The following is a 115,343-nucleotide window of genomic DNA, read 5'->3' as shown; positions in this document are numbered from 1 at the left end:
CGACCACCACCACGCCCGCGGACAGGAACCACACCGGCCTGCGCTCCACCCGCTGCGCGTACCGGTGCCAGGTGCCCTGCGGGGTCCCGCCCGCCGCGGCGTCCGTCTCGGCGACGGGGCGGCGCACCCGGTACCGGTCGATGCGCCGGCCGATGAGCCCGAGCAGGGCCGGGACCAGGGTGAGCGCCCCGGCGACGGCGGAGACGACGGTGACGGCGGCGGCCAGGCCGAGCAGGCCGATGAAGGAGACCCCGGAGGCGGACAGGCCCGCGAGCGCGATGATCACCGTGCAGCCGGAGACCAGGACGGCGTGGCCGCTGCCGGCGGCGGCCTGCCCGGCGGCCCGCACCGGGTCGGCGCCGTCCATGAGGTTCTGCCGGTGCCGGGTGATCATGAACAGGGCGTAGTCGATCCCGACGCCGAGTCCGATCATGGTGGCCAGGGTGGGGGAGACCGTCGCGAAGGTGAACGCGGCGGCCAGCAGCCCGAGGACGGCCAGACCGCCGACGACGCCGATGAGCGCGCTGAGCAGCGGGACACAGGCGGCGATCACACTGCCGAACCCGACCAGCAGCACGACGACGGCCACCGCGAACCCGATCAGCTCGCTCACCCGGTCGTCGGCGGCCGGCCGGGCGAGCTCGCCGAGCGGCCCGCCGTACTCCACCTCCGCTCCGGCCGACCGCAGCGGCCGCACGGCGTCGTCCACCCCGTTCAGGTAGGAGTCGCCGAGCGTCGAGGGCTGCACGCCGAACCGGACGGTGATGTAGGCGGTCTTCCCGTCGTCGGACAGCGGGCCGACGTTCTGCTGCGACTGCCCCGGGGAGGACCCTTGCGCCGACAGCGGGTTCTGGGCCGACAGCACGTGCGGCAGCTTCTCCAGGTCCGCGACGGCGGTGGACAGCTGCGAGCTCAGCGCGGTCAGCGGCTGCCCGTCGTCGCGCAGCACGATCTGGCTGCTGTAGCCGCCGGCCTGGGGATCGTGCTCCTCGAGCACGTCCAGGCCCTTCTGGGACTGCGCCTGGGGCAGGGCGAAGTTGTCGGAGTACTCCCCGCCGACGGTCCGGCTGAGGACCTGCAGCACCACCAGCGCGACCAGCCAGGCGAGGATGACGACGACGAAGTGGCGCGCGCACCACTCGCCCAGCCGCCGCAGCGCCCCCCGGCGGTCGGCCTCGTGGTCCCGTTCACCACTGCGCAGGTGCGGCATGGAGCGGTCTCCCGTGTCGGCTGGGACGTCGGATTCCGCCCATTAGATGCGCCCGGGTTCACTCCGCCGCGGACTCCACGCCCCCGCGGGCGGCCGTTCCCCCGAAAGGTGGCCGCCGGGAAGGCTCCGCGGACCCGGGCCGGACCGGCGCCGGCCGGCCGCCCGGCCGCTGCAGCGCTCCGGAGCCGAGGGCCACCCCGAGGCCGACCAGCGCGCTGCCGGCGCCCTGCGCGACGCCGTAGGAGCCGGTGCCCACCAGCGGCGCGGTGCAGGCCGCCGCGACCGGGATCAGGCCGGAGAACAGGGTGGCGCGCTCCGCGCCGATCCGCTGCATGCCCATGTACCAGCACACGAACCCGACCACGGTGACCACCACCGCCTGCCACAGCAGGGCACCGGCCTCGACGGCGTCCGGACGCCGCAGCCACCCGGTCCCCTCGGCCAGGAGGCCGGCCGCCGCCGACTCCAGCGCGGCGACCGCGCACACCACCGCGGACAGCAGCCGGGGCCCGAGAGGCCGCAGCACGGGGACGGCGAGCACGGCGAAGCCGACCTCGCCCGCCAGCGCGCACACCGAGAAGGCGAGACCCGCGGCGTCCGTGCGGCCCCAGCCCTGTACGACGCAGGCACCGGCCGCCACGAGCAACGCCCCGTGGAGCACCGTGCGCTGGGGCCCGCGCCCGTCCACGAGCGGCACGAGCACGGCGACGACCACGGGGGCGCAGCCCACGAACACGCCGGGCACGGCCGGTTCGGCGGTGCGCTCGGCGGCGAGCACGGCCAGGTTGAACCCCACCATGCCGACCGCGGCGAGCAGGGCGAGGCGCACCCACTGACGCCCCGTCAGCGCCGTCAGCCGGGCGAGCGAGCCCCGCCCGGCGAGCGGGAACAGCAGCGCGCACGCCAGTCCGTACCGCAGGAACTGGCCGCCCGCGTAGGGGTAGGAGCCCAGGACGCTGTTGGCGGTGAAGGACCCTCCGACGAGGACACAGGCGAGCGCGGCGAGCAGGGCTCCGCGGGTGCTGGTGGCGTTCATGCGGGCGACGCTAGGCAGCCGGGCGGCCCAGGAGGAGGTCCACTTCCCTGTCCGTATCCCGGACCAATGCGGTGGACCGTCGGCCCGCGGGCCGCCCGGTGCCGTGCCGGGCCGGCCCGCGCGGATCAGCCGATGTGGTAGCTGTCGCCGTAGACCTGCCAGTCCAGCGGCGGTTCGAGGTCCAGGTTCCGCCGGCGCAGGAAGACCCGCTGGGCCGTGTCGACCCGGCTGGTGTCGCTGTGCGCCTCCTCCTGCTTCATGGCCCACACCCGCGCGTCCAGGAAGGCGTCGAGGTACGCCACCTCGTCCCCGCCCTGCGCGGGCGGCTTGGCCGAACGCAGGGCGCGGGCGCGGATGCTGCGGAAGCCGAGCGGGTCGGTGCCGTCGCCGTGCATCACGATGGCGTCGTAGTACGCGAACTGGCCCAGCGCGCGCAGCCCGTCCGCCTTCGCCTGGCGGACCGCCGGGCCGAAGTACACCCGGTCGCGCTCGTCGTCCTGCGCCCTCTGAAAGGCGGGGTCCCGGGCGGCCTCGCGCCAGTCGGCGGGGAAGCCGGGGTCGAGCCCTTCGTGCGAGTCGGAGCCGTCGACCCGGCGCAGCGCCGGCAGGTATTGCGCGAGGACGTTGCCGGGTACGCGGTCGGTGTAGAGCTCGACGAGGTCGAGCATGTCGCCCGTGCCGGAGCAGAACCCGATGATGCCGGCGGTGTAACCGCGGCCGTCGCGGATGTCCTCGATGTACCGGTACTGCGCCTTCCAGTCGAGCGAGGAGTTCTCAGCGCTCGACACGAGCTGCATCGCGATCTCCTTCTTCGCCGGATCGTCGAGCCCGGCCGCGCGGACGTCCGCCGTCGCGTGAGCGCTGCCGGGGAGGGAGGCGGTGGCCAGGGCGGCGCCGAACAGTGCCAGGACGGCGCGGCGCGCGGGTGGGGTGGACGGGTTGTTCACGGGGCCTCCAAGCGGGGTGGGGGGTGGGGAGAGCTGCCGTGCACCAGTGATAGGAAGGTTTCCTATCACTCGCGGGCCGTCAGGAGAACAGGCGAGGTGAAAGTTCGTGCGGTCGGACAAGGCACGCGGTCGGCGAAATCGCGGTGACCCCCGGGGGATGATCGCCTAGGGTCGGCGCAGCCGGTGGCAGGGGCCGCCGCGGGACCACGTGCCGTGGAGGTGCAGCGTGCGCTATCGGGAACTGGGACGCAGCGGACTGTCCGTGTCGGAGATCGGCTACGGCGCCTGGGGCATCGGCGAGTCCGCCTGGGTCGGCGCCACCGAGGACGAGTCCGTACGCGCCCTGCACCGGGCTCTGGACCTCGGCGTGAACCTCATCGACACCGCACGCGGCTACGGGGAGAGCGAGCGCATCGTCGGCCGGGTGGTCAGGGAACGGACCGGCGACGACATCCTCGTCGCGACCAAGGTGCCGCCGCTGAACCGGGTCTGGCCCGCGCCCGGCGGGCTCGACCCGGCCGAGGCGTTCCCCGGCACGCACCTCCGCAGCAGCCTGGAGACCAGCCTGCGCGCGAGCGGGCTCGACCACTTCGACGTCGTGCAGTTCCATGTGTGGAGCGACGAGTGGGTCGGCCGCGGCGACTGGCTCGAGACGGTCGAGGCGCTGAAGCGGGAGGGCAAGATCCGCCTCTTCGGGGTCTCGATCAACGACCACGAGCCCGACAACGCGCTGCGGCTGGTGCGCAGCGGCACGGTGGACACCGTCCAGGTCATCTACAACATCTTCGACCAGGCCCCGGCCGAGCGGCTGTTCCCCGCGTGCGTGGAGCACGGCGTGGGCGTCATCGTGCGCGTCGCCCTCGACGAGGGCGGGCTGACCGGGCGGATCACGGCCGGCTCGACGTTCCCGGAGGGCGACTTCCGCAACCGCTACTTCCGCGACGACCGGCCCGCCGAGGTGGAGCGGAGGGTCACGGCGATCTGCGCCGATCTCGGCATCGAGCCCCAGGACATGGCGGAGACCGCGCTGCGCTTCGTCCTCAGCGCGCCCGCCGTCTCGACCGTCATCCCCGGCATGCGCAGCGTCCGCAACGTCGAGCGCAACACCGCGGTGAGCGACGGACGCCTGCTCGACGAGGACCGGCTGGCGGTCCTCGTCGAGGCACCGCTGGCAGCGCAACTTCTACGGCTGAGCCCCGGTGACGCCCGGGGCCGGGGATTACGGGCGGGCGGTCGCGGGAACCAGGAGCGCGTCCCGCACGTCAACTCTGTGCCCAGGAGGGCCGATCGGCCGGCATGCCGGAACGGAGAGGGGAATCGCCATGGACGAGGCGACGCAGCAGGGGACCGAGCCGGAGGCCGCAGCGCGCCGGGCCCGCTTCGGGACGCTCCCGGAGCCGGTGCGCGTGGAGGACATGGTCGAGGAGCGCGCGGCGAGCCTCCCCGACCCCGCGCGCACGGCGTACAACCAGGACGAGTGGCTGGTGCGCTACTGCCTGTGACCCCCGGCGCCCGACCGGCCGGCCCGCACGACGGCCGGCCGGGCCCCGGGGCGCACGCATGCCCTCGGCGGCGCGCCGAGGCCGAGTCACGGCACGGTGCCCCGCAGGGCTCCGGCCCGCCCGATCACCCGGCCCGTACGGCTCCCGGCGCCGGCCGTCGCGCCCCGCCCGCCGCCCACCAGCCCGCGCAGCCACTCCACCCCGTCCGCCGCGTCCTCACGGCGGGCGGCTTCCAGCGGGGTGAGGCCGTCGTAGCCGCGCCCGTGGATGTCGGCGCCGTGGTCGCGCAGGTACCGCGCCGTGGACCGGTGCCCGCCGCGGCACGCGCCCCGGAACGCGCTGGTGACGCCGGCGGCCGACGGCGGCTCGCCGGACTCCCCGTACGCCCGGATCAGGTCCGGCGGACCGAGCGTCGCGGCGTCCTGGAGCGTGGTCCGGGCGCCGTGGTCGACCAGACGGCGGGCCGCGCGCCGCTGCCCGAACGCGCGGGCGCCGGCGAAGCGGGGTGCCTCCGGCGATCACCGCCCCGGGAGCCTCGATGCCCGCCCCGGCGGCCGGCAGGGCGTCCAGGACGGGCACGTCGTCGTGGCCGGCGGCCCAGCGCAGCGGAGTCTCCTCGTGCGCCCCGCCGCAGCGGGCGTTCGGACCGGCCGGACGACATGCCCCCGGGGCCCGTCAGGCGTAGCGTCCGGGTTAGAGCGGGAGGACACGCCAATGTCCGGGAGCAACGAGCTACCTGTGGGCTCCGGGTCGCTGGAGGAGGACCTCGGAGCGGCCCTGGCCGACACCGTGCGCGGCACCGGCGCCTCGACCGGCGGGCTGTACCTGATCGACGACGCCGAACCGGTGCTGCGCCTGGTGGCGTTGTGCGGCCTGCCGGTGGCGTTCACCGCTCCCTGGCAGCGGCTGTCCCTCACCGCGCCGGTGCCCGTCGCCGACGCCATCCGCGACGACCGGCTGGTCCGGATCGCGAGCCAGGACGAGATGGCCCGCCGCTACCCCAGGACCGCGGCCGTCCTGCCCTACCCGTTCGCCCTTACCGCGGTCCCCCTGACCGGCGTCCGGCGCCCCTGGGGCGGCCTGGTGCTGATGTGGCCCGCGATGCGCCCCCGCCCGCTCACCGCCCGCGAACGCGACCACATCACCTCCATCGCCCGCCGCATGGCCCGCCTCCTCGACGACGCGCCCCGGCCCCCGGCCCTGCCCGACCAGCCGCGCGTCGTCCCCGTGGAGGCCGCGCACCACCCGGTGCAGACCGGCCTGGCCGCCGCCGACTACCTCGAACGCCTCCCCGAGGGCGCCCTCGCCCTCGACCTGGAGGGCCGCATCGTCTTCGCCACCGCCACCGCGGCCCGGCTGCTCGGCCGCAGCGCCGACCGGCTGCTCGGCACCCGCCCCTGGCAGTCCCTGCCCTGGCTGGACGACCCCGCCTACGAGGACCACTACCGCACCGCCGTCGTCAGCCGTGCCCCGGTGTCCTTCACCGCGCTCCGCCCGCCCGACCAGCAGCTGATCTTCCAGCTGTACCCCGACACCAGCGGCATCAGCGTCCGCATCGTCCCGGACGGGGAACGGACCGGGGGACCGCCCGCTCCCGCCGCCGCGCGCCCGGCCCCGGCCGCGCCCACCGGACGCCTCTACCAGCTGGTGCACCTGGCCGCCGCGCTCACCGAGACGGTCACCGTGCACGACCTCGTCTCCCTGATCGCCCATCAGATCCTGCCCGCCTTCGGCGCCCAGGGCCTCGTGCTGTCCTCCGCCGAGGCCGGCCGGCTGAAGATCACCGGCTACCACGGCTACCCCGACGACGTCATCGAACGGCTCGACGCCCTGTCCCTGGACACCGACCTCACCCCCGCCGGACAGGTCATGGCCAGCGGCACCCCCGCGTTCTTCTCCCACCCGGCCGAGATGACGGCCAGCTACCCCCGGGCCCCCCGCATCAGCGGCAAACAGGCCTGGGCGTTCCTGCCGCTGATCATCTCCGGCCGCCCGGTGGGCTGCTGCATCCTGTCCTACACCGACCCGCACCCCTTCACCGCTGACGAACGCGCCGTCCTCACCTCCCTGTCCGGCCTGATCGCCCAGGCCCTCGACCGGGCCCGCCTCTACGACGCCAAACACCGTCTCGTCGGCGAACTGCAGCGCGCCCTGCTGCCCCGGGCCCTGCCCCGCCTGCCCGGCCTGGACGTGGCCGCCCGCTACATGCCGGCCGGCCACGGCATCGAGGTCGGCGGGGACTTCTTCGACGTCCTGCGGCTGGACGACACCACCGCGGCCGCCGTCATCGGCGACGTGGAAGGCCACAGCGTCGCCGCGGCCGCCCTGATGGGCCAGGTGCGCATCGCCGTCCACGCCCACGCCACCGCCGGCGCCGCCCCCGACGAGGTCCTCGCCCGCACCAACCGGCTGCTGGCCGACCTCGACTCCGACCTGCTCGTCTCCTGCCTCTACGCCCATCTCGACCTCGCCCGCCACGAGGCGTCCTTCGCCAGCGCCGGGCACGTGCCGCCGCTGCTGCGGCACACCGGCCGCCCGGGCGGCGTCCTGGAGGTCGAGCCCGGCCCCCTGCTCGGCATCGCCCCCGGCACCCGCTACCCGGTCACCACCACGCCCCTGCTCCCGGGCACCACCCTCGCCCTCTACACCGACGGCCTGGTCGAACTCCCGGGCACCGACGCCACCCGGGTCACGGCCGGCCTGGCCGGGCACCTGGACGGCGCCGACGGCCAGAACCTGGAGCGGCTCATCGACCGCCTCGTCCGCCACACGGCGCCCACCGGCCGGCACGGCGACGACATCACCGTGCTCCTGCTGCGCGCCGTGCGCGGCCCGGACGGTCAGCCCTGACCGGAGGGGTCGGCCTGCACGCGCCGCGCCACGTCCCGCAGCTTCACGTTGTGCTCCTGGGACAGGCGCCGCAGCACACCGAACGCCTCGTCCTCGCTCAGCCGGTGGCGCTCCATGAGGATCCCCATGGCCTCGCCGATGGCGTGCCGCGTCTCCAGGGCGTGTTCGAGCTGGTCGACCGTGCGGGCGGTGGCCAGCGCCACCGCGGCGTGCGAGGCGAGCAGCCAGCCCGCGGTCTCGATGTCCCGGCCGAACGCCCCCGGGCGGCGGGAGTAGAGGTTGAGCGCGCCGAAGTCCCGCTCGTGGGTGTAGAGCAGCACGCCCGTCATGCTGCCGATGCCGAGATCCCGCGCCGCCCGGCTGTAGCGCGGCCAGGACGGCTGCGGCGCGGTCATGTCGGCGATCCGGAACAGCCGCTCGCCGTCCACCCGGCGGGCGGCGTCGAAGCACGGCCCCTCGCCCAGCTCGCCCTGCAGCCGGTCGGACTCCTCGACCATGTCACCGCAGACGGCCAGCGTCACGGCCTTGCCCCGGGACACGGTCAGGATGCCCGCCGCGTCACAGCCCTCGACCAGTTTCACCGCCGACGCGGCGATCTCGTCCAGGGTCGCCTGCACGGAATCCTGCGCCACCAGATCGCGGGCGAGTTCGGCCATCTGCTCGGCGTACCGCTGCCAATCCACCGCCCACCACCGCCTCGCTCGCCGTTGCGCCCACCGTACTCCCAGCCGCCCGCCCCGTCCGTCCCCCGACCGGGCCCGTGACGTGGCCGGCCGGTCAGCGGTACGCCGTCAGCAGCAGCGCCACGTCGTCCGGCCGCTCCCGGGCCCGCCGGGCCGTGCCCACCAGCCGGTCGGCGAGGTGCTCCACCGAGTCCGCCGGTGTGTCGGACAGGCAGCCGCGGACCCGGTCGATCCCCGCCTCGATGTCGCTCCCGGGCCGCTCCACGAGCCCGTCGGTGTACAGCACCAGGACGCTGCCCGGCTCCAGCGTGAGCGCGGTGACGGGGTAGACCGCGTCGGGCTGTACGCCCAGCATCACCCCGCCCGCGAGATCCAGCGTCTCGGCACGTCCGTCGGGACGGCGCAGCAACGGCGGCGGATGGCCCGCCCGTACGGCCAGGGCCCGTCCGGTGCGCGGGTCCAGCTCGATGTAGCAGCAGGTGGCGAAGGCGTCCGCCTCCAGCTCGGCCAGCAGCCGGTTGGTGTGCGTGATCACCTCCTGCGGCGGACGCCCGCTCGCCGCGAAGGCGTGCACGGCACTGCGCAACTGGCCCATCACCGCCGCGGCCCCGACACTGTGGCCCTCGACGTCCCCGATGACCAGGGCCACCCCGCGCCCGGTCGTGATCACGTCGTACCAGTCGCCGCCGATGGCCATGCCCTGGGTGCCGGGCAGGTACCGGCCGGTGGTGCGCAGCCCCTCCACCGCCGGCAGCCGGTGCGGCAGCAGACCCTCCTGGAGGCCGCGGGCGACGGCGGACTCCGCGTCGTACAGCCGCGCCCGCTCCAGCGCCTGCGCGACCAGCCCGCTGAGCGCGGTGAGGGCCGAGCGCTCGTCGGAGGTGAAGCGGTGCGGGGCGTCCCAGCCGAGGATGCAGGAGCCGACGGGATGGCCGGAGGCGATCAGCGGCAGGAACGACCAGGCGCTCATCCGGTCCAGGGCGATGCCCGGGTAGGCCCCGGAGAGGTCCTCGGGCGACTCGAAGAACAGCGGCAGCCGCGTGGTCAGCGCGTGCACGCCGGGCAGGTGCGTGTCGAGGGTGATGCCCTCGAACGGGGCGAGGAAGCCCTCGGGGTAACCCGACTCCCACAGCAGGTACATCCGGCCCTCGCGGACGGTGTACAGGGCCAGTTCCCGCACCCCGAACGCGGGCAGCAGCTGTTCCGACACGGCCCGGCACACGTCGCGCACGGTGACCGCCTCCGTGAGCACGCTCGCCATCTGCACCACGTGGTACAGCGCCCCGGCCCGCGCCTCGGCCACCGGCCCGGGCGGCGGCGCCATCGCGGCGCCGCCCCGGGCGGCACCGTCGCCGTCGGCCGGCTCGTGCCCGGGCGGCGGCCCGGCCGGGTACACCCGGCCGGTCAGCCCGTGCACGTCCGGGTACAGCACGAAGCTCAGCCGGGCCCCGCCCGGGTGGCGCACGAGGAAGGACACCTGCTCCTGCGACAGCATCGCCGCCCGGTAGCGGTCCTCGTACGCGGGGTCCCGCAGCCAGGTGATCACCTCCCACGGGTAGCGGCCCAGCAGCTCCTCCCGGCCGCAGCCGAGCAGTTCCTCGCTGCGCCGGTTGAGGTAGGTCAGCCGGCCGTCCTGGTCCAGGGAGAAGAGCGCGTCGGGCAGCCGCTCGGCGGCCTCGGCCGCGGTGAGCCCGACGGCCGCGTCGACGAGCGCGCACACCAGGATGCGGCCGGAGCCGTCGGCACCCCGCACGAGATGCCCCCACAGCTCGACGGGCCGGTAGCCGAGCTCCTCGCCGTCCCGGGACTCGTCCAGCACCCGGAAGTGCCGGGACCTGACCCGGCCGTGGGCGAGCGCGTCGCTCCGGCTCGCCCGCAGTTCGTGCAGGTCGTCGGGGTTGACCCGGGCCGCGATGTCCGCGAGGGCGCCGCCGAAGCCGGTCCGGTCGATGCCGAGCAGGGCGAGGGCCTCGTCGTCCGCCGTGCACCGGTCGGTGTCCAGGTCCCAGTCGAGCAGGCCCACCCGGACGGGGTGCACGGCGGGCGTGGGCAGCCGCACGCTGACGGGCTCGGCGTCGTACTCGACGACGCCCGTGGCGGGGCCCGGGCCGGATCCGCCGGCCACGGGGCGCCCGGCGGCGAGGCGGCCGAGGCGCTCGGCCAGCTGACGCTGCGCCGGCCGCAGGGCGCGGCGCACCGCCTCCGCCTCCATCGGGGCCCGGGCGGCCGAGCGCAGCACGACCAGGACGCCCACGGCCTCGCCACCGGCCCGGACCGGCTGGTAGGCGGAGCCGAAGGGGTAGGGCAGTCCGGCGGTGAAGTGCGGGAAGCGGACCATGCCGGCGCGCTCGTCGGGCAGCCACAGCGTCTCGTCGCGCCGGTAGGCCTCCGCCATGGGCAGCACGCCCCCCACCGGCACCCGCCACCAGCTCTTCAGCAGGGACCGGGGCACGCCGGTGACCATGGCGAGCACGAGGGAGCGCCGGTCGGGGGAGCGCAGGTAGACCAGCCCGCCGTAGCCGTCGAGATCCCGCACGGCCTCGACCAGCGGGGTCGTCAGGACGTCCTCGATCCACCCCGTGTCCCCGGTCCGGCCCCGGCCGGCAGCCCCGCCGTCCCGGCCTCGGCCGCCGGGTGACCCGGGGCCGTCCGGTACGGCGGTCGCCTCATCCATGTCGCGTCCTCCCGGTACGGACGCACCGGACATCCATCGCTCCCCACCAGGATGTGCCATGGTCGGCGCTCCGGCGCGGCAAGTGCAACCTTTCGGCCGGGCCGGCCGTCTCACCCGGTATCACTCGCACGCGGCCTCGGGGGCGGCAATGGCAGGAACACACATCAGAAGAGCATGCGCGGCACTCGCGATCGCGGGCGCCATGGCGGGCGCGGCGGCGGTCCCGGCCGGTGCCGCACCGGCCACAGGGCAGCGGGCCGCGACCCAGGTCACGGCGTGTCCGACCGGCTGGGGGAGCCTCGCCAAGACCGACAGCGGCGCCGCGCAGGCCTCGCTGACGAACGTCCGGACGGGCCGGCACGCCTGCTTCGACCGGATGGTCGTCGACGTGCCCGGCGCGGGCAGCGGCGTCGGATACACCGTCCAGTACGTCGACGGTCTGTACCAGGACGGCTCCGGCCGGCACATCCCGGTGGCCGGCGGCGCGGTCCTGGAGGTGCGCGTGGCCGCTCCGGCCTACGACCCGGACACGGGCGCTGCCACCTATCCCGGCCGGGTGGCCGGCCCGCTGCCGGGCGTCGACCTCACCGGCTACCGCACGTTCCGCGACACCCGGTTCGCCGGCAGCTTCGAGGGCGACACCCAGATCGGCCTCGGCGTCCGTGCCCGGCTGCCCTTCCGCGTCCTGCAACTGGAGGACCGCGTCATCGTCGACGTCGCCCACAGCTGGACCGCGACCGGCTGACACCACTACGCGCCCGGCTCCCGGCAGCCGGGCGCGCCCACGCCCGGCTCCGGCGGCACGGTGCGGGCCCCGCACCAGCGGACGGCCCCGGGGCTCAGCGGTCGCGCAAGCGGCCCATCTCCTCCAGGGCGCGGGCCGCCGCGCCCGCCAGGCGGGGGCGGTTGCGGACGAAGCGGCGGGCGGCACGGGCGGGCTCGCGGCCCAGCCAGTGGGCGGCTCCGCCCGGCACCGGCCGGACCACCGCCCCCTCGTACACCCGCAGGTCGCGGGTCTTCAGCGACTCCTTGTAGCGCGCCGGGCCACTGCCCAGGTCGACCGCCTCGATCCCGTCGGCCGCCGCCGCCCGCAGCAGGCGCACCTGCAGCACCAGCCCGGGGGAGTACTTGGCGTAGGCGCGGTCGTAGGCGGGGAACCACCAGGACAGCACCGTGCGCGAGCGCAGACAGAAGTGCGCGGCGACCGGCCGGCCCGCGGCGTACAGCACGGACAGCACGCCGCGGCACTCCGGCTCCTCGCTCTCGCCGAGCAGCCCCACCAGCCGGGTGATCCACTCCTGCGCGAACCGGTCCCGCCGGCCGGTGCGCCGGTACTGCGCCGACTTCCACTCCATCAGCGCCCGCAGGGCCCCCGGATCCCGGACGTCGTACCCGAACCGCACCTCGCCGACCTGCCGGGCCAGCCTGCGCTCCTTGGCCAGGGCCTGTCTGAGGAAACCCGCCGACCTCGCCCGCAGCCGCTCGGCGTACCGCTCGAAGCCCTCGCCGAGGTCGACGACGGGCGAGGCGAGTTCCTCGGCGGCGTACGGTGCGAACGCCGCCTGGTCGGCTTCGAGATTGTCGAACTCCCAGGACGACAGCCCGCAGACCCGTAACAGGCGGGGTGCCTCCAGGCGGATCCCGGGCCGCAGCACGGCCCCCTGACTGTCCGACACCCCGAGCCCGACGGCCCGGCCCCGGCCCAGGCGCCCCCGCTCGTACGGGAAGAACCCCACCGGTGAGCCGTCGTCCCGCAGCACCGCCACTCTCGCCCCGGGCCTCACCCGGCCGACGGCCATCGTGAACGCCGGGTCGAGAAAAGGATTCGCCGGGGCGCCGGACTCCGTCCGGATCTCCCGCCACATCTTCCGGTCGTTCGGGCTCAGTTCGTCCGGCCGCAGAACGAGAACGCGCTTTCCGGGCAATTCCGCCTCCTGTGTCATCGGCATGGGGACACACGAAGGCCTGCACATCACCGCGTCAGGGCACCAGGCAGTACGCAGGCCGCACGGCGCAGGCCTTGCTCGGTACTGCCGCCGTCAGCAGCGGAACGCCCGCAGCTCCACGGCGTTGGGGACCGCACCACCCGGCGCCGGACACCCCCCGGCAGTCGCCGCCGACGCGCCCGCGGCCCGGTCCGTCCGGGGCGCCGCGGCCACCACGGCACTCACTCCGGCCGCCCCCGCGGCCCGTGGCGTGCGCGCCGCGAGCCGCCGCACCGACGGCTCCTCCTCGCACGGGCACGGCTCCCCGGCCTCTTCGGCCGCGCCGCTCGACGGCGCCGTGGGCTCCACGACGGCCGCCGCCGTGACGGCGACGGACGCGCGCCCGTCGGCCACCAGCCCCGGCACGAGCAGGTGCAGCATCAGCAGGCAGGCCACGAGCCCCACCACCGCTGCCCCTCGTCGCCGCACCGTCCAACCCCTGACCTGCGTAGAGCGGGGGGAGCACCGAGTGACCTCGACCCCGGGGCCGGCACCGGACCAGACCCCCCGATCAGGGCCGGCTGCGCCTTCCAGTAGGCCGAGCGCATCCCGCCCAGTCAACCCCCGGTGAGCCGATTCGCCCCACTCGGCCGGTCGCGGTGGGAGCACGAGTATCTGCTCGCGCGCCCGTGCCCTACGTGCCGTCACCGACCTCCCGGACCAGTTCGATCGCCCTGCCCAGGGTCGCGAGCCGGTCGTCGAGGGTGTTCCCGGCCGGATAGAGGCGGACGGTGTCCACACCGGCGTCCTGCCAGACGCGCAGCCGCTCGCGCACCATCGCCTCCGTGCCGATGAGCGTGGTCGCCAGCACCATTTCGTCCGTCACCCGGGCGGCCGCGCCCTCCCGGTCGCCCGCCTGCCAGCGCTCCCGTACCTCCGCCGCGGCCTCGCCCCAGCCCTGGCGGCTGTAGGCGCGGTTGTAGAAGTTGGTCGACGCCGATCCCATCCCGCCCAGGCTGAAGGCGAGTTCCTTCTTGCGGTCGGCGACCATCGCGCCCAGCGCGTCCTCGTCCGGGGCGAACGCCACCTCCGCGCCCTGGCAGACGTCGAAGCCGGCGCGCGTGCGACCGGCGGCGGCCAGGCCCTCGTCCAGCGGTGCGAAGTAGGCCTCCGCCGCGCCCTCCGGCACGAAGCTGGTGCCGAGCCAGCCGTCGGCGACGCGGCCGGTCAGCCGCAGCATGGCGGGAGACAGCGCCGCCAGGTACACGGGCACGGGATGCTCGGCGCGCAGGGACAGCCGCATCGGCACGGCCTCCCCGCCCGGCAGCGGAATGGTGAACTCCGTCCCCGCGTGGGCCAGTTTCCCTCCCGCGACGGCCTGGCGCACGATCTCCACCGTCTCGCGCACCCGCGCCAGGGGACGGGCGAAGGGCACACCGTGCAGTCCCTCCATCACCTGCGGACCGGACGGGCCGAGCCCCAGCAGGAAGCGGCCGCCGGACAGGTTGGACAGCGTGATCGCCGTCTGGGCCAGCGCCACCGGCGTGCGCGTGCCGACCTGCATGACCGCCGAGCCGAGGAGCATCCGCTCGGTCCGGGCCGCGTAGAACCCCAGCGCGGACGGGGCGTCGGACCCCCAGGCCTCCGCCACCCAGCAGACGTCGAGCCCCAGTCTCTCGGCCTCGACGACGAAGTCGGCCTGCCGGGACCAGGAGCCGAGGGCCGACGCCTCCACGGTCGTCGCCGTGCGCATCACGCCTCCGCCCACTGCCTGATGCGCTCCAGCGTGGCGGTCATGCCGCGCTCGAACTCCCGCAGTCTCACGAACACGATCTTCTGCTCCTTGTCCGGCATGGCGTCGATCGCGGCGGAGAGACCGGAGCGCCCCGGCCCCATCCGCATCCACTGCGACAGCGCGGTCCCGCCGTCCCGGGGCTCCAATGCGAAACGCCAGACGGCACTGGGCTCGGCCGGGTCCCCGACGGCCCAGGAGAACCGCCGCGGGGGGTCGTACGCGACGACCGTGGAGGTCGTCTCCCACTCGCCGAACGCGTCGTGACGGCTGCGGCCGACGAACCGGGCACCGACGGCCGGCCCGCGGGCGCCGTCGGTCCAGCGCGCCGACTGCAACTCCTCGCTGCATTCCGGCATCCGCGTCACATCCGACACCAGCGGCCACACCCGCTCCGGCGGGGCGGCGACCCAGGTCGTCACCTCCACCGTCGGCCGGTCCGCGTATCGCGCGCCCGTCCACTCCATCGTGACTCGGCCTCCTCGTGCATAGGGACAGTGCCAGCAGAGTTGCGTCATAAGACTCACTCAGTCAAGGGGGCGGGACGTCCCGGGCGGCGAGGGCGGGCGTCCGCGCGCCCGGATGCGCGCGGACGCGCCGCGTAAGCCGCGTACGCTACCGATGGCTCCGCCCCGGAGGATCTTGGCGTCCGACGTGCCCGCCGGCGGGGGAGCCACAGGGACGGCGGTGGCCGGGCCGGGCCGTCGGCGGGCACGATGTTCACGGCCGGGCGCGGTCCAGGAGGCCGCGGGCGCCGGTTCGAGCGGAGGAGCGAGATGGGATCGGCGATGACCGAACGGCAGCACCGCCGCCAGCGATGGGCCGCCCGGGGGGCCCTGGCCGCGGCCGCGTCGGCGGTGCTGCTGCCCCTCGTCACCGGCGGCCTGCGGGGACTGCTGCTGCTCGCGGCCACGCTCGTGGGACTCGCGCTGACCGCGGCCGCCCTGTGGTGGGTGCTGTCCCGGCGCGGCGTGGTCCGCATGGCCGCCGCCACCCTGGCCCTGGTCGCACCCGTCAGCCTCATCACCCTCTTCGCCACCGCCAACCTGCTGTGGGTGGTCTTCCTGTCCGTGCTGCTGTGGTGCGCGGCCGTCTGGAGCGGCCGGCACGCGCTGCGCAGCACGGGCCTGCGGCCGGTCCGGGCCAAGGAGTACCGCACCCCGCCGCCGCGGCGCCCCTTCCTGCTGCTCAACCCGCGCTCCGGCGGCGGCAAGGTCGAGAAGTTCCGGCTGAGGGAGAAGGCCGAGGCGCTGGGGGCCCGGGTCGTCCTGCTCGACCCGGACCAGCACCAGGACGTCACGGCCCTGGCCAAGGCCGCCGTGGCCGACGGAGCCGACCTGCTCGGGGTGGCGGGCGGGGACGGCACCCAGGCCCTGGTCGCGGCCGTCGCGGCCGAGCACGGCCTGCCGTTCCTCGTCATCGCGGCCGGCACCCGCAACCACTTCGCCATGGACCTGGGCCTGGACCGGGACGACCCGGCCACCTGCCTGGACGCCCTCACGGACGGCGTCGAACTCCGCGTCGACCTCGGCTTCGCCGACGACCGGCCGTTCGTCAACAACGCCTCGTTCGGCGTGTACGGCGCCGTCGTCCAGAGCCCCGGCTACCGCGAGGACAAGGTCGGGGCGGCGCTGGAGCGGCTGCCCGAGCTGCTCACCCGGCAGAGCGGCCCACGTCTGACGGCCGTCGCCGACGGCACGACCATCGCCGATCCGCAGGCCGTCCTCGTCAGCAACAACGCCTACCGCATGGACGACCCGTTCGGCCTCGGCCGGCGCGAGCGGCTCAACTCCGGGCGGCTGGGCGTTCTCGCCGTCCGCGTCGACAGCGCCGTGGAAGCCGCCGAACTGCTGCTGTCGCCGCGACCCGAGGGACTCACGGTGCTCACCGCCCAGCACGTCGTGGTGCAGGCCGACCAACCGGAGCTGGAGGTCGGCCTCGACGGTGAGGCGCTCACCATGCCCGCTCCCGTCCACTGCCGCATCGCCCGCCGCGCCCTGCGGGTCCGGGTGCCCCGCGACCGGCCCGGGGTCCCCGAGGCGCCCCCGCGGCTGGACTGGCGCCGGCTGCGCAAGCTGGCGGCCGCGGTCGGCCGCACCGCCGCTCCCGGCCGCTCCCGGCAGGGCTGAACGCCGGTACGGCCCCGCACGCGAGGAGGTCCCCCGCACCGGCGGTGCGGGGGACCTCCTGCCGTACGCCGTCGAAACTAGGCGTGCTTCGGCCCGGCCTGCTGCACGACCTCGAAGGACCACAGGGTCGAGCCGCTCGCCGCGGGCCTGGGCCGCTCGCCGCCCTCACCGCCACCCTGGTGCGCGGACTTCATCGGCCCCTCCATCCAGGCCTGGAACGACTCCTCGTCACGCCAGCGCGTGTAGACGAGGTAGGTGTCGGTGCCCTCCACCGGGCGGAGCAGCTCGAACCACTCGAAGCCGTCGGAGTTCTCCACGGCGTGCGCGCGGGAGGCGAAGCGCTTCTCCAGCGTCTCCCGCTGCTCGGCGGGCACGGTCAGTACGTTGATCTTGACTACGCTCATGGCCCCATCTTGCCCGACGCCACGGCAGCCGAGGCCGGACTTCTGCCGCGGCGGGCCCTCCGGCGGAGACCTGAGCGCCGCGCGGGGCGCGGCGGCGGGCCCGCCGGCCCGCGCGGCGCTCAGGTCTCCGCCGGAGGCCGGGACGGCCGGGTCGCGTGCGGGTGCCGGTCTGCCGGTCGAGTGCCGCCGTGCCGCGTCCGGGTGCCGGGACCGGTCGAGAGCCGTCGTGTCGAGTCCGGGCGCCCGAGGCCGGAACCGCCGTGCCGCGCCCGGGCGCCGGTCTGCCGGTCGGGAGCCGTCGTGTCGTGCCGCGTCCGGGTGCCGGACTGCCGGTCTAGGGCTGCCGTGCGAGGCCGGGGCCGCCGTGGCGCGTCCGGGTGCCGGTCTGCCGGTCGGGAGCCGCCGTGCCGCGCCCGGACACCGGACTGCCGATCGCGAGCCGCCGTGCCGAGTCCGGTCGCCCGAGGCCGGGGCTGCCGTGGCGCGTCCGGGTGCCGGTCTGCCGGTCCAGGGCCGTCGTGTCGTGCCCGGACACCGGACTGCCGATCGCGAGCCGCCGTGCCGAGTCCGGGCGCCCGAGGCCGGGGCTGCCGTGCCGCGTCCGGGTGCCGGTCTGCCGGTTCAGGGCCGTCGTGTCGTACCGCGTCCGGACGCGTCTGCCGGTCGAGAGCCGTCGTGTCGTCCCCGGCCGTCTCCTCGGAGCGGGCTGCGCCCTCGGCCGCCCGGAACGGCCGGCGGCCGCGGACGACCGCCCACGGCGGCGCCGCGGCCATGACCGGTGGCGAACCCGGTCAGCTCTGCCGCTTGCCCTGCTCGAGGGCCTTGCCGGTCATGTCGGTGACCTGCCCGGCCGGCGGCTTCTCCGCCTCGACCTCGGTGCCGAAGCCGGTGAAGTCCATGACCGTGCGCACCGTGACCTTCTGCGGCGCGGACGAGGCGGTGCCGGAGGACCGTTCGGCCGACTGCGGCGCGGCCTTGACGGTCATGTCGAGCTGCTGCCTGCGCAGCCGGCCCTCGTCGTCGAGCCACACGTCCATCGGCAGGGTCGGGCCGACCTGCTGACGCAGCGTGTCGCCGTTCGGCAGCTCGGAGACGTCGACGGCGACACGGTAGTGCGTGGTCCGCACGCCGTTGATCGTGGCCGTGCCCTTCTCGGTCACGTCCCGGTCGGTGATGGCCTTGGCGTACGCGGCGGACCGCGCCGGGTCGCTCACGCCCTGGTCGCCGGCGCCCTGCCGGTCGGCGACCTTCCCCAGGTCGATCCTGATCCAGGGCTTGCCGCCCGGGGCCTTGCCCGCGGGCATCTTCTGGTACAGCACCTGGTCGATCACGCGCTGCTCGATCCGCTGCCCCTGCGCGGTCAGCGTCATGACGCTGTCGCCGTCCTCCAGGTCCACGACGCCCTGCCCGTTCGCCGTCTCCGAGCGGCCCTCGGCCGAGGTCCGCACGCGCAGCTCGACCTTCGCGGTGTCCTCCTCGGCGGTCCGGTCGTAGGCCGAGCGCACCGCTCGCGTGCCCTGTTCCTCGGCCCCGGCGCTGGTCTTCGCCGAGGAGGCGCCCGTCTCCTCTTTCGTGTCACCGCCGTCACCGCAGCCGACCAGCACGGTGCCGGCCAGGACCCCGGCGACCCCTAAGGCGCACAGCTTGCCGCCGTTGCCTGTGCTGCTCATCGAACCAGCTCCTCTCAGGTGGGTGTGGTGCGACCCAAGTGCCCGGAAGGGACACGAACACACCTATGGGAGCGAGGAGTTGGATACGGGGAGGAACCGTCCTCCTCGGTTCAGTGGCGGCGTCCGCGGAGCTTGCCGAGCAGCCGCTGGGCCTCGGCCCGCTTGCGGGGGTCGGCCGCCGCCCGCCTGGCCTGCTCCACGGCCCGCCGTCCCTGCGGGCTGCGGGCGAACTCCTTGAGGCGGTTGAGCATTCCGGCCATGACGCACCGTCCTTCGTGATCGGGATGAGGATGTCTGCAGTTCGCCTACCCCGTGGACGGGGTGCTCAGGCACCAGCCGCCCGGTCGGTGCGCGACCGAATGTGTTTGGCGCCCGGCTCCGAGGCAAAGCGGTGTGACATGACTGAGGAGAACAAGCGCACGAATCAGAAGTCGGCCACCGTCCGTGCGACGCAGTCCAAGGCCCGCAGCACGGCGGACAAGGCGACCGCCCCGGCGTCGCAGGCCGCCAAGGGCGCCGCGGGCAAGGCCGGTGAAGCGGCGTCAGCCGCCAAGTCCGGCGCGGAGCGCTCCGCGGAGACGGCGAAGACGGCCGCGCAGACCGCCGCCAAGGGCGTCGAGGCGGGCCGCCAGGCGGTCGTCACGGCCTCGGGTCACGTCGCCGCCACGGCGAAGACGGCCTGGACGGTCATCGCACACCGCAAGCTCGTCGCCGCGGGCGTCGGTGCCGGTCTGACCGCTCTGAGCGCCGCCTCGTACGCCGTGGGCCGCCGCGCGGAACGCGGTGCGCACGGCCCGCTCACCCGGCTCACCGGCGGGCGGATCTGACCACGGCCGGCACGCGCGGCGTGCCGGCCACGAGGGAGCAGGCGGCGCGGCGCGCCACCGGACGTCCGGTGGCCCGTAGCGCCGCCCTCTCGCGTGCCCGCCGGCCCGCGGCCGCGCGTGGCATGGCGCACATCCGGCCCCCACCGGGGTGCCCCCCTCGCGCGGCGCCGCTGTGACGGGGAAGGATGGATGCGCACACGAAGGATCGACCCATGTGGAGGAGCGGGCCCATGCAGCACGAGCGAGCGGGCAGTCCGGCCGGACCCGAGGATCTCGTCGACGTCGCTCGGCTGGTGACCGCGTACTACGCGCTCCACCCCGACCTCGACGACCCGGGGCAGCGCGTCGCGTTCGGAACCTCCGGACACCGCGGATCGTCGCTGGCGAGCGCGTTCAACGACGACCACATCGCCGCGACCAGCCAGGCCATCTGCGAGTACCGCGCGGAACAGGGCGTCGACGGCCCTCTGTTCCTGGGTGCCGACACCCACGCCCTGTCGGAGCCCGCCCGCGTCACGGCGCTGGAGGTGTTCGCCGCCAACGAGGTGACGGTGCTGATCGACGCCGCGGACGGCTACACGCCCACCCCGGCCGTCTCGCACGCCATCCTCACCCACAACCGCGGCCGCACCACCGGCCTCGCCGACGGTGTCGTGGTCACCCCCTCCCACAACCCGCCCGCCGACGGCGGCTTCAAGTACAACCCGCCCAGCGGCGGCCCCGCCGCCTCCGACGCGACCTCCTGGATCCAGGACCGCGCCAACGAGATCATCCGCGGCGGCCTGAAGGACGTACGGCGCGTTCCGTACGCCCGGGCCCTCGCCGCCGCCACCACCGGCCGCTACGACTTCCTCGGCACCTACGTCGCCGATCTGCCGGCCGTCCTCGACCTGGACGCGATCCGCTCGGCCGGCGTGCGCATCGGAGCCGACCCGCTCGGCGGGGCCTCGGTCGCCTACTGGGGCCGCATCGCCGAACAGCACGGTCTCGACCTCACGGTGGTCAACCCGCACACCGACCCCACCTGGCGCTTCATGACGCTGGACTGGGACGGCAAGATCCGCATGGACTGCTCCTCGCCGTACGCCATGGCGTCGCTGATCGGACAGCGCGAGCGGTTCCAGATCGCCACGGGCAACGACGCCGACGCCGACCGGCACGGCATCGTCACCCCGGACGCGGGCCTGATGAACCCCAACCACTACCTCGCGGTCGCCATCTCCTACTTGTTCGCCCACCGCGAGGGCTGGCCGGCCGCCACCGGCGTCGGCAAGACGCTGGTGTCCTCCGCCATGATCGACCGGGTCGCCGCCGACCTGGGCCGCGAACTGGTCGAGGTGCCGGTCGGGTTCAAGTGGTTCGTGGACGGGCTCGCCGGCGGCACGATCGGCTTCGGCGGCGAGGAGTCGGCCGGGGCGTCCTTCCTGCGCCGCGACGGCTCCGTGTGGACCACCGACAAGGACGGCATCCTGCTGGCCCTGCTCGCCTCCGAGATCACCGCCGTCACCGGCAAGACCCCCTCCGAGCACTACGCGGGCTTGACCGCCCGCTTCGGCGAGCCGGCCTACGCGCGGATCGACGCCCCGGCCACCCGCGAGGAGAAGGCCCTGCTCGCCAAGCTCTCCCCGGCCCAGGTCAGCGCGGACACCCTGGCCGGCGACGCGGTCACCGCGGTGCTCACCGAGGCGCCCGGCAACGGCGCCGCCATCGGCGGCATCAAGGTCACGACGGACAACGCCTGGTTCGCGGCGCGCCCGTCCGGCACCGAGGACGTCTACAAGATCTACGCCGAGTCGTTCCTCGGGCCCGACCACCTGCGCCGGGTCCAGGAGGAGGCCAAGGGCGTGGTGCTGGCGGCCCTGTCGGCCTGACCGCCGGCATGCCGCGGCCCGGGCCACCGCCATGTGGCCCGGGCCGCGGAAGGACGTCAGCCGCGCAGGCTGCGGGCGGGCAGCAGCACGTGCACCGCCGAGGTCAGGACGGCCTCGTCGGAGGTGAAGGCGGCCAGCGTCTCGACGTCGCCGGGCTCGGCGCCCTCCGGCCACGGACGGGTGGCGAAGATCAGGTACGCGGCGCCGAGGCGGGCCACCGCCTCCAGCCAGGTCTCCGGCGGCACGAACTGCGACTTGAGGTGCCGCACGGTCAGCACGGCCGACCCGGGCACGACGAGCAGGCTCACCGGCAGACTGGGCCGCTGTGCCGCGTCGACGAGCCCCTCGCCCAGGGGCAGCCCGGCGCTCTCCAGCAGCTGCTCGATGGCCTTCGCCGTCGCCTCGGGACCGTTCGCGCCGTCTCCGAGAGGACAGGCCAGCAGGTAGGGGACGTCGGCACCTTCGGGGGTGGTGCCCCGCCAGGACAGGACGACGAGGGAGCCCAGGTCGTCGTCGGTGTGCACGGGCTGCGTTTCGGCTGAGATCGAGGTCACCGCGGCACCGTACCGGCGCGCCTGTGGGTACCCGGCCTGCTGTCACCCGCTTGGACCACGCCCCGCCGGGCTCTCCACACGAACGAGGGGTCCGCGCACCGCACCGGTCCGCGATACAGGACACTGGACGAAGATCCGACCCGGGAGGACCGACACGTGATCATCTTTGGCACCAAGGGATATCTGTACCAGCTGGCGATACTGACGCTGGTGTGCGGCCGGTGCGGCAACCCCGCCGCGCACACGCTGCGCAAGCGCGTCACGAAGTTCACCCTGTTCTTCGTGCCGCTGTTCCCCGTCTCGACGAAGTACCTGACGCAGTGCACCTTCTGCGGCGCCGAACAGAAGGTGACCAAGGAGCAGGCGGAGCAGCTGCAGGCCCAGGAGGCGGGCGCCCAGGGCGGCCGGCCGTACGGGCAGCCGCAGCAGCAGAACCGGTTCTGACCCCGGCGGTCCCACCGGGCCGGGCCCACCGCCATCCGCTCATCGACAACTTCCGCCGCCACCACGGCCGACCGCGGCGCTCGGCCCCGGTTCCCGTCGGCCGAGGAGCATTCGCCAGGTGGCATCCGCGGCATCCCGGGTACTCGACGGCCACGAGCCCGGAGCTGTGTGTGGGCCGATGGGCCTCCCGCAGTCGATCAGTGAAAAACCGGAGGTATGCAGATGAGCACCGTCAAGGAAACCGTGGAAGTCGACGTCCCGCTGCACACCGCCTACAACCAGTGGACGCAGTTCGAGGAGTTCCCGAACTTCATGGAGGGCGTCGAGGAGGTCAGGCAGGTCGACGACCGCCACAACCACTGGACGACGAAGATCGGCGGCGTACGGCGCGAGTTCGACACCGAGATCGTCGACCAGCTGCCCGACGAGCGGGTCACCTGGCGCACGACCAGCGGGGACACCAACCAGAAGGGCTCCGTCCGCTTCGAGCGCGTGGACGACACGCACACGCGCGTGGAGCTCGTCATGGAGATCGAGCCCAGCGGGATGGCCGAGAAGGCCGCGGACATGATGGGCACCATCGACCGCCGGGTGAAGGGCGACATGAAGCGCTTCAAGCAGTACATCGAGGAGCGCGGCGCGGCGGACGGCGCCTGGCGCGGCCGCATCCGGCCGGGCGGCGGCGGCACCGGCCCCGCTCTCTGAACCCACCGCTCCACCACGGCACCCGGCCTCCGCGAGGAGGTCGGGTTTCTGTGTGTGCCTGCCCGTCTGCCGGTGCCCCTCGTGCCCTTCACGTGCGGAGTGGGTGACGTTTCGGCCATCGTTCTGACATGCACCTGTCCATGTCGGCCTCCCGGTGGCACGCTGCCCCCTGACTGTCCGCAGTGAGACCCCCTGCCTGACCGGCCGGCGGCTCCCGCCGCCCGGCCCCCACAGCAGAAGGAGACCGCGTGATAGGCAGACCCCGTAGCCTCCGCCCGTCCGGCACCGCCTCCGTGCGCCGCACCGTCCTCGGCGCCCTCGCCGGCGTCGCCGCGCTGCTCACGACCGGCGTCACCGCCGCACCGGCCGGCGCCGCCCCGGAACCGGGAACGGCGGCCCCCTCGGCGCGGGAACGCGCCCTGGCCTTCTGGACCCCGGAACGGATGCGCGCGGCCACACCGCTCGACGTCCTGACCGTCGACCGCTCCGAGGTGCGGGCCGCCGCACCGCGCAAGGGCGAACCGGCCGTCGTGGCACCCAGCGCCCCCGCTTCGTCCGCCGTCGGGCCCCTCGCCTTCCCGCACGGCGGCGGCCCCTGGTCCGGCGGGGGAGCGGTCACCAGGACGGCGGGACGCGTGTTCTTCACCTACCAGGGACGCACCGCCTCCTGCTCCGGCAACGCCGTCACCAGCGCCAACAAGAGCACGGTGCTCACCGCCGGGCACTGCGTGAAGATGCAGGGCGCCTGGCACACCAACTGGGTGTTCGTACCCGGCTATCACGACGGGCAGCGGCCGTACGGCACCTGGGCGGCGGCCCGGACCCTGTCCACGCCCCAGTGGACGGCCAATGAGGACATCAACTACGACATCGGCGCCGCCGTCGTCGCCCCGCTCGACGGAAAGCGGCTGACCGACGTCGTCGGCGGCCAGGGGCTGGCCTTCAACACCGGCTACAACAAGGCCATGTACTCCTTCGGCTTCCCGGCCGCCGCCCCGTACGACGGCGAGAAGTTCGTCTACTGCAGCGGCACCACCTTCCGGGACTTCCTGCTCTCCGGCGACCACGGTCTGACCTGCGACATGACCGGCGGCTCCAGCGGAGGCCCGTGGTTCACCCAGTTCGACGAGGCCACCGGCACCGGCCTGCAGTCGTCGGTGAACAGCTTCAAGTACAACTTCCTGCCCAACGCCATGTACGGCCCCTACTTCGGGGCCGACGCGCAGAACCTGTACCAGAGCGCCCAGTCCTCCTGAACCACCGGCCGGCCGGGAGCCGGGTCCTGCGCCGAGCCATGACGCAGGACCCGGCTCCGGGTGCGTGCGCGGACCTCCGCGTCCACAAACCCGTTGCGGGAACTGCCGGTCCCGACACAATGGCCCGAATGATCGGCAACCGCATCACCTCCCGCATGGCGGACGGCCTCCGCGTCCCCGGAACCTGGCGTCACGCCTTCATCCGCAACGGCGACTACTTCCTCACCGACCTGTTCATCTACGCGGACGGGCTGATCGACTGCTGGGGCCTGGTGACCCTGGAGGAGTTCGAACGCAAGCTGCGCAGCGGCTGGGTCGCCACCGAACTCCCGGACGGCGCCTGGGTCTCCGCCCACGACCTGGCCGCGTGGAGGTTCAGCGAGCCGAGCACCTGGCTCACCCCCGAGCTGCTGCTCGCCGAGGTCCGCGACACGATCGACCAGCTCAACGGCCGCCCGGACTCCACGGACCGCTGCCTCGCCGCCGTCGACGCGTTCCTCGCGCAGCCGACGGAGGACAACCGGGCCGTCGCGCGCGCCGCCTACTACGCCATCCCCGAGACCCAACGCCACTACGCCCTCGGTGACATGGACCGCAAGGATTGGCCCCTGCAGGTCCTGGTGACCGGCCCCGGCGGGGAGCTGGGATCCGTCCCCGGCGAAACCGTCGACCAGGAGGAGTACGACGAGGCGGTCGCCTACTTCGAGGACCGGGCGAAGCGGCGGGCCGAACGCCCCTCGCGGGTCCCGGCGGACGGACCCGCGACCCCGATGGCCCCAGCGATCCACCTCTACGAGAGCTACCCGGTCAGGGCCTCCGCCGATCCCGGCAGGCAGGCCCTGCGCAACGACTACCCCGCGCCCGTCCTGGTCGACGGCGACACCTACCCCTCGGTCACCCACGCGTACTGGGCCCTCTCCACCGCCGACCCCGCGGCCCGGGCCGCCGCGCGGGACGCGGAGAGGGCGTTCGCCGCCCGCACCGCGGCGGCCGCCGCGGTGCGCCGACAGGGGTGGGAACAGGCCAGGACCGCCGTCATGACGGCCCTGCTGCGGGCCAAGTACACCCAGCACCCCGCCCTCGCGCGCATCCTCCTGGACACGGCCGACGCGACGCTCGTCTACGACGAGTCCGACTCCGGCCACTGGGGCGACAACGGCGGTCGCGGCCGCAACTGGACCGGCCGCCTGCTGGAGCTCGTCCGCGCGGAACTCCGGGCCGAGCAGGCGGGAATCACCCCGCTCGCCTAGAACGACAGGCGCGCACGAGCGTCCCGAGGCCGTGCCGGAGACGGCCGTCCCCGTCCTCGTGGGCCCGGGCGTCGGGGCCGAGCGCGCAGCGGGCCGGGGCCACCTGCGGTCACGCGAGGAACCCTGTCCCACTCCTGCCCGACCGGCCGGGCGTGACGCACGCTTCACGGCCCGGCGAGGGCAACCTTCGCGGAGCCCGGACGTCTTCCTTACCGGGGGGTGGCCATGGGGGACCATCAGATCGCGTTCTTCCTGCGGGAGTCGGCGGCGCCGGAGCCCGAGCGGCGCGCCGCGGCGCTGAAGGGCCTGGGCCGGCGGGGCGGGGCAGCGCACGTCCCCGTCCTCACCGGGGCGGCCGCCGACCCCGAGCCCTCCGTCCGCGCGGCCGCCGCCCGGGCCCTGGGCCGGCTCGGGATTCCGGAGGCCGGCCGTGAGGTCCTGCCGCGTCTCATGGGCGACGCCGACGCGGGTGTGCGGCGCAGGGCGTGTGTCGCGGCGACCCGGCTCGGGCTCCAGGGCCCCACGGTCGTCGGGGCCTTCGCCCGGCTGCTGTCCGACCCGGACCACCACGTGCGCATCCTCGCCCTGGAGGGACTGTCCGTGCTGCGCGTCCCCGGCGACGCGGTGGCTCTCGTCGCTTGCCTCGGCGACCGCGACCCCGCGGTATGGGGGCGGGCCGTGAGCCTGCTGTACGGCTGCGCGGACGACCGGGACGTGCGCGCGGAGCTGGTCCGCACGGCCCGCCAGGGCCGCGGTGCCGCCCGCGCCCGGGTCCTGGAACGGCTGCCGCGGCAGTGCACCGAGCAGCTTGTCGACGCGCTGCTCGACGCCCTGCGCGATCCGTCCCCGCAGGTCCGCCGGCAAGCCGCCCGGCGCCTGTCCGACGTGCGACATCGACAGGTACAGGACACGCTGGCGGCGGCCCTGCGGACCGAGCGGGACCCCGAGGTCGCCGCCACCCTGCTGAGCGGCCTCGGCGATCAGGCCGATGAGTGGCTGGTCGACGTGGCCGTGGGCTGGCTGCGCGATCCCGTCGCCGGACCGCCGGCGGCGCGCGTGCTGGGCGCCCTCGACCCGGGCCCGGCCGCCACGCACCTGCGCACCGCCCTGGCCGACGAGACCGTCCCCGCCCGCACCCGTGCCGCCTGCGCCACGGCGATCGGGGCCGGCGGCCGCTGGGACGCGGTGTGGCTGCTGCTGCCCCTGCTGGACGACCCGGACGACGACCTGCGCGCCGGGGTCCTCGACGGACTGGACCACCTGGCCGAAAAGGGCCTCCGCCCCTGGGAGCGCCACCCCGTGGCCTGGGCCCTCTCGGCCCACCTGGAGAGCGACGCCCGGCACACCTGGCGCACCCGCAACGCGCTCCGGTACCTCGCCCAGGCACTCCCCGCCGTACGCCGCCTGGCGGACACCGCCGCCTCCGGCGAGGTCCGGGCCGCCGCGCTGTCGCTCCTCGACGGCGACGACGCGACCGACGAGCACCTCCGCAGCGATGTCCGGCGCTTCCTGCGCGGCCTGGACGACCCGCACGAGACGGTCCGGTACGAAGCCGTGCTCGGACTCCGGCGCTGGGCCGACGCCCACGGGTCGTGGCCACCGGGCGCCGGACCCGCCGCCCGGGAGCGGCTCACCGCCCTCACCGCTGACTCCTCGCCCCGCCTGCGCGACGCCGCCACGGGACTGCTCGCCGCCCTGGACTCCGGCGCCGCCCCGTCCGGCCAGGCGTGAACCCGGCGCCCGGGCCGTCACCTGGACCGGCGATTGTCGTCCCAGAACCGGTGGAGGCGGTGTGCCGTGCGCCGGGCCGGTCCAGACTGGGACCATGCGAGTGGTGATCATGACGGCGGGATCGCGGGGCGACGTGGCCCCGTTCACCGGTCTGGGCGCGGGGCTGGCGCGCGGCGGGCACGACGTCACCCTGGCCACCCACGCCGTCTTCGCGCCCCTGACCGAGGGTTCGGGGGTGCGGTTCCACCCGACGCCGGTCGACCCGTACGCCCTGTCGCACTCCGATCGCGGCCGCGGACTGCACGCCGGCCGCACCGGGCTCGGCAAGCTGCTGCGGGCGGCGTCGATGGCCCGGTCGGCGGCCGAGGAGATGACCGACGCCCTCGTCCAGGCGGCCCGGGGCGCCGACGTCGTCCTGGCCGCCGGTGCCGTGGCACCCCTGGGCCGCGCCATCGCCGAAGGGCTCGGGCTGCCCAGCCTCGGCGTGTTCCTGCAACCCCAGCATCCCACCCGGGAGTTCGGCGCCCCCATGCTGGGCGGGCGCTCACTCGGCGGCATCGCCAACCACCTGGGCGGACGGACCGTCACCGCCGCCGTCGACCGGGTCCACACCCGGGCCATGGACCGGCTGCGCACCCGGCACGGCATGCGTCTGCGCGGCCCGGCAGCGCTCCGCCGGGCCCACGAGCGGGCCCACTGGCCCGTGCTGCACGGCTTCAGCGAACTGGTCGTGCCCCGGCCCCGGGACTGGCGCCCCGGACTGGACCTGGCCGGCTACTGGTGGCCTCACGACGCCCGGCCCCTGCCCGCGGAACTGGAGGCGTTCCTCGCCGCCGGGACCGCGCCGGTCTTCGTCGGGCTGGGCAGCGCGACGGTGCCCGACCCCGAGCGGGTCAGTGCCGAGATCGTGCGCGCCCTGCGCGCGGCGGGGCTGCGCGGGGTGATCCAGCGGGGGTGGGCCGGTCTCGGCGCGGGGACCGACGACGTGCTCACCGTCGGGGACGTGCCGCACGCCCTGCTGTTCCCCCGCACGGCAGCGGTGGTGCACCACGCGGGCGCCGGGACCACGGCCGCCGTCCTGCGCGCGGGCGTCCCCACCGTGCCGGTGCCCGTGCAGTTCGACGGCGGTTTCTGGGCGGCGCGCCTGGTGGCCCTCGGCACCGCGCCGTGCGCGGTCCCGCTGCGGCACCTCACCGCCGACGCCCTCGCCGCCGCCCTGCGCCGCGCCACGGGCGAGGCCCGATACCGCACCCGCGCCCGGGAGTTGTCCCGGCGGCTCGCGCAGGAGGACGGCGTGGCGGCGGTCCTGACGGCACTGGACCGGCCGGCGGCGTGAACCCCGCTCCGGCGCGCCCAGGACGGGGCACACCGGACGGTCACGGCCGGTGCCCCGCGGTCGTGCCCACGGACATCCGGAAGTCGCGGATCGACAGCGCCGGCACCGTTCCCCGGCCGTCCAGGCAGGCCAGCGGTCCGCCGGGCTCGGCCGTCAGCCGCGCCCGCCCCAGCCGGGCGCGGCCCGAGAGCCTCAGCGCCACTTCGCACGTGCCGTGCACGGGATGCGGCTGCAGCAGCCGGCCGCGCAGGGGCAGCCGGCCCGGCAGGGGCAACAGCTCCCGGTGCAGCCCGCTCACCACCGGACCGGGTCCGGGGCCGTCCCCTTCCACGACCACGCGGGTGCGCACCGCGGCCCGCGCCGGGCGCGGCGAGGGCCGGGGCGCGGGGCCGAACGCGAAGGAGCCGAGCCGCTTGGGGATGCCCCACAGGGTGCGGCCGCCGGCCAGCGAGCGCGGGTCGTCCACCCACGCCTCGACCGCGCACGCGGCAGGGCCCCGCCGGTCCCGGACCGCCAGGGCCACCAGCAGCTCCCGGTAGGCCAGCGTCCCGCCGGGCCGGTAGTCCACCCAGAACGTGATCACCAGGCAGGACCGGCCCAGCCGCAGCGGACGGACCCCGGCGGGCAGCCGCCAGTCAGGCACCTCGTGCCGGGGCACCCGCCACAGCGCCGTGAACATGTCGCCCCGCAGGTGCCACGGCTCCGGCGGAAAGGGCTGGGTCACGGTGAGGCCTCCCGTCGTTCGCCGGCGTTGCCGTCCGGTACGGGTACCCGCCGCCGGTCAACCCGAGCGGGGGCCGCGCCGCCCGAGCACGATCGCGAGCGGGGCGGCCGTGAAGACCGACGAGTACGTGCCGACGGCGATGCCGATGAGCAGCGCCAGGGCGAAGTCGGTGAGCGACGACCCGCCCAGCACGGCGAGGGCGGTGAGGACCAGCGCGGCGCCCATCCCCGTGTTCACCGTGCGCGGCAGGGTCTGCAGGACGGCCGGATTCACCAGGTCGGGCCAGGGCTTGTCCCGGTGGCGCCCGGTCAGCTCCCTGACCCGGTCGAAGAGGATCACGGAGTCGTTGACCGAGTAGCCCACGACGGTGAGCAGGGCCGCCAGGAACACGCCGTCCAGGGGCTTGCCCAGCCAGGCGAACACACCGACGAGGATCACCACGTCGTCGGCGAGGGCGGCCACCGCGGCGGTGCCGAACACCCAGCGGAACCGGACCGCGAGATACAGCAGTTGCGCGGCCAGGGCGACGGCGAGGGCGACCAGGGCGTTGCGGCGCAGTTCGTCGCCGAGGCTGGGGCCGACGAGTTCGTCGCGGACCTTCTCCGCCCCGCCGGCCAGCTCCCGCACGGCCCCGGTGACCTCCGCCTCCTGCGCGTTGCTCATCGGCTCCGTGCGCACCGTCAGGCCCGTGGCCCCGGAGGACTGCACGACGGCCCGCGGGAACCCGGCGTCGTCGAGGGCGGCGCGGACCCGGTCGGCGTCGACGGGGGAGGACGTCGCGTACTCGAGGAGGCGGCCCCCCGTGAACTCCACGCCGAGGTCCACCCCGCGTACGACGGTGCCCGCCCCGGCCAGGACCAGCACGGCGGCTCCGGTGGCGAGCCAGCGGCGCGGGCGGCGCAGCAGCTGGGGGTCGCGCCGGGTGAGACGGGCGCGGACGGCCCCCGTGGTCGCGATGCCGGTGAGGGCGGGGGAGCGGCGGATCCCGGGGCGGCTCGCGGCGAACTCGGCGAGCACCCGGGTGATCACCAGGGCGCTGAACATGGAGGCGAGCACACCGATGCCGAGCGTGACACCGAAGCCCCGCACCGGCCCGGACGCCAGGAAGAACAGCAGCGCGGCCGCGATCAGCGTGGTGACGTTGGAGTCGGCGATCGCGCTGAAGGCGTTGCGGAAACCGGCGGCGAGGGCCGAGCGCGCACTGGGGCGCCGCCGGGCCGTGTACTCCTCGCGGGCCCGTTCGAAGACCAGCACGTTCGCGTCCACGGCCATCCCGATCGCCAGCACGAAACCGGCCAGGCCCGGCAGGGTGAGGGCGGCGCCCAGCGCGGCCAGGGCCGCGTAGGAGACCAGGCCGTAGCAGGCCAGGGCGAGCACGGCCAGCAGACCCATCAGCCGGTAGACGGCGACGACGTACAGCGCGGTCAGGGCGGTGCCGACGGCGGCGGCCCAGGCGCTCGCGGTGATGGCCTGCGCGCCGAGGGTGGGGCCCACGGTGCGCTGCTCGACGGTCTCCACGGGGACGGGCAGGGCACCGCCGTTGATGAGCAGGGACAGCTCACGCGCCTCCGCCGGGCCGAAGGAGCCCGTGATCTGCGTGGCGCCGTCGCGGATGCCGCTCCGGCAGGCGACGGACGGGTCGACCTGCGGGGAGGAGACGACCGTGTCGTCCAGGACGATCGCGATCCGCCGCGCGGGGTCCCCCACCGGGTGGCAGGCGGCCTCGCCGGTCAGCCGGGCCCAGCGGTCGCGGCCCGCGCCCTCGAAGTCCACGGTGACGTGCCAGCCCGCGCCGCCCCGGTCGTCGAAGCGGGCGGCGGCCTCCTCGACGTGCTCGCCGGTCAGGGCAGCGGGTCCGAGGCGCAGGGGGGTGCCGGACTCGTCGGGCAGGGTGCGGGAGGCGTCGTGCCCGGCCGCGCGCACGGGGTGGAAGGTGAGCTGCGCGGTGCGGCCCAGGACCTCGGCCGCCTTGCGCGGGTCCTGCACTCCGGGGAGTTCGGCGATGATCCGGTTCTCGCCGGAGCGGACGAGGGTGGGTTCGGCGATGCCGAGCGCGTCGATACGGCCGCGCAGGACCTCCAGGGTGCGGTCGGTGGCCTCGCGGCCGGCCTCGGCGGCGGGGGTGGAGCGGGTCTGCAGCACGATCTGCGTACCGCCGCGCAGATCCAGCCCCAGGCGGACCGGCACGGTGGCGGCGATGTACAGCGATACGGCGAGCAGGGCGAGGGCGAGCAGGGCCCTCACCCGGGCGGAACGGGTCACGAAAAGCCTCCGGCGGGCGCACCCGGGCACGGAGGGTGCCGCCGGGTGCTGTCAGGAAGAAGGGAAGTGAGCGTCGGGTGCCGGACGACGCGGGGGTGCCCGTTCCAGGCCGGGGGAGAGCGGTGGTGATGGGCAGGCGACAGGCGCGTCCCGGAGTGCGGCGGGCCGCATTCCGGGACCCGTGGGCGCGGGGGCGGCACGCCGTGTGCAGCGGGCCGGATGGCAGCGCGGGGCGGGGTGCTCGCCCTGCGCCTCCTGGCGGGGTGCCACCCGGGCCGCGCAGCCGCCGTCGCAGCCGTCGTCGAGGCGCGGCCCGGACTCCGGTGCCCCGCCTGCCGCCGCTGGACCGGTCGTTGAGACGGGCGTGGGGCCGGTCGTCGGGCCGGTTGCGGGGCCGGTCGTCGGGCCGGTCGCGGGGCCGGTCGTCGGGCCGGTCGTGGGACCGGTCGTCGGGCCGGTCGTGGGGCCGGGCGTGGGGCCGGTCGTGGGGCCGGTCGTCGGGCCGGTCGTCGGGCCGGTCGTGGGACCGGTCGTCGGGCCGGTCGTGGAGCCGGTCGTGGAGCCGGTCGTGGGACCGGTCGTGGGACCGGTCGTGGGGACGGCCATTGGGACCGCCGTTGGGACGGTCGTCGTATCGGACGGGTGGCCGGACGGGGCCACGGCGGTGAGCGCGGTCGGCAGGGTCAGGGCGACGGCCGCCAGGAGCGCGACGAGGAGGGCCCGGAAACGCCGCCGGGCGATGTCCGCCACCCTCAGGGTTCGATCAGCCCGGCGCGGATGGCGTAGCGGGTGAGCTCCAGGCGGTCGCGCAGGCCGAGCTTCTGGAGCAGGTTGGCGCGGTGCCGCTGCACCGTCTTGACGCTGATGAACAGCAGGTCGGCGATCTCCTTGGACGAGTGCCCCTCGGCCACCAGCTTCAGGACCTCCTCCTCCCGCGGGGTGAGCACCTGGTCGGGGGTCTCCTCGCCGTGGCGGGCCCGGTCGAGGTAGTTGCGGATCAGCGCCGTGACCGCGCCCGGGTACAGGAACGGCTCGTCCCGGACGGCGGCCCGGCACGCGGCGACCAGGTCCCGGTCGGCTACGGACTTCAGCACATAGCCGCAGGCTCCCGCCTTGAGGGCCTGGAAGAAGTACTGCTCGTTGTCGTGCATGGTCAGCATCAGGATCCGCAGGCCCGGCTTGCGGGCGGTCAGCTCACGGGCGGCCTGCAAGCCGGTCAGGCGCGGCATGGCGATGTCGAGCACGGCCAGGTCGACCTCGTGCGTCCGGGCCAGCTCGACGGCCTCGGCGCCGTCCCCGGCCTCGGCGACCACGGTCAGGTCCGGTTCCTGCTGGAGGATGAGCCGCACCCCGCGCCGGACCAGGGCGTGGTCGTCGGCGAGCAGGATGCGGATCGTGCCGGTCCGCGTCTCGTGCGTGATCGTGTCGGGCATGGTCACAGCTGCTTCCTGGGGACGGGGGCGGTGAGCCGGACGCTGGTGCCGGCGCGCGGTGCCGGGGTGATGTCGAGGCGGCCGCCGATCAGCAGGGCCCGCTCGCGCATCCCGCGCATGCCGGCTCCCTCGCGGGGGGCCTCGATGCCACGGCCGTCGTCGGTGACGGTCAGCACGACGCGGTCGGCGGCGTGGTGCAGGGCGACGGTGACGCGTTCGGCGTCCGCGTGCCGGGCGGCGTTGGTCAGCGACTCCTGCGCGACGCGGTACAGCACCAGTTCCGTCTCCGGCGTCAGGGCGGGCAGGTCGGTGTCGAAGCGGCGGGTGACCTGCATCCGGGTGTGCGTGGCGAAGTCCTCGGCGAGCGAGGTGATCGCGCTGACCAGGCCCAGGTCGTCCAGCACCCCGGGGCGCAGCCGGCGCACCAGGCGGCGCACCTCGTCCAGGGACTGCCGGGTGATCTCCTGCACCTCGTGCAGTTCCTCGCGCAGCCGCGGGGGCGCCTCGTCCGCGCTGTGCTTCAGGCCCAGCAGGATCGCGGTCATGCTCTGCCCGACCTCGTCGTGCAGTTCCTGCGCGATGCGGCGGCGTTCGGCCTCCTGCGCCAGCAGGGCCCGGGCACTGCTGGTAGCCCGCTCCTGCTCCAGCCGTTCCAGCATCGCGTTGAAGGTGCGGATCACCTCGGGGACCTCGCCGCCGCCGGACACGGGCAGGCGCTGGCCCGGGCGGAGCAGATCGACCGTGGTCATCAGCCTCCTCAGCCGCACCAGGGGGGCCAGGCCGAGCCGCAGCAGGGCCGCGTTGGCGACCAGCATCACGGCGAGTCCGCCGACCAGGATGACGGCCTCGGTCAGCAGGATCGGCACGGACACCGTCACCGGAGCCCACAGCAGCAGCGCCGTGGCCGCGCCGAGCACGAGGGCGTTGAGGGCGAAGATCCGCCAGAACAGCGACACCGGACCCACGACTCCTCTTCTGACGTGCTCGGACCGCCGCCCCCGAGGGGCGACGGCGCGCCGGGCCCCCGTCGGCCTGCCCGCCCACGGCGACGGCCCCGGCACCGCCGCCCGGGCCGGACCGCGGCGCGGATCGGCCCGCCGCGGTGCGGGCCCTCGCCGCGGCGCGGATCGGACGCCGCGGCCGGACGTCGCCGTAGCGACAGGCCACACGCGGCCGTACGGCCCGCACGCGCCGTACGGCCCGCACGCGGCCGTGCGGCTCGTACGGGTGGTCGTCCGCCCTGTTCGGTGGTCGTCCGGCCCGGTGCCGGCGGTGCCGGCGGTGCCGCCGGTCCGCGTCGGTGCGGCCCGTGCGTGGTGGAACGGGATGCCTCGGCGCGAAGTCCCCGGTCGACCGGGTGGCTTCTCCGCCCAGCCTCCCCCGTGACCGGCTCGGAGTCGATGGGGGTCAGCCCCCATTTCCCGGGGGTGTGCCCTGCCCACGCGGGACCGTGTGGGCAGTCCGACCCGGCGGGAATGGGGCCTGCGCCCGATGGGACTTCGCGTCGGGCCGGGCCAGGCTGGAGCCATCCGACCACGCAGCCCCCCAGCCGTACTGCCGCCGGGCAGCCGAGAAGAGGACGATCATGACCCTGGAGGTCCCCCGGGCCGAGCCCGACCCGCACGAAGCCCGTCAGCGCCTGGAGCACGCCCGCACGTCCCGGCTGGCGCAGCTGAGGGCTCTCGACGAGAGCGGTCCGGCTCCCGACGACTACCTGCTGTCCGAGCAGAGGACCGCGATGCGGCGGGTCCTCAAGGAGATCGACGAGGCCTTCCGGCGCGTCGAGCAGGGGACCTACGGCACCTGCCTGAGCTGCCGCAAGCCCATTCCGGCGGAGCGGCTGGAGATCCTCCCGTACACCCGCCACTGCGTGGCCTGCCAGCGTCGCGCGGTCTGACCGCCCTCCCGTCCCGATCGCCCACGCCCTGCTCAGGAAGAAGGGGTGACGTCGTGAACCAGCGGACCGCCGCCACGAGCGCGCCGCACCTGTCGGCCGAGGACCTTGCCGTCCTGCGCGAGAACCTGCGCGAGCAGCGCCTGTTCCGCCGGGAGCAACTGCGCCGGCTCGCCGCACCGGTCGCCTCCCGCACGGGGGACCGGCGGGGGCAGCGGGCCTCCGCGCAGTGGGAGGTCAGCGTCAAGCTGGCCGCCTCCGCCCGTATGGTCCTCGCCGACGTCGAAGCGGCCCTCGCCCGCATGGACGCCGGGGTGTACGGCACCTGCGGCCGCTGCCGGCGCCCGCTCGACCGGGAGCGCCTGATGATCGTGCCGCAGGCCCGCTACTGCGCCCGCTGCCAGCGCGCCGGCCCCGGCACACGCTGAGGGGCCGGGCGCGCCGCCCCGGTGAACGCCGGGGCGGCCGGCGGCGGTTCACGATCCCGCGCCGGCCAGGTCCCGCCCCGCCGTCCGGCCGCCGGGCGCGCTGTCCCAGGGGCGGGGACCGGTGCCGTCCGTCCAGGCCCGCAGGGCCTCCCCGTCCACGCACACGATGCCGCACTGCTCGGCGTACTCCACCGCGGGCGCGGTGAAGTCGCTCGTGGTGACCAGCGCGGCGACATCGGCGTCGTGGACGGTGAAGCAGGTACCGCCGAAGCGCTGCAGGTCCTGGGAGCCGACGCGGTGGGAGACGTCGTAGTACTTGCACTGGATGACGATCCGCCGCCCGTCGGGGGTGAGGGCCACGACGTCGGCGCCCAGGTCGCCGGCGCCGCCCACGACCTCGACGCCGGTACAGCCGTCGCGCTCGCAGAGGGCGGCGACGGCCTCCTCGAACTCCTCGGGTGTCAGGCCGTCGTAGCCGGAGGTCGCCTCGTACTCCACGGGCGCCGGGGCGACTTGGCCGGTGACGGCGTCGAGAACCGGTTGCCCAGGGGGCGGTTGGAGGGCGTCGAGCTCGTCGGCCGCCTCCCGTGCGGCCTGGTCAAGGGCTGCCGCCGCCCGGCGCGCCGCTCTCGCCACGTGCACCCGGCGCCTGAGTCCCATGCATCCCGCGACGGCCAGCACGGCCAGGACGAACATCCAGGCGGGCCGCCGCTCGACGGCGTCCGCGACCATGCGTGCGGTGAGGCCGAGGACGCACAGGACCACCGCGAGGAACACGAAGAACAGCGCGGTCGAGCGGAGGTCGAAGCGGCGCCGGCGGTTCACCGGCGGTATCGGACGCGTGGGCGCGGTCACGGTGGGCCCCCTCGGGGATCGATGGAAGATCGTTTTCACCGTCTTCCCAAGATCGGGATCTCAGATCCCCGCGGAGCGCTTCGAAATAGCCAAAAGGCGACCGGAAGTTGTATGGACCATCGTGGTTCCTTGAACGCGCCTGATCGATTCTGCTTGGGTGGCGGACCAAAGGGGGCGGTCCGGTCCGCGGACCCGTGATGGCCACGCCCTTCATGCAGACCAGGGGAAGGCGCATGAAGTACTTCCGTCTGCTCGTCCTGGGCAACGGCATCTCGGCGTACGGCAGTTACCTGAACATGGTGGCGCTGAACGTCTTCGTCTACGACGCCACCGGCAGCGCGCTCGCCGCGGGCCTCTTCATGGCCGTGCGCCTGGCGACCAGTGTCGTCTCGGGCTGGATCAGCGGGCGGCTCGTCTCGGTCCACGACCGCAAGCGCCTGATGGTCGGCGCCGATCTGTGCCAGGCCGTGGCCCTGCTGAGCCTGCTGCTCGCCCCGGACGGCGTGCGCCCCGGACTGCTCTACGCCCTGGCCGTGGTGACGGGCGGCTGCTCGACGCTCTCCCAGGTCGCCCTGCGCAGCAGCATCCCCGAGATCGTCGGGGCGGAGCACCGGGTGCGGGCCAACGGGCTGCTGGTCACGGGGCGTTCACTCGCCATGATCGCCGGCTTCGCCTCCTCGGGCGTGGTGGTCGCACAGCTCGGCTACTCCGCCGCGTTCGCCCTGGACGCGGCCACCTTCCTGGTCTCGGCGACCGTGCTGTTCCTGCTCCCCGTGCGCACCCGGGCGGCCGAGGACGCGCCAAGCGGCTCCGCACCCTCCGCCGGCCCCCGGCGCTGGACGGTGCGGATGCTGCTGGCCACGGCCCCGCTGCTGATGGCGATGGTCGCGATCCGGGCCGTGGACGGGCTGGGCTCCTCGTCCCACAACGTGGCCCTGCCCCTGTACTCCAGCAGCCTCGACCCCGACCATCCGGCCACCTTCATCAGCCAGTTCTGGGCCACCTGGGCGCTCGGCAACATCGTCGCCCAGCAGGTGATCGGACGCGTCACCAAGAAGACCGGGCGGACCCCGGGGGAGCGGGCCTTCGCGCTCGGCGCCTGTGTGATGTCGGCCGGGTTCATCGTCGTCTTCAGCGGTCTGCCGACCGTGCCCGCCGTCATCGCCGCGCTCGTCGCCGGAGCCGCCGACGGATTCACCGAGACCGTCTACGTCTCGCGGCTGCAGAACACCCCCGACGAGCAGCGCGGCAGGCTCTTCGGGCTCTCCGCCTCGGCCGAGAACACCGGCTTCGGCCTGGGCATGCTGGTCAGCGGCGCCCTCCTGGAGCGCTTCTCGCCGCTGCAGGTGGTGGCCGCCTTCCACGGCCTCGCCATCGCCCTGTGCGCGGCGCTGCTCGTGCTGCTGATCCTGCGCGGCGGACGAACGCCCGCTCCACCGGACCAACCGGCCGGACCCGGCCGGTCCGCGGTGACGGAAGGACACGGCCGATGAGCACGTACCCGCCCGACCCGCGCATGGCCGTCATCGGCATGGCCTTCCGGCTGCCCGGCGCCGACACACCCGAGGACCTCTGGCGGATCGTGCGCGACGGCACCGACCGCATCACCCGCTTCACCGACGAGGAACTGGCCGCCGCGGGCGTCCCGGCCGAGGAGTACGGGGCCGAGGACTTCGTCGGGGCCTCCGGGATCCTCGACGACCTCGCCGGCTTCGACGCCCGCCACTTCGCGATGAGCCCGCACGAGGCCCGGATCACCGACCCCCAGCACCGCCTGTTCCTGGAATGCGCCCAGCACGCCCTGGAGGACGCGGGCCACCCCGCCGAGCGGAACGGCACCCGGATCGGCGTCTGGGCCAGCACCGGCTACCACCTGTACACCCTGCAGAGCTACCTGCTGAACAACGTCCTGCCCAGCCGGCCCCCGACCGACTGGCTCACCGGCATGCAGACGATCATCGGCAACTACGCCGACTTCACCGCCACCCGTGTCGCCTACCGCCTCGGCCTGACCGGACCCGCCGTCAACATCCAGACGGGCTGCTCCAGTTCCCTGGTCGGCGTGCAGGCGGCCGCCCAGGCACTGCTCATGGACGACTGCGACATCGCCCTCGTCGGTGCCGCCGCCGTCCATGTGCCGCAGATCCTGGGCTACCGCCACGTCAAGGGCTCGATCCTGTCCCGGTCGGGCCGGCTGAGGGCCTTCGACGCGGACGCCGACGGCACCGTGGGCGGCACGGGCGTGCTGGCGGTCGTCCTGAAACCGCTGAGCAGGGCCGTCGCCGACGGCGACACCGTGCACGGCGTCGTCCTCGGCTGGGGCGTCGCCAACGACGGCGCCGGCAAGACGGCGTACGCCGCGCCCAGCGCCGCGGGGCAGCGCGCCGCCGTCCGGCAGGCCCTGCGGCGGGCCGGCGTCGGCGCGGACACCATCGGCTACCTGGAGACCCACGGCACCGGCACCCTCAAGGGCGACCCGATCGAGTTCGACGGCGCGGCCGGCGCCTACCGCGAGGACACCGACCGCACCGGCTACTGCGCCCTCGGCTCGGTCAAGGCCAACATCGGCCACCTGGACGCCGCTTCCGGACTCGCCGGACTGGTCAAGGCCCTGCTGGTGCTGCGCCACGGCGTGATCCCGCCGATGGCGAACTTCACCCGGCCCAACCCCCTGCTCGACCTGGACGGCAGCCCGTTCTACATCCCCCGCACCGCCCGGCCCTGGCCGGCCGGTGACGTACCGCGCCGGGCCGGCCTCACCTCACTCGGTGTCGGCGGCACCAACGTCCACCTCATCCTCGAACAGGCCCCCGAACCGGCGCCCAGGACCGCCGCGGCCCCGCCTCCCGACGTGCTGCTCGTCTCGGGCAGCAGCCCGCAGGCCCTCGCCGCCAACGCCCGCGCCTTCCGCGACCGGTTACGCCGGCCCCCCGCACCACACCCGGCGGACCTCGTCACCACCGCCGCCGTCGGGCGCGTCCACGGCCGCCACCGGCTCGCCGCCCGCGGCGCCACCCCCCAAGCCCTCGCCGACGCGCTCGACGCCTGGCTCGCCGGCACCGCCCGGGCGCCCGTCACCTCGGGCACGGCACCGGCGGAGGGCCCCCTGCGGGTGGCGTTCCAGTTCACCGGCCAGGGCAGTCAGTACCCCGGCATGGCCGCCGCCCTCCACGCGCGCTTCCCCGCCGCACGCGAGGTCCTCGACACCTGCGAGCGCCACCACCGCGACCTCACCGGCGACCCGCTGCTCCCCGCGCTGACCACCGAGCACCCCCCGGACACGCCGGGGGAGGACCCCGTCGCGGACACGGACCTCGCACAGCCCGCGCTGTACGCCCTGCAGTGCGCCCTGGTCCGGCTGTGGCACGACACGGGTGTCGCGCCGTCCGCCGTGACCGGGCACAGCGTCGGCGAGTACGCCGCGCTGTACGCGGCCGGAGCCCTGTCGCTGGAGGACGGACTGCGCCTCACCACCGCGCGCGGCCGGCTGATGCGGCAGCGGTGCGCGCCGGGCGCGATGGTGGCCGCACCGCTCGACCGGGCCGCCGCCCGCGCGCTGGCCGCCGAGATCCCCGGACTGGAAGCGGCCGTCAGCAACGGCGACCGCGCCCAGGTGCTCGCCGGGCCCGTCGCGGCCGTCGACCGGGCCTGCGCCCTGCTGGACGAGCGCGGCACACCGGGGCGGCGGCTGCCGGTGACCCGCGCCTTCCACACCGCCCTGATGGAACCGATGCTGGAGGAGTTCCGGAAGGTCCTCGACGAGGTGGAGTTCCGCCCGGTGCGGATCCCGCTCGTCAGCGCGCTGGACGGGGCGACCCGCCCGTCCGGGTGGGTCCCCGGCCCGGACCACCTGCTGCGGCACACCCGCCGACCCGTGCGCTACGACGAGGCGTTGCGCGGCCTGGGCGCTCAACGGCCCGGACTCCTGCTGGAGATCGGGCCGCACACCACCCTCAGCGGCCTGGCCCGCCGTGCGCTGCCCGGCGTACCGGCGGTGCCGTCCCTGCGGCGCGGCACCGCCCTGGAGACGCTCTGGGGCGCGGCCGCGGCCCTGCACTGCGCCGGGGCGGACCTCGCCTGGGAGACGCTCCTGGCCGGCAGCGGGGGCAGGCGCGTCCCGCTGCCCGGCTACCGCTTCCAGCACCAGGACCACTGGACCGGGCCGCGGCCGGCGGCCCTCGGCACGGGAACAACGGCGAGAACAGCGAGTACGGCGAGAGCAGTGAGAAGGGGAACCGACGTGGTTCAGCAAGAGGCAGTGGTCGCGCGCGTACTGCACAGCATCGTCGAGGCGACCGCCCGGCACCTCGGCGGGGATCCGTCGGCGATCGACGAGGACGCGAACTTCTTCGACCTGGGCGCCGACTCGCTCCAGATGATCAGCGTGCTGCGGGAACTGGAGCAGCAGCACCGGGTCAAGGTGACCATGCGGCAACTGCTGGAGGAGACCGGGACACCGCGGCGGCTCGCGGAGTTCATCGCCGCGCGCACGCCGGACGCGGGGGCCGGGCCACCGCGGGCAGGGGCGACGGAGCGGTATGCGCCGCCGCCCCGGGCCGCCGCCTCCTCCGACGCGGTGGACCCTGGCTCCTCCGGCGTGGTGGAACCCGGCTCCTCCGACGCGGTGGACCCTGCGTTCTCCGGCGCGGTGGGCCCTGTGTCCTCCGGCGCGGTGGGCCCTGTCTCTCCCGCGTACGCCACCCGGGAGGAACTGGAGGACCTGGCGCGGAAGATCCAGCAACTGTCCCAGATACAGCTGCAGATGATGTCGCAGCTCTCCCAGCTCCTCGCGCTCCAGACCGCAGCGGCGACGGCCCAGCTCAACGGAGTCAACGGCCACAACGGCACGGTGGCGACATGACCGGCGGGCTGAACGGCGTGTCCGCCGCCGTGGACCGGGACCTGGCGGCGATGGCCGAACTCTCCCGGCGCATCAGCGAGCAGATGGGCGCGGCCGCCGCCCCGGAATCGTCCCGCGCCCCGGAAGCGCCCGCCACAAAAGTACCCCCCGCCCCGGAGGCGCTCGCCCCGGAACCACCCCGCGCCCCGGAAACGCCCGCCTCCGAAACACCCGCCGCGGAAGCCCCCCGGGTCCACGGCCCCCGCGTGTCGGTCACCAGGACCTCGGGCATGGTGCGGGACCTCTCGCCCCACTCCCAGCAGCAGCACCTCGCCGATCTGATCCGCCGCTACACCGCGAAGACGCCCACCTCCAAGCGGATCGCCCAGCGCCACCGTCGCGTCCTGGCCGACAGCCGTGCCGTCGTCGGCTTCCGCAGCGCCACGAAGGAGATGCTCTACCCGATCGCCGGCCGCCGGGCGAGCGGTGCGCGGCTGGAGGACGTCGACGGCAACGAGTACGTCGACATCACGATGGGCTTCGGGGTCCTCCTCTTCGGTCACGAGCCGCACTTCGTCACCGAGGCCGTCCGCGAGCACCTCTCCCGCGGCATCCAGCTCGGCCCGCGCAACGCCGAGACCGGCGAGGCGGCGGAACTCCTCGCCGAACTCACCGGACTGGAGCGCGTGGCCTTCGCCAACTCCGGCACCGAGGCGAACTCGGCCGCCATCCGCCTGGCCCGGGCCGCCACCGGCCGCGACAAGATCGTCACCTTCCTCGGCGCCTACCACGGCCACGCCGACAACGTCCTGGGCCGAGCCTCGGGCGGCGGCACCGGTCAGCTCACCGTCCCCGTCTCCCGGGGCATCCCGCGCAGCGCCGTCTCCGACCTGCTGGTCCTGGACTACGGCAGCGACACCGCCCTGGAGACGATCGCCCGGCACGCCGGTGACATCGCCGCGGTCGTCGTGGAGCCGGTGCAGAGCCGGCACCCGTCGCTGCAGCCGGTCGAGTTCGTCCGCGCGTTGCGCGAGCTGACCCGCCGCCACGGCATCGTCCTGCTCTTCGACGAGATGCTGACCGGCTTCCGCCCCGCCCCGCGCGGCGCGCAGGAGCTGTACGGCGTCACACCCGACCTGGCGACCTACGGCAAGCTCCTCGGCGGCGGCTTCCCCATCGGCGCGATCGCGGGCCGTGCCGACATCATGGACGGCGTCGACGGCGGCTACTGGTCCTACGGCGACGACAGCTACCCGCCCGCCGACACGACCTTCTTCGGCGGCACGTACATCCAGCACCCGGTGTCGATGGTCGCGGCCCGTGCCGTCCTGGCCCACCTCAAGGAGCACAGCCCCCGCTTGCAGGAGCGGCTGAACGCGCGCACCGCCGAACTGGCCGCGACGCTCAACGCTTTCTTCGAGACGGAGGAGTACCCGCTGCGGATGAGCCACTTCGGCTCCCAGTTCCGCTTCGAGCACCGTGCCGACATGGAGTTGCTCTACCACCACCTGATGCTGCGCGGCGTGCACGTCTGGGAGTGGCGCAACTTCTTCCTGTCCACCGCCCATTCGGACGGCGACATCGAGTTCGTGGCGGACGCCGTACGCGAGTCGCTGCGCGAGCTGCGGTCGGCCGGGTTCTTCCCGGGCGGCGCGGCCACCCCCAGCCCGGCCCCGGCCCCGGCCACCGGCCCGACCGGGACCTCGGCCCCCGCCCCGGCCGCACCCGCCCCCGTGGCCTCCATGGCCTGGAACGCCGCCGCCGTGAAGACGGCCCCGGCCCCGGCCCCGGACCTGGACCCGGCCCCGGCGGCCCTGGACGCGGCCCGGGCGACGGCCCCGGTCCCAGCTCCGGCGACGGGCGAACCCCCCGCCCGCACCCCCGACTTCAGCGTCTACTTCTTCGGCGACTACCCGCAGGACACCCCGGCGCCCCGCCACGGCCAGTACGAACTCCTCATGGAGATCGCCCGGTTCGCCGACCGGCACGGCTTCCACGCGCTGTGGATGCCCGAGCGCCACTTCCACTCCTTCGGCGGTCTCTTCCCCAACCCGGCGGTGCTCGCCGCCGCGCTGTCCCGGGAGACCGGGCGGATCCGCCTCAACGCCGGTTCCGTCGTCCTGCCGCTGCACGATCCGATCCGGGTCGCCGAGGAGTGGTCGATGGTCGACAACCTCTCCGGCGGACGCGTCGGCATCGGCGTGGCCGGCGGCTGGAGCGCCAACGACTTCGTCTTCTACCCCGAGCGGTTCGGCCGGCACAAGGAGCTGATGTACGAACAGCTCGCCGAGGTGCGGAAGTTCTGGCGCGGAGAGCCCCTGCGGCGGGCCGGCGGTGACGGCGAGACCGAGGTGAGGCTCTTTCCGCGACCCGTGCAGGACGCCCCGCCCCTGTACACCGCCGTCGTCGGCAACCCCGCCTCCTTCGAACTCGCCGCCCGCCACGACCTGGGCATCGTCACCAACCTGATGACCCAGACCGTGGAGCAGCTCGGCGACAACATCGCCCGCTACCGGCGCACCCGGGCCCGGCACGGCCTGGACCCGGACGCCGGGCGGGTGGCCGTCCTGCTGCACACCTACCTCGCCGGGGACCACGACACCGCGCGCACGGAGGCGTACGAGCCGCTGTCCCGTTACATGCGGGCCTCCCTGTCCGTGTTCAGCGGCGTCACCAACAGCCTCGGGCACCACATCGACCTGGCCGCCCTGAGCGAGGACGACCTGGAGGCGGTCTTCCACCGGGCCTACGGCCGTTACTGCGACCAGCGCGCTCTGATCGGCACGGCGGACAGCGTCCGCCCGGTGGTGGACGCGGTCACGGCCGCCGGTGCCGACGAGATCGTCGCCCTCGTGGACTTCGGGGTCGACGCGGACCGGCTGCGCGAGGGGCTCCCGCGCCTGGACGCGCTCCGCCGCCACTACGACCGTCGGCAGCACGGTCGTCGGGACCACGCTTCCAAGGACCCCGCCGGCCCGCCGCCCCCGGCCCCCGCACCGGCTCGCCCCCCGGCCCCCGCACCGGCTTCCGCACTAGCTCGCCCCCCGGCCTCCGCGCCGGCCCCCGCACCGGCCGGTCCCGCGGCACCCGCGGACGCTCCTCTGACACCGGGTCAGGAACGCATCTGGTTCCTGGAACGGCTGCTGCCCGGGCGCACCGCCTACAACGAGGTCAAGGCGATCCGCCTCGCCGGTCCCCTCGACGTGCCCGCCCTGCGCGCGGCCCTGCGTGCCCTCGTCGCCCGCCACGAGAGCCTGCGCACGGTCTTCGAGGACAGGGCGGGGGAGCCCCGGCAGGTCGTACGGGCCGCGGGGGACCCCGACTTCGAGGTCGTGGACGCCACGCACGCGCCCGAGGACACCCTGCGGGACGTCCTGTCGGCCGAGAGCGGCCGCCGCTTCGACCTGGCGAACGGCCCGCTGTTCGTCACCCGGCTGGTCAGGACGGCCGAGGCGGAGCACGTCCTCGTCCTGTCCCTGCACCACATCGTGATCGACGCCGCCTCGGCCACCGTCCTGGCCCGCGACCTGTCCGTCCTCTACCGGGCCGAACGCGACGGGACGCCTCCCGATCTGCCGGCCCTCACCTGGAGTTACGCCGACCACGCGAGGGAACTGGCCGCGTCCGAGCACAGCCCGGACACCGAACAGGACCTCGCCTACTGGCGCCGGACCCTCGGCGGTGAGCTGCCCGTCCTCGCGCTGCCCACCGACCGGCCGCGCCCCGCCACCATGACCTCCCACGGCCGGGCCGTCTTCCACACCCTCGACCCCGAACTCTCGCAGCGGCTCAGAGAGTTGAGCCGGGCTCGGCGCAGCACCCTCTTCATGACCCTGCTCGCCGGGTACGCGGCGATGCTGCACCGGGTCACCGGACAGACGGACCTCGTCGTGGGCACCCCGTTCTCGGACCGGCCCGAGCGGGCCGGGCAGGTGCTGGGGTTCTTCGTCAACACCCTCGCGCTGCGCCTGGACGTGTCCGGCGACCCGGCGTTCGCCACCCTGCTCGACCGGGTGCGCAGCGTCGCTCTCGACGCGTACGACCACGCCCGCGTGCCCTTCGAGAGGGTGGTGCGCGAACTCGCCCCGGACCGTGCCGTCGACCGGACTCCGGTGTTCCAGGCGTTCGCCGAGTTCCAGCGCGCCGAACCGTTCCGCTTCGACCTGCCCGGCATCGAGGCCACCCCGCTGGACGCCGGACCCGACAAGTCCCTGACGGACCTCACCGTCTACTTCACCGACCGGCCGGACGGCATCCGCTGCCATCTGGAGTACAACACCGACCTGTTCGACCGGCACACCGTCGACCGGTTCTTCGCGACGTTCCGGGACCTCCTCGCGGCAGCGGCCGACACGCCCGAGGCGCCACTGTCACGGCTCGCCCCGGACCCGGAGGCACCACTGTCGCGGCTCGCCCCGCACCCCGAGGTGCCACTGTCGCGGCCCGCCCCGGACCCCGAGGCGACCGCGGCCGAGGGCGACCCCGTACCGCCGTCCTGGCGGCACGGCCCGGTCCGCCCGCTCGCGGACGGCACCGTCCACGAGCTGGTCGCCCGGCGGGCCGCCGCACGGCCGGACGCCATCGCCGTCGTCGACGGCGACCGCCGGCTGACCTACCGGGCACTGGACGAGCGGGCCGGGCGGCTGGCCGCCGCCCTGCGCGAACGGCACGACCCGGGCGAGGAAGCGGCGGTGGCGCTGTGGCTGCCGCGCTCCGTGGACCTCGTGGTCGCCATGCTCGCCGTGCTCAAGGCGGGCCGCGCCTACGTGCCGCTCGACCCGTCCCTCGGGCGGGCCCGGGCCGAGCAGGTCATCGCCGAGTGCGGAGCCCGGGTCGTAGTGTCCGCGCCGGCGGCGGCCGCCGCGCTGACGCTGCCCGGGGAGGTGACCGTGCTGCCGCCCGACGCCGCTCCCCGCCGGACGCCGGCCGGCGCTCCGCCCGCCACCGGCCCGGACTCCGCCTGCTGCGTGCTCTACACCTCCGGCAGCACCGGCACCCCCAAGGGCGTCGTGGTGCCGCACCGCGGTGTCGCCGACCTGTGCGCCTGGCAGCACCGCCGGTTCGCGCTCACCCCGGGCGACCGCAGCGCCGCCGTGTGCAGCCAGAGCTTCGACGCCTCCCTGCTGGAGATCTGGCCGGCGCTGACCGGCGGCGCGTCGGTGACGATCGCCGGGGACGACCTGCGCAGGGACCCCCTCGCCCTGGCCCGCTGGTACGCGGAGCAGGGTGTCACCTTCTCCATCCTCCCCACAGCCCTCGGCGAACAGGTCCTGCGCCTGCCCCCGGCCGACCAGCCGCCGCTGCGTCAGCTGCTGCTCGGCGGTGACGTCCTGCGCACCCGTCCGCGGCCCGAGGCGCCGTACGAGACGGTGAACGTGTACGGGCCGACCGAGACCACGGTGCTGTGCACCGCGCAGACGGTCGCCCCGCGGGGCCCGGAGCCCGATCCGCCCATCCCGATCGGTCGCCCCGTCGACAACGTGACGCTGAGCGTCCTCGACGCCGCCGGCCGGCCGGTGCCGGTGGGAACCGTGGGGGAGTTGCACGTCGGCGGCCCCGGTGTGGCCCTCGGCTATCTGCACCGCCCCGAGCTGACGGCAGGGCGCTTCACCCCGGACCCGGACGGCGCCCCCGGTGCCCGCAGGTACCGCACCGGTGACCTGGTCCGCTGGACCGCGGAAGGGACGCTGGAGTTCCGGGGCCGGGCCGACGACCAGGTGAAGATCCGGGGCTTCCGGGTCGAGCCGGAGGAGGTCTCCCGCGTCCTCAACTCCCTGGACTCCGTGGCCGAGGCGGCCGTGCTGGCCCGCCGCGACGGCCACGGTGAGGCCTGTCTCGCGGCCTACGCGGTGCCCGCCGGTCCGGTCGGCGCGGCGGCCGGCGACCGGCAGGCGTGCGCCGACCTGCTGGCCGGCGAACTGGCGGCCCGCCTGCCGGAGTACCTGGTGCCGCGCGCCTGGCGGATCCTGCCCGCCCTGCCGGTGACCGGCAACGGCAAACTGGACCGCGCCGCCCTGCCGGCACCCGACCTCGTCTCGACGGCCCCGGCCCCGGACCCGGCCACGGCGCCCGCTCCCGTCACCGCCGGTGAGCCGCCGGCCGGTGACCCGGCGGAGGTCGAACGGCGCCTGCGGTCGCTCTGGGCGGCCGAGTTCGGTGTCGACGCCGGCACCCTCACGGCGGACGCGTCCTTCTTCGACCTGGGCGGCCACTCGATCACCGCGATGCGGCTGGTCAACCGGGTGCGGGAGGAGTTCGGCACCGAGTACCCGATGCTGAGCTTCTACCAGGAACCCACCCTGCGGGCCATGACGGCCCGTCTGGCCACGGCGGCCGCGGCCGCGCCGGATGCGCCCGACGAGCCCGGCGGCCACCTCCCCGGCACGGTCGAGCGCCGCGCACCCGCCACGCTCCAGCAGGCGCGCTTCGCCACGGTGCACGCCGACCACCGGCTGCCGCAGGTCTTCAACGTCGCCCTGCGGATCACCCTCACCGGCACCCTGGACGTAGCGGCCCTGCGCACCGCCCTGACCCGGCTCGTCGAGCGGCACGAGGGACTGCGCACCCGCCTGGCCCCGGTGGCGGACGGCTGGGAACAGCAGGTCCTGCGGCCGGGCCCCGTGGACCTGCCGCTGGAGGACCTCACCGCACGGCCCGCGACCGAACGCCGGGCCGCCGTGGACCGGGCGAGCGCGCAGGCCACCGAGACCCCCGTCGACCCCACCCGCGGAACGCCGCTGCGCCTGCGCCTCCTGCGCACCGGCGAGGACACCTGGGTGCTGCTCCTGGTCCTGCACCACTCCGCCTGCGACGGCTGGTCCGTCAGCCTCCTGCTGAGGGAACTCGCCGCCCTCTACGGCTCCGCCCGGCAGGGCGGGAACGACCCGCTGCCGGAGGTGGAGTGCCAGCCCGTGGCGTACGCCCACTGGCAGCGGGAGCGGGCCGACGAGGCGGCCGAGGAGCGCAAGGTGGGGTTCTGGCTGCGCGCACTCGACGGAGTGCCGTTCACCGTCGGGCTGCCCCTGGACCGCCCCAGGCCCGCCACCCCGAGCGGCCGGGGCGCAGCGGTGCCCTTCACCGTGCCGGCCGAGGTGCGGTCCGCCGTCGAGCGGCTGGCGCGGGAGCGGGGCACGACACCGTTCGTGGTCACGGCGGCGGCCCTGGGCCGGCTGCTCGCCCGCACGTCCGGTCAGGCCGACGTCGTGTTCAACGTCTCCTACGCCAACCGCGAGCGCCGCGCGTTCGAGTCCCTGCTGGCCTGCACGATCACCGGGTTCGCGCTGCCCGTGCGGGACGGGGCCGCCGGTCCGTTCACCGCCCTGACGGACCGGCTGGCCCGCACGGCGGTGGAGTGCATGGACCACGCCCTGCCGGTGCGCCGGATCGCCCCCGCCCTCAGGGAGCGCACCGGTGTCGAGGTGCCCGACCGGCTCGACGTCGGCTTCGCGTACCAGAACTCCTTGGACGCCGAGGTCGAACTGCCCGGCCTGACCACGGCCGTGGAGGACCTCGCCCCCGCCGCCGCCCGCACGGAGCTGACCTTCGGCCTCGTGCCGGCGGGCGACGAGTTGCGGGGCTTCGTGGAGTACTCGTCGGACCTGTGGGACCGCGCCACGATCGAGGGCTGGATCCGCGACTACGTCCGTCTCCTGCGCGAGGAGACCGCCGCGGCGCCGGGGGACTGACCCGGCCGCGTCATCACCCCGGAGGTGCGCCGGCCCCGGCGCACCTCCACCGGGGCATGGTTGAGTCATTGACAGGTCCGGACCAAAAGCGCAACTCTGAGAGCGCTCTCACACACTCCTGGAACGCCCCACTCGTCGAATGGAGGCAGAGCGTGCTTCGGACACTCGGACACCGGGCCAGAGCCATGGGCCTCGCCCTGGCCGCGACCCTCACCGGCTCGCTGCTCGCGGCCGGAACAGGCACACCGGCCCACGCCGCGGTCCCCGCGACCATCCCCTTCAAGATCACCAACAACTCGGCCCGCGGCGAGCAGGTGTACATCTACAACCTCGGCACGGACCTGGCGACCGGACGCCAGGGCTGGGCCGACGCCAACGGCACCTTCCACCCCTGGCCCGCGGGCGGAAACCCCCCGACGCCCGCCCCCGACGCCTCGATCCCCGGCCCGGCCGCGGGCCAGTCGACTACCATCCGCCTGCCCAAGTTCTCCGGCCGGGTGTACTTCTCCTACGGCCAGAAACTGGTCTTCAAGCTCACCACCGGCGGACTCGTCCAGCCCGCCGTGCAGAACCCGACCGACCCCAACCGCAACATCCTGTTCAACTGGTCGGAGTACACGCTCAACGACTCCGGACTGTGGATCAACAGCACCCAGGTCGACATGTTCTCCGTGCCGTACGCGGTCGGGGTGCAGCGCTCCGACGGCACCACCGCGACCACCGGCCGGCTCAAGCCCGGTGGCTACAACGGCTTCTTCAACGCCCTGAGGGCACAGCCCGGAGGCTGGGCCAACCTGATCCAGACCCGCTCCGACGGCACCGTCCTGCGCGCCCTGTCGCCGCTGTACGGCGTGGAGACCGGCGCGCTGCCCGCCGGCGTCATGGACGACTACATCAACCGGGTCTGGCAGAAGTACGCCACCTCCACGCTGACGGTCACCCCGTTCGCCGACCAGCCGGGCACCAAGTACTACGGCCGGGTCTCCGGCGGCGTCATGCACTTCACCAACAGCTCCGGCGCCGTCGTCACCAGCTTCCAGAAGCCCGACGCCTCCTCCGTCTTCGGCTGCCACCGGCTGCTCGACGCGCCCAACGACCAGGTGCGCGGCCCGATCTCCCGGACCCTGTGCGCCGGCTTCAACCGCTCCACGCTGCTGACCAACCCCAACCAGCCGGACACCGGCTCCGACGGCTTCTACCGGGACGGCGTCACCAACCACTACGCCCGCGCGGTCCACGCCCAGATGGCCGACGGCAAGGCGTACGCGTTCGCCTTCGACGACGTGGGACACCACGAGTCCCTCGTCCACGACGGCAACCCCCGCCAGGCCTACCTCACCCTCGACCCGCTCAACTGACCCCCCGTATCCCCCACGTGCCCCCGTCGCAGGCGCGGCCCGCCGTCCGCCGCGCGCCGCGGCGGGGGCGTCGAGGGCGTAGGGGACCCGCGGGGGCAACCGGGGGACCGGCCCGCCAAGTCGTCGGAACTCCGAGGTCGCACGGGAAGGCTCACGGGGCAACCGCACTGGGAGCAGCCGTACGACAAGGGAGTGTCCACGCCATGGGAACTGCCGTCCACGTCCCCCAGACCCGGGACATGATCGGGGAGGAGCTCTCCGGAGACGAGGCGTTCACCGCGCTGCGCCACTACGGGGGACTGCGGCTGCTGATCGACTCTTTCGCCCGGTTCCGTTACGCCGACGGGTTCACCAACGCCCGGGCCCTCGCCTTCCAGGTGGTCCTCGGGCTGGTGCCCTGCACCGTGGCGCTCGTCGGACTCGCCACCTCCGCGCACACCGAGGGCGTGGGGCGGGTCGTCGAGCTCACCCTCGGCCGGATCGTGCCGGGCGCCAGCGCGGAGATCGTCCAGGACGCCTTCGACGGGACGCGGCGCACCGCGCACGGCGACGTCTGGGGCACTGTGGCCCTCTGCCTCGGCCTGGGCTTCGCCCTGCTGAACCTGGCCTCGGCGATGGGCCAGATCGAACGCGGCGCCAACCGCATCTACGGCATCGAGCGCGACCGCCCCTTCCCGCGCAAGTACGGGCGGGCCATCCTGCTCGCGCTCGCCGCCGGTCTGCCCCTCGGGCTCGGCTTCGTCGTGCTCGTCGCCGGTGAGGCCGTGGGCGACGCGGTGGCGGACACCGCCGGCTGGGAGGACAGCGGCCTGCCCTGGTGGGGCGTGCTCGACATCCCCGTGGGACTCGCGCTCGCCTGGATCGCCTCCGCCGTGATCTTCCGCTGGTCGCCCCGCCGCGTCCAGCCCGGCTACACCTGGCTGGCCTTCGGCTCGGCCGTGCACCTGCTGCTGTGGGTGGCGGCCACCTGGCTGCTCGCGTTCTACGTCGAGGAGAGCGGGGCCTTCGGCGCCGTGTACGGGCCGCTCACCGCGTTCATCGCCCTGCTGCTGTGGGCCAATCTCACCGCCGTCGCCCTCTTCCTGGGCATCGCCTTCGCCGCCCAGCTGGAAGCGGCCCGCGCCGGCATCACCTCAGCCGTCCGGCCGGATCCCGGCCCGGGCAGGTGAGGGGACGACGGACGAGGGCCGCTCGCGGGGGACCGGGCCCTCAGCGGCCCGCCGCCGCGGTCACCGTCGCGGGATCCACACCGGTCAGCTCGACGACGCGGTGCGGGGGCACCCCGGCGGCCAGCGCCCGCCCGATCAGACCGTCCCGGCCGTCGGCGCAGTCACGGTAGGCCAGCAGCTCCTCCTCGATCCCGGCGAGCGACTCCGGCGCCATCGCGTGACGCACCCGGTTCAGCTCCTCGTCGCTCAGCGGCACCGGCAGCCGCTCCGCCTCCTCGGGCACGGCCGCCGTCTCCTCCGGGGGCAGCAGGCGCAGCTGTGGGGAGGTCGGCGCGCTGCCGTGGGCGTCCAGCCAGGCACGCACCGCGGGCGTCTCCATGCACGCGAGGTCACCGACGGCGGCGGGGGCCACCCCGAGCGGCACGGACGGGTCGTCCAGCAGGAACAGGTAGGCGTCGTCGGTCATCCTCGGCTCCTTTCAACGGGATGTGATCGACGTCCCTTTACCCCGCGGCGCCCGGATTACCGCGAGGTTCACACGGCCGCGACCGAGACGCCGATGGCGATGAACAGCCAGCCGGTGCCCAGCTCCCACCGGTGCCGGATCCGCGGCCTGGCCAGCACCGCACGCAGCCGCGCGGCGACTCCCACGAGCGCGAACCAGTACCCGACGCCGATCACGATGTCCAGGACGCCCAGCAGGAAGACCTGGCGCGCCACGGACCCGGCGCCGTCGACGAACTGGGGGAGCACGCTCAGGAAGAACAGCGCTGCCTTGGGATTGAGCACGTTGGTGAGGAACCCCTGCGTGAAGGCCTCCCGTAAGCGCCCCCGCCCGCCCGACGCGGCGGCGGACGCCGGCTCCGCCGGGCCGGGTGCGCGCCCGCTCTCCCGGGCGGCCCGGCGGGCCGCCAGCACCGCCCGTACACCGAGGAACACCAGGTAGGCCGCGCCCAGCAGCCGGATCCCGTCGAACACCAGCGGCGAGCGCGTGGCGACCACCGCCAGCCCGGCCGCGGCGGCCAGCATGTGCACGCACAGCCCGGTCTGCGCGCCCAGGGCCGCGGCCCTGCCCCGCGCGGGGTCCTGTGCCGCCGATCTGACGACGACGAGGAAATCGGGCCCGGGCACCACATAGGCGACCAGCACCACACCGAGGAAACCGACCAGGTCGACCGTCATCCGTAGCCCTCCGTTCGCCGCCCGTGAGGTGACGGCCCGGTCGGGTACCCCGGTTTCGCCCGGGCAGCAGGGGCGTGCCGTCACCGGACGGCGGGTCCGGCCCGGCCCGCGCCCCCGCAACCGGCCGCGCCCGCGGGCTTGTACGGTCGGCGCATGACGGACACCAGGCGTTTCGAGGGGTACGGGGTACTGGTCACCGGTGGGGCCCGCGGCATCGGCGCGGCCATCGCGCGGCGGCTGGCACGGGAGGGAGCGCGGGTCCTGGTGGCGGACCGGGACCCGGCGGAGGCGACGCGAACCGCGCGGGCACTGCGCGAGGCGGGACTGCACGCCGAGGCGACCGGCTGCGACGTGGCCGACCGGGCGGCGGTCGAGGCCGCCGTCACGCACGCCGTGGACGCCTTCGGCTCGCTCGACGTGCTGGTCAACTGCGCCGCCCACTGCTCGCCGGACGCGCCCCTCTTCGAGGACGAGCCGGACGAGGCGTGGGCCCGCGACCTGGACGTCACCCTGACCGGCGCCTACCGCTGCTGCCGCGCCGCCCTGCCGCACCTGGCCGCCTCCGGCCGCGGCGCGATCGTCTCCATCGGCTCGGTCAACGGCCTGCAGGACTTCGGCAACCACGCCTACAGCGCGGCCAAGGCGGGCCTGGGCTCCCTCACCCGCACCCTCGCGGGCCACGCCGCCGGGCGTGGTGTCCGCGTCAACCTGGTCGCCCCCGGCACGGTGCGCACCAGCGCCTGGGAGGGCCGCGACGAGGACCTGGAGGCGGTGCGCGGGCTGTACCCGCTGGGGCGGGTCGGCGAGCCGGAGGACATCGCGGCGGCGGTCGCCTTCCTCGCCTCGTCCGACGCGTCCTGGATCACCGGCACCACCCTGGTCGTCGACGGCGGCCTCACCGCCGTCAGCACGGGCTTCCACCAGGCGCTCCGGCCGGGCGACGAGTCCGGGTGATGAGTCCGGGCGCCGCGTCCGGGCGATGAGCCGCGGCCGGGAGCACGGACTGTGCGTCCCGGCGATGAGTCCGGGCCGCGGATCGGGTCTGCCCTGACATGACACGCATCGTCGCCGACATCTCGGTCTCTCTCGACGGATTCGTCACCGGCCCCGACCCGGGCCCCGACAACGGCCTGGGCACGGGTGGCGAGGCCCTGCACACCTGGGCGTTCTCCGACGACCCCGACGACCGGCGGGTGCTGGCCGAGGCCACGGCCCGCTCCGGCGCCGTCGTCCTCGGGCGCCGGCTCTTCGACGTGGTGGACGGACCGCACGGCTGGGACGACACCACCGGGTACGGGGCGGGCGAGGTGGGCCGGCCCGCGTTCGTCGTCGTGACGAGCGCGCCGCCCGCGTCCGTGCGCCTCGCCGAGCTGGACTGGACGTTCGTGACCACCGGTGTGGCCGACGCCGTCGCCGCCGCGCGCGGGCGGGCCGAGGAGGCGTCCGAGCGCGGCGGCAGGGACCTCGACGTCGTCCTCATGGGCGGCGCCGCCACGATCGCCACGGCCCTGCGGTCCGGGCTGGTCGACACGCTGTCCCTGCACCTGGCCCCGGTCGTGCTGGGCGCCGGAACGCCCCTGTTCACCGGCGGGACGCCGCGCGCCCTGGCGCAACGGGACGTGATCCCGACGACCACGGCGACGCACCTGACCTACGACGTCCTGTGACGGGGGAGCGCCCGCCACTCGAGGGCCCGGGCCGGAGCCCGGCGCCCCCTACGGCTGCCCGTGCAGGTCGCGCAGGATGTCCGTGGTGATGTCCGCCAGCGGCTTGCCGGTGCGGAAGGCCTCGGCGCGCATCAGGGCCAGCGCGTCCTCCTGGCTGATCCCCTGCCGGGCGACCAGGGCGCCGACGGCGCGTGCCGTGTCGAACCAGTGGGCGCGGATGACGTCCTGCGGTTCCCAGGCCGGTGCCCGCGACCCGGTGAGCAGCATCTCGCGGGTCGTCATGAGCGCGGCCGTCACGGCGTCGGCCACGCGGGAGGCCTGCTCCAGCGCCTCCTCGTCGAGCGCGTGGGGCCGCAGCGCCAGCAGGTCGACCGTGCCGAGGACGTAGTCGCCGAAGAAGAGGGGCAGGGCGTACACGGACACGACCCGGGGCAGCCGCTCGCGCAGGGTCGCCCCGAACAGCGGCCACGGCGTGACGTCGTGGCGCAGGTCGTGCACCGCCACGGGCTCACCGGTGCGCGCGGCGGTGATGCAGGGTCCTTCCAGCAGGGTGAACTGGATGTCCTCCAGCGCCAGCGCGGCGTCGTCCGACGCGGCGAGCAATTGCCGGGAGGGGGTGTCGGTGAGCAGCGCGAGGGTGGCCCCGTCCATGCCCAGCCCTTCGCACACGGCCTCGCACACCCGTCGCGGCACCTCTTCGGCGGGCGCGTGCGCCGCGGCTTCGATGACCATCCGTGCCGCCTTGTCCGCAGCGGTCATCCGGCCTCCCGGTGCGCCGGGAACCGCTCGTGTTCGTGAAGGACCATGCGAGCGAAGTACCCCGGCCGGCCGGGGCGATGCCGCCGGGCCCCGGCTCGCGTGCCGGGACGGCCGCCGATGGGCCACCCTCGGGTAGCACCAGACCTTGACGCGGCGCCCCCCGAACGGGTCCGGCCGGGTGTCCCGGCCCGGATTCCGGCCGGGGGCGGCAAGGCGGTCCCGGACCGTTCAGGGAGCGATGCCCACTGACGGCAAGCGGCTCCACGCCTTCTCCTGACGGGCCGTCAGGGCGGGCCAGTGCAGCCCGCCGGGCCGGGGGTTCACCCGCGTGGCATACGGCTCGGGCGTGAAGGGCGGCTCGTAGAAGCAGCCGGTGCCGTAGGCGGCGTCGAAGCGGGGGCAGGACGCCGCGATCGAGGCCGAGGTCGGCTTCTTCCCGCTGCGGACCCAGGTGTCCAGCGCCGCGAGGGAGGTGGCGTACTCGGCGCTGCTCAGCCCGCTGTGCTCGTGCTCGCCGGTGAAGGTCTGCACGAGGTACCGGTCGCGGTGGGCGCCGCGCAGGGTGGCCCGGTAGGCGGCCTCGTGCTCGACGAAGGCCGTCGGGTCATCGATGGCGTGCAGGGTCAGCACCGGGATCGACACCCTGCCGGTGAGGTCGCTGTCCCAGGAGAGGTCGCGCACCGCGGTGGGGTCCGCCGAGAAGCGCTCGACACCGGCGTTGAGCGCGGCGTCGTCGTGGGAGCCGGAGTAGACGACTCCCTGGTTGGAGAAGGGGTTCCGTCCGCGGAGCCGGTCGTGCACGATGTCGCGGAACGTGAACGTGGCGAACCGCAGGTGGGATTCGAGGGTCCGCTCGGGGATCTCGGTGACGGCGAGGATGTCGTCGAGGTTGCGCTGCTGCGGCGCGGTGCGCTCCTCGGGCGGCGAGGCGAAGCCGGTGCACTCCTGGAGCCGGGCGCGCAGCCCGCTCGTCGTCATCGTCGAACCCGCGCGCAGCCCCTGCCACAGCGGGTACTGCTCCTCGGACGGACGCGGGTGGTTCCGGCAGTAGTACTGGTAGACCGCGCGCAGGTCCACCCGGTAGTCGTAGCCGCGCGAACCACCGCCCAGAACACCATTGGTGAGCAGGGCGCCGTCGTAGGGGCCGTGCTTCTTCGCGCCGTGGACCTCGATGGTCTTCGCGGCGACGTTGCCGCCCCAGGACTGGCCGTGCAGGTAGGTCCGCTCCGGTTCGCGGAACTCCCGGACGAAGAGCCTGCGCAGCTCCTCGGTGTCGGCCGCTGCCATCCTGGTCCCGTAGCCGCCGCGGCGGTAGGAGGAACCGGCCCAGGCGTATCCCTGCTCGACCATGACCGACCAGCGTTCGAGGTCGCCGACGCTGCGCTCGGGGTCGGATTCCGCGCCCAGGTCCGGCCCGCCGTGCGCGTGCATCACCAGGGAGCCGTTCCACTGCTCGGGAACGGCGATCGCGTAGTAGGCGCCGTCCGTGCTCCGCCCGGTGTAACAGGTGGCGATGTCCGACAAGGCGGCCGGACACGGCGCGGGGGCCGGCTCTCCGGCAGCGGTGGCGGGCGTGGACAGTGCGGGAACGGCAAGGACCGCGGCAACGATCGCACCGAGTCGTCTCATGTGGGCTCTCCTGTCCCTCCGGGCGCGATCCTCGCGCGGAGGGCTCGCATGCTAGGGCGCACCCCGGGGACAACTGAACGGCACGGCGATTGAGATCATATTGTTCGCCCCGCCCCCGCCGGAGCACCCCGAGGCGCTTCAGGGCCCTCCACGGCCCCGGGACATGACCGCTTCCTGCACCCGCATCACGTACCACTGTCTGGGCGACGAGCCCCGCAGGTAGAGGTGAGGGCCTCGTCCCACGGGATGCGCGTACCGTTTGAGCGGTGCCCCGTTGGGGAGGGTGAGGCAGGCTTCCTCGACCGGCAGGACCTCGCTGTCCGTCAGGCGGCACAGGTGCAGCCGGTCCGCCTGCCGGCCGCCTCCCAGCATCGTGAGGTGTTCCCCGTGCACGGCCATGCCCGAGGGAGCGGCCACGGGGGAGCTCCGCAACCGGACCCGACCGCCGGTGCGGACCTCCAGCAGCGGGAACGTCGGGTAGTAGTCGGCCCACGCGACGCCGTCGGCGACGTTGAGGGCGTAGACCGTGTCGATGTACTCGACGCCCGGAGCGGGCTTGTATCCCCACAGGCGGTTGCCGCCGCTGTCCCAGCGCACCAGGCCGGGGGCGCTGACCGGGTCGGCGTAGACGCCCTCGTCGAAGTAGGCGCTCCACACGTGGTGTTGCCGGTCCGCCATCAGGAACTCCACCGCCCGCCCCAGGGCGAAGCCGCCGCGGCGGCGTCCGTCCCTCCCGAAGATCAGGGCGTTCCGGTCGCCGGGACCGCCGTAACCCTGCACGATGAAACGGCCGTTGGGCAGCGCGTCGAGGCGGGTCGCCCGCAAGTCCAGTCCCCGCAGGACCTGTTCGCGGATCGTCCCTCCCTCGTCGATCACGAGGAGCGCGTCGTACGGGCACGTTCGGGGGTGGGGGAGGGGTCTGCCGACCGGCATGGGGTGCAGTTCGGCCTCCGGGCAGATCAGCCAGAGGGCCCGGCCCCAGGCGTCCACGGTGGTCGCCAGGACCTTCCGGTGGTCGTAGTGCCGAGGCAACAGTGCGTAGGGACGCAGCGCCACCTTCCTCAAGCAATCACCTCACGGGCGAAGGAACACGACCCGCCCATGATCGCATCCGGCGCCACCGGGATCCGGCGCGACCGGGGCGGTGACGTCCCCCGGTGCAGTCGAGCGGGCCGGACAGGAGTTCGCCCTGATACCCGGAGGACGGGTGTCCCTGGGCTTCGACGTCACCGCCTGTGGGAACACGCCTGCGGCGCCGGGTCGCAGACGCTGTTCCGGTGGGGCGACGAGTGCCCCCTCGACCGTGTCCCCTACGGCGACGACACCGGTCCGCACCGCCGGCCGAACGCCCGGCGACGGGGGCGAGTCGGTGTGCGGCGGCTACGGCCGCCTGCTCACCTGGCTCCCGCCGGCGACCGCCAACCGCAACCCCGGCACGGCCGAGTTCGTGTACGGGCCGGACGGCGAGGGCATGTACGAGGACTTCTCCACCCGGCCGGTGCTCCCGCTCTGAGCGTCCGCACCCGCGCGGAGCCCTGGTGGGCCCGGCGGCACGCGTCCCGCACCGATGATCTACAGTCACCCTGCTCTACCAGGGGAGGGGACACGCATGGTGCGTGGAGGTCGTCGGGTCGTGTGGTGCGCCGTGGCGGTGCTGGCACTGGCGGGTTGCGGGCGGGCCGAGGTGCCGACGCCGCCGGAGCGGCGGCCCGCGTTCGAGAGTGCGGAAGACCTGCCGGAGAAGCTCGGCGCGGACGGCACCACCATCGTGGTCGGCGATCCCGACGCGAAGGTCGAGGTGCACCTGTACGAGGATCCGCGCTGTCCGTTCTGCGAGCAGTTCGAGACGTCGGGCGGCGGCCCGCAGCTGCGCAAGGCCCTGCTCGACCGCTCCGCCTCGGCGCGGTACACCCTCGCGTCCTTCCTCGACGACCGGGTCGGCGGCAACGGGTCGAAGAAGGCGGTCAACGCCCTGCGCGCGGCGCTGAAGGAGGGCAAGTTCGTCGAGTACCACGAGCTGCTGTACCTCTACCAGCCCGAGGAGAGCGAGGACGGCTACACCGACGACTTCCTGCTGGAGCTGGCCGGCCAGGTGGAGGGCCTGCGCAGCACGGCCTTCGACTCGGCCGTGAAGACCATGAAGTACCGCGCGTTCGTGGCCGATGCGCAGGCGGCCTACGAGCGGGCCGGAGGTACGGCGGAGCCCGAAGGGCCCGGCACGCCCACCGCGGTCATCAACGACAAGCGGATCCCCGCGGAGTCCAATGGCGTCCTCCTGGACGGCACCGCCTTCGGCCAGCTCCTGCAGCAGATCCACGCCCGCCCCTGGGAGTGGCAGGCCACCACCCTGTGACCCGTTCCCGGCCCGGGGCGTCCTCACGCGAGCATCCCGCCGCAGGGCGACCAGCGAAGGCGCCGCCCGGTCCGTACCGGTGGCCGGCACGCCCGAACCGGTGGTTCGCATCCCCGACGGCGTAACGAGCACCCCGCACGCCGGGCGGCGCCACCGTGCCCCGCCGGAGACTCGGCGTGCAGGGCGGCCGGCAGCCGGCGGCCGCCACCACCGGAAGGCACCGGCCCGGGAGTGATCATGCCGCGTACCACCCCGCCGCGCGTCAGCGTGATCATCCCGGCGTACGACTCCATGCCGGAGCTGACCCGGTGCGTCACCTCCGCCATGGAGCAGACCCTCGGCCCGGACCGGATCGAGATCATCGCGATCGACGACGGCTCCACCGACGGCACCGCCGACGAACTGGACCGGCTCGCCCGCACCTGCTCCTCGCTGCGCGTGGTCCACCAGGCCAACAGCGGAGGAGCCGGAGCCCCGCGCAACACCGGCCTCGACCTGGCCACCGGCGACTACGTCTTCTTCCTCGACTCCGACGACTACCTGGGCCCGGACGCACTGCGCCGCATGGTCGCCATGGCGGACGAGAACCGCACCGACGTCGTCCTCGGCAAAATGGTGTCCGTCGGGGGACGGGCCGTACCGACGGCCGTCTTCTCGCACAACCAGCCCCGCACCGACGTCTTCTCCTCCCTCGCCTACCGCACCCTGGGCTGCTGGAAGCTGTTCCGGCGCTCCCTGATCGAGCGGCTGGGGCTGCGCTTCCCGCCGTACCGCAACTGCGAGGACAAGCCGTTCACCGCCGCGGCCTACCTCAACGCCGACGGCATCTCCGTGGTCGCCGACTACGACTGCTACTACTCGCGCGACCGCGGCAACGGCAACAACCTCACCCGCACCGCCGCCGGCCTCGTCCACCGCATGGACGGCACCCGGCTGTGCTTCGAGACGGTCGCCCGCTACGTCGAACCCGGCCCGCGCCGGGACCAGATCATGCGCCGGCACGTGGAGTGGGAACTGTGCGGGCCCCTGCGCGCCCTGCTGCCCCGCGAGGACGAGCGGGAGGCGCGGGAGCGCTTCTACCCGCAGTTCCGGGAGTGGGCCGTGCGCTACGCGACCGACGGCGTCCTCCAGCGGATCGCCCCGCCGGACCGGCTGATCGTCCACCTCCTGCGCGCCGACCGGTACGAGGACCTCATGACCGTGGCCCGGCACGCCCAGGAGGATGAGACGCGCGGCCACGTCGTCGACAAGGGACGCGTCTACTGGCGCCACCCCTTCTTCCGGGACCCCGCGAAGGCGGTGCCCGACGCCTGTTTCGACGTCACGGACCGGCTGCCCGTCCACCACGGACTCACCGAAGCGGCATGGACGGGCGACGGCTGCCGGCTGCGTCTGTCCGGCCACGCCCGCATCGAGTCCCTCGGCCCGCCGGAGCCCGCCACCCGCCTGATCCTGCGGCCACGCGGCGGCACCCGCCCCGACCTCCGCCTGCCCGTGATCGTCGGCACCGCCCCGCACCGGCCCGGCGCGCGGACGGGCGACGGCGCGGAACCGGCGGGCGGCTTCACCGCCGTGCTGGACCTCGACACCGTGGACGCCGGCGCCCCGCTCGGCGACGGCGTGTGGGACCTGCACCTGGAGGTGCACGCCGACGGGGTCGTTCGGACCGTCAGGCTCCGGCAGGCCCGGACGGAGGACGGCGCCGACCGGCCGGAACCGCCCCCGCGAGAGCTGCGGACCGCCTCCCGGCCCGGGCGGGGCCCCCTCACCGCGCGGCCCTTCCGCACCCCGCAGGGCACCCTCTCCGTGGAGATCCGGCCCGCTCCCGTCCAGCCCCCCTGCCGGGTGACCGGGGTCGCCTGGGACCCGGCCGCCCCCGGCACGCTCGTCGTCCGCGGACGGCTGACCGCCGAAGCCGCCCGCCGCCCCGGGGCCGTGACGCTGCGAGCGGAGGACGGCACCGGACGGGTGCGCGAGGCGCCGCCCTGCCACGCCCCGGACGACGGCCGCACCGACTTCACCGTCCGGCTCGCGGTCAGGGAACTGCCGCCGGGACGCTGGACGTTGACCCTCCGGACCGGCACGGCGCACGACGCGGGCGACCCGGGCGGCCGGATCCCCGTCCCGCCCACGCGGAGCCTCACCGGCGCCCGCTGGTTCCGCGCCTCCCGCCTCGGCCGCCCCTACTACGCCAAGCCCCTGCCGCACGCCGCGCAAGGCGCCCTGGTGCTGCGTGTGGCGCCGGTGCGAGTGGCGGCCGCCCTGCGCCGACGTGTCCGAGGGCTCCGGAAGCGGCCTTCTTCCGGCCGGACGCCGCAAGGGCGTTCCGCGAATTGACGGATTCAGCCCGCCCGCCGCTGGGCAGTGAGCCCCGTGAATGTCATGAGCACGACTGCCCTTCCCCCACAAGGAGGTCGATCATGCACGTACGCACCCTGACCGGCGGCCTGGCCGCCGCCTGTCTGATCACCCTCTCCCTGACGGGCGGCCAGGCCGCGGCCGCGTCCCCCGGCCCGGCCGCCGCGCCCCTCGCCGCCCGGGTCCTCACCTACGACGCCGCCGGCGCCGCTGAGTTCAAGGCCGCCGTCGACCGGGGCGCGGCGATCTGGAACGCGAGTGTCGACTCCGTCGAACTGCGGCCGGTCGCCGCCGGACAGCGGGCGAACATCCGGGTCCTGGCGGACAACGGCTGGCCGCGTGCCCTGCCCACCACCCTGGGCAACGGCACGGTCTACATCGGGCGCCAGGCCGTGAACCAGGGATACGACACCATCCGGATCTCGTCCCACGAACTCGGCCACATCCTGGGCCTGCCCGACCGCAAGCCGGGACCGTGCTCCAGCCTGATGTCCGGCTCCAGCGCCGGCACGGCGTGCACGAACCCGTATCCGAACGCGGCGGAGAAGGCGGAGGTCGAGGGCAACTTCGGCGGCGCCCTCGCCGAGCGGGCCCCGGCCGCCCGCGCCGAGCTCGTCCTGGACTGACCCCGCACCGCCGCCCACCGGTGGACGGCGCCGCGCCGCTCAGGCCGGGCAGCCGGTGTCGTCCACCACGTAGTAATCGGGCGCGGTCTGCTTCAGGGTGCGGCGCGTGAACGTGTTCCACAGCCCCATGGCCTGGTTCGAGCCCTTGGCGAACGTGCTGCCGCCGCTCTGGTAGGCCCGCCCGGCGACGGTGTGGTCGTAGTTGCTCGCCGTGTGGCAGGTGGGCGTGAACCCGGTGGTGGTCGCGGACACCGCGGACGACACGCGGCCCGCCGCACCCGCCGCGTCCACGGCCGCCACGCTGTAGCGGTACGTGGTGCCCGTGGCCAGGCCGCTGTCGGTGTAGGAGGCCGAGGCCGTGGTGCCCACCCGCGTGCCGTCGCGGTGGACGACGTACGAGGCGGCGCCGTCGACCGCCTGCCAGCTCAGAAAGACGGCCGAGTCGGTGGTCCGGGTGACCGTCAGGCCCGTGGGCGCGGGCAGGGCGCCGGTGCCCTCGTCGCCGTCGAGGCCCCAGAACCGGGCGGTGTGGTAGCTGGAGCAGACGGTGTCGAGGTAGTACGTGCCGGTGCTGCCGCACTGCCCGGGGCCGCTGCCCGGGTCGACCGCGAGTCCGTGCGCCATGCCGGAGACCGAGTACACCTCGACGGCCGGCCGGCCCGAGGAGTCGTCGTAGACGCTGCGCGAGGTGCCCGCGCCGAGGCTCTCGGTGCGTGAGGGCGTCTGGCCGAGACCCCACACGTTCGTCCACTGGTCGCGCAGTTCACCGGCGTTGGCGGGGACGACGGTGGTGTCGGCGGTGCCTTGCCAGATCGCCACGCGCGGCCAGGAGGCCGTGCCGGCCGGGGCTGCGGAACGCACCAGGTCCCCCCACTGCGCCGGGCTCCGGTCCGGCGGGCTGTACATGCAGGTGTACGCCGCCGACACACTGCTCGCACAGCGGGCGGGCAGCCCGGAGGCGATGGACCCGCCCGCGAACACGTCGGGGTAGGCGGCGAGCATGTTCGCGGTCATGGCGCCCCCCGCCGACAGGCCGGTGATGTGCACCCGCCGGGAGTCGCCGCCGTACAGGGACAGGGCCTTGTCGACCATCTGCCGCAGCGACAGGGCCTCGCCCTGACCGCGCCCGCTGTCGCCCGGCTCGAACCAGTTGAAGCAGGAGTTGGCGTTGTTGGCGGAGCTCGTCTGCGGGAAGACCAGGGCGAAGCCGTAGGCGTCGGCGAGCTCGGGCCAGCCGGAGTGCGCGTAGTAGTCCTGAGCGTTCTGTGTGCAGCCGTGCAGGGCGAGGACGAGCGGAGCGCCCGCCGGCAGCCCGTCGGGCGCGTAGGTGTACATCGAGAGGTTGCCGGGGTTGGTGCCGAAGCCGGTGACCTGGGTGAGACCCGCGGCGGCTGCCGGCGGACCCGCGGCGATCAGACCGGCGGTCAGGGCCAAAGCCCCGGCGGCGGCGGTGATCCAGCGGCGTACGCCGCCGATGACGCGGCGGCCCGCGGAGAAGCGGAACGTGGTGTGCGACTGTCCCATGACGACTGCCTGCCTCCTGGTGGGGGGAAACGCTGCGCGTCGCCGGTCCGGGAGAGGTCCGCGGGGACCGGCGTGCCGTGCATCATCGGGGCGCGCTCGCCGGCGTCGACATGGGCCGGACCACCATGTGTGGCCCAGACCTGTGTGACCGCGCTCCATGGCCGGCTCGGTGACCGGTCCGGTAGGGCCGCAGCACCTGGGCGAAGCATCTCCCCGTCCGGCGCGCCACCCTGGCGCCGGCACCCATGGTGAGCTGGGCGAAGGTGGTCGCCGGGCCCATAGGCCGTGGCGGGTGGCCGGCATAGCCTCCCGCGCATCCTGTCCGCAGACCGCGACCGCGGAGGCACCCGCATGCGTCCTTCCACCCGCCCACTGCACCGTCCCCGGGGGCGGCGGTGGGCGGCGGCAGCCCTGGCGCTGACCGCCCTCACCCTCACCCCCGCGCCCGCCGCGGCGGCACCGGAGCGCTGCGCGCACGCCCCGCGCGTGCGCGTACCGGGAGCCGAGTACCAACGGGCGTCCTGCCTGGCGGAGTTGACCACGGCCGGCACGGTCGCCTCGGGGCACACCGACCCGGCCGACTGGGCCGGACTGACACCGAAGGACCTGGCCGTCCCCAGCGGGGTGCCCGGCGTCCAGATCGACGGCTACTTCCCCGACACCTCCACCACCAACACCAACCACGGCTGGCAGCACGACGCCCAGTTCGTCATCCGCCTGCCCGACCGCTGGAACGGCGGCCTGGTGGTCGCGGGCACTCCCGGCAACCGCGAGCAGTACGCCAACGACCGGGCCATCGCCGACTGGGTGCTCGCACGCGGCTATGCCTACGCGGCCACCGACAAGGGCAACACCGGCCTCGCCTTCCACCGGGACGGAAGGAGGCCGGGCGACGCCATCGCCGAATGGAACGGCCGGCTCACCCAGCTCACCCGGGCCGCCCGGGCCACGGTCGCCCGGCACTACCACCGCCCGCCGGCCCGCACGCTGGTGACCGGGGTGTCCAACGGCGGTTACCTGGTGCGCTGGCAACTGGAGAACCACCCCGAGCTGTACGACGGGGGAGTGGACTGGGAGGGCACCCTGTGGCGCTCCGAGGGACCCACCCTGCTGGACTTCCTGCCCCGGGCGCTGCGCCACTACCCCGCCTACGCCGCCGGGGGAGCGCAGGCCGGCCCGGCGCGCGCGGCCCTGCACGCCGCCGGATTCCCGGCCGGGTCGGAGTTCCTGTGGCCCTACCACCACCAGGTGTACTGGGACCTGACCCAGCGCGTCTACCGCGAGGAGCTGGACCCCGCCTTCGACGGTCCGGCCGAGGCCGGGACACCCTTCTGCGCGCCGGGCACACCGGCCTGTGACGCCGACTACGACTACGCCTCGCGCCCCCACGCGGTGAGGGAAGCCGTGGCGCGGATCGGGCTGACCGGACGGATCGGCAGACCGCTGATCACCGTGCACGGCACCCTGGACGTCCTGCTGCCGATCAGCCGCGACTCCGACGTCTACGCCCGGATGGTGCGCGAGGCGGGCCGCGGGCCGGTGCACCGCTACTACCGCATCGAGGGCGGCACCCACACCGACTCCCTGGCCGACACCCACCCGGACCTGCTGCGTCCGCTCACCCCGTGCCACCGCTCGGCCTTCACCGCGCTGGAGGACTGGCTCGCCTCAGGGCGCCGCCCACCGGCCTCCCACACGGTCCCCCGGCCCACCGGCGCCGACCCGGCGACCCTGGCGAACAGCTGCTCCCTGACGTGATCGCCGGGCCGTCGCCCTCAGGAAGCGACCCGCTTCCCGGTGCGCTCGCTCTCGTCCTGGACCAGCAGGGAGAGCAGGGAGGCCACCGGGAGGCCGGCTTCGGCCGGGTGCCGCAGCACCTTGCCGGGCTCGACGCGGTAGGTGTTGGTGCGCCCCTCGCGGGTGTGGGAGAGGTACCCGGCCCGCTCCAGGTCGGAGATGATCCGCGACACGGCCCGCTCGGTGAGCCGGCAGCGGGCGGCGATGTCGCGGATGCGGATGTTCGGGTTGTCGGCGATGGCCGCCAGGACCCGCGCGTGGCTGGTGATGAACGTCCATCCGGTGTGTGATGCGGGCACTGCGACCATGCTCGGCATTTTAGGGCCAGGGATTGCCGGAACACAGATACATGACATACTTTTCCGGCAATCGATGTCGTGCTCCCGTGAGGGAGATCCACGGGGAGGAGCCCGAGGTGCCCTGGGACGAAGCCGCTTCACCGGCACTGATGAGCGACAGCGGTGGGGCGTCCCTTCCCGGGCAGCGCACCGGGCCCGCCGCGCCCGGAACGGCCGTGGAGCGGTACGCACACCGGGAGGCCTGCGTCGTCGTCGCGCGCGGCGCCTGGGACATGGACTCGATCACGCCCCTGGCCGACGCGCTGCGGAGCGCGGCCCGGGAGCACCCGAAGGTGATCCTGGACGCCTCCGGTGTGACCTTCGCGGACTCGACGTTCCTGAACCTGCTGATCCTCACCCACCAGGCGGTCACCCTGCGCGTGGTCGCGCCGTCCCCCCAGGTGCGGCGGCTCTGCCGGATCACCGGGGTCGACGGCCTCCTGCACCTGCGCGCCACCGTCGAGGACGCCCTCGCCGGATGAGCGCGGCCGCGGCCGGGCACCGATCGCCCCGCGGGGCGGCGGGCCGGACCGCGCGCCCGCGGACCGGGGAGCGGTCCCCCGGCCCGGACGGCTACCGTGGAGGACGTGCTGGACCCCTGCAGTGAGCCCGATCCACGCGCGGTGACCTCCCCCCGGACGGTCACGGCCTCCCCCGGAGTGCCGCGATGACGGGCGCCACCGGCGACGACCCGGGCTCCGAGCACGACGACCGGACGTTCTCCGCCCTGCTGGAGGACAGCACCGAGGACCTGTACGAGAACGCCCCGTGCGGGTTCCTCTCCACCCTGCTCGACGGGAAGATCGCCAAGGTCAACGCCACCCTGCTGGACTGGCTCGGCTACCGGCGCGCGGACCTGGTCGGCCGCAGGACCTTCGCCGACCTGCTCACCTCCGGCGGCAGGCTGTACCACGAGACCCACTTCGCGCCGCTGCTGCGCATGCAGGGCGAGATCAGCGGCATCGCGCTGGAGCTGAGGACGGCCGACGGCGGCCGCCTGCCGGTGCTGGTGACCTCGACCGTCAAGCGGGGCGGCGACGGCGAGCCCCAGCTGATCCGCACCACCGTCTTCGACGCCCGCGACCGCCGCTCCTACGAGGAGGAGCTGCTGCGCGCCCGCCAGGAGTCCGAGCGCGAACGCGCACGCCTCCAGCAACTCGCCGCCACGCTGCAGGCGACGCTGCTCCCGCCGGCCCTGGAGAACGTGCCGGGCCTGGACGTGGCCGCCCACTACCACATCGCCTCGGCGGACGAGGTCGGCGGCGACTTCTACGACCTCTTCCCGCTCGCCGCCGGCGCCTGGGGCCTCTTCCTCGGCGACGTCTGCGGCAAGGGCGCCACCGCCGCGGCCGTCACCTCCCTGGCCCGCTACACCCTGCGCGCCGCGGCCGTCTACGACCCCTCCCCGGCCGCCGTGCTGCGCAACCTCAACACCGTCCTGCACCACGAGTACTCCAGCGGCGACGACCCCCGGTTCTGCACGGTCCTCTTCGGCCTGCTCACCCCCGACGAGGACCGAAGCGGCTTCCACATCACCCTGGCCAGCGGCGGCCACCCGCCCGCCCTGCTGCTCCGCGCCGACGGCACCGCCGACCACCTGCCCACCCCCGGCGGCCAGCTCATCGGCGTGATCCCCGACGCCGAGATCGCCACCACCGCCTTCCGCCTCGGTCCCGGGGACACCCTGCTGCTGTACACCGACGGCCTCACCGAGGCACACACCGCCGCGAGCGGCGACCACCGCTACGGTGACGACGCCCTCCTCGCATTCGTCCGGGCGCTGGCACCGACCACCGCGCGGCACACCGTCGCAGCCATCCGCGACCTCCTCGCCGACCTGGGCCGCGGTGTGGACGACGACGCCGCCGTCCTCGCCGTCCACGCGCCCCGGCAGCCCCGCTGACCTCAAGCGCAGAACGCCGTGTCCACGGACTTCATCACGGCCACGGCCCCCTGCTCGGCGTCGCCGAAGGTGCCCGGCAGCGCGGTCACGGCGAGGCCGACGGAACGCCCGTCGTCCGTGGCGCCCCCGCGGGTCTCGTACCCGTCGATGTCGCCGCCGTGCCCCCAGTACACGCCGCCGCAGCTGAGCGGGACGCTGAACACGCCCAGCCCGTACCGCCAGCCCGGGAGCAGCGGGGCGTCGACCGTCTTGCGCATCTCGGCCAGCTGCCGGGCCGGCAGCAGTCCGCCGTCGATCAGGACCCGGGCGAACGCCGCCAGATCACCGGGGGTCGAGACCAGCTGGCCGGCGGCTCCGCCCCAGGACGGGTCCATCTCGGTCACGTCCATGACCCGGCGGGTGCGCGGGTCGCTCAGCGCGTAGCCGTGCGCATGGGGCCGGCGCAGGCTCCGGTCGCCGGCCTGCGGCCAGTAGGTGTGCCGCAGCCCGGCCTTCCTGATGACGCGTCGGGTCATCTCCTCCTGCACCGGACGGCCGGTGACGCGCTCGATCAGGAGCCCGGCCAGCAGGTAGTTGGTGTTGCTGTACTTCCACCGGGTGCCGGGCGGGAAGTGGGCCGGGTGGGCCAGTGCCGTCGCGAGCAGGTCGTGGGGCTGGAAGAACCGGTGCTGGATCTTCTCGAAGTCCTCCAGCCCGAGGTGGTCGGTGTAGCTGGGCAGGCCGCTGGTGTGCTGCAGCAGCTGCCGGACGGTGATGCGGCGGCCGTCGATGCCCTTGCCGCGCACCAGTCCGGGCAGGTACGTCTCGACGGGCTCGTCCAGGCGGACCCTGCCCTCGGCGACCAGTTGCAGGACGACGACGGCGGTGAACGTCTTCGTGTTGCTGCCGGCCCGGACGTAACCGTCACGGGGGACGGGCACGCGTTCGCCCAGCCGGGCGGACCCGGCCACCAGCGACCTCGTCCGGCCGTCCTTGTTCACCGTGGCCAGCACGGCCGGGAACCCCTCCTCGCTCACCAGCGAGTCGATGCTCTTCTGCAGGGGCGACGCGGACGGCGGGCGTGCCACCGCCGCGTCGGTCACGGTGGCGCCCACCAGGACCGCCGCCGCCCCCGCCAGCAGGGTCTTGCGCAGCCTCGAGGTGATCTTCCGGTTCATCGGCGTTCCTCCGTCGTCGAGTTCGGCACCGACGACGTTTCCAGGAACGGCCGCGAAGATCAGTGGGGCTGGGCGGCGAAGACGTGGTGTACCTGGCACCACCCGGGCCGGACCGGCCGCGGCGACGCCGACGGCGGACCCGGCCCCGGGCCGCGTGCCGAACCGGCCGCCGGCTACACCCCGTCGCGGCGCGCCGCCGGACCCTGCCACCAGGCGGCCGTCGCGTCGCGCAGGGTGTTGGTGCCGCAGTGCACCTCACCCATTCCGAGGTGGTACGTGTACCAGTCGTCGATGTACGACACCTGCACGCCGACCCGCCGGTAGGCGGCGGACACGGCCTCGGTGAACAGGTCCTTGCCCTCGACGACCGGCCCCCACTGGCGCGGAGCGAGGTAGCGGTCGCGGGTCAGGAGCACGCCGTTGACCGCGCCGGGAACGTACGCGCTGGTCTCCACCGTCCCGGCAGCCGCCGCACGCCGCCCGGCCGGGTTCTCGGCGAGCCACTTCTGCTGGCCGAAGTCCCCGAGGCTGTCCACCACGTCGGAGCCGGCGCCCATGCGCGACAGCCGCGGCACGGGCACCTCCCGGCCCTCGGCGGTCACGGCCTCGGAATCACGGGTGTACAGCGCCGGCACCCGGACGATCTCCGCGTCGGTGACGCCCGTCTCGCGCTTGAGGATCTCCAGGTTGGCCGCGATGCGCCGGGCCGCCATCTCGTTGTCGGCCACCAGATGGCGGGAGGCGAGCGCCTGGTCGATGGTCTCCTCGGGCGCGGGAGTGTCGCTGCGGCCGGGGACGGAGAACATCTTCGTCCTGCCGTGGCCGTCGCGCTGGGCGTCACGCAGCAGCCGCAGCCCCGCCTGCGGGTCGGCGACGCCGAGGCGCCAGCCGCGCGGGGTGTCGGCGGGCAGGAACTGCACGAACTCGTCGACGTGGCCCACGCCCAGCCAGGAGGTGTCCAGCAGCAGCGGGTCCTGCATGCCCTGCGAGGCGAGCAGGGTCCGCATCACCTTCGACGGCCGCGCCCCGCTGTCCTTGCGCTCGCCCATGATGATCCGCCCGGCCGGGTACGAACGGCCGTTGTGCGTGTAGGGCGGGATGGTCTCCAGGTTCCCCATGGAGTTGAGCGACCAGTCGTCGGGCTCCGCCCGGTCGGTGACCTGCACGACCCCGATGTCCCGGCCGCGCACCTTCTCGAACAGCTCCCGGCCCGCGTCGCGGTCCGGCTGGGCGGAGCGCAGCATCACGCGCATCACGTGCCGCCGGCCGCCCGGCCCGGTCATGCTGACGTAGGCCGGTTCGACGAAGTCCTGGGCCCAGGGGTCGGCGTACTTGGTGAACTTGACCAGCGGAGTGGTGACTTTGGCCTTCTCGACCTCCTTCGCCAGTTCGGCGACGAACTTCTGCTGGAGCCGGCTGTACGGCCCCTGGCCCTGGACCTCGGTCACCATCACCTGCTGGGTGTTCTGCAGGTGATGGTGGGTCAGCAGCGGGGCGACGCGCAGGGTCACGGCGTCGGAGGTGGTGCGCCCGCCGGACGCCACCGTCAGCCGGACCACCGCGCGGCCGTCCCACGCGGCTCTGTCCCGGACGACGTCGGTGGCCTCGACGCCGAACTCCACGCCGGCCCGCAACTCGGCCGCGGTCAGCCCGGTCCGGGCCGTCACCGCCACCCACTTCCCGGCGCGCTTGAGGAAGAGACGCGCGTGGTCGCCTCCCGTGGTGATCTTCAACGAGCCCTTGGCGTCCGCGGGCAGGCCCGGCAGCGGCACGGATCGCACCCGGGCGAGGTCGGCGGCGTCCGCGGTGCCGTTCACTCGCGTGTCGGAGCCGTCGTTGCACGCGGCCAGCTTCGCGTCGGACAGCGGGGAGCCGCCGGGCCCGGTGACCGGGCACCGCTGGGCGTCGTCGTCGATGTTGGGCAGGAAGACGGCGCCACGCTCGACGGACCAGCCGTCCTCGCCCCTGCTGTCGCTGCCACCGGTGACATCGACCCGCCCGTCGCGGTTCACATCCGCCCGAAGGTCGGCGCGTCCCACCGTGCCGGCGGCCGACGCGGGTCCGGCCGGGCCGGCCAGCACGGACCCCGCGGCGGCGATGGCCAGCACCACCGACCCGGCCGGGTACAGGCGCGGACGTATACGTGTACGTGAACGCACAGCACGTTCCTCTCAGTTGCGGGTTTTCGCCCTGCAAGAGGAGGGAGAGTGGCTGTGCGTTCACTGTGGGGCCGCAGTTGCTTCCGTTCTGTGGACTCCCGGTTTCCTGACGGCAATTCAGGACATCCGGTGTCCATGTCTCACGCATCGATGCTGCAGGCCGCTTCCGGGGACGGCGGTTCCAGTCCGGCCCTCGTCCCGATCCTGTGTCTCTTCCTGGTCATGGGCCTGGTCCAGGTGGTACGCCCCCAACTGCTCTGGCGGCTGAACAGCCGCCTCCAGCGAGGCTGGGTGAAGAACCCCGAGGCCACCGAACCCACGGCGAAGGGGTACGCGATGCAGCGCGTGGTCGGGGTGCTCTTCCTCGCGACGGCCGGCTGGATGCTGCTGCGGGCGCTGTGAGCACGGGCGAACCGCGCCGCACCCGCCGCGCTCACGGGCCGGCCGCCGCCTGCTGTTCGACGGCGATGCCCAGCCGGTCCGCCACGGTCGTCAGGGCCGTGCCCAGCGGGAGGGAGACCCGGGTGAGGGCGTACTGGTCGCCCCGGGTCGGGTCCCGGTTGACGATCAGCACCGGCTTTCCGTCCCGCGCCGCCTGACGGACGAAACGCAGGCCCGACATCACCGTCAGCGAGGACCCGAGGACCAGCAGCGAGGCGGCCGCGCGGACCAGCGCGCGGCAGTGCTCGACGCGCTGCGGCGGCACGGCCTCGCCGAAGAACACCACGTCCGGTTTGAGGATGCCGCCGCAGACCGCGCACGGCACCACCCGGAAACCGGCGACCTGTTCGTCCGTGAGGTCGGCGTCGCCGTCCGGGTTGAGGCCGGCGGCCACGGGCTCGAAGCCGGGATTGGCCTCCTCCAGCCGCCGGGCCAGCTCACGGCGTGGGCTGCGGGCTCCGCAGGACAGGCACACCACCCGGTCCAGGGCCCCGTGGAGCTCCACGACGTCCTCGCTGCCGGCGGCCTGGTGCAGGCCGTCCACGTTCTGGGTGATGACGCCCGCGAGCAGGCCGTGCCGTCCGAACGCGGCCACGGCCCGGTGCCCGGCGTTGGGGCGGGCCCGGCCGAAGGTGCGCCAGCCGAGGTGGCTGCGCGCCCAGTAGCGGCGCCTGGCCTGCGCGCCGGCGACGAAGTCCTGGTAGGTCATCGGCGTGTGCCGGCTCAGGCTGCCGCCCTCGCCCCGGTAGTCGGGGATGCCCGACTCGGTGGACAGGCCCGCACCGCTCAGCACGAGCACCCCGCCGCCGCGCAGCGCGTCGGCGACCGGCTCCAGGTCCGTGGTGCCCGGCGGCAGGTCCTCGCCGGGGGTCCAGCTCAGGGTGGGGCGCATGCGCATGCCGTCAGGGTACGGAACGGCGGCCCTCGACGGGGCGGCGCGGTCCGCGCCCGGGCGGGCTTGCGCTCGCCCGCCCGACGGAGGACGCGGGCCGTCGTCCTCCCCCCGTTGGGCGGCACCGCAGCTGTCCGGCCACCCGGCGCATGGTGGTGCCGTCCGGCCAAGGCGACCGGACGGCGTCAGCTCGGGTCTCCCGCGCCCTGGTGACGCGCCGCGAGCCGGGGCCAGGGCGACGGCGCCGAGCAGCAGGCCGGAGTTGCGCAGGGCGATGTCGTGGTGACGCGGGTGCTGAAACCCTCGATCCGGGACAGACGGTCGGACAGCGGCGCGTACCGGTTCAGCGCCGACCGAGCGAGGGACGAGGTGAGTGATGCGTGCGGTGACGGTGCGGCCCGGCACCAAGGACTCCACACAGGTGCGGGAGGTGCCCGACCCCGCCCCGGCGGCCGGCGAGCTGCTGGTGGACGGCCTGGCGATGGGCGTGTGCGGCACGGACAAGGAGATCGCGCGGGGCGAGTACGGCACGGCACCGCCCGGTCGTGACCGGCTCCTCCTGGGACACGAGTCCCTCGGACGGGTCCGGCGGGCGCCGGCCGGAAGCGGCTTCTCGGCCGGTGACCTGGTCGCCGGGGTGGTGCGCCGCCCGGACCCCGAACCGTGCGGGGCGTGTGCCCGCGGGGAGTTCGACATGTGCCGCAACGGCCGCTACACCGAGCGCGGCATCAAGGAGCTCGACGGCTACGGCTCCGAGGCGTGGTGCGTGGAGGCCGAGTACGCGGTGAGGCTGGAGCCGCAGCTGGACCGCGTCGGCGTGCTCATGGAGCCGACCACCGTGGTGGCCAAGGCCTGGGAACAGATCGAGCGGGTCGGGGGCCGCTCCTGGTTCGAGCCCCGGCGGGTCCTGGTGACCGGGGCGGGCCCGATCGGCCTGCTGGCCGCGCTCCTCGGCGCGCAGCGGGGACTGGACGTGCACGTCCTGGACCGGGTGACCGACGGCCCCAAGCCCGGCCTGGTACGGGACGCGGGCGCCACGTACCACGCCGAGGACACCGAACGCGTGATCACCGCCGTCCGCCCCGACGTCGTCATCGAGGCGACCGGCGCGAACGAGCCCGTGCTCGCCGCGCTGACCGGCACCGCGCCCTACGGGGTGGTGTGCCTGACCGGGGTGTCACCCGCCGGGCGCAGGATGACCGTGGACGCGGGCGCCCTCAACCGGGAGATCGTGCTGCAGAACGACGCGGTGGTCGGTTCGGTCAACGCCAACCTGCGTCACTACCGGCAGGCCGCCGACGCCCTGGCCCGGGCCGACCTGTCCTGGCTGGAGCGCATGATCACCCGGCGGGTGCCGCTGGAACGCGCGACGGAGGCGTTCACGCCGCAGCCGGACGACGTCAAGGTGGTCGTCGAGCTCTAGCCGCCGGCGACGAGTTACCGAAGGGAAGTTCTGGATGTCTCACAGCTCCGCTCCGCTGGTCGTGGTCATGGGTGTGTCCGGCTCGGGGAAGACCACGGTGGGCCGCTCGCTGGCACGACGCCTGGGCGTGCCCTACGCCGAGGGCGACGACTTCCACCCCGAGGCCAACGTGACGAAGATGCGGGCCGGCCACCCGCTGGACGACGAGGACCGCCGCCCCTGGCTGGCGGAGATCGCGCGCTGGCTGTCCGGCCACGCGGTCAGCGGGGGCGTGGTGGCCTGCTCGGCGCTGAAGCGCCGCTACCGCGACCGGCTGGCCTCCGCCGCACCGCGCGTGTTCTTCCTGCACCTCGACGGTTCGCCCGAACTGATCGCCGCGCGGATCTCCGCCAGGCGCGGCCACTTCATGCCGCCCGACCTGCTGCGCAGCCAGCTCGCCGACCTCGAACCGCTGGGGGAGGACGAGGCGGGCGCGGCCGTCCCGATCGACGGCACGCCCGAGGAGACCGCCGCCCTGGCCCACGCCGCCGTCGTCTCTCCCACCGCGCCCGGCGAGGCCGACGGGAGGCCATGACCGGGGCGGGCCCGGGTACCCGCCCGCCATGCCGCAGCCGCCCCCGCATCTGCACGTCAGCCGTGACCGGGTCGGCGCGGCCGTGGTGCGCAGCGCGGGAACGCGGCGACAGGACGGGCGGGACGCCCCGATCGTGCTGGTGCCGGGCCTGGGAGCGCCGGGGTACCTGCTGCGCACCCTGGAACACTGCGCCCGCTCGGGCCCGGCCCGGCTGCTCGACGTGCCGGGCTTCCGCGACCCTTCGGGGCAGGCCTGTCCCGAGACGCTCGGGCCGCTGGCGGAGACGGTGGCCCGCTGGCTGGCCGTGGTGCCGCAGGCGCCGGTCGTGCTCGCCGGGCACTCCACCGGCGCCCAGGTGGCGCTGCACGCGGCCGTGCGCGCCCCCGAGCGGGTCCGGGCCCTGGTCCTGCTCTCCCCGACCTTTCCGCCCCACCTGCGGCGGATGCGACCGCTCCTCGGCGCGCTCGCCCGCACGGTGGTCCACGAGCCGCCGGACGTCGTCCCGGCCGTGCTGCCCACCTACCTGAAGGCCGGCCCACGACGACTGCTGGCCTGCGTCCGGTCGGCCCAGGCCGACGCGCCCGAGGACGTCCTGCCCTCGGTGGCCTGCCCCGTCACCGTCCTGGCGGGGGAGCGGGATGCCCTGTGCCCGCCGGACTGGGCCGGGCACCTGGCCCGCCGCGCGGCCACCGGCCGCGCCCTGCGGGCACCGGGCGCACACGCGTTCCCCCACCCCCACCCCGCCGTCACCGCCGAGATCCTGGCGGGGGCCCGCACCGGGTGGCCGTGACCCGTCGCCGCTCCCGGACGGGGAGTACGCCGCCGAACCGGTCCGCCGTCTCCGCCGGGTTCAGACCCGCTTGACGGCGACGCCGCGGCTCTCGAACGCCTCGGTCTCGTCGGCGGGGGCGGCGGTGTCGGTGACGAGGACGTGCACCAGGGCCGGGGGTCCGACGTAGGCCTGGGCGGTGCGGCCGAGTTTGCTGCCGTCGGCGGCGGCGACGATGCGGCGCGCGGAAGCGATCGCCGCCTTCTTCACCGCCGCTTCGTCGAGGTCGTAGGCGGTCATGCCGTCGTCGGCGCTCAGCCCGCAGCAGCCCAGGACGGCGGTGTCGAACCGCAGCGCGGCCAGGGAGGCGAGGGTGAGGGGGCCGATGAGGGCTCCCTCCCCGGCGCGCGGCCGCCCGCCGGGGACCAGGAGCCGGGTCGGCTCGGGGGCGTCGCTCAGGAGCGCGATCGCCTGCAGCGACAGCGGCATCACGGTGACCTGCCGGCCGTGCAGCAGGCGCGCGACCTCCAGGCAGGTCGTACCGCTGTCGAGCAGGACGGTCTCGCCGTCCTGGACGAGCGCGGCCACCTCCGCCGCGATACGGCGCTTGGCGTCGACGGCCTCATGGGCGCGCAGCGCGAAGGGCGGCTCGTCGCCGCGCAGGAGGAGGGTGCGCGCGCCGCCGCGGAACCGTTCGAGGACGCCCTGCGCGGCCAGGTGGTCCAGGTCGCGGCGGATGGTCATCTCCGAGGCGCCGGTCAGCCCGGCGAGCTCGGCGACGGTGGCCGTCCCGGCCTCCTGGACGGCCTGGGCGATCAGTCGGTGGCGTTCCGCGGTGCTCATACGGTGATTCAACACCATGACTTCGAACGATAAGGACGTTTGGAAGCCGTCGTTTCAAACATGGAAACTGTTCGTTATGGTGTTCCGCATGGAAAGAACCCTGCGGGTGGCTCGCGTCGCGACCTTCGTCTACTTCGTACTCAACGGCACCTTGCTGGGCATGTGGGTGGTGCAGATCCCGGCCATCGAGGAGCGCGTGGGCATCAGTCACGCGGCCCTGGGCGGCTTCCTCGTGCTGCTGGGGGCCGGGGCCTTCGTCGGCATGCAGATCGGCGGGCGGCTGTCCGACCGGCTCGGCACCCGCACCGTCGTCCCGCTGGCCGGTGTGCTGTGCGGGGCGACCCTGGTGCTGCCGGGTCTCGCCGGGGAGCCCTGGGCCCTCGGAGCGGCCCTGCTGCTCTTCGGCTTCGGCAACGGCACCCTCGACGTCAGCATGAACGCCCATGCCGTGCAGGTCGAGAAGGCGTACGAGCGGCCCGTCATGTCGGCGTTCCACGCCACGTTCTCCGTCGGCGGTGTCCTGGCCGCCGTCGCGGGTGCCGCGGCCGCCGACGCCGGCTGGGGCCCGGCCGCGACGCTGGGCACCGCCGCGTGCGTCGGCGTCGTCGTCGCCCTGGTGGCCGCCCGCGGACTGCTGCCGGCCGTGCGGCACGCCCCCGCGGCGGACGCCGGCGACGGGTCCGGGACGGGCAAGCGCGCCGTTCCCGGCCGGATCTGGCTGCTGGCCGTCCTGGCCCTGCTCGTCATGCTCTGCGAAGGGGCCGCCAACGACTGGAGCGTGCTGCACCTGGAGGACGTCCTGGGCGCGCCGGAGAGCACCGCCGCCTTCGCCTACGGGACGTATGCGGCCACCATGACCGCGGGCCGGCTCCTGGCCGACCGGATCTCCGCGCGCTTCGGGCCGGTCGCCGTCCTGCGCCACGGCGCCGCTCTGGCCGCCGTCGGCATCACGATCGTGGCCCTGACGCCCTGGATCTGGGCGGCCCTGACCGGCTGGGCACTGTTCGGACTGGGCCTGTCCGGCTGCATCCCGCAACTGTTCAGCGCCGCCGGGCACACCGACCCCGCAGCGGCGGGCACCAACGTCTCCCGGGTCGCCGGGCTCGGCTACATCGGCATGCTCGCCGGGCCCGCCGTCATCGGCTGGATGACCCACCTCATGGCCCTCAACCACACGTTCCTGCTGCTCACCCTGTTCTGCGCGACCGCCGCAGCGGGGGCCGGCATCCTTCGGCCCGGCCCCCGGAAGGAGCTTCAGGACAGCGCGGCGCCCTCGACGGCATCGGGCGGGTGATCGCGGCGACCGGGGGTGCGCACCGGTGGCCGAAAACAGCGAAGGCAAGGAGAGAGATCTCCTTGCCTGTCTCAAGGTATAGCGCACAGGGGGGCTTGCGGCAAGGCCCCGGGCAGGGCGCAGAATCGTCGGCCGAGACCACGACCTGCGGAAACGGGGCACTACATGCGTGAGTTGTTGTTGCATCGGAGCACGGCTGCCACGGGGGTGCCGCGATGACCGAGCCGTACGTGCTGGACCTCCGGGAGATCGACCGGGCGCAGGTCGCGGTCGCGGGCGGCAAGGCCGCGCACCTGGGCGCGCTGTCCCGCATCGAGGGCGTCCGCGTCCCGGACGGCTTCTGCGTGACGACGGACGCCTTCCGGCGGGCGATGGCCGAGGCGCCCTCCCTCGCGGACGAGCTCGATCGGCTGGCCCGGGTGGAGCCGGACGACCGGGAGGGCATCCGCACGCTCAGCGCGCGGATCCGCCGCACCGTCGAAGAGGCCGGCGTCCCGGGCGACGTCGCCGCGTCGGTCGTCCGCTCCCTCGCCCGCCTCGGCGAGGACACCGCGTGCGCCGTCCGCTCCAGCGCGACGGCGGAGGACCTGCCGACGGCCTCGTTCGCCGGCCAGCAGGACACCTACCTCAACGTCATCGGGACGGCGGAGATTCTGCGGCACGTCAGCCGCTGCTGGGCCTCGCTGTTCACCGACCGGGCTGTGACCTACCGGCAGCGCAACGGCATCGACCACCGCACGGTGCACATGGCCGTCGTCGTGCAGCGGATGGTCTTCCCGCAGGCGGCCGGCGTCCTGTTCACGGCCGATCCCGTCACCGGCAACCGCAGGACCGCCGTCGTGGACGCCGGTTTCGGCCTCGGCGAGGCCCTGGTCTCCGGCCTGGTGAACCCGGACGTCTTCACGGTGCGCGACGGCGAGGTCGTCGCCCGGACGATCGCCGCCAAGGAGCGTGCCGTGCACGCCCTGCCGGGCGGCGGCACCCAGCAGGTGGAGATCGACCCGCGGCGGCAGCGGCAGCCGGCGCTGACGGACGAGCAGGCGCTGCGGCTCGTGCGCCTGGGACGGCGCATCGAGGCGCACTTCGGCCACCCCCAGGACATCGAGTGGTGCCTGGTCGACGACGACGTCCGGATCGTCCAGAGCCGGCCGATCACGACCCTGTTCCCCGTCCCCGAGACCGGTGACGGGGAGAACCACGTCTACGTCTCCGTGGGGCACCAGCAGATGATGACCGACGCCATGAAGCCCCTGGGGCACTCCATGTGGCGCCTGACGGCCATGGCGCCGATGCACGAGGCCGGAGGCAGGCTGTTCGTCGACGTCACCCGGCGCCTGGCCGCACCCGCGAGCCGCGCCGGCCTCCTGGAGATCATGGGCCGGGGCGATCCGCTGGTCCGGGACGCCCTGGAGACCGTCCTCGAACGAGGCGATTTCATCCCCTCGTCGCCGGACACCGGCCCCGCCGGACCACCGGCCGGCGGCGCCGCCCCCACCCCGATCGAGACCGACCCGGCCATCGTGACCGAGCTGATCGAGCGCAGCGAGGCGTCCGTCGCCGCCCTGAGGCGCGAGATCCGCACGAAGAGCGGACCCGAGCTGTTCGACTTCCTGCTGGAGGCCTTCGAGGAGCACAAGCGGGTCCTCGGCGATCCGCTGAGCATGCAGGCCGTCATGGCCGGCATGGAGGCCACCTGGTGGCTCAACGACAAGCTCCAGGAGTGGCTGGGCGAGAAGAACGCGGCCGACACGCTCACACTGTCCGCCCCCGGAAACATCACGTCGGAGATGGGACTGGCCCTGCTCGACGTCGCCGACGTCATCCGCCCGCACCCGGGGGTGGTGGCCTTCCTCCAAGGCGCCGAGGGCGACGACTTCCTGGACGAGCTGCCGAAACTCCCCGGCGGGAGCGAAGCACGCGACGCGATCGAGGCCTACCTCGACCGGTACGGCATGCGCTGCGCCGGCGAGATCGACATCACCCGGCCCCGCTGGCGGGAACGCCCCGGCACCCTCGTGCCGGCGATCCTCGACAACGTCAGGAACTTCGAACCCGGCGCCGCCCGGCGGCGCTTCGAGCAAGGGCTGCGGGAGGCGCGCAAGAAGGAACACGACGTCCTGGCACGCCTGCGGGCCCTGCCGGACGGAGACCGGAAAGCCGACGAGACCAAGCGGATGATCGACCGGGTCCGCACCTTCATCGGATACCGGGAGTACCCCAAGTACGGCATCGTCAGCCGCTACTTCGTCTACAAGCAGGCCCTGCTGGAGGAGGCCGGGCGGCTCGTGCGGGCCGGTGCGCTCGCCGAGCCGGAGGACGTCTTCTACCTCACGTTCCAGGAGTTCCACGACGCGGTGCGCTCCCGGCGGGTGGACGCCGGCCTCGTCCGGCAGCGCAAGGAGGCGTTCCGGTCGCAATGCGCGCTCACCCCGCCCCGGGTGCTCACCTCGGACGGCGAGGCCCTCAACGGGGCGTACCGACGCGAGGACGTACCGGCCGGTGCCCTGATCGGGCTGGCCGTGTCCGCCGGGACCGTCGAGGGCAGGGCCCGCGTCGTGCTGGACATGGCACAAGCCCACCTGGAGGCGGGCGACATCCTGGTCACCGCCCACACCGACCCCAGTTGGTCACCCCTGTTCGTCGGCATCGCGGGTCTGGTCACGGAGGTGGGCGGCCTCATGACGCACGGCGCCGTGATCGCCCGCGAGTACGGTCTGCCGGCCGTCGTCGGAGTCGATCGGGCGACCCGCCTCATCCGCGACGGCCGGCGCATCCGCGTCCACGGAAGCGACGGGTACGTCGAGATCCTGCCCTGACCGGACGCCCGGGTGCGGCCGGTCCGCGGGCCCTGCCCCAGGCTCGCGGGCCGGCCGGCCCCGGCGGGCGCGGCGGCTGCGGTCCCCCGTCCACCCCGCCGACTCGTCCGGGCACGGCATCGGGCACCGTAGGCACGGTGGCGGCGCGACCGTGCGCCGCCGGCCGTGGAGCGGACGGGGCGTCCCGCGCCGTCGCCCACCGGAACCCGGAGAGGAACTGCACCATGCGTGTCGTCCAGGCCCAGGGGGAGGGGCGCCGATGAGCGGAGCCGAGGAACCCGTCCTCTTCCACACCACCGGACGCGCCGCCCACATCACGCTCAACCGGCCGCGCGCCCTCAACGCCCTCACCCACACCATGGTCCGCCGCATCGACGAGGCGCTCACCGCGTGGGAGGCCGACCCCGCCGTGGAGACCGTCGTGATCACCGGCGCCGGGGAGCGGGGCCTGTGCGCCGGCGGCGACATCCGCGCCATCCACGACGACGCCCGCGACGGCGACGGTTGCGCATCCCGGGCGTTCTGGCGCGACGAGTACCGCCTCAACGCCCGGATCGCCCGCTACCCCAAGCCGTACCTGGCCGTGATGGACGGCATCGTGATGGGCGGCGGTGTCGGCGTCTCGGCCCACGGCAGCGTCCGCGTCGTCACCGAGCGGTCCCGGGTCGCCATGCCCGAGACCGGCATCGGCTTCGTGCCCGACGTCGGCGGCACCCACCTGCTCGCCCGGGCCCCCGGCGAGCTGGGCACGCACCTGGCCCTGACCGGGGCGCAGGCCGGCGCCGCCGACGCGCTGCTGTGCAAACTCGCCGACCACTATGTGCCGTCGGCCTCGCTGCGCCCTCTGCTGGACTCCCTGGCCGAGCTGCCCGTGACCGAGGCGCTGGCCGGCGTCGTGCGCACGCCCCCGCCCGGAGTGCTGGAGGACCAGCGCGACTGGATCGACACCTGCTACGCGGCCGGCACCGTCGAAGAGATCGTGCACCGGCTGCTCGCCCACGGCGATCCCGCCGCCAAGGACGCGGCCGAGACCCTGCTCACCAGGTCACCGACCGCCCTCAAGGTCACCCTCGCCGCCCTGCGCCGGGCCCGCGAACTCGGCCTGCTGGAGCGCGTCCTGGACCAGGAGTACCGCGTCTCCTGCGCCGCCCTCGGCACACCCGACCTGGTCGAGGGCATCCGCGCCCAGGTCGTCGACAAGGACCGCAGGCCGCGCTGGTCGCCGAAGACCCTCGCCGAGGTCACGGACGCCGACGTGGAACGCTTCTTCACCCCGCTGGGCGCGTCCGAACTCGGCCTCTGCGCGGCGTGCGGGGACCCCGCGGATCCTCATCGGTAGCGCTGCCGCCGGCCCGCGGGGCTCGGCGGTCCGGCCGTCCGGCGTGCCGCGCACCCGCGCGCCGGGCGGCCGGAGCAAGCACCTGCCGGCGGGTCAGAGCATGAGCAGCAGCCGCGTGTGCGAGACGAGCTTGCGGTTGACGCTGGTGCTCTGCACGAAGATGGTGAAGTCGTCGTTGTGGTCCGGCTTGACGCGCACCTCCGTGTTCGGCAGGCCCAGCAGGGCCCGGGCCGAGGGACCCGTGTACACGCGGTCGGTCTTCTTCTCCAGCACCGCTATCTGCTTCTGCGCCTGGACCTTTTCGGACTTGCTCAGCTGGTAGAACGCCGCGCCCGTGCGGTACGTGTGCCCGCACTCGGTGACCCACTCCCGGATCCCCGCGTCGCGGGCCACCGGGATCAGCTGGTACTCCGACGGGTCGATCGGGGTGAGCCCGGCCGCCTTGATGGTGTCCTGGTTGACGGCGTCCGCGCCGGTGGAGAACACCGCCCGCGATCCCCGGATGCCCTGGGTGCGGCCCACCATGAAGTTCTCGGTGGCCTGCCGGATGACCTGTCCGGCCTCTTCGAGGCCCTGGGTGCTGGTGGCGTCCCAGATGGCGATGTTGTCCCTGGGGAAGCCGCACTGCATGGCCTCGCGCTTGCCCATCTGGTCCGGCACCAGGACGGCCAGGGTCCAGTTGTCCTGCTGGGTCTCCATCATGTGGGCCACGGCCTGCACCAGTTCACGCGGGTCCCGGGAGGGGGCGTCCGCGCACCGGTGGCTCGCGTTCTCCTGGCCGTCCGTCAGCACGAACGTCAGAAAGCTGTGGTCCCCGTACAGTTGGGCCGTCTGGGCCAGCTCCCGCTGCGACTTCAGCGCGGCGGCCAGCAGGGCCGTCATCCCACCGGGCCGGTACAGCTGCTTCAGCGACGGCATGCGCAGCACGTCCTTGTCGTAGATGACGCACTCCACCTTGTCGGCGAAGACGTACACCGTGACGCGGGTCTCCTGGTCCAGCTCCCTCGAACGGCGGGCCAGGTAGGCGATCTGCTGGTCGGCCACTTCGACCACCTTGCCGCTCAGGTGCGACATGGACGAGCTGGCGTCCAGCACAAGAGCCACGTGGTTGATGTAGTTCTGGGTTCCGGTCGTCACGACTCCCCCTCGTTCCGGCGATGTTCCTACCTTCTCACCCGCCACTGACAATCGATCTTGGTCGCGTGCCGACGGTTCTTTACCGGAGGGAGACGTTTGTTCGGGCCAGATCTGTGCACCCGAAGAGCTAACACAGCTTTTATACGACGAAGTGAGAGAGGCATCATGGGCATCATTGCTTGGATCATCATCGGGCTGCTCGCCGGCGTCATCGCCAAGGCTCTGATGCCGGGCAAGGACCCCGGTGGCATCATCATCACCATGCTCATCGGTATCGCCGGCGGTCTGCTCGGCGGCTGGCTCGGCAAGGTCATCTTCGGCGTCGACTCCATCGACGGGTTCTTCGAGCTCTCCACCTGGATCGCCGCGATCGTCGGCTCCATGATCCTGCTCGCCCTCTACCGCCTCGTCACCGGCAACCGGCGCACGCACCGCCACGCCTGACCGGTCGCGGGCGCAGACTCCGCACACACCTCTGGGCGGCTCCCCTCCTGTTCGCAGGAGCGGGAGCCGCCCAGGTGTATGGGGCCTCGGACCGCCTCGGACCGCCTCTCCGGCCGCCGGGGCGGTCACCGTCGTGCGCGGCAGCGGGATCGCGTCGAGGCGTACCGGGGGTGGGGTTCAGGGTGTGTACACGATGGGCCGGGGCGGTGCCGGCATGGCGTTGCCGAGGAAGAAGCTCGGGTGCGGGGGCTGGTTGTAGGCGGTGTTCTGCCAGGCCAGGGCCGTGCGGTACTGCGTGTCGTGCAGCAGCGTGGTGATGCGCGTCCCCGTCTGGTGCGGCGTGCCGTAGATGCGCAGGGCCGTGTTGGCGCTGGTGCGCCAGACGACCTCCTCGCGCCAGTCGCCGAGGATGTCACCGGACAGCACCGGCGTGGCCTTCGTGCCGTTGTTGGAGGAGACGCCGGAGCCGGTCAGCAGGCGGGTGTCGCCCGAGGTGCCGTACTTGTCGATGCGGGTGCCGTCCAGGAGTTCGCGGACGGGGTCGCCGTCCCACCAGGACAGGAAGTTGACACTGGACGGTTCCCGGCCGAGGGAGGCGCCGGTGGCCGAGCGCAAGGTGGTGTCGGCGGCGGACCAGGCCTCGGCACCCGCGCTGCCGGCGTACACATCGGCGGCGACGCCCCGCCCGTTGTCGGCACCGGACGCCGTCTGCCACAGGAGCCGGCCGGTACGGGCGTCGGCCATCCAGGAACCGGGCTTGCTCGTGTCCTCGGAGACCTTGAAGTACTCCAGGCCCGCGCGGGAGGGGTCGAGGTCACCGACGTGGCCGGCGTCGCCGTGCCCCAGCCGGGTGGTCCACAGCCCGCTGCCGTTGTCGTCCACGGTCATCGCGCCGTAGACGATCTCGTCCTTGCCGTCGGCGTCGACGTCGGCGACGGAGAGGCTGTGGTTGCCCTGGCCGTCGTAGCCCTTGCCGCTGTTGGTGGAAGAGGTCGTGTCGAAGGTCCAGCGGCGGGTGAAGGAACCGTTGCGCCAGTCCCAGGCGGCGATCACCGTCCGGGTGTAGTAGCCCCGCGCCATGATCAGGGAGGGGCGTGAGCCGTCGAGATAGGCGGTGCCCGCCAGGAAGCGGTCGACGCGGTTGCCGTAGGAGTCGCCCCAGGACGAGACGGTGCCCCGGCCGGGGACGTATTCGACGCTCTGCATCGCCTTGCCCGTCAGGCCGTCGAACATCGTCAGGTACTCGGGCCCGGACAGGACGTAACCGCTGGAATTGCGGTGATCGGCCGCGGAGTTGCCGATGACCGCGCCGGTGCCGTCCCTGGTGCCGTCGGCGGTCTTCATGGCGACCTCCGCCTTGCCGTCGCCGTCGTAGTCGTACACCTGGAACTGCGTGTAGTGGGCGCCGGAGCGGATGTTGCGGCCCAGGTCGATGCGCCACAGGCGGGTGCCGTCGAGCCTGATGCCGTCGACGATCGTGTTGCCGGTGTAGCCGGACTGGGAGTTGTCCTTGGCGTTGGTGGGCTGCCACTTCAGGACGAACTCCAGCGTGCCGTCGCCGTCGAGGTCGCCCACGGAAGCGTCGTTGGCCTCGTAGGTGTACGCCACCCCGTCCGGGGTGGTGCCCCCGGCGGGCGGGGATATGGGGACGTCCTTGTAGCCGGTGCGGAACTGGAGCGCGCGTGCGGACGCGGCCTGTTCCGCGCCGTCGACCACCGCGCGCACCGTGTAGTCGGCCGAGTCCGCGGCGCCCGCGTCGAAGTAGTTCGTCGAGGCGGTGAGAGGCGCGGAGTTGAGTCTCGTGCCGTCGCGGTAGACGTTGAAGGAGACGCCGTTCGGGTCGGTGGCCAGCCAGCGCCAGGACACCAGGTTCCCGTTGGGGGTGTGGACGCTGGTCAGGCCGCGGTCGAGCCTCTCGACCTGGCGGGCGGTCGCCGCCTGGGCCGTCTGGGGCAGGGCCACGAGCGCGGAGACGGCCAGGGCCGCCGCGGAGATCGTGCCGAGCAGCCGGCCGCCCGGCCGGTGGGGTGGTCGCCATGATCGTGGCGCGGTGCGGGGACGCCGGTCTGACAGGGGCACGGTGACCTCCGGGGCGTGGGGGGGGTGGGAACGCTCCCACGAGGGGGAGGGTAGGAACGGGCTGATGCCTCGTCAAGGATTCTGTCGAGTCCGCTGTTCGCACCTGTGCGGATCCGTGAGTTCTTCGTGTCTGACGGATTGACAGGTGTGCACGTGCCCAGAACACTGCGTCGGGCGATACGGGCGTCGACTCGAGGCGTACGCAGTCGCATTCGTTCGGTGGGACGGGAGCGTTCGTAAAGCGTTTGTGCGCGAACGGCTGGAGCGCCGACGATGCCTCCGGACCGAGGGAGGACAGCGTTGACCATCGACCGCGCCGTCGCCGGGGCGGACGCGCGGATCCGCCGGGAACCGGCCTTCGCGCACACCGAGCACCTCGTGGTGGCGCACGGCGACCGCCTCGTCGCCGCGCACGCGTACGGCCGGCGGGCGGTGGACGAACCGGGAGACGTCTTCTCGGTCACCAAGAGTGTGCTGTCCACGCTCGCCGGCTGCGCCATCCGGGACGGGCGCCTCCAACTCGACGCCGCTATCGGGGGGTTGCTGGGCGATGTGCCCGAGCCGGTCCGGCGGGTCTCCGTGCGGCAGCTGCTGACCATGACCGGCGGCGGCGACCCCGGCGGGGAGTGGGACATCGACGCCGTCATGCGGCTCCCCGGCGGCTGGACGCACAAGCTCCTGACGGCACCCCGGCTCTCGGCTCCCGGCACGCGCTTCAGGTACGACAACGGCGCCACCCATGTCCTCGCCGCCTGCCTGGCCCGCGCCCTGGGAGAGGACGTCGGGACGTACGCCGTCCGCCGCCTCTTCGCCCCGCTCGGCATCGCCCGCCCGCACTGGCCCCGCGATCCGGACGGGCTGCCCTACGGCTTCGGGCATCTGCGCCTGTCCCCGCTCGACCTGGTCGCGCTGGGCCGCCTGTGGTCCGCGGGAGGGGTCGCCCCGGACGGGCAGCGGCTGCTGGACGCCGAGTACGCCGCCGAGGCCACCCGCCCGCACACCGGCGGAGGCCCGCCGGAGCACGTGGGCTACGGATACCTGTGGTGGGTGACGGAAATGGCCGGCCACCGGGCGTTCTTCGCCGGGGGGTACGCCGGACAGCACGTCGTGGTCGTCCCCTCGCTCGCCCTCGTCACGGTGACGACGGGGGCACAGGCGGCGCTGCGCCCCGGCTGGCGGCCCGCCCTCGACGTGGTGCCCGGCATCGTGGCCGCCGCCGGCCGAGCCGCACAGCCCCCGGCACAGGGCGAACGACCCGGCGGCCCCGCGCAGACGCGGCGGCACCGGCCGAGCGGGGAACCGGGCGGGCCCGCGGGGCGTCGCGAACCCGTGAGCGCGTCACGCCAGCATGCGCGTCCAGACCACGGCCAGGAAGACACAGACGAGGGTGAACAGGCCCTGCACCACGGCCGTGACCGGCATCCGCAGACGGGCGTGGACCACGGCGCCGGTCGCCGCCACGACCGGAAAACCCCAGACGACGAGCCAGACCACGACGGAGACGTCGCGGGAGTGCGCCGTGGGCGAGGCGTGCGGTGACGGCGCGGTGCCCAGACCGACCGCGACGGACAGCATCACGGCGACGACGACGATGACCGCGTCGGCGGCCAGGAGCAGCAGGGCGACCGTGATGTCGACCAGCCGGGAAGGGCGCTCGCGGGTCCCCGGGCTCGTTGGGGTGTCGTCGCTGTGCGCGGTCGGTGAGGCCATGACCCGACTGCAGCACGGAATGGCGTCTTCCGCCCCCGGCGGGAACACCACGGGCCGCGTGCGGCGGAGCCGTGTCGGCCCACCGGCGCGGTCTGGTGTCCCGGGATCCGGTGCCAGGATCCCGCGGCTCCGTGGCTCGGTGGCTCCGTGGCTCGGTGGCTCCGTGGCTCGGGGGGTCGGGGGGTCGAGGGCTCGGGGGCTCCGGCCGTGACGGTGGGACATAGGATCGTCCGGCCCCGTCCCTGAGGAGTGTCCGACCGGTGACCGCCGTCCTTCCCTCGCCCCAGCCGGCCGCCCCCGGGCTGCTGCGCCTGCAGCACCTGACCCGCGTCGAGGACGGTGAACGGCTGCACGGACTCGTGTGGCGGGCGGGTGACGACTGGCGGATGATCAGCAGCGCGGTGCTCGGCGGTGGCCTGGGGCGACGCGCGTGGGTCCTCAACGCCCAGGTGTCGCACGGGTACCGGCGCACCGACCCGGAGCGGCATCTCGCCGGCCTCGCCCGGGACGCCGGCGCCCGGGGGGAGGGCGTCGGGCTGATGACGGCCGCCGACGTCCGGTCGTACGGATTCGCATGCGACGCGGGCGTGGAAGCGGTCGTCACCGCGGGGCTCGGCGTGCGCGGCTGGGCCGCCGCTCCCGCCGGGAGCGCGGTTGCGCCCGCCGGGCCCGGCACCGTCAACATCATCGTCGCGCTGCCCGTGGCGCTGACCGACGCGGCCCTGGTCAACGCGGTCGCGACCGCCACGGAAGCCAAGGTCCAGGCGCTGCTCGAAGCGGGCTACGACTGCTCCGGCACTCCCACCGACGCCGTGTGCGTCGCCGCGCGCACGGACCCCGGCCGGGAGCCCCACGCCTTCGCCGGATCGCGATCCCTGTGGGGTTCCCGCCTGGCCCGCGCCGTCCACGGAGCCGTGCTGAGCGCGGCGTCCCGTGCGCTGTGACGACGGCATTCTCGGGCGGTGAAGGGGGCCTTTTGGGGCGGGGCCTCCGGCCGTGCCGCGTGGGCAAAGGCCCGCCCGTGGCCCCTGTCGCTCAGCCCGCCTCGGCGCACGCCTCCGCTTCTGCCAGGTACCGCGTCACCGGGCCCAGGGTGAGCATGCCGCACGCGGCGCCCGCGTGTTCCGCACGGGCGTGGCGCAGGGCGGCGGCGGCCCGTGCGGCGATGCCGCGTTCGCCGAGACGGACGGCCGCCCGGGCGGTCAGGCACCACAGGGCCTCCTGCATGTGGTCACGCGGTGGCTCCGGCACCGCGGCGAGGGCGGCACGGGCCTGCTCGTCCCGTTCCCGGGCGAGCAGCACCAGCGGGCGCGCCCACGGCAGGTACGGGCCCCAGTCGAGGCCCGGATCGGTGGGTGCGGGTCGGTCGTGCAGCAGTCGCAGCCCCAGCAGGGCGAGCGGGAACAGGCCGCGGTGCAGTCCCGGCATGCCGGCCGTCCTCAGGGCCTCCTCGGCGGCGCGGTAGCGCGCCGCCGAGGAGGCGGCACTCGGCCCGCCCGGTGCGGTGCTGCGCGCGGCCGTCACCCTGGCCCGGAACCACCCGGTGAGGACGGGGACGAGCGGCGCCTCCGTACGGGCGGCGAGCCGCTCGGCGGCCTCGGCGTGGCAGGCCGCGGCGTCGAGGTCGCCGAGCGCCGAGGCGGACTGCAGACGGACGAGCCGGCCGAGCACGGCGAAGTGCGGCAGCCCGTGCCGGGTGGCCACGTCGAGGATCTCGGCGCCGATGCCGTCCCGTACCGCCGCGAGCCCGGGGCGGGTGAACGACTGCAGGAACACACCGTTCAGGGCGAACACCAGCAGGGCCGGATCGGCCAGCTCCCGGGCCAGGGCCTCCGCCTTCCGGGCCGCCCGCCGGGCGTGTTCCAGCCCGGCTTCCGACAGGCCGGCGCTGCGGCTCTCGACGGCGACCGTGGCCAGGAGGCGGGCCGCCAGGTCGGTGGGGCAGTCGGCGCCGAGCGCGGTGAGGGTGTGCTCGGCGGCCTCGACGACGGCGCGGGCCTGCCCGGGGTCGTCCGCGCGGCTCCACAGGGCGGGCACGTCGTAGGCGCCGATGATCCGGGCGGTGAGCAGTAGGTCTCCCGTACGTCGCGCCGCCTCGACGGCGGCCAGGCGGTCGCGCCGGGAGTGGACCAGGGCGTCACCGCCCGCCAGGGCCAGGGTGCGCGCGAGATCCACGGTGGTGCGCGGGCCGAACCGGGCCCCGGAGCCGGTCCACGGCGTCCGTGGATCCGCGCCCGGCACGGTCCCGTTGAGGATGCCGGTCTCCAGGCGCCGGAGGCCGGCGCCGGGGTCGAGCCCGAGCTGATCGACGAGCATCGTGCGGGCACGGCGGAGCGTGGCCAGCGCGTCGGCCCGGCGGCCCGCCCGGTGCAGGGCGCGGGCGAGCAGTTCCCAGGCCGGTTCCCGCCAGGGATGCTCGCCGACGTGGGCGCCCAGTTCGGCGACGAGGTCGGTCCCCTTCCCGGAGTCGAGGAGGATGCGGGCGCGCAGTTCCACCCCCTCCAGCCGCAGCTCCTCCAACCGAGTCCGCTCGCGCTGTGCCCACGCCGAGCCGGTCACATCGGCGTAGGCGGGTCCCCGCCAGGACGCGAGGACCGTACCGAGGCCGTCGACGGCGCCGGGGTCGCGACGGGCGCGGGCCAGGGCGTCCTCGAACCGGTGCACGTCCACGTCCGCACGCGGCAGGCGCAGTGCGTAGCCGGGGCCCTCGGTGACCAGGACGCGTGGCGGGACGCGCGGCGGCCGGTCGGGTTCCAGGGCGCGGCGCAGCGCGGCGACGAACGTGCGCACGGCGCCCACGGCGCGCGCCGGCGGATCGGTCCACAGGTCGTCGACGAGGGTGTCGGTCGTGACCATCCGCCCCTCGGCGGCGACGAGCCGGGCGAGCACCTCACGGTGACGGGGCCCGCCCAGGCCGACCGGTTCGCCGTCGTCGTGGAAGGCCCGCACGGCTCCGAGCACGTCGATTCGCATGCCCCCATCCTCCGTGTCCGGCGCGGGCCGCGCCCGGCCGCACTGATCGGCTGCTGATCGCCCTCGCGCAGGCTGAACCCGTCACCGACCCACGTGAAGGACGGCTTTCCCATGACGCTCGCTCTCCCCGGCTTCGACCACGTCCGCCTGCCCGGTGCGGACGGTGTGGAGCTCGCCGCCGCCGTCGGCGGCAGCGGCAGCCCGGTCGTGCTGCTGCACGGCTTCCCCCAGACCCACCTGATGTGGCGGCACGTCGCCGAACGGCTCGCCGCCGAGCACACCGTGATCTGTCCCGACCTGCGCGGCTACGGAGCCAGCGACAAGCCGGCGGCCACCGGCCCCGAGGTGTACGCCAAGCGCACCATGGCCGCCGACGTCGTGAACGCGGCACGGGCCCTCGGCCACGAGCACCTCGCGCTCGTCGGCCACGACCGGGGCGCCCTGGTCGCCTTCCGGGCGGGGCTGGACCACCCGGAGACCGTCACCCACCTGGGCCTCCTCGACATCGTGCCGACGCTCGACATGTGGAACGTGCTGCACGGCGTCCCGGCGGCGGTCGGCTACCACCTCTTCCTCATGGCGCAGCCGCCGGGCGTGCCGGAGGCGATGATCGCCAACAGCGCCGACGTGTTCTTCGGCTCGTTCCTCGACGCCTGGACCGGCGACCCGAGCGCGATGCCGCCGAAGATCCGGGCCGAGTACCTGCGCGCGAGCGCCGCCGCGGTGACGTCGATCGTCGCCGACTACCGGGCCTCCGCCGGTATCGACCTCACGCACGACCAGGCGGATCTCGACGCGGGATCGCAGCTCGCCATGCCCGTGACCGTCGTCCAGCAGGACTGGGGCGCACGGCTGGGCTACGACGCCGCCGCGGTCTGGCGGGCCTGGGCACCGGACCTGGACCACCGGCTGACCGGGGCCGGCCACTTCATGGCCGAGGAGGCCCCCGACGAGATCACGACGGCGATCCGGCACCTGCTGACCCGGTGAACCGCGGTCCTCCGCCTGGCCGGGTGGCCTCAGCGGTAGCGGATGTGCAGGTGGTTGTCGTGGTTGGGGTAGCTCGTCGTCAGGCCTTCCGCGATGAGCTGGGGGTCGTTGAAGTAGATCAGTGCGACATGGCCCGGGGCCTTCGCGCGCAGCTCCTGCACGAGACGGCGGGTGGCGGCGCGGTCGTACGTGGAGGACTGCCAGGTGATGCGGCCCGCGGTGCACTGGGCCGAGTCGGTGCGGACGGGCCACACGTCGATGTCCAGCCCGACCTCGTGACTGGCGTGGCCGGGGATGTCGCCGCCGTGCTCGAAACTCGCGTCGCCGACCGGCAGGGGGCCGTTGCCGGTACCCGCGAACGCGGCGGCGGCCGCTTCGAGTTGGCCGACGGCGCCCGCTGTCGCCCAGTGCGCGTCCGCGTTGCCGTCGGGGCTCTGCGCGCACATCGTGCCCGGGCCGAAGTCGATGTTCTCGTAGTGCCACAGCAGGTTCTTCCACGTGGCCGGTCCCACGACGCCGTCCGCGCCGATCCCGGCGTGCGACTGGAAGGCGCGGACCGCCGTCTGCGTGGCGGTGCCGAAGGCTCCGTCCGCCGAAAGGCCCGCCGAGCGCTTGGCGTTGAGGAGCGACTGGACGGCTCGTACCGCGGGACCGTTGTCGCCCTGGCGTACGGTGACGGCGAGCGCGTCCCAGGTGGCGGGGCCGACGATGCCGTCGGCGGTCAGTCCCTCGGACTGCTGGAAGGCCACGACGGCGCCGCGGGTGCCGGAGCCGAACACGCCGTCCACGGTCACGGGGCGGCCGTGCGCGGCCAGCAGGTGCTGCAGCGCGACGACGTCGGTGCCCCGGTTGCCGCTGCTCGTCAGCGGGAACGCGGCCTGCGGAAAGGCCTGTGCGGGCAGGCCCCCTCCGAGCAGGAGGGCGGCCACCGCCGCGAACAGTGTGATGACGCGGCCGAGTTGTCGCATGATGTCTTCCTCACCTTCCTGACTGGAGGGCGCTCCAGGTGGCGGTGCCGACGATGCCGTCGGCGGTCAGGCCGCGTGCGGACTGGTAGTCGCGCACGGCCTGCGCGGTGTCCGGGCCGAAGACGCCGTCGATGGTCACCGTCCGGCCCAGCGCGGCGGTCAGGGCGCGTTGCAGACGGGTGACGGCCTCGCCCGTCGCGCCGTCCCGGAGGGTCGGCGTGCTCCCGAGGGACAGCAGCGCGGTCCACGTCCTGGAGCCGATGACACCGTCCGCCGTGAGCCCGGCGCCGGACTGGAAGTTCCTCACGGCGGTGGTGGTCGCGGGGCCGAAGATCCCGTCCGGGGTGCCCGGGTCGTGTCCGGCGGCCCGCAGCAGGCACTGGGCCGCCCGTACCAGCGGGCCGGTCGAGCCGCCGCGGAGCGTGCCGTAGGCGGGGAAGTCGAGGTTCGCCCCGGTGCAGCCGGGCTGGGGCGACGTGCCGGTGCCCACGTCGAGGTAGTCGCGGTCGATGGTGATCGGGTAGCCGCCGTAGGACTCGGTGACCTCGCCCGCGTACTGGTGGATGCGCTGGTGTCCGGACCAGTGGGTGGACGGCACATAGGGACCGGTGTCGGTGTCGGCGGCGCCGTTCCACCACGCGTAGAAGATGTGGTCGACGCGGGTGTAGGCGGCGTTGGCGTACTCCTCGGCCGCGTCCCTGATGCCGGAGGCGGCGCTGGAGTAGAAGCCGGACAGGTAACCGCCGTCGTGCAGCCGTTCGGTCCAGCCGGACAGGTACGACAGGACGGCGGCCTTGCAGGAGGCGGTCGAGGTGTACGCCTCGATGTCGCTGTAGAGCGCGCTGCCCGCCGGGATGCCGAGGTTCGACGCCGCGGTGATGGCGTCGGCGGCCGCGGCGACGCCCTGGGACCTGGCGGTGGCCGGGTCGGCGGACATCCGCAACGAGTAGGAGGTGCACGGGGCTTGGCGGCCGACGTCGATGGGGATCAGGCGCCAGCCCTTGCCGGTCTGCTCGGTCACCCAGCCCGGGGTCAGGTTCGGCTGGGCGCAGCCGCGGAAGGAGCCGCTGATGTAGACGCCGACCGCGCGGTAGGGCGAACCGGACCACCAGGCGTCCATGGCGGCCTGCGAGGGCGCGGTGCAGGCGTCGAAGCCCTTGCCCAGGTAGGTGCCCGGCTGCGGTCCGGCCGCGGCCCGGACGGCAGCGGTGCGGCGTCCGGCACGGGGCAGCTCGGTGCGTTCGGCGCCCGGCGTCAGTTCGGCCGAGGCGAGGACGCCGCGCACGAGGCTTTCGGTGCCCGGTGTGTGGGCGGCGGTGACGAGGACCCCGGCGTCCTCGACGGCGATCTGGATGGTGCCGTCGCCGGACGGGGCGGACGCGGCGGTGGCCCTGCCCCGCGGTGCCCGGGCCGTCGCCTCCGTGGTCCGGCCGGCGGAGCGCGCGGTGATCGGCTCGACGACGATGCCCGCCGTCCGGCCGACGACCCGAGCCGGGCAGTCGTTCCGGTCTCCTGGCTCGCCCAGGTAGACGGCGGGTGTGTCGAAGCGCAGGCAGGCGCGGGGGTGCTCGGCCAGGTCCACGACCCGCCAGTCGGCGGGCACCTGGAGGCGGTAGCCGTGGTAGGCGACGGTCCGCCGGTTCCCCGGCGCGGAGTCCGCCGCGGCCGGCCCGGGAAGGGCCAGGGCGCCGATACCCGCGAGCAGCGCCAGCGAGGCCGTTCCGGCCAGGGCGCGCAGGAGGGGGAGGGACGACATCAGGGCACTCCTGCTCGGTGTGGGGGAGTGGGGGACAACCCGGCGCAGCGGCGCGGCTGTTGCGGCCCGTGCCGGGCAGCGGTGCGGGTCCCGGCGTCAGTGGCTGCTCGCCGGGACGCGCGGTGCGGGTGGGTGCCGCCGGTCAGATGCCGCACGGGGGCGCGGACCAGGAGCGGCTGGTGCGTCCGTCCACGTGGGTGTGGTCGTCGTGGCCGGGGTAGCCCGGGCCAAAGATCCCGCCGAAGCCGTGCGTGCGGGCCTGTTGCGCGAGCCGGCAGAGCGTCGGATTGCCGACCAGATCGGCGGCGTCGCCGTACAGGTGCCGGCTGTTCGAGGCGCCGCCGACCGCGCTGTTGCAGGAGTACGAGCGGAAGCCGCTGGTCACGACGAGCGGGGTGTCACCCAGCGCGCGCCGCATGGCCTCCAGCTTCCACATGGTGCGCAGGGCGTTGGACTTGGCCGTCGCGGCACTGACCGCGCCGCCCGACCAGGTGGAGTTGCACTTGTTCAGCTCGGCGTAACTGAAGTGGATCGGCGTGCAGTCCGGGTCCTGCAGCGCGTAGATCTTGGCGAACGTCGCGGAGCCGGCGACGCCGTCCGCCGCGAGTCCGTACGCCTGCTGGAACCTGGTCACGGCGGCCTTGGTCCGCGCGCCGAACTGCCCGTCGACGGTGAGGATCTCGCCGGAGGTGACATGTCCGGCCACCCGGATCTGCAACTCGGTCACGTCGGAGCCCGACATGCCCTCGGACAGGGTGCGGTTCCAGGTGTAGCACTCGTCGGCCTGGGCCGGGCCGGCCGTGGCCAGCACCCCACCCGTAGCGGCAGCCATGGCCATGACAATAGAGAGGAGTAGTCGGACCGTACGTCGCAGCATCGCGCCTCCGCCTCGGATCCCGTTCCCCCGCGCAGGGGGCCGAGCCGAGTGTGGCGCCGGGGCGGCGACGCTGTCCACACCGTCACCATGTGCCACAGGACCAGACCTCCGGCACGACCGGTGACCTGCGGCGTAACGGACGACCTGCCGAAGGCGGCGCGTCACCGGCCGGGGCAACGCGCCGCACGGTGTCAGGGGCCCCGACGGACTGCCCAGTCCTGCTCCGGGTCCCCTGACCTGGCCCGACCTGACCTGCCCCGGCTCAGTGACCGTGCTCGCGGAGCAGCGCGCAGACCGCGTTCTCCTCGATGGTGCGCAGCTGCTCCAGGAGCGCGGGGGTGAGCGTCTTGTTCACCTGGGTGGTGAGCGAGACCGTGAGCGACTTGCGGCCGTCGGGTGTCGCGGCGATCAGCTGGGTGTAGCCGGGGAAGTTCCCGGTGTGGCCGAGCACGGTGCCGCAGCGGGTGTCGTAGCGGAAGATGCCGAGCCCGGCCCTGTTGCGGCCGGGTCCGGCCGGTTCGGACGCTCCCTCGATCCAGCGGCGCTGCTCGCGCAGTACGGCTTCGGACGTGAGCCGTCCGGCGGCGTAGCCGCGGATGAAGCGCGTCATGTCACGGGGCGTGGAGACGATGCCGCCCGAGGCCCAGACCCCGGAGGCGCTGATGGCCTCACTGACGTCCTCCGGCGGTGCCGGCGGCTCGACGGCGTACCCGTGCATGTACGGCTCCGGCATCTCGTAGCCCCGGGGCAGACTGGTGTCGCGCAGGCCGAGCGGCCGGTAGACGATCCGCTTCAGGAGATCCTCGTACGGCCACCGGGTCGCGGCCTCCGCCATCAGCGCGACGGCGATGTTGTCGGAGTTGGAGTACCTGTACTGCGATCCCGGCCGGAAGCGCAGCGGCTCGTCCGCGACGAAGTCGAGCAGCCGGTGCGGGTCGAAGGTGCGGCGCGGGTCCTCCAGCAGCAGCGCCCGGAACTCGGGGTCCTCGCTGAAGTCGGGCAGCCCGCTGGTGTGGTTCAGCAGCTGCCGCAGGGTGACCGCCTTCCAGGCCCGCGGCAGGCGGGGCAGGGTGCGGCCGATGGTGCTGTCCAGGCTCAGCACGCCCTCTTCCACCAGACGCAGTGCCACGGCGCCGCTGAACGCCTTCGCCGTGCTGGCGATCCGCATGTGGTCGGTGGGCTCGATCGGACGGCCCGTCTCCAGGTCGGCGACCCCGGCGCGCAGCACGCGGGGCGCGCCGTCCCGTTGCAGCACGGCGATCACCCCCGGGGGCCCTCCGGGCGTGTCGACCAGCTCTTCGAGCTGCGCTTGCAGGGCGTGCTCGCCGGTGCCGCCCGCGGCGGCGCCCGCCACCGGGGCCTGGAGCAGCCCGCCGAGGCAGGAGGCGCCGAGCAGCGAGACGAGGCACAGGTGCAAGCGGAGACGGGAACGGGGCGGGGCGCCGGCACGGAGGCGGGGCCGAGGGCGGGGAGAGGACAGGAGCGGCATGGGGATCCCGGGAGGCTCGAGGGGCGGGCAGGGGCGCCCTCAGCATCGGCGGGACCACCCCCGCCCGCTCGGCGAGATTGCCCCATCCGGGCGCACGACGACCGGCTCCTGCGCTGTCCGCGGGCGCCGGTGAGCGGTGGGTGTGCTTCCTGTCGGGCGCCTGTGCTCGGCGGTCGTGCTTCCTGGCGGGCGCCCGTGCTCGGCGGTCCCGTCTCCCGGGGACGCCGGTGACCAGGCGTCGCACTCCTGGAGCTGTCCCGCCCCCTCACCGTGCTCAGAAGGCGTAGCGGACCCGCAGCCAGGGTGCGTGCCGGTCGATCAGGGTGCGCAGGGTCCGGACCGCCTCGCCTTTGACCTGGTTGCGGTAGCGGACGTTCAGAGCGCCGTTCTCGGAGCGCTTGGCCTGCTGGAGTTCCGGCCGCCACAGGACGTCCTCGGCCCGCGGGTGCCAGCCGAGGTTGACCTCGTGCAGCCCCTGGTTGTGGGTGAGCATGATCACCTCTGCGGCCGCCTGCTCCTTCACCCGCCGCGGCAGGACGTCGTCGAGGTGGACGAGCAGCTCGGTCCATGCCTCCTGCCAGCCGGGGCGGACGACCACGGGGGAGAGGTTGAAGTGCACCTCGTACCCCGCGTCGAGGAAATCCGCCGCGGCACCGATCCGCTCGGCGACGGGCGAGGTGCGCACGTCGAGCAGCCGGGCGTCGTCCGGCGGCATCATCGAGAACCGGACGCGGGTACGCCCCCGCGGGTCCAGGGCCAGCAGGTCGGGATTGACGAACTTGGTGGCGAAGGACGCCTTGGCCGTCGGCCACTGCCGGAAGGCGTTCACCAGGTCCGCGGTGTTGTCGCAGATCAGCGCGTCGACCGAGCAGTCCCCGTTCTCGCCGATGTCGTACACCCAGGCCTCGGGGTCGCACTGGTTCGGTTCCGTCTTGGGCCCCTGCCGTGCCACGTGCCGGGCCACGTGGGCGATGATCCGGTCGATGTTGGTGAAGACGGTGATGGGGTTGGCGTACCCCTTGCGTCGGGGCACGTAGCAGTAGGCGCAGGCCATGGCGCAGCCGTTCGAGGCACCCGGAGCGATCCAGTCGGCCGACCGGCCGTTGGGGCGGGTCGTGAGGGTTTTCTTCTCGCCCAGCACCAGGGTCTCGCCCTTGACGCGCACCCAGCGCTCGACGTTGCCCTCGTTGCCGTGCAGCCCGGGGATGCGCCAGTGGGAGTCCACCATGGTCATCCGCGCGTCCGGGAAGCGGGCGCTGATCTGTCTCCCGCGCGGGGACGCGGCGGCCGCGGGCTCGGCGTAGATCTCCCGCACCGGCAGCATCCGGCGGGCCGCCGCGGAGGTGCGGAAGGAAGGGCGCCGGTCGGTCCGGGCGGGCCGGGGATCCAGGGCGTCGAGCCCGAACAGCGCGTCGGAGTCGTCGTCCGGGCGGCCGGACGGGTGGTGCATGCGTGCTCCCGTACAAAGGGTGCGGAGGGGGCGGGACAGCCCGCCGCTCTCAACTGTACGGGGCACACATCGGCGCCGCGTTCCGGCAGGCCCCGGCGGTGCGTGAGGGGAACCGCCGGGGGCATACGCGTGACAGCGATCCTCGGCAGGCATCACCCCACCCAAGGAGGCACACAGTGCTGGGCATCATCGCGGCGGTCCTCTTCTTCCTCGCCTTCCTCATCAACGCGGCGGAGATCTCCACGAACGACGTCTTCACCTCGACCAACGTCATGCTGATCGGGCTCGCGCTGCTCGCCCTGCACGTGGCGGGGGTCGGCAGCGGCTGGGCGGCACGGGGCCGCAGGCGCTGACCGGGCCGAGGGCAGGGGCTGGACGCCGGGCAGCCCCTGCGCCCTCAGCCGTCCGTGCCGGCGGGCCCTGCCTCGGCCTCGGTCTCGGGCGTGGCCGGCGTCTGGTCGGCGGGCGCGGAGTAGAACACGGACCTGCCCTGCTTGGACCGCTCGGCCTGGCTCTTGGCCACGAGACCTTCCAGTGTGACGCGCACGACCTTCACGGAGATGTCGCGCTCGGGGTGGGCCTGGCCGAGCGAGCCGGCGATCTCGGCGGCGGAGCGCGGCTCCTTCTGCTCGGCGAGGTGACGCCGGATGAGCTCGACGAGCGTGGGCTCGGCGGACTTGGCGGCAGTCGGCGCCTTGCCGACCGCCGTCTTGCCAGCTGACGTCTTGGCGGCCGGTGTCTTGGCAGCTGACGTCTTGGCGGCCGGTGTCTTGCCAGCCGTCGTCTTGGCGGCCGGTGTCTTGCCAGCCGTCGTCTCGGCAGAGGTCGCATCGGCGGCCGTCGTCTCGCCGGCCGCCGTCTTGGCAGCCGTCGTCTTGGCAGGCGTCTTGCCGGCGGCTGCCTTCCCCGCGGTCGCCTTTCCCGCGGTCGTCTTCCCACCGGTCGTCTTCCCGGCAGTGGTCTTCCCGGCGGTCGTCTTCCTGGTCGTGGGCTTCTTCGCCGCGCTCTTCGCCGGCGCCGCGCCGGACTTGCGTGCCCTCTGCTGTCCGCCGGCCGCCGTTCCCGTCTTCTTCCGCCGAGGCGAAGGCACCACCGCGCCCGCCGTGTCCGCCGCGCCCGCCGGGTCCGCCGGGTCCGCCGTACCCGTTGTCTCGGTCGCGGGGACCGGCGTCGCCTGCGCGATGCCGAGCGCCTGCTGCATGCTCAGCAGGACACCGTGGTCGTGCTGCAGCGACGCCAGCCGCTCCTGCAGCGAGCCGATATCCGCGCTGATGCGTTCCTGCTCCTTGACGTTGGCCTCCAGGTCGCTGGACACCTGGGCGATGTACTGCGAGGCCAGTTCGGTGGTGGCAGTCGTTGTCTCGGGCATGGTGCTTTCCTTTCCTCGGCGTTGGAGGCGTGCGGCGGGTGATACCTGTCGCCTTGGCCGCAAGACGCCTTGGTCTAGAGATGGTACGGATCGGCGAGCCGATTGTTCCTGTCATGGCTGCTCTTTGATCCCGTAGGGTGTACGCGGCCGATGTGTCGGCCCGCGGGGGCCCGTGTCACCGGCACCCTCGTCCGGTGGTCTGCCAACGGGCCGGGGGACTCGGCGACACGTGCCGCAGAACGCCTCAGGCACTGCCTCATGGCTTCCAGTTCCGTCGGCGTACGGGCGGACGGCCCGTCCGTGCCCAGGGCCCGACCTTCGAGAACGGACGATGAGCGACAACACCCTGTGGAGCGTCCTGCGGGACGCCGCCCGCGAGCGGCCCGAGCAGGTGACCGTGCACGTCCGCGGCGACGGCGGCCAAGTCGCGGTGACATACCGGGAGTTGCTGCATGCCGCCCGCCGGGTCGCCGGTGGGCTGCGTACGGCCGGGGTCCGCCCCGGCACCTGCGTTCCGCTGGTCGCCGACCGCAGTGAGGACTTCCAGGTCATGTTCTGGGGCCTGGTCGCGGCGGACCTCGTCCCGGTGCCGCTCGCCGTGGACGTCCGCCGGGTCCTGCCCGTCTGGGAACACCTGGAACGGCCGCCGGTGTTCGTGGACACGGCCGGTGCGGACATGGCTCGACACCTGCCCGCCGGAACGTCCGTGCTACGGCTGGCGGAGCTGCGCGACGGTGACGACCTGGGCGGGCCCACGGCGTGCGAGCCGGACGCGCTGGCGTTCGTGCAGTACTCCTCGGGCAGCACCGGCGTGCCCAAGGGCGTCGAACTGACCCATGCCGCGGTGACCGCCAACCTCCGCCAGATCGTGGCCGTGTCCGACCTGGGTCCCGAGGACGTCGTGGTCAGCTGGATGCCGTACTTCCACGACATGGGTCTCATCGGCACGCATCTGGCGCCCCTGGCCGCCCGTGCCCGACAGGTCAAGATCGGGCCGTTGGCGTTCGCGCGGCGGCCCGGGATCTGGTTCGAGACGGCCACCGCCCACCGCGCCACGCACCTGTCGGCCGCCAACTTCGCGCTCGCGCTGGCGACCCGGCGCCTGACCGACCAGGACATGGCCCGCTTCGACCTCACCGCGGTCAGGCGGGTCGTCGTCGGCGCCGAACCCATCTCCCCGTCCGTCTGGCGCGACTTCGCCCACCGCACCCGGCCCGCCGGACTGGCGCCTGACGCACTCCAGCCGGTGTACGGCCTGGCCGAGGCCACCCTCGCCGTGACGTTCCCGCCGCCCGGCGAGATCGCCGCACCGCTGCGCCTGGACCGCGCGGCGCTCGGCCGCGGACGCGCGGTCGACGCCCCGGACACCGACGGCTCGGCCGTCGCCCTCATGGACCTCGGGCATCCCGTGCCCGGCTGCGCCGTCCGGATCGTCGACGACGCCGGGCGCGCGCTCGGCGACCGCCGCGTCGGGCACATCCAGGTGCGCGGTCCGCAGACAGCCCGCGGCTACCGCCGCCTGCCCGACGCCACCGCCGCCGCCTTCACCACCGGCGGATGGCTGCGCACCGGGGACATGGGCTTCCTGCGGGACGGACGGCTGTGCGTCACGGGCCGGTACAAGGACGTGCTGTTCCTGAACGGGCTCAAGCACCACGCCGCCGACCTGGAGGACGTTGCCGCCGCCACCCCCGGGCTGCCGCCCGGCACGACCGCGGTCGTGGGGTCCACGGACCCGGACAGCGGCGGCGAGCGCGTGGTGGTCTTCGTCTCCTGGGCCCGCCCGCCGCGCACCGCCCGCGAGGTGCTGGAACGGGTCGCCGCCCGGGTGGGAGAGGCCCTCTTCCACGACGACGTACGGGTCGTCGCTCTGCCGCCCGGCCGGTTCCCGCGCACCACCAGCGGGAAGGTGCGCCGCCATGTCCTGCGCGACCGGTTCGAGGCGGGCCGGTACCCCCACGTCGTCCTGCGCGCCGAAAGCGCCGCCCCGGCGCCTGCCTCCGGACGCCGGCGCCGTGCTCCGGGCGGGGCCGGGGTGCCGCGGTCGCGGGCGGCCACCGAGCGGGTGGTGCGCGAGGTGTGGGCCGACGCGCTGGGGACGGACGGCGCACGGATCGACCCCCACACGTCGTTCCGCGCGCTGGGCGGCACCTCGCTGAAGGCCATGGAGGTGCTGGCAGCACTGGAGGACGCGTTCGGCACATCCCTGGAGACGGCGGCGCTGCGCGCCGGGGCCGACACGGTGACCGGGCTCGTCGACCACCTCCTGGCACAGCCGGACGGCGGTGCGAGTACGCGGGCCGGGGAAGGCGGCGCCTCGGACGGCGCGACCGGCGCGGCCCGTTCCGGCGGGCCGTCCGGGAGACGGGGCCATGAGGCGCTCGCCGTGGTCGGCATGGCCTGCCGGTTCCCCGGTGCCGACACACCCGAGGCGTACTGGCGGCTGCTCACCGAAGGCCGGGACCTCGTCACCCCGGTGCCGCCGCACCGCTGGGACGGCGACCGGGTGCCCGCGGCCCGCTGGGGCGCCTTCCTCAAGGACCCGGCCGCCTTCGACGCGGACCGCTTCGGCCTGTCCGAGGAGGAGGCCCGCACGCTCGACCCGCAGGCCCGTCTGCTCCTGGAGCTGGCGCACGAGGCACTGGAGCGGGCCGGATACGCCGGCCCCCGCCGCCGCGCCCACCGCATCGGCGTCTTCACCACGGCGGGGGACAGCGGCTACCGGGAACTGCTGGACCGTGCCGCCGAGGACAGCGGCACGGACCTGCCGCCCTCGGCGCTCACCGGCAACCTCCCCAACCTCCTCGCCGCACGCATCGCCCGGACCTTCGACCTCGACGGCCCGGCGCTGGCCGTGGACACCGCCTGCTCCTCCGCCCTGGTCGCCCTGCACCTGGCCCGCCGCAGTCTGACGGCCGGCGAGTGCGACATCGCCCTGGTCGGCGGGGTGAACCTGCACCTCACCCCGACCGCGCACCGGATGCTGCACGCCGCGCAGGCCTTGTCGCCGACCGGCCGCAGCCGGGCCTTCGCCGCCGACGCCGACGGATTCGTGCCGGGCGAGGGCGGCGCGGTGCTCGTGCTGCGCCGCGAGCAGGACGCCCTCAGCGCCGGCGACGACCTGCTCGCCGTGGTGCGCGGCACCGCCGTCAACAACGACGGCACCTCCCTCAGCCTGATGGCCCCCAACCCCGCCCGCCAGCGCGAGGTCATCACCGCCGCCCACAGCGCGGCCGGCCTCGACCCGGCCGATGTGACGTACGTCGAGGCGCACGGCACCGGCACCGCCCTCGGCGATCCCGTCGAGCTGAAGTCCCTCGCCCACGCCTTCCCGCCGCTGCCCGGTGCGCGCCCCCGGCTGCTGGGCTCGGCCAAGACCAACGTCGGCCACCTGCTGAACGCGGCCGCGCTGCCCGGCCTGGTCAAGGTCGTGCTGGCGCTGCACCACGGCCAGGTGCCGCCCTCCCTGCACGCCGACCCGCCCTCCCCGCTCGTCGCCCGGTCCGGGTTCCAGGTGCCCGGCCGGCTCGTCGCCTGGCCCGCACCGCCCTCGGGCGGCCCACTGGTCGCGGGCATCAACGCCTTCGGCTTCGGCGGCACCAACGCGCACGCCGTCCTCCAGCGGGCCACCGCACGTACCGCGCACGGGACCCGGCCGGACGACGGCCCCCACGTGCTGGCGCTCTCCGCCGCCACCCGGCCCGCGCTGCGCGCCCTGGTCCGCGACCTGTCGGCCCACCTGGACGCCCACCCCCGGACCGCTGCGGCCGACCTGTGCCTGACGGCCGCCACGTCCCGGGACGACGACCGGCACCGGCTGGCCCTCGTCGGCGACGGGGACGGTGACCTGCGCGCCCGACTGGCCGCCCTCGCCGCGACGCCCGCGGACCGCCCGACGGCCACGGGGGAGGAGACGGAGAGCCGCGAGCGGAGGGTGCAGGACCCGCCCAGGGGCACGGACGTGTTCACCGGGACCGTCCGCGGCCGCCCCCGCCTCGCCTTCCTCTTCCCCGGACAGGGCGCCCAGCGTCCCGGTATGGCGGCGCGGCTCCACGCCACCGCACCCGTCTTCCGGGACACCCTCGACGAGGCGTCCGCCGCGCTCGGCCCGGTACGGGGCCGCACCCTCACCCACTGGTGCACCGATCCCCGCGTCGACCCGGCCGACCTGGCCCGCACCGAGATCACCCAGCCCGTCCTGGTCGCCTTCGGTGTGGCACTGGCCCGCCAGTTGCGCTCCTGGGGCGTCGAACCGGACGCGGTCGCGGGACACAGCGTCGGGGAACTGGCCGCGGCCTGCGCGGCGGGCCTGCTGCCGCTGTCGGACACGGTGCGTTTCGCCGCCGCTCGCGGCCGCGCGATCGCCGAGCTGACCGAGCGCGGCGCGATGGCCGCGGTGCTCGGCGCGGACGACGCCGTGGAGGCGCTGGTCGCCGCTTCGGGCGGTGCCCTGGCCGTCGCGGCCCGCAACGCGCCCGGCCGTCTGGTGCTGTCCGGCACCGTGCGCGCGGTGGAGGAAGCACTGGGGGAACTCACGGCGCGGAGCGTCGCCGTACGCCGGCTGCGGGTCTCGCACGGCTTCCACTCGCCCCTGATGGAACCGGCCGCCCGAGCGGTGCACGAGGCCGCACGCGCCCTGCCGCCCGGCACCGGCCGCATACCGCTGCTGAGCACCCTGACGGCCGACTGGGAGTCCGCACCCGACGCCGCCCACTGGCGTGAACACGCGCTGCGCACCGTCCGGTTCGGGGCCGCGGCCCGGCGGCTGGCCGAGGACGGGTACGACACCTTCGTCGAGATCGGACCCGGCACCGACCTGCCGGCCGCCCTGCGCACGGCCACCGCCGGCCGGTCCGGCGCCCCCGTCACCGTCCTGTCGGCCCTGCCCGCCGCACACCGCGAGGACAGCGGCGGACGCGGCGAACTGCTGCGCACCGTGGCCCGGTTGTGGACACGCGGCGTCGCCGTCGACCACACCGCACTGGCACCGGCCGGACGCCGTGTGCCGCTGCCCACCTACCCCTTCCAGCGGCGCACCTACTGGCCCGGACCCGGCCCCACCCGGCTGCTGCACCGCGTCACCTGGACACCGGCCCCCCTCACCCCGCCCGCCGGGGCCGCCCCCGTCACGCTCGTCACCGGGCACGACGCCGAGGCGGTAGGGGAGTTGTCCGCGTGGCTGGCCGGGCACGGCGTACCGGTGGCGCAACCGGGTACGACCGCCGCCCACACCGTCGTCCACCTGTCCCGGAGGGCGGGCGACGGCACGGACGGCTCGGACATGGCCGCCGACTTCCGGCACACCGTGCGGCAGTTCGACCGGGCCGGCGCGCGGCGTCTGCTCGTCCTCACCGAGGACGCCCACCGCACCGGCGTCGACGGCGAGACCCCGCCATGCCCCGGGCAGGCTCTGCTCACCGGGATCGCGTCGGCCTTCCCGCAGGAGACCGAGGGCGCGCGACTGGTCTGCGCCGACCTGTCCTCCCAGGACCCGTGGGAGCGGCGGCTGGAGGCCGTCCTCGCCGAAGTGACCGCCCCGGGCGGCGGCACCCTCGTGACCGCCTGGCGACACGGCACCCGGTTGCTGCGGGGCGTCGAGCCCCTGCCCGCCACCGCCGTTCCGGACGGGGACGGACCCCTGCCCGCGGACGGCGCCTACCTCATCACCGGTGGCGCGGGCGGCCTGGGCGCGGCACTCGCCCGGGACCTCGCCGGACGCGGCCGCCCGACCCTCGTCCTCACCGGCCGCTCCCCGCAGCCCCCGGCCGGGCTGCTCGCCGAACTCGCCGCACTGGGCGCCGACGCGCACTACCGGCAGGCCGACGTGACGGACGAGCGGCAACTCGACGCGCTCTTCGCCGAGTTCCCCGCCCCGGATGTCGTGATCCACGCGGCGGGGGAGGTCCTGCCGGGGTCGTTGCGCGGCACCGGCCCGCAGGACACGGCCCGCGCCCTGGCCGCCAAGGAGCGCGGCACCCGGCTGCTGGCCCATGCCCTGGACCGCAGCGGGCACCGCCCCCGACTGTGCGTGGTCCTCTCCTCGGTGGCCTCGGTGCTTCCCGGCGCCGCGGGCGCGCTCGGCGACTACGCGGCGGCCAACGCCTTCCTCGACGCCTTCGCCGCGGCCCGACGCGCCGTAGGGCACCGCTGGTCGGCGCTGAACCTCGGGCCCGTCGCCCGGACCGGGCTCGCCGCCTCGGCCGGTGCCGGCACGCACCTGAGAGCCGGCGGCGTGCCCCTGCCCCCGGCCGAAGCGTTGCGCGCGCTGCGCGCGGCCTGTGCCGCCGACACGGCCCAGGTGGTCGTCGCCGACCTGACGGCCATGGCCACGGACACGGACGCGTCCGTACGGACCGTCGCCCTCGCCGCCCCCGCCTCCACCACCCCCGCCGGGCCCGGCACGCATTCCACCGTCGTCCCCGGGAGCACGCCGGACACCCGCTCGCTGGTACGCGCCCTTCTGGCCGAGGCCCTGCACCTGCCTCCGGAAGCCGTCGACCAGGACCAGGCCTTCCTCTCGCTCGGCCTCGACTCGCTCGCGGCGGTCGACCTCGTCCGGCGTCTGGAACGCGCCCTGGGCCGCGCACTCCCGGCCACGCTGTTCTTCGAGTACCGCACGGTGCGCGAACTCGCCGCCCACCTCGACGCCCGGCCGCTCGACGACAACGCCCGATCCGTCGACGACAACACCCGGCCCGTCGACGACAGCGCCCAGCCCGTCGACGACGGCACCCGATCCGCCGCTTCACTGCCGGGCCACGCAGCCGACCTCGCCGCCGCCCCGGAAGGCGTGCCGTTCCCGCTGACTCCCGTCCAACGGGCCCTGTACACCAGCAGCGTGCTGTATCCGCGCACCCCGGCCCGCGGCTGGGTCCGGCACACCGTCCGAGGGCCGCTCGACCCCGCCCTGCTGCGCCGTGCCCTCACCACGCTCGCCGGGCGGCACGGCATGCTGCGGGTGCGGATCGGGCACGACGGCGGGACACCGCACCAGTTCGTCACGCCGGGCGCCGCAGCCGACGTGTGGTTCGAGACGCGGCCGCATTCCGCGGGCGCGGCGGCGCTCCAGGCGCTGGAGACGGAGTTCGCCAACCGGCCGCTGGACCTCACCACCGAACCCCCCATACGGGCCCTGCTGTTGACCGAGGACCCCGACGGTCCTGAGGACCCCGACGGCCCCGACGGCCCCGAGGGGGCCGAGCTGATCCTCGCCGTGCACCACGTGGCCGCCGACGGTTACAGCCTGAACGTGCTCGGCACGGAACTGTGGACCCTCTACACCGACCTCGCCCTCGGCCGCGCCCCCGCCCCGCTGCCGCCCGCCACGGATTTCGCCGCCTACGCCGCCGACCCGCGGCGCCCCGCCGTCCGCGCCGACGACCTCGCCTACTGGACGGCCCGCCTGGCGGACCACACCCCCCTGCCCCTGCCCTACGACGGCCGTCCCGACGCCGAGGACGGGCCCGGGCCCCTCGTCGCCCTGAACCGGGTCCTGGACGAGAAGCTCGTCGCCGCGCTGCGCGAGCGGGCCGCCGCCTGGAACGTCTCCCTCTTCCACCTCCTGCTCGCCTCCTACGCCCGCTGCCTGGCCCGGTGGAGCGGCCGGCGGGCCGTGGCGGTCAACGTCGCCCGGGCGGGCCGGGATGCCCGGCTGCCCGGACTGGACCGGCTGGTCGGCCCCCTCGCCGACACCCTGCCGCTGCTGCTCGACACCGACCCGGACGAGCCGCTGCCCCACCTCGCCGACCGCGTACGCCTGGCCTGGCTGGAGAGCGAGCGGCACGCCACCGTCAGCAGCCTCGACCTCGCCCGGACGACGCCGGCCGACGCCTCGGGGCCGCGCGCGGTGAGCCCGGCGAGCTTCAGCTTCGCCCGCTTCCCGGCCACGCTGGACCCGGACTGCCCGGTCGACGTGCGGGCGACCGCCGCGGGCACCGGCTCGGCCGCCACCCGGCTGACTCTGCTGGCCTGGGAGGACGGACCTTTGCTACGGCTGTCCTGGAACGTCCCCGAGCGCCTCTTCACCACCGCCACGACGACCCGCCTCGCGACCGACTTCGAACGGGAACTGCGCGCCCTGGAAGGCGCCGCCCCCGATTCCCCGGGTACGCACGGTGGCTCCCGCGCAGCGGCCCCCGCCACCGCCGCCCCTGTGCCCCGGGCGAGCGTCGTCGGCCGTCTGCTGCAACGCTTCCACGACGACGCCGACGCGGTCGCCGTCGACGACGGCCGTCTCACCCTGACCTACCGGGACCTGGACGCGGCCAGCCGCGATCTCGCCCTCCGGCTGCGCGAACAGGGCGTGGGGCGAGGGGACTTGGTGGGCATGGTCACCTCCCCGGGACCGGCCACGGTGATCGCCGTCGTCGGCGTCCTGCGCGCGGGCGCCGGCTGGGTGCCCCTGGACGCGGAGCATCCGGTGGCTCGGCTGGCCGAGCAGACGACTCGGTGCGGCGTCCGCGTGGTCGTGCACGACGACCGCACCCGCCCGGCCGCACGAGCGCTCACGGCCGCGACGGCCGTCCTCGTCCGGACCGGCACGGAACCCGTCGGTGCTGTCACCGGTCGGCCCGACGCGCCAGGTGACGGCCCCTGCGACGAGGTCGCCGCGGACGCCGACGCGACGGCCTACGTCATCTTCACCTCCGGGTCCACCGGCCGTCCCAAGGCCGTGCCCGTCACCTTCCGCGCGATGGAGAACTACCTCGACTGGGCCCTGACCACCTTCGCCTACGGCCCCGGCGACCGGCTCGCGAACACCTCCTCGCCGTGCTTCGACGCCTCGGTACGCCAACTGCTCGCCCCGCTGCTGACCGGTGCCACGGTGGTCACCGCCGACCGCGATCTGGTGCGCGATCCGGAACTGCTGCTGGACCACGTGGAGCGGGCGCGGATCACCGTGTGGAGTTCCGTGCCGTCGCTGTGGGAACGGCTGCTGGCCGCGGCGGAGAACCGCCTGCGGCGCGGCGAGGCCCTGCCGGACCTGTCCGCGCTGCGCCTGGTGCACGTCGGCGGGGAAGTGCTGTGGGCGGACTGGGTGCGCCGCTGGTTCGACCTGTTCGGTCCCGGGCAGCGGATCGTGAACCTCTACGGGCCGACCGAGACGACCATCAACGCCACCTACCACGTGGTCGCAGAGCGTCCCGCCGACGAGGTCACGGCGCTGCCCATCGGCCGCCCCGTCGCCGGGACGGAACTGCTCGTGGCCGGCCCCGGCGGTGAGCAGGCCGGTCCCGGTGGCACCGGCGAACTGCTGATCGGCGGCGTCGGGCTGTCCGCCGGCTATCTGGGCGAACCCGAGCTGACCCGGGCCGCGTTCGTGTGGCGGGAGGGTCGCCGGTGGTACCGCAGCGGGGACCGGGTGGAGGTGCTGCCCGACGGCGCGCTGCGCTTCGTGGGCCGTGTCGACGACCAGGTCAAGATACGGGGGCACCGCGTCGAACCCGGCGAGGTGGAGGCCGTGCTGCGCGCCCGTCCGGACGTCGCGCGAGCCGCCGTACTGGCCGACGAAGGGCGGCTGTCGGCCTTCGTCGTGCCCGCGGCTCCTGCGGGACCGGACGCGCGTGCCGGCGTGGACCCGGTGGTCCTGCGGCGGTACCTGGCGGACGCTCTCCCGCCCTACATGGTGCCCGCGCGGATCCTACTCCTGGACTCCCTGCCCCTGACCGGCACCGGCAAGACCGACCGGCGGGCGCTGCTCGCGCTGGCCCGCACCCCCGCCGCGACCACGCCCCCTGCCACGACCACGCCCCCGGGCCCGGGCGCGCTGCCCGGCCCGGGCGCCACGGAGGAGCAACTCGGCCGTATCTGGTGCGAGGTGCTCGGCGTCGACCGGGTCGGCCGCCACGACGACTTCTTCGAACTCGGCGGCGACTCCCTGCTGGCCCTTCAGGTCTTCGACAAACTCGCCCGGCAGCGCGGCGGCCCCCTGCCCCGGCCCACCGCCGTCTACCGGCACCGCACCCTGGCGGCGCTCGCCGAAGCGGTCGACGCCGAAGCGGTCGACGCCGAAGCGGTCGACGCCGAAGCGGTCGACGCTGAAGCCGTCGACGCAGAAGTGGTCGACGTGGAAGCCGTGGACGAAGAAGCCGTGGACGAAGCAGCCGTCGGCGCAGAGGTCGGTGACGCGCCGGCGGCGGGAGAGGGCGGCCCCCCAACTACGGGCGCTCGCACGGCCGGTGGCACGATGCCGATCCCCGGCGACCAGGCCCCGTCCGTCCCCTCCGCTCCCTCCGTCCCCTCCGCTCCCTCCGCTCCCTCCGTCCCGTCGGCGCCGGTCTTCCCCGGCGCCTACCCCGTCACCCCCGGTCAGCGCGGCTTCCTGCTCGCCGAGGCCCTCGCCCCCGGCACCGGGGCGTCCTCCTGGTTGGCCCGGCTGCGGCTGACCGGTCCGCTCGACCGCGACCGTTTCCAGCGGGCCGTCGACTTCCTGGTGGCCCGTCACCCCATGCTGCGGACGGTCTTCCCGGCCGGGGCGAGGCCGCCGGTGCAGCAGGAACTGCCCCCGTCGCTGCGGCTGCCGGTCGCCTTCGAGGCCGTCTCCGGGCCGCGGGAACTCGCCCAGCGCGTCGAGGACGAGCGAAGCCGCCGCTTCGAGCCGTGGGCCTGGCCCCTGCTGCGCCTGAGCGTGCTCACCCTGACCCCGCAGGAGCACGTGCTCCTCGCGCACGCCCACCACCTGATCGGCGACGGCTACAGCGCCGCCCTGCTGCTGGAGGAACTGACCACCGTCCACGACGCCCTGAACCGCGGCGCCGCACCCGAACTGCCCGAACTGCGCGGCACGTTCCGCGCACATGCGGAGCGACTCGCCGCCCTTCCCGCGCGCCCGCGGCCGGAGGACGACGAGGCACGGCGGCGCCGAGCCGAGCTGTGCGCGCCCTGCACCCGACCTGTCCTGCGCACTCCGGACGCCACCCGGGGCTGTGCGCCCGGCGGCTTCCACTCCCAGGGTTTCGTCCTGGACGCCCCCGTCGTCGGCGCGCTGCACAAGATCGCCGCCGAGGCCGGCGCCACGCTGTACGCGCCGCTGCTCACCGCCTACCACCAGGCGCTCGCCGCCCTCACCGGCCAGGACGACCTGGTCATCGGGCTGGCCGTGTCCGGCCGCGACCACCCGGTGCCGGACATCCACCGTGTCTTCGGGCCGTTCGCCACCGCCGTCGCGGTGCGCCCCTTCGGCCCCGGCGTCCAGGCCCCGCCGCGGGACGACTTCCCGCAGCGCGTGCGCAGGGTCGTGCAGGAGACGATCGCCGCCCGCCTCCACGAGGACATCGTCCCGCGTGACGGCGGGGGACTGCCGCTGACGTCCCAGTTCTTCTTCACCTTCCTCGACTTCGGGGCGCTCGGCCCGCGCGGCGCCGGCCTTCCGGCCGTGCGGTGGGACGAGGAGGAGGGCAGCGACTTCACACCGCCCGCCGCCGGTACGGACGTCTTCCTCGCGGTGCGGCCCGACGGGAACCGGCTGCGGGTCACCGTGCGTGGCGCGGCGGCGGCCTTCGACGAGCCCGCCCTCGCGGCGTTCGCCGCAGGGCTGCGGGACCGGCTCGTCTCCCCGGCGGTGCGACCCGCCCGGCGGCGTGTCGCCGTACGGGCGGAGCTGGACGCCGCGCTCGTCGGCTATCTGCCCGCGCCCGCCCAGCTGGCGCGGCTCGCCGGTCTGCCGGAGACCGGCTCGGCCCGCGAGGACATCCGCCGTCTGCTGTTCCCGGACGGCGAACCCCGGCTGCTGGAGACGACCGCCACCCCGCTGGGCCGGTCCGGGTTCGTCGGCCTTCCGCTGTTCGCCGACGAACTCGCCGGCCAGCGCGCCCTGGCCGGGCACACCGTCCGTGCCGTGGAAGCCGCCTCGGCACTGGGCGCCCGCAGCGTGTCCCTGGCCGGCATGATCCCCTCCCTCACCGGCTACGGCTTCGACGTGCTGCGCGCCTCCCACGCCCCGGCGGCGATCACCACCGGGCACGCGGCCACGGTCGTCTCCGTGGTGCGCACCGTGCACGCCGCGCTGGCGGCCACCGGCCGGGACCTGGCCGACACGGATGTGGCCGTGGTCGGGCTCGGCTCCATCGGCGCCTCCTCTCTGGACCTGCTGCTCACCCTGGCCGAGCGGCCACCCGCCCGTCTCGTGCTGTGCGACGTGGTCAGCAGCGGCCCGCGCCTTCACGACCTGGCGCGGACCGTGCGGGCACGCGGCCTGGCCGAGGAGGTCGCCGTGCACGTCTCCGACCCGGACCTGCCCGGCGCGGTGTACGAGGCCGGGCTGATCGTCGCGGCCGTCAGCGGGCACAGCGCCCTGGTCGACATCGGCCGGCTGCGTCCCGGCACCGTCGTCGTGGACGACAGTTTCCCGCACTGCTTCGACACCGGCCGGGCCCTGGCCCGCATGCGGCGGGACGAGGACGTCCTGGTCCTCGGCGGCGGCCTGCTCACGGTCGGTGCCACCCGGCGCACCCTGGCCGAAGGCCTGCCCGAGTCCGTCGCGGCCGGCCGGGCGGTGGCGCAGCACGGACTCCCCGGCACCCTGGCCTCCTGCCGGACGGAGTCACTGCTGCACGCCTCGGGCGCGGACGTGCCCCCGGTGCGGGGTCTGGTCGACGGCCCCACGGCCCTCGCCTACTGGCGCGCCATGGAACAGGCCGGCATCACCGCGGCGCCGCCGCACCTGCTCGGGCACATCCTGGATCCGCTCCCCGAGGCGGTCCGCACCCGCGGGGCCGGGGCGTCCCCGTCCCGGCCCGTGCCTGCCGCGCCCGGCCGCCGCGACGCCGGCCCACGTCCCTGACACCGGGAGCGGGCGCACAGGCAACCGCGTGCTCGTCCCTGTGCTCCGCCGTCCCACGGCCCCCGAGCGGCGAGCGGCCCGTCGCGGCCCTACTTCGCCCGCGTCTCGGCCGGCGTCCGCAGCACCAGGAGGGCGACGTCGTCGTCGTTCTCGGTGGGGCGGACGCGGCGCAGCAGTTCGTCGGTGAAGGAGGCCATCGGCCGGTGGGCGAGCGCGGCCGCGTGCTGGCGCAGCCGCTCCAGCCCTTCGTCCAGCGAGCGCCCGACCGCTTCGATGAGCCCGTCGGTGTACAGCAGCAGCGTCGACCCGGGCGGCAGCACGGTGGAGGCGTCGGGACGGGGCTTGCCGGCCCCCGTGCCCAGGAGGATGCCGTGGCCGTCCAGCAGGTAGCGGGTGAGGCCGTCCCGGCTGATCAGCAGGGGCGGCGGGTGCCCGGCGTTGGTCCAGCGCAGCTCCCAGTGGCCGTCGTCCGCCGCTTCCAGGCGCGCGAAGATCATCGTGGCCATCGGCACGTTGGTGATGTGCGTGACCGCCTCGTCGAGCCGGTCGACGATCCGGCTGGGCGGTTCCTGGTGGGACCAGGCGTAGGCGCGCAGCATGTTGCGGACCTGCGCCATCCCGGCCGCCGCCTCCAGGTCGTGGCCGACGACGTCGCCGACGGCCAGCGCGGTGGCACCGTCCGGCAGCCGGAACGCGTCGTACCAGTCGCCGCCGACCTGCGAGGCGTCGGGGGCGGGCAGATAGCGGGCGATCATCCGCAGCCCGGGCAGCCGCGGCAGCTGGGGCAGCAGGTGGTTCTGCATGGTCTCGGCGACCTTGCGCTGGCGCTGGTAGAGGCGGGCGTTGTCCAGGGCCAGCGCGGCCCGCCGTGCGATGTCCTCGATCAGCGGGAGGTCCGCGTCGGTGTAGTCGCCCTGCTTGTCGGCGCGGCCCAGCGTGAGCGCCCCGAGGACCTCCCGGGTGCTGCGGATCGGGACGATGGCCGCGGAGTGGATGCCGGTCGCCTTGAACAGACGCTGCTGCTCCACCGCGATGCCCGAGTCCGGCTCCCGCTGGTACGTCTGCGGTCCGGCGAGGGTGGACGCCACCCCGCGCAGGGCCCTGGACAGGGGCATGGGGGATTCCTCCGGCACCGGCGGCATCGGCCCCTGGAGCTCCTCGTGATGCACCAGCGCGTCACCGTCGGCGTGGACCACGGCACTGCGCCACACCTCGTCGCGCTCCGTGATCAGGTCGACGACCGCCCAGTCCGCCAGCCGCGGCAGGACGAGGGCCACGAGCCGGCGCAGCGCCTCGTCGACGTCCAGGGTGGAGGTGAGCCGGGTGGTGGTCTCCGCCAGCAGGGCCAGCCGCTCCAGCTCGGTCAGCGGCTCGGCCGCGGTCTCCGGCCGCCGGCTCGCGTCCCAGGCCTGCTGGTCGCGGTGGAAGACGACGAGCGTGGCGGATTCACGGCCACCGGTGTCGAAGGGGGTGATCAGCCATGACACGGGCAGCAGGGAGCCGTCGCCCCTCGCGAACCACTCCCCGGCGGCCTGCTCCGTGCGCCGCGCGTGGAACGCCTGCCGCATGCTGCACCGGCTCGTCGGCAGCGTGTGGCCCCGGGCGTCCCGGTGCAGCAGATCGTGTGCGTCACGGCCCACCAGGTCCTCGGCGGGCCGCATCAGCAGCTCCTCGGCGGGGGCGTTGACCGCGATGATGCATCCCTTGTCGTCCACGACGTACGCGGCCGCACCGATGGAGGCCAGTGCCGCCGGCAGCGCCGGGCCGGCCGCACCCGGGGACCGTGGACCGGTGCTCTCGGTCCGCTCCGGCTCTGCCACGCCCTGCCTCCTCGCTGATCGCCGGACAACGCCCGCCCGGCATTCCTACCCCCGAGTGCCCCCTGTGCGCGAACCTCAGCCCCGTGCTTGGCCCGGGCAGAAGAGTATGGACCACGCCTGTGATGGTATTCGTGGGGTAATCGGACTGCCGTGAGGCGAAGGGCGTAGGTGCGGGCGGCTTATGAAGCAGGCTGCTGAGGATGACGGCTGGGCGCTGTCGGACGGGGCGATCTCCCTGTCGGCCGCTTTCGAGGGCACGGAGACGATCGCGCAGGCTCGTGATCATGCCGGAATGTTTCTGCGGGTGCTGCGGGCGGAGCACGGGGTGTCGGTGCCCGAGCGCGCGACGAACATCGTGCAGCTGGTGGTGAGCGAGCTGGTGACGAACACCCGCAAGTACGCCCCGGGGCCGTCGCTGCTGACGCTGGAGGCCCGTGAGGGCGTCGTCTCGGTGACCGTGTGGGACACCGAGCCGCGCCTTCCGGTGGTCCGGGGCGCCGACCCCGTCCGGGTCGGGCAGCACGGCCTGGAGATCGTCAGGGCCGTCTGCCGCAGCCTCGAGGTGCACCCCGAGCCGGTGGGCAAACGCATCACGGCCACGATCGACCTCACGTGAGGGCCCGGCGGCAAGCCGCTGCCGACCCCCGAGCCGCCCGCGCAACCGTACGCCGAGCCGCCCGCGCGACCGTACGCCGAGTCGCGCCCCGACTCGTCCGCGCTCTCCCAACTGACCCTCCGCAGACGTCTTGTAGCGGCAGGTGACCCGCGCCTAGGATTCAAGGCAGGCGATTGAATCGTTTCAATCATCCTGTCCTCGTCCAGCCGCAGCGAGCAAGGGGATCGACATGCCCGGAAGTTGGAACCGCCGGACCTTCCTGAGTGCCACCGCGGGAACCATGGGGGCCGGTCTGTCCGCCCTGTCCGCCGCGCACTCCGCCGCGAGTCCCATGGCCGGCTCGGCCCGGAGCCACGGGAGCTCCCCCGGGCTGCGCGTCACCCGCACCACCGTGGAGCACAAGCCGAACCTCCTCGGAACCGACGTCGCCCGCCCCCGGCTCGCCTGGGAGACGGCGTCCGCCGGCCGCGGAGCGCGGCAGACCGCCTACCGCGTGCAGGTGAAGGCGGACGGGGCGGGGTGGGGGAGCGGATCCCTCCTCTGGGACTCCGGGAAGACCGACGGCGCGGACGGCGCGGGTGGCGTGCCCTACGGCGGCCCGGCCCTGGAGCCGCGCACCCGGTACTCCTGGCGCGTCAGAGTCTGGGACGAGCAGGGCAGGGCATCGGCCTGGAGCGCGCCCCGCTGGTTCGAGACAACGTTGTCACCCGAGGGCTGGGACGCCGAGTGGATCGGCGCGGACACCCCGGCACCCCTCGACTTCACCGGCGCCTCGTGGATCTGGGCCCCCGGAGCGAGCACCCAGAACGCTCCCGCGGGCACCAGGTGGTTCCGGGGACGGCTTGACCTGCCCGACGGCATCGACATCGCCGAGGCAACGCTCGTGGCGACCGCGGACGACGACTTCACCCTTTACCTCAACGGCCGCCCGGCACTCGAAGCCCCCCAGCAGCAGGACGGCTGGCGGACCGGCCGGACGGCCGACGTCACCGAGCTGGTCAGGGACGGCCTCGGCACGGGCACCGGCGTCGTGCTCGCCGTCGCGGCCACCAACCGCGCCGGTGCCTCGGTCAACCCGGCGGGACTCCTGCTCCGCCTGCACGTGCGCAGTTCCTCGGGGCCTGCCTACGACCTCCGCAGCGACGCCGGATGGCGCACCGCCGACACCGAGCAACCGCACTGGCAGGACGCCGGCTTCGACGACTCCTCCTGGTCTCCCGCGGTGGTGCTCGCCCCCTACGGCCAGGGCCCGTGGGGGGACGGGGTGGGCGTCAGCCTGCCCGAGCAGCCCGCACCCCTGCTGCGCCGGGAGTTCGACGTGCCGCGCCGGATCAGCCGGGCCCGCCTGTACATCAGCGGCCTCGCCTACCACGAGGCGGAGATCAACGGCCGGCGCGTGGGACGGCAGGTGCTCGATCCCGGATTCACCGACTACGACGAGACCGTGCTGTACACCGTCCACGACGTCACCGGCCTGCTGCGCCGGGGCGGCAACGCGATCGGCGTGACGCTGGGGCGCGGCTTCTTCGGCATGACCACCCCCAACGTCTGGAACTGGCACCGCACGCCCTGGCACTCCGAGCCGCGCCTCATCGCC

The 115,343-nt window shown here is 74.5% G+C and carries 81 protein-coding genes and 2 pseudogenes (2 of these 83 cut by a window edge); 44 read left to right on the top strand and 39 right to left on the bottom strand.

What is annotated here, in order from left to right; genetic code table 11:
* The 3 genes from ACIGAN_RS08010 to ACIGAN_RS08000 form a co-directional block, all read right to left on the bottom strand.
* Positions 1–1,210 carry the 5' portion of an MMPL family transporter gene (locus ACIGAN_RS08010; protein ID WP_399855970.1) on the bottom strand. The gene continues 1,052 nt to the left of window position 1, outside the view, so 1,210 of the gene's 2,262 nt are visible here — the first part of the coding sequence; its start codon is at positions 1,208–1,210; its stop codon lies beyond the left edge, outside the window.
* Between the two features lie 58 nt (positions 1,211–1,268).
* Positions 1,269–2,246: an EamA family transporter gene (locus tag ACIGAN_RS08005; RefSeq protein ID WP_399855968.1), complete on the bottom strand. Its 978-nt coding sequence runs from the start codon at positions 2,244–2,246 to the stop codon at positions 1,269–1,271.
* Between the two features lie 125 nt (positions 2,247–2,371).
* Positions 2,372–3,193, bottom strand: coding sequence for a chitosanase (locus tag ACIGAN_RS08000; protein WP_399855965.1), 822 nt, complete (start codon positions 3,191–3,193; stop codon positions 2,372–2,374).
* A 226-nt stretch (positions 3,194–3,419) separates the two neighbouring features.
* Here ACIGAN_RS08000 and ACIGAN_RS07995 point away from each other — a divergent pair.
* The 3 genes and pseudogenes from ACIGAN_RS07995 (at position 3,420) to ACIGAN_RS07985 (ending at position 7,545) form a co-directional block, all read left to right on the top strand.
* Positions 3,420–4,386 (top strand): annotated as a pseudogene (locus tag ACIGAN_RS07995) (aldo/keto reductase).
* Positions 4,387–4,515: 129 nt separating this feature from the next.
* On the top strand, positions 4,516–4,695 hold the full coding sequence (locus tag ACIGAN_RS07990) for a hypothetical protein (protein WP_351362269.1): 180 nt from the start codon (positions 4,516–4,518) through the stop codon (positions 4,693–4,695).
* A gap of 714 nt (positions 4,696–5,409) precedes the next feature.
* On the top strand, positions 5,410–7,545 hold the full coding sequence (locus tag ACIGAN_RS07985; RefSeq protein WP_399855962.1) for a SpoIIE family protein phosphatase: 2,136 nt from the start codon (positions 5,410–5,412) through the stop codon (positions 7,543–7,545).
* Here the strand turns inward: ACIGAN_RS07985 and ACIGAN_RS07980 are convergent.
* Together ACIGAN_RS07980 and ACIGAN_RS07975 are read right to left on the bottom strand one after the other, a co-directional pair.
* Positions 7,536–8,228 carry a GAF and ANTAR domain-containing protein gene (locus tag ACIGAN_RS07980; protein ID WP_365743984.1) on the bottom strand — a complete coding sequence of 231 codons (693 nt, stop codon included), beginning with the start codon at positions 8,226–8,228 and terminating at the stop codon, positions 7,536–7,538. The two genes, ACIGAN_RS07985 and ACIGAN_RS07980, sit on opposite strands and share 10 nt — an antisense overlap.
* A 94-nt stretch (positions 8,229–8,322) precedes the next feature.
* Entirely contained in the window at positions 8,323–10,902 is a 2,580-nt protein-coding gene (locus tag ACIGAN_RS07975; RefSeq protein WP_399855959.1) for a SpoIIE family protein phosphatase, read from the bottom strand.
* A gap of 148 nt (positions 10,903–11,050) precedes the next feature.
* Between ACIGAN_RS07975 and ACIGAN_RS07970 the strand changes: the two genes are divergently transcribed.
* Positions 11,051–11,647: an AMIN-like domain-containing (lipo)protein gene (locus ACIGAN_RS07970; RefSeq protein WP_365743988.1), complete on the top strand. Its 597-nt coding sequence runs from the start codon at positions 11,051–11,053 to the stop codon at positions 11,645–11,647.
* A 94-nt stretch (positions 11,648–11,741) separates the two neighbouring features.
* Here ACIGAN_RS07970 and ACIGAN_RS07965 read toward each other — a convergent pair whose 3' ends face one another.
* The 4 genes from ACIGAN_RS07965 to ACIGAN_RS07950 form a co-directional block, all read right to left on the bottom strand.
* On the bottom strand, positions 11,742–12,845 hold the full coding sequence (locus ACIGAN_RS07965; RefSeq protein ID WP_399856249.1) for a GNAT family N-acetyltransferase: 1,104 nt from the start codon (positions 12,843–12,845) through the stop codon (positions 11,742–11,744).
* Between the two features lie 96 nt (positions 12,846–12,941).
* Positions 12,942–13,295 carry a hypothetical protein gene (locus ACIGAN_RS07960; protein WP_399855957.1) on the bottom strand — a complete coding sequence of 118 codons (354 nt, stop codon included), beginning with the start codon at positions 13,293–13,295 and terminating at the stop codon, positions 12,942–12,944.
* A gap of 226 nt (positions 13,296–13,521) precedes the next feature.
* A complete protein-coding gene (locus ACIGAN_RS07955; protein ID WP_365743992.1) occupies positions 13,522–14,580 on the bottom strand; it encodes an LLM class flavin-dependent oxidoreductase in 1,059 nt (352 codons plus the stop codon).
* The gene (locus ACIGAN_RS07950) at positions 14,580–15,086 is read right to left on the bottom strand and encodes an SRPBCC family protein (RefSeq protein ID WP_365099853.1); all 507 of its coding nucleotides are present in this window, start codon (positions 15,084–15,086) and stop codon (positions 14,580–14,582) included. Before ACIGAN_RS07950 ends, ACIGAN_RS07955 begins: the two co-directional genes overlap by 1 nt.
* Before the next feature lie 309 nt (positions 15,087–15,395).
* Between ACIGAN_RS07950 and ACIGAN_RS07945 the strand changes: the two genes are divergently transcribed.
* Positions 15,396–16,748 carry a diacylglycerol/lipid kinase family protein gene (locus ACIGAN_RS07945; protein ID WP_399855953.1) on the top strand — a complete coding sequence of 451 codons (1,353 nt, stop codon included), beginning with the start codon at positions 15,396–15,398 and terminating at the stop codon, positions 16,746–16,748.
* 77 nt (positions 16,749–16,825) lie between these two features.
* On the opposite strand, the gene ACIGAN_RS07940 is transcribed toward ACIGAN_RS07945, so the two are convergent.
* The 3 genes from ACIGAN_RS07940 to ACIGAN_RS07930 all read right to left on the bottom strand — a co-directional run bounded on the left by ACIGAN_RS07940 (position 16,826) and on the right by ACIGAN_RS07930 (position 19,082).
* The gene (locus tag ACIGAN_RS07940) at positions 16,826–17,152 is read right to left on the bottom strand and encodes an antibiotic biosynthesis monooxygenase family protein (RefSeq protein ID WP_365743996.1); all 327 of its coding nucleotides are present in this window, start codon (positions 17,150–17,152) and stop codon (positions 16,826–16,828) included.
* A gap of 791 nt (positions 17,153–17,943) precedes the next feature.
* Positions 17,944–18,822, bottom strand: a complete 879-nt coding sequence (locus tag ACIGAN_RS07935) for a hypothetical protein (RefSeq protein ID WP_365743998.1) — start codon at positions 18,820–18,822, stop codon at positions 17,944–17,946.
* 110 nt (positions 18,823–18,932) lie between these two features.
* A complete protein-coding gene (locus ACIGAN_RS07930) occupies positions 18,933–19,082 on the bottom strand; it encodes a hypothetical protein (protein WP_365090371.1) in 150 nt (49 codons plus the stop codon).
* A 138-nt stretch (positions 19,083–19,220) separates the two neighbouring features.
* Here ACIGAN_RS07930 and ACIGAN_RS07925 point away from each other — a divergent pair, with 138 nt between their 5' ends.
* Both ACIGAN_RS07925 and pgm read left to right on the top strand, forming a co-directional pair.
* Positions 19,221–19,649: a hypothetical protein gene (locus ACIGAN_RS07925; RefSeq protein ID WP_365090369.1), complete on the top strand. Its 429-nt coding sequence runs from the start codon at positions 19,221–19,223 to the stop codon at positions 19,647–19,649.
* Positions 19,650–19,879: 230 nt separating this feature from the next.
* Positions 19,880–21,520: a phosphoglucomutase (alpha-D-glucose-1,6-bisphosphate-dependent) gene (gene pgm, locus ACIGAN_RS07920; protein ID WP_399855948.1), complete on the top strand. Its 1,641-nt coding sequence runs from the start codon at positions 19,880–19,882 to the stop codon at positions 21,518–21,520.
* 56 nt (positions 21,521–21,576) lie between these two features.
* Here pgm and ACIGAN_RS07915 read toward each other — a convergent pair whose 3' ends face one another.
* Positions 21,577–22,074 carry a DUF5949 family protein gene (locus tag ACIGAN_RS07915; RefSeq protein ID WP_399855946.1) on the bottom strand — a complete coding sequence of 166 codons (498 nt, stop codon included), beginning with the start codon at positions 22,072–22,074 and terminating at the stop codon, positions 21,577–21,579.
* Between the two features lie 156 nt (positions 22,075–22,230).
* On the opposite strand from ACIGAN_RS07915, the gene ACIGAN_RS07910 reads away from it, so the two are divergent.
* The 6 genes from ACIGAN_RS07910 to ACIGAN_RS07885 all read left to right on the top strand — a co-directional run bounded on the left by ACIGAN_RS07910 (position 22,231) and on the right by ACIGAN_RS07885 (position 28,796).
* On the top strand, positions 22,231–22,518 hold the full coding sequence (locus tag ACIGAN_RS07910; protein WP_365090360.1) for a zinc-ribbon domain-containing protein: 288 nt from the start codon (positions 22,231–22,233) through the stop codon (positions 22,516–22,518).
* Between the two features lie 222 nt (positions 22,519–22,740).
* Positions 22,741–23,223: an SRPBCC family protein gene (locus ACIGAN_RS07905; RefSeq protein ID WP_365090357.1), complete on the top strand. Its 483-nt coding sequence runs from the start codon at positions 22,741–22,743 to the stop codon at positions 23,221–23,223.
* A 248-nt stretch (positions 23,224–23,471) separates the two neighbouring features.
* A complete protein-coding gene (locus tag ACIGAN_RS07900) occupies positions 23,472–24,479 on the top strand; it encodes a trypsin-like serine peptidase (RefSeq protein ID WP_399855944.1) in 1,008 nt (335 codons plus the stop codon).
* A gap of 128 nt (positions 24,480–24,607) precedes the next feature.
* Positions 24,608–25,729, top strand: coding sequence for a DUF7638 domain-containing protein (locus ACIGAN_RS07895; RefSeq protein WP_399855941.1), 1,122 nt, complete (start codon positions 24,608–24,610; stop codon positions 25,727–25,729).
* 225 nt (positions 25,730–25,954) lie between these two features.
* Entirely contained in the window at positions 25,955–27,460 is a 1,506-nt protein-coding gene (locus tag ACIGAN_RS07890) for a HEAT repeat domain-containing protein (protein ID WP_399855938.1), read from the top strand.
* Positions 27,461–27,554: 94 nt separating this feature from the next.
* Entirely contained in the window at positions 27,555–28,796 is a 1,242-nt protein-coding gene (locus ACIGAN_RS07885; RefSeq protein ID WP_399855935.1) for a glycosyltransferase, read from the top strand.
* Between the two features lie 40 nt (positions 28,797–28,836).
* On the opposite strand, the gene ACIGAN_RS07880 is transcribed toward ACIGAN_RS07885, so the two are convergent.
* The 4 genes from ACIGAN_RS07880 to ACIGAN_RS07865 form a co-directional block, all read right to left on the bottom strand.
* A complete protein-coding gene (locus tag ACIGAN_RS07880) occupies positions 28,837–29,520 on the bottom strand; it encodes an acetoacetate decarboxylase family protein (protein WP_365744012.1) in 684 nt (227 codons plus the stop codon).
* 57 nt (positions 29,521–29,577) lie between these two features.
* On the bottom strand, positions 29,578–31,782 hold the full coding sequence (gene secD, locus ACIGAN_RS07875) for a protein translocase subunit SecD (protein WP_399855932.1): 2,205 nt from the start codon (positions 31,780–31,782) through the stop codon (positions 29,578–29,580).
* Between the two features lie 752 nt (positions 31,783–32,534).
* Positions 32,535–33,215, bottom strand: coding sequence for a response regulator (locus ACIGAN_RS07870; RefSeq protein ID WP_399855929.1), 681 nt, complete (start codon positions 33,213–33,215; stop codon positions 32,535–32,537).
* Between the two features lie 2 nt (positions 33,216–33,217).
* A complete protein-coding gene (locus tag ACIGAN_RS07865; RefSeq protein ID WP_399856247.1) occupies positions 33,218–34,171 on the bottom strand; it encodes a HAMP domain-containing sensor histidine kinase in 954 nt (317 codons plus the stop codon).
* Between the two features lie 629 nt (positions 34,172–34,800).
* On the opposite strand from ACIGAN_RS07865, the gene ACIGAN_RS07860 reads away from it, so the two are divergent.
* Both ACIGAN_RS07860 and ACIGAN_RS07855 read left to right on the top strand, forming a co-directional pair.
* Entirely contained in the window at positions 34,801–35,112 is a 312-nt protein-coding gene (locus tag ACIGAN_RS07860; RefSeq protein WP_365090336.1) for a TraR/DksA family transcriptional regulator, read from the top strand.
* Positions 35,113–35,165: 53 nt separating this feature from the next.
* The gene (locus ACIGAN_RS07855) at positions 35,166–35,537 is read left to right on the top strand and encodes a TraR/DksA family transcriptional regulator (RefSeq protein ID WP_399855927.1); all 372 of its coding nucleotides are present in this window, start codon (positions 35,166–35,168) and stop codon (positions 35,535–35,537) included.
* A gap of 48 nt (positions 35,538–35,585) precedes the next feature.
* Here ACIGAN_RS07855 and ACIGAN_RS07850 read toward each other — a convergent pair whose 3' ends face one another.
* Positions 35,586–36,392: a restriction endonuclease gene (locus ACIGAN_RS07850; RefSeq protein WP_399855925.1), complete on the bottom strand. Its 807-nt coding sequence runs from the start codon at positions 36,390–36,392 to the stop codon at positions 35,586–35,588.
* A gap of 233 nt (positions 36,393–36,625) precedes the next feature.
* On the opposite strand from ACIGAN_RS07850, the gene ACIGAN_RS07845 reads away from it, so the two are divergent.
* The 5 genes from ACIGAN_RS07845 to ACIGAN_RS07825 all read left to right on the top strand — a co-directional run bounded on the left by ACIGAN_RS07845 (position 36,626) and on the right by ACIGAN_RS07825 (position 51,444).
* Positions 36,626–37,885 carry an MFS transporter gene (locus ACIGAN_RS07845; RefSeq protein ID WP_399855923.1) on the top strand — a complete coding sequence of 420 codons (1,260 nt, stop codon included), beginning with the start codon at positions 36,626–36,628 and terminating at the stop codon, positions 37,883–37,885.
* Positions 37,882–41,253 (top strand): type I polyketide synthase, encoded by a 3,372-nt coding sequence (locus ACIGAN_RS07840; RefSeq protein WP_399855920.1) that lies wholly within the window; start codon positions 37,882–37,884, stop codon positions 41,251–41,253. The genes ACIGAN_RS07845 and ACIGAN_RS07840 overlap by 4 nt, the downstream gene beginning before the upstream one ends.
* Positions 41,250–48,917: a MupA/Atu3671 family FMN-dependent luciferase-like monooxygenase gene (locus ACIGAN_RS07835; protein WP_399855918.1), complete on the top strand. Its 7,668-nt coding sequence runs from the start codon at positions 41,250–41,252 to the stop codon at positions 48,915–48,917. The genes ACIGAN_RS07840 and ACIGAN_RS07835 overlap by 4 nt, the downstream gene beginning before the upstream one ends.
* Before the next feature lie 152 nt (positions 48,918–49,069).
* Positions 49,070–50,275: a glycoside hydrolase family 64 protein gene (locus ACIGAN_RS07830; protein ID WP_399855916.1), complete on the top strand. Its 1,206-nt coding sequence runs from the start codon at positions 49,070–49,072 to the stop codon at positions 50,273–50,275.
* Positions 50,276–50,478: 203 nt separating this feature from the next.
* Complete coding sequence (locus tag ACIGAN_RS07825; RefSeq protein ID WP_365740605.1) at positions 50,479–51,444, top strand: YihY/virulence factor BrkB family protein; 966 nt, start codon at positions 50,479–50,481, stop codon at positions 51,442–51,444.
* A 40-nt stretch (positions 51,445–51,484) separates the two neighbouring features.
* Here the strand turns inward: ACIGAN_RS07825 and ACIGAN_RS07820 are convergent, their stop codons facing one another.
* Both ACIGAN_RS07820 and ACIGAN_RS07815 read right to left on the bottom strand, forming a co-directional pair.
* Positions 51,485–51,910: a DUF6003 family protein gene (locus tag ACIGAN_RS07820; protein WP_399855914.1), complete on the bottom strand. Its 426-nt coding sequence runs from the start codon at positions 51,908–51,910 to the stop codon at positions 51,485–51,487.
* 68 nt (positions 51,911–51,978) lie between these two features.
* The gene (locus ACIGAN_RS07815; RefSeq protein WP_399855912.1) at positions 51,979–52,626 is read right to left on the bottom strand and encodes a LysE family translocator; all 648 of its coding nucleotides are present in this window, start codon (positions 52,624–52,626) and stop codon (positions 51,979–51,981) included.
* A 153-nt stretch (positions 52,627–52,779) separates the two neighbouring features.
* Here ACIGAN_RS07815 and ACIGAN_RS07810 point away from each other — a divergent pair, with 153 nt between their 5' ends.
* Positions 52,780–53,580, top strand: a complete 801-nt coding sequence (locus ACIGAN_RS07810) for an SDR family NAD(P)-dependent oxidoreductase (RefSeq protein WP_399855910.1) — start codon at positions 52,780–52,782, stop codon at positions 53,578–53,580.
* 98 nt (positions 53,581–53,678) lie between these two features.
* Positions 53,679–54,293 (top strand): dihydrofolate reductase family protein, encoded by a 615-nt coding sequence (locus ACIGAN_RS07805; protein WP_365090309.1) that lies wholly within the window; start codon positions 53,679–53,681, stop codon positions 54,291–54,293.
* Between the two features lie 48 nt (positions 54,294–54,341).
* On the opposite strand, the gene ACIGAN_RS07800 is transcribed toward ACIGAN_RS07805, so the two are convergent.
* From ACIGAN_RS07800 to ACIGAN_RS07790, 3 genes are all read right to left on the bottom strand, one after another.
* Positions 54,342–55,052 carry a GAF and ANTAR domain-containing protein gene (locus ACIGAN_RS07800; protein WP_399855907.1) on the bottom strand — a complete coding sequence of 237 codons (711 nt, stop codon included), beginning with the start codon at positions 55,050–55,052 and terminating at the stop codon, positions 54,342–54,344.
* A 228-nt stretch (positions 55,053–55,280) separates the two neighbouring features.
* Entirely contained in the window at positions 55,281–56,681 is a 1,401-nt protein-coding gene (locus tag ACIGAN_RS07795; RefSeq protein ID WP_399855904.1) for a hypothetical protein, read from the bottom strand.
* 138 nt (positions 56,682–56,819) lie between these two features.
* Positions 56,820–57,737: a hypothetical protein gene (locus ACIGAN_RS07790; protein WP_399856245.1), complete on the bottom strand. Its 918-nt coding sequence runs from the start codon at positions 57,735–57,737 to the stop codon at positions 56,820–56,822.
* A 180-nt stretch (positions 57,738–57,917) separates the two neighbouring features.
* Here ACIGAN_RS07790 and ACIGAN_RS07785 point away from each other — a divergent pair.
* The 4 genes and pseudogenes from ACIGAN_RS07785 to ACIGAN_RS07770 all read left to right on the top strand — a co-directional run.
* A pseudogene (locus ACIGAN_RS07785) lies at positions 57,918–58,194 on the top strand (hypothetical protein); the annotation flags it as partial.
* A 96-nt stretch (positions 58,195–58,290) separates the two neighbouring features.
* Positions 58,291–59,034 (top strand): DsbA family protein, encoded by a 744-nt coding sequence (locus tag ACIGAN_RS07780; RefSeq protein WP_365740611.1) that lies wholly within the window; start codon positions 58,291–58,293, stop codon positions 59,032–59,034.
* Between the two features lie 237 nt (positions 59,035–59,271).
* A complete protein-coding gene (locus ACIGAN_RS07775) occupies positions 59,272–61,371 on the top strand; it encodes a glycosyltransferase (protein WP_399855902.1) in 2,100 nt (699 codons plus the stop codon).
* 83 nt (positions 61,372–61,454) lie between these two features.
* Positions 61,455–62,018 (top strand): snapalysin family zinc-dependent metalloprotease, encoded by a 564-nt coding sequence (locus ACIGAN_RS07770; protein ID WP_365090295.1) that lies wholly within the window; start codon positions 61,455–61,457, stop codon positions 62,016–62,018.
* Between the two features lie 39 nt (positions 62,019–62,057).
* On the opposite strand, the gene ACIGAN_RS07765 is transcribed toward ACIGAN_RS07770, so the two are convergent.
* A complete protein-coding gene (locus ACIGAN_RS07765; protein WP_399855900.1) occupies positions 62,058–63,542 on the bottom strand; it encodes an extracellular catalytic domain type 1 short-chain-length polyhydroxyalkanoate depolymerase in 1,485 nt (494 codons plus the stop codon).
* A 351-nt stretch (positions 63,543–63,893) separates the two neighbouring features.
* Here ACIGAN_RS07765 and ACIGAN_RS07760 point away from each other — a divergent pair, with 351 nt between their 5' ends.
* Entirely contained in the window at positions 63,894–65,300 is a 1,407-nt protein-coding gene (locus ACIGAN_RS07760; RefSeq protein WP_399855897.1) for a tannase/feruloyl esterase family alpha/beta hydrolase, read from the top strand.
* A gap of 17 nt (positions 65,301–65,317) precedes the next feature.
* On the opposite strand, the gene ACIGAN_RS07755 is transcribed toward ACIGAN_RS07760, so the two are convergent.
* Positions 65,318–65,647, bottom strand: coding sequence for a helix-turn-helix transcriptional regulator (locus ACIGAN_RS07755; protein WP_365740616.1), 330 nt, complete (start codon positions 65,645–65,647; stop codon positions 65,318–65,320).
* Positions 65,648–65,724: 77 nt separating this feature from the next.
* On the opposite strand from ACIGAN_RS07755, the gene ACIGAN_RS07750 reads away from it, so the two are divergent.
* Positions 65,725–66,159 carry an STAS domain-containing protein gene (locus ACIGAN_RS07750; protein WP_399855894.1) on the top strand — a complete coding sequence of 145 codons (435 nt, stop codon included), beginning with the start codon at positions 65,725–65,727 and terminating at the stop codon, positions 66,157–66,159.
* A 185-nt stretch (positions 66,160–66,344) separates the two neighbouring features.
* Positions 66,345–67,580 (top strand): PP2C family protein-serine/threonine phosphatase, encoded by a 1,236-nt coding sequence (locus ACIGAN_RS07745; RefSeq protein WP_399855891.1) that lies wholly within the window; start codon positions 66,345–66,347, stop codon positions 67,578–67,580.
* A 2-nt stretch (positions 67,581–67,582) separates the two neighbouring features.
* Here the strand turns inward: ACIGAN_RS07745 and ACIGAN_RS07740 are convergent, their stop codons facing one another.
* Together ACIGAN_RS07740 and ACIGAN_RS07735 are read right to left on the bottom strand one after the other, a co-directional pair.
* Positions 67,583–68,737, bottom strand: coding sequence for a serine hydrolase domain-containing protein (locus ACIGAN_RS07740; RefSeq protein ID WP_399855888.1), 1,155 nt, complete (start codon positions 68,735–68,737; stop codon positions 67,583–67,585).
* Positions 68,738–68,910: 173 nt separating this feature from the next.
* The gene (locus ACIGAN_RS07735) at positions 68,911–70,896 is read right to left on the bottom strand and encodes a protein-arginine deiminase domain-containing protein (RefSeq protein WP_399855886.1); all 1,986 of its coding nucleotides are present in this window, start codon (positions 70,894–70,896) and stop codon (positions 68,911–68,913) included.
* Positions 70,897–71,031: 135 nt separating this feature from the next.
* Here ACIGAN_RS07735 and ACIGAN_RS07730 point away from each other — a divergent pair, with 135 nt between their 5' ends.
* Complete coding sequence (locus ACIGAN_RS07730) at positions 71,032–71,298, top strand: DUF6199 family natural product biosynthesis protein (RefSeq protein WP_365740621.1); 267 nt, start codon at positions 71,032–71,034, stop codon at positions 71,296–71,298.
* A 31-nt stretch (positions 71,299–71,329) separates the two neighbouring features.
* On the opposite strand, the gene ACIGAN_RS07725 is transcribed toward ACIGAN_RS07730, so the two are convergent.
* Positions 71,330–72,235: an NAD-dependent protein deacetylase gene (locus ACIGAN_RS07725; protein ID WP_365090269.1), complete on the bottom strand. Its 906-nt coding sequence runs from the start codon at positions 72,233–72,235 to the stop codon at positions 71,330–71,332.
* Between the two features lie 370 nt (positions 72,236–72,605).
* Between ACIGAN_RS07725 and ACIGAN_RS07720 the strand changes: the two genes are divergently transcribed.
* Genes ACIGAN_RS07720 through ACIGAN_RS07710 form a run of 3 tightly spaced genes read left to right on the top strand, consistent with a single transcriptional unit; the run spans position 72,606 to position 75,016 of the window.
* Positions 72,606–73,652 carry a glucose 1-dehydrogenase gene (locus tag ACIGAN_RS07720; RefSeq protein ID WP_399855882.1) on the top strand — a complete coding sequence of 349 codons (1,047 nt, stop codon included), beginning with the start codon at positions 72,606–72,608 and terminating at the stop codon, positions 73,650–73,652.
* A gap of 34 nt (positions 73,653–73,686) precedes the next feature.
* Positions 73,687–74,226: a gluconokinase gene (locus ACIGAN_RS07715; RefSeq protein ID WP_399855880.1), complete on the top strand. Its 540-nt coding sequence runs from the start codon at positions 73,687–73,689 to the stop codon at positions 74,224–74,226.
* Between the two features lie 28 nt (positions 74,227–74,254).
* On the top strand, positions 74,255–75,016 hold the full coding sequence (locus tag ACIGAN_RS07710; RefSeq protein ID WP_399855877.1) for an alpha/beta fold hydrolase: 762 nt from the start codon (positions 74,255–74,257) through the stop codon (positions 75,014–75,016).
* Positions 75,017–75,076: 60 nt separating this feature from the next.
* Here the strand turns inward: ACIGAN_RS07710 and ACIGAN_RS07705 are convergent, their stop codons facing one another.
* A complete protein-coding gene (locus tag ACIGAN_RS07705) occupies positions 75,077–75,838 on the bottom strand; it encodes a DeoR/GlpR family DNA-binding transcription regulator (protein WP_399855875.1) in 762 nt (253 codons plus the stop codon).
* A gap of 88 nt (positions 75,839–75,926) precedes the next feature.
* Here ACIGAN_RS07705 and ACIGAN_RS07700 point away from each other — a divergent pair, with 88 nt between their 5' ends.
* From ACIGAN_RS07700 to ACIGAN_RS07690, 3 genes are all read left to right on the top strand, one after another.
* Positions 75,927–77,132 (top strand): MFS transporter, encoded by a 1,206-nt coding sequence (locus tag ACIGAN_RS07700; protein WP_399855872.1) that lies wholly within the window; start codon positions 75,927–75,929, stop codon positions 77,130–77,132.
* Between the two features lie 215 nt (positions 77,133–77,347).
* Entirely contained in the window at positions 77,348–79,948 is a 2,601-nt protein-coding gene (rph, locus tag ACIGAN_RS07695) for a rifamycin-inactivating phosphotransferase (RefSeq protein WP_399855870.1), read from the top strand.
* A gap of 259 nt (positions 79,949–80,207) precedes the next feature.
* Positions 80,208–81,287, top strand: coding sequence for an enoyl-CoA hydratase/isomerase family protein (locus tag ACIGAN_RS07690; RefSeq protein WP_399855867.1), 1,080 nt, complete (start codon positions 80,208–80,210; stop codon positions 81,285–81,287).
* A gap of 93 nt (positions 81,288–81,380) precedes the next feature.
* On the opposite strand, the gene ACIGAN_RS07685 is transcribed toward ACIGAN_RS07690, so the two are convergent.
* Positions 81,381–82,361, bottom strand: a complete 981-nt coding sequence (locus ACIGAN_RS07685; RefSeq protein WP_399856242.1) for a VWA domain-containing protein — start codon at positions 82,359–82,361, stop codon at positions 81,381–81,383.
* Positions 82,362–82,589: 228 nt separating this feature from the next.
* Here ACIGAN_RS07685 and ACIGAN_RS07680 point away from each other — a divergent pair, with 228 nt between their 5' ends.
* Positions 82,590–82,868 (top strand): GlsB/YeaQ/YmgE family stress response membrane protein, encoded by a 279-nt coding sequence (locus ACIGAN_RS07680; RefSeq protein WP_362280087.1) that lies wholly within the window; start codon positions 82,590–82,592, stop codon positions 82,866–82,868.
* 177 nt (positions 82,869–83,045) lie between these two features.
* Here the strand turns inward: ACIGAN_RS07680 and ACIGAN_RS07675 are convergent, their stop codons facing one another.
* Positions 83,046–84,947, bottom strand: coding sequence for a rhamnogalacturonan lyase (locus ACIGAN_RS07675; RefSeq protein WP_399855865.1), 1,902 nt, complete (start codon positions 84,945–84,947; stop codon positions 83,046–83,048).
* A 300-nt stretch (positions 84,948–85,247) separates the two neighbouring features.
* Here ACIGAN_RS07675 and ACIGAN_RS07670 point away from each other — a divergent pair, with 300 nt between their 5' ends.
* Complete coding sequence (locus ACIGAN_RS07670) at positions 85,248–86,486, top strand: serine hydrolase domain-containing protein (protein WP_399855864.1); 1,239 nt, start codon at positions 85,248–85,250, stop codon at positions 86,484–86,486.
* 431 nt (positions 86,487–86,917) lie between these two features.
* On the top strand, positions 86,918–87,601 hold the full coding sequence (locus tag ACIGAN_RS07665; protein WP_399855861.1) for an adenosylcobinamide amidohydrolase: 684 nt from the start codon (positions 86,918–86,920) through the stop codon (positions 87,599–87,601).
* A gap of 91 nt (positions 87,602–87,692) precedes the next feature.
* Here the strand turns inward: ACIGAN_RS07665 and ACIGAN_RS07660 are convergent, their stop codons facing one another.
* On the bottom strand, positions 87,693–89,630 hold the full coding sequence (locus ACIGAN_RS07660; RefSeq protein ID WP_399855858.1) for a BTAD domain-containing putative transcriptional regulator: 1,938 nt from the start codon (positions 89,628–89,630) through the stop codon (positions 87,693–87,695).
* A gap of 111 nt (positions 89,631–89,741) precedes the next feature.
* On the opposite strand from ACIGAN_RS07660, the gene ACIGAN_RS07655 reads away from it, so the two are divergent.
* Positions 89,742–90,620, top strand: a complete 879-nt coding sequence (locus ACIGAN_RS07655; RefSeq protein WP_399855856.1) for an alpha/beta fold hydrolase — start codon at positions 89,742–89,744, stop codon at positions 90,618–90,620.
* A gap of 29 nt (positions 90,621–90,649) precedes the next feature.
* Here ACIGAN_RS07655 and ACIGAN_RS07650 read toward each other — a convergent pair whose 3' ends face one another.
* The 5 genes from ACIGAN_RS07650 to ACIGAN_RS07630 form a co-directional block, all read right to left on the bottom strand.
* Positions 90,650–91,588, bottom strand: coding sequence for a penicillin-insensitive murein endopeptidase (locus ACIGAN_RS07650; protein ID WP_399855854.1), 939 nt, complete (start codon positions 91,586–91,588; stop codon positions 90,650–90,652).
* Between the two features lie 10 nt (positions 91,589–91,598).
* Positions 91,599–93,344, bottom strand: a complete 1,746-nt coding sequence (locus ACIGAN_RS07645; protein ID WP_399855851.1) for a glycoside hydrolase domain-containing protein — start codon at positions 93,342–93,344, stop codon at positions 91,599–91,601.
* Positions 93,345–93,486: 142 nt separating this feature from the next.
* Positions 93,487–94,221: a D-Ala-D-Ala carboxypeptidase family metallohydrolase gene (locus tag ACIGAN_RS07640; protein ID WP_399855849.1), complete on the bottom strand. Its 735-nt coding sequence runs from the start codon at positions 94,219–94,221 to the stop codon at positions 93,487–93,489.
* Positions 94,222–94,483: 262 nt separating this feature from the next.
* Positions 94,484–95,710, bottom strand: coding sequence for a serine hydrolase domain-containing protein (locus ACIGAN_RS07635; protein WP_399855847.1), 1,227 nt, complete (start codon positions 95,708–95,710; stop codon positions 94,484–94,486).
* Positions 95,711–95,984: 274 nt separating this feature from the next.
* Positions 95,985–97,160, bottom strand: coding sequence for a spore photoproduct lyase family protein (locus tag ACIGAN_RS07630; protein WP_399855844.1), 1,176 nt, complete (start codon positions 97,158–97,160; stop codon positions 95,985–95,987).
* 176 nt (positions 97,161–97,336) lie between these two features.
* Between ACIGAN_RS07630 and ACIGAN_RS07625 the strand changes: the two genes are divergently transcribed.
* Positions 97,337–97,513, top strand: coding sequence for a hypothetical protein (locus ACIGAN_RS07625; RefSeq protein WP_344533380.1), 177 nt, complete (start codon positions 97,337–97,339; stop codon positions 97,511–97,513).
* A gap of 44 nt (positions 97,514–97,557) precedes the next feature.
* Here the strand turns inward: ACIGAN_RS07625 and ACIGAN_RS07620 are convergent, their stop codons facing one another.
* The gene (locus tag ACIGAN_RS07620; protein WP_399855841.1) at positions 97,558–98,529 is read right to left on the bottom strand and encodes a hypothetical protein; all 972 of its coding nucleotides are present in this window, start codon (positions 98,527–98,529) and stop codon (positions 97,558–97,560) included.
* A gap of 331 nt (positions 98,530–98,860) precedes the next feature.
* On the opposite strand from ACIGAN_RS07620, the gene ACIGAN_RS07615 reads away from it, so the two are divergent.
* On the top strand, positions 98,861–111,310 hold the full coding sequence (locus tag ACIGAN_RS07615; RefSeq protein WP_399855838.1) for an amino acid adenylation domain-containing protein: 12,450 nt from the start codon (positions 98,861–98,863) through the stop codon (positions 111,308–111,310).
* 89 nt (positions 111,311–111,399) lie between these two features.
* On the opposite strand, the gene ACIGAN_RS07610 is transcribed toward ACIGAN_RS07615, so the two are convergent.
* Positions 111,400–113,130 (bottom strand): SpoIIE family protein phosphatase, encoded by a 1,731-nt coding sequence (locus ACIGAN_RS07610; protein WP_399855835.1) that lies wholly within the window; start codon positions 113,128–113,130, stop codon positions 111,400–111,402.
* Between the two features lie 181 nt (positions 113,131–113,311).
* Here ACIGAN_RS07610 and ACIGAN_RS07605 point away from each other — a divergent pair, with 181 nt between their 5' ends.
* Positions 113,312–113,746 (top strand): ATP-binding protein, encoded by a 435-nt coding sequence (locus tag ACIGAN_RS07605; protein ID WP_399855832.1) that lies wholly within the window; start codon positions 113,312–113,314, stop codon positions 113,744–113,746.
* Positions 113,747–113,975: 229 nt separating this feature from the next.
* Positions 113,976–115,343: the 5' end (the start) of a family 78 glycoside hydrolase catalytic domain gene (locus tag ACIGAN_RS07600; protein ID WP_399855830.1), read on the top strand. Its footprint extends 1,923 nt past the window's final position; the window shows 1,368 of its 3,291 coding nt (coding positions 1–1,368); it begins with the start codon at positions 113,976–113,978; the stop codon falls past the right edge of the window.

This window comes from Streptomyces sp. NPDC085931, from assembly GCF_044540565.1.
Lineage (GTDB): Bacteria > Actinomycetota > Actinomycetes > Streptomycetales > Streptomycetaceae > Streptomyces.
This window is presented reverse-complemented; position numbering and strand designations above follow the sequence as displayed.

Coding starts and splice junctions, on each gene's coding strand:
- ACIGAN_RS07955 (WP_365743992.1), bottom strand. CDS start 14,580: ATGCGCACGGCGACGACCGTGGAGGCGTCGGCCCTCGGCTCCTGGTCC.
- ACIGAN_RS08005 (WP_399855968.1), bottom strand. CDS start 2,246: ATGAACGCCACCAGCACCCGCGGAGCCCTGCTCGCCGCGCTCGCCTGT.
- ACIGAN_RS07835 (WP_399855918.1), top strand. CDS start 41,250: ATGACCGGCGGGCTGAACGGCGTGTCCGCCGCCGTGGACCGGGACCTG.
- ACIGAN_RS07825 (WP_365740605.1), top strand. CDS start 50,479: ATGGGAACTGCCGTCCACGTCCCCCAGACCCGGGACATGATCGGGGAG.
- ACIGAN_RS07650 (WP_399855854.1), bottom strand. CDS start 91,588: ATGCGACAACTCGGCCGCGTCATCACACTGTTCGCGGCGGTGGCCGCC.
- rph (WP_399855870.1), top strand. CDS start 77,348: ATGACCGAGCCGTACGTGCTGGACCTCCGGGAGATCGACCGGGCGCAG.
- ACIGAN_RS07890 (WP_399855938.1), top strand. CDS start 25,955: ATGGGGGACCATCAGATCGCGTTCTTCCTGCGGGAGTCGGCGGCGCCG.
- ACIGAN_RS07975 (WP_399855959.1), bottom strand. CDS start 10,902: ATGGATGAGGCGACCGCCGTACCGGACGGCCCCGGGTCACCCGGCGGC.
- ACIGAN_RS07950 (WP_365099853.1), bottom strand. CDS start 15,086: ATGGAGTGGACGGGCGCGCGATACGCGGACCGGCCGACGGTGGAGGTG.
- ACIGAN_RS07730 (WP_365740621.1), top strand. CDS start 71,032: ATGTCTCACGCATCGATGCTGCAGGCCGCTTCCGGGGACGGCGGTTCC.
- ACIGAN_RS07815 (WP_399855912.1), bottom strand. CDS start 52,626: ATGACGGTCGACCTGGTCGGTTTCCTCGGTGTGGTGCTGGTCGCCTAT.
- ACIGAN_RS07945 (WP_399855953.1), top strand. CDS start 15,396: ATGGGATCGGCGATGACCGAACGGCAGCACCGCCGCCAGCGATGGGCC.
- ACIGAN_RS07745 (WP_399855891.1), top strand. CDS start 66,345: ATGACGGGCGCCACCGGCGACGACCCGGGCTCCGAGCACGACGACCGG.
- ACIGAN_RS07905 (WP_365090357.1), top strand. CDS start 22,741: ATGAGCACCGTCAAGGAAACCGTGGAAGTCGACGTCCCGCTGCACACC.
- ACIGAN_RS07715 (WP_399855880.1), top strand. CDS start 73,687: ATGTCTCACAGCTCCGCTCCGCTGGTCGTGGTCATGGGTGTGTCCGGC.
- ACIGAN_RS07605 (WP_399855832.1), top strand. CDS start 113,312: ATGAAGCAGGCTGCTGAGGATGACGGCTGGGCGCTGTCGGACGGGGCG.
- ACIGAN_RS07690 (WP_399855867.1), top strand. CDS start 80,208: ATGAGCGGAGCCGAGGAACCCGTCCTCTTCCACACCACCGGACGCGCC.
- ACIGAN_RS07725 (WP_365090269.1), bottom strand. CDS start 72,235: ATGCGCATGCGCCCCACCCTGAGCTGGACCCCCGGCGAGGACCTGCCG.
- ACIGAN_RS07685 (WP_399856242.1), bottom strand. CDS start 82,361: ATGTCGCACCTGAGCGGCAAGGTGGTCGAAGTGGCCGACCAGCAGATC.
- ACIGAN_RS07705 (WP_399855875.1), bottom strand. CDS start 75,838: ATGAGCACCGCGGAACGCCACCGACTGATCGCCCAGGCCGTCCAGGAG.
- ACIGAN_RS07630 (WP_399855844.1), bottom strand. CDS start 97,160: ATGCACCACCCGTCCGGCCGCCCGGACGACGACTCCGACGCGCTGTTC.
- ACIGAN_RS07635 (WP_399855847.1), bottom strand. CDS start 95,710: ATGCCGCTCCTGTCCTCTCCCCGCCCTCGGCCCCGCCTCCGTGCCGGC.
- ACIGAN_RS07755 (WP_365740616.1), bottom strand. CDS start 65,647: ATGGTCGCAGTGCCCGCATCACACACCGGATGGACGTTCATCACCAGC.
- pgm (WP_399855948.1), top strand. CDS start 19,880: ATGCAGCACGAGCGAGCGGGCAGTCCGGCCGGACCCGAGGATCTCGTC.
- ACIGAN_RS07765 (WP_399855900.1), bottom strand. CDS start 63,542: ATGGGACAGTCGCACACCACGTTCCGCTTCTCCGCGGGCCGCCGCGTC.
- ACIGAN_RS07885 (WP_399855935.1), top strand. CDS start 27,555: ATGCGAGTGGTGATCATGACGGCGGGATCGCGGGGCGACGTGGCCCCG.
- ACIGAN_RS07660 (WP_399855858.1), bottom strand. CDS start 89,630: ATGCGAATCGACGTGCTCGGAGCCGTGCGGGCCTTCCACGACGACGGC.
- ACIGAN_RS07845 (WP_399855923.1), top strand. CDS start 36,626: ATGAAGTACTTCCGTCTGCTCGTCCTGGGCAACGGCATCTCGGCGTAC.
- ACIGAN_RS07970 (WP_365743988.1), top strand. CDS start 11,051: ATGGCAGGAACACACATCAGAAGAGCATGCGCGGCACTCGCGATCGCG.
- ACIGAN_RS07820 (WP_399855914.1), bottom strand. CDS start 51,910: ATGACCGACGACGCCTACCTGTTCCTGCTGGACGACCCGTCCGTGCCG.
- ACIGAN_RS07775 (WP_399855902.1), top strand. CDS start 59,272: ATGCCGCGTACCACCCCGCCGCGCGTCAGCGTGATCATCCCGGCGTAC.
- ACIGAN_RS07930 (WP_365090371.1), bottom strand. CDS start 19,082: ATGGCCGGAATGCTCAACCGCCTCAAGGAGTTCGCCCGCAGCCCGCAG.
- ACIGAN_RS07800 (WP_399855907.1), bottom strand. CDS start 55,052: ATGACCGCTGCGGACAAGGCGGCACGGATGGTCATCGAAGCCGCGGCG.
- ACIGAN_RS07795 (WP_399855904.1), bottom strand. CDS start 56,681: ATGAGACGACTCGGTGCGATCGTTGCCGCGGTCCTTGCCGTTCCCGCA.
- ACIGAN_RS07760 (WP_399855897.1), top strand. CDS start 63,894: ATGCGTCCTTCCACCCGCCCACTGCACCGTCCCCGGGGGCGGCGGTGG.
- ACIGAN_RS07840 (WP_399855920.1), top strand. CDS start 37,882: ATGAGCACGTACCCGCCCGACCCGCGCATGGCCGTCATCGGCATGGCC.
- ACIGAN_RS07640 (WP_399855849.1), bottom strand. CDS start 94,221: ATGCTGCGACGTACGGTCCGACTACTCCTCTCTATTGTCATGGCCATG.
- ACIGAN_RS07870 (WP_399855929.1), bottom strand. CDS start 33,215: ATGCCCGACACGATCACGCACGAGACGCGGACCGGCACGATCCGCATC.
- ACIGAN_RS07965 (WP_399856249.1), bottom strand. CDS start 12,845: ATGACACAGGAGGCGGAATTGCCCGGAAAGCGCGTTCTCGTTCTGCGG.
- ACIGAN_RS07700 (WP_399855872.1), top strand. CDS start 75,927: ATGGAAAGAACCCTGCGGGTGGCTCGCGTCGCGACCTTCGTCTACTTC.
- ACIGAN_RS07925 (WP_365090369.1), top strand. CDS start 19,221: ATGACTGAGGAGAACAAGCGCACGAATCAGAAGTCGGCCACCGTCCGT.
- ACIGAN_RS07740 (WP_399855888.1), bottom strand. CDS start 68,737: ATGAACCGGAAGATCACCTCGAGGCTGCGCAAGACCCTGCTGGCGGGG.
- ACIGAN_RS07655 (WP_399855856.1), top strand. CDS start 89,742: ATGACGCTCGCTCTCCCCGGCTTCGACCACGTCCGCCTGCCCGGTGCG.
- ACIGAN_RS07680 (WP_362280087.1), top strand. CDS start 82,590: ATGGGCATCATTGCTTGGATCATCATCGGGCTGCTCGCCGGCGTCATC.
- ACIGAN_RS07810 (WP_399855910.1), top strand. CDS start 52,780: ATGACGGACACCAGGCGTTTCGAGGGGTACGGGGTACTGGTCACCGGT.
- ACIGAN_RS07620 (WP_399855841.1), bottom strand. CDS start 98,529: ATGCCCGAGACAACGACTGCCACCACCGAACTGGCCTCGCAGTACATC.
- ACIGAN_RS07895 (WP_399855941.1), top strand. CDS start 24,608: ATGATCGGCAACCGCATCACCTCCCGCATGGCGGACGGCCTCCGCGTC.
- ACIGAN_RS07940 (WP_365743996.1), bottom strand. CDS start 17,152: ATGAGCGTAGTCAAGATCAACGTACTGACCGTGCCCGCCGAGCAGCGG.
- ACIGAN_RS07710 (WP_399855877.1), top strand. CDS start 74,255: ATGCCGCAGCCGCCCCCGCATCTGCACGTCAGCCGTGACCGGGTCGGC.
- ACIGAN_RS07780 (WP_365740611.1), top strand. CDS start 58,291: ATGGTGCGTGGAGGTCGTCGGGTCGTGTGGTGCGCCGTGGCGGTGCTG.
- ACIGAN_RS07720 (WP_399855882.1), top strand. CDS start 72,606: ATGCGTGCGGTGACGGTGCGGCCCGGCACCAAGGACTCCACACAGGTG.
- ACIGAN_RS07935 (WP_365743998.1), bottom strand. CDS start 18,822: ATGAGCAGCACAGGCAACGGCGGCAAGCTGTGCGCCTTAGGGGTCGCC.
- ACIGAN_RS07990 (WP_351362269.1), top strand. CDS start 4,516: ATGGACGAGGCGACGCAGCAGGGGACCGAGCCGGAGGCCGCAGCGCGC.
- ACIGAN_RS07615 (WP_399855838.1), top strand. CDS start 98,861: ATGAGCGACAACACCCTGTGGAGCGTCCTGCGGGACGCCGCCCGCGAG.
- ACIGAN_RS07770 (WP_365090295.1), top strand. CDS start 61,455: ATGCACGTACGCACCCTGACCGGCGGCCTGGCCGCCGCCTGTCTGATC.
- ACIGAN_RS07985 (WP_399855962.1), top strand. CDS start 5,410: ATGTCCGGGAGCAACGAGCTACCTGTGGGCTCCGGGTCGCTGGAGGAG.
- ACIGAN_RS07645 (WP_399855851.1), bottom strand. CDS start 93,344: ATGTCGTCCCTCCCCCTCCTGCGCGCCCTGGCCGGAACGGCCTCGCTG.
- ACIGAN_RS07805 (WP_365090309.1), top strand. CDS start 53,679: ATGACACGCATCGTCGCCGACATCTCGGTCTCTCTCGACGGATTCGTC.
- ACIGAN_RS07860 (WP_365090336.1), top strand. CDS start 34,801: ATGACCCTGGAGGTCCCCCGGGCCGAGCCCGACCCGCACGAAGCCCGT.